105 protein-coding genes (2 of these 105 running past the window's edge) are annotated in these 115,343 nt (G+C 46.6%); 73 read left to right on the top strand and 32 right to left on the bottom strand.

Features of this window, described 5'->3' with window-relative positions:
- A protein-coding gene (locus OCU49_RS03120) for a c-type cytochrome (RefSeq protein ID WP_261843574.1) crosses the window boundary here: on the bottom strand, positions 1 to 252 show its 5' portion. Its footprint begins 54 nt before the window's first position; only the first 252 of its 306 coding nucleotides appear in the window; its start codon is at positions 250 to 252; its stop codon lies beyond the left edge, outside the window.
- Between the two features lie 176 nt (positions 253 to 428).
- Positions 429 to 641, bottom strand: coding sequence for a hypothetical protein (locus OCU49_RS03125; protein ID WP_261843575.1), 213 nt, complete (start codon positions 639 to 641; stop codon positions 429 to 431).
- Between the two features lie 220 nt (positions 642 to 861).
- Between OCU49_RS03125 and OCU49_RS03130 the strand changes: the two genes are divergently transcribed.
- The 13 genes from OCU49_RS03130 to OCU49_RS03195 all read left to right on the top strand — a co-directional run bounded on the left by OCU49_RS03130 (position 862) and on the right by OCU49_RS03195 (position 13,711).
- The gene (locus OCU49_RS03130) at positions 862 to 1,116 is read left to right on the top strand and encodes a hypothetical protein (protein WP_261843576.1); all 255 of its coding nucleotides are present in this window, start codon (positions 862 to 864) and stop codon (positions 1,114 to 1,116) included.
- 87 nt (positions 1,117 to 1,203) lie between these two features.
- Entirely contained in the window at positions 1,204 to 1,395 is a 192-nt protein-coding gene (locus OCU49_RS03135; RefSeq protein ID WP_261843577.1) for a hypothetical protein, read from the top strand.
- A 340-nt stretch (positions 1,396 to 1,735) separates the two neighbouring features.
- The gene (locus OCU49_RS03140; RefSeq protein WP_261843578.1) at positions 1,736 to 2,026 is read left to right on the top strand and encodes an STAS domain-containing protein; all 291 of its coding nucleotides are present in this window, start codon (positions 1,736 to 1,738) and stop codon (positions 2,024 to 2,026) included.
- A 26-nt stretch (positions 2,027 to 2,052) separates the two neighbouring features.
- Positions 2,053 to 2,415, top strand: a complete 363-nt coding sequence (locus tag OCU49_RS03145) for a response regulator (RefSeq protein WP_261843579.1) — start codon at positions 2,053 to 2,055, stop codon at positions 2,413 to 2,415.
- Between the two features lie 6 nt (positions 2,416 to 2,421).
- Positions 2,422 to 4,896: a chemotaxis protein CheA gene (locus OCU49_RS03150; protein ID WP_261843580.1), complete on the top strand. Its 2,475-nt coding sequence runs from the start codon at positions 2,422 to 2,424 to the stop codon at positions 4,894 to 4,896.
- A complete protein-coding gene (locus OCU49_RS03155; RefSeq protein ID WP_261843581.1) occupies positions 4,893 to 5,402 on the top strand; it encodes a chemotaxis protein CheW in 510 nt (169 codons plus the stop codon). Before OCU49_RS03150 ends, OCU49_RS03155 begins: the two co-directional genes overlap by 4 nt.
- A gap of 32 nt (positions 5,403 to 5,434) precedes the next feature.
- Positions 5,435 to 7,780: a methyl-accepting chemotaxis protein gene (locus OCU49_RS23685; protein ID WP_272885314.1), complete on the top strand. Its 2,346-nt coding sequence runs from the start codon at positions 5,435 to 5,437 to the stop codon at positions 7,778 to 7,780.
- Between the two features lie 81 nt (positions 7,781 to 7,861).
- Positions 7,862 to 8,701: a CheR family methyltransferase gene (locus OCU49_RS03170; RefSeq protein ID WP_261843582.1), complete on the top strand. Its 840-nt coding sequence runs from the start codon at positions 7,862 to 7,864 to the stop codon at positions 8,699 to 8,701.
- Positions 8,701 to 9,318 carry a chemotaxis protein CheD gene (locus OCU49_RS03175; RefSeq protein ID WP_261843583.1) on the top strand — a complete coding sequence of 206 codons (618 nt, stop codon included), beginning with the start codon at positions 8,701 to 8,703 and terminating at the stop codon, positions 9,316 to 9,318. Before OCU49_RS03170 ends, OCU49_RS03175 begins: the two co-directional genes overlap by 1 nt.
- 15 nt (positions 9,319 to 9,333) lie before the next feature.
- Positions 9,334 to 10,395, top strand: coding sequence for a protein-glutamate methylesterase/protein-glutamine glutaminase (locus tag OCU49_RS03180; RefSeq protein WP_261843584.1), 1,062 nt, complete (start codon positions 9,334 to 9,336; stop codon positions 10,393 to 10,395).
- A 20-nt stretch (positions 10,396 to 10,415) separates the two neighbouring features.
- Positions 10,416 to 11,609: a methyl-accepting chemotaxis protein gene (locus OCU49_RS03185; protein WP_261843585.1), complete on the top strand. Its 1,194-nt coding sequence runs from the start codon at positions 10,416 to 10,418 to the stop codon at positions 11,607 to 11,609.
- A gap of 69 nt (positions 11,610 to 11,678) precedes the next feature.
- Positions 11,679 to 11,987 (top strand): STAS domain-containing protein, encoded by a 309-nt coding sequence (locus OCU49_RS03190; RefSeq protein WP_261843586.1) that lies wholly within the window; start codon positions 11,679 to 11,681, stop codon positions 11,985 to 11,987.
- Positions 11,988 to 11,989: 2 nt separating this feature from the next.
- Entirely contained in the window at positions 11,990 to 13,711 is a 1,722-nt protein-coding gene (locus OCU49_RS03195; RefSeq protein WP_261843587.1) for a SpoIIE family protein phosphatase, read from the top strand.
- Positions 13,712 to 13,716: 5 nt separating this feature from the next.
- Here the strand turns inward: OCU49_RS03195 and proX are convergent, their stop codons facing one another.
- The gene (gene proX / locus OCU49_RS03200) at positions 13,717 to 14,892 is read right to left on the bottom strand and encodes a glycine betaine/L-proline ABC transporter substrate-binding protein ProX (protein WP_261843588.1); all 1,176 of its coding nucleotides are present in this window, start codon (positions 14,890 to 14,892) and stop codon (positions 13,717 to 13,719) included.
- A 301-nt stretch (positions 14,893 to 15,193) separates the two neighbouring features.
- Here proX and OCU49_RS03205 point away from each other — a divergent pair, with 301 nt between their 5' ends.
- The gene (locus OCU49_RS03205) at positions 15,194 to 15,958 is read left to right on the top strand and encodes a MipA/OmpV family protein (protein ID WP_261843589.1); all 765 of its coding nucleotides are present in this window, start codon (positions 15,194 to 15,196) and stop codon (positions 15,956 to 15,958) included.
- A 69-nt stretch (positions 15,959 to 16,027) separates the two neighbouring features.
- On the opposite strand, the gene OCU49_RS03210 is transcribed toward OCU49_RS03205, so the two are convergent.
- The 5 genes from OCU49_RS03210 to OCU49_RS03230 are packed head-to-tail and all read right to left on the bottom strand — an operon-like array spanning position 16,028 to position 23,712.
- Positions 16,028 to 17,305, bottom strand: a complete 1,278-nt coding sequence (locus OCU49_RS03210) for a sensor histidine kinase (protein ID WP_261843590.1) — start codon at positions 17,303 to 17,305, stop codon at positions 16,028 to 16,030.
- A 16-nt stretch (positions 17,306 to 17,321) separates the two neighbouring features.
- Positions 17,322 to 18,008 (bottom strand): response regulator transcription factor, encoded by a 687-nt coding sequence (locus OCU49_RS03215; RefSeq protein WP_261843591.1) that lies wholly within the window; start codon positions 18,006 to 18,008, stop codon positions 17,322 to 17,324.
- On the bottom strand, positions 18,005 to 21,166 hold the full coding sequence (locus tag OCU49_RS03220) for an efflux RND transporter permease subunit (RefSeq protein WP_261843592.1): 3,162 nt from the start codon (positions 21,164 to 21,166) through the stop codon (positions 18,005 to 18,007). The genes OCU49_RS03215 and OCU49_RS03220 overlap by 4 nt, the downstream gene beginning before the upstream one ends.
- Complete coding sequence (locus tag OCU49_RS03225) at positions 21,163 to 22,326, bottom strand: efflux RND transporter periplasmic adaptor subunit (protein ID WP_261843593.1); 1,164 nt, start codon at positions 22,324 to 22,326, stop codon at positions 21,163 to 21,165. The genes OCU49_RS03220 and OCU49_RS03225 overlap by 4 nt, the downstream gene beginning before the upstream one ends.
- 9 nt (positions 22,327 to 22,335) lie before the next feature.
- Complete coding sequence (locus tag OCU49_RS03230) at positions 22,336 to 23,712, bottom strand: efflux transporter outer membrane subunit (RefSeq protein ID WP_261843594.1); 1,377 nt, start codon at positions 23,710 to 23,712, stop codon at positions 22,336 to 22,338.
- A 171-nt stretch (positions 23,713 to 23,883) separates the two neighbouring features.
- Here OCU49_RS03230 and OCU49_RS03235 point away from each other — a divergent pair, with 171 nt between their 5' ends.
- From OCU49_RS03235 to OCU49_RS03270, 8 genes are all read left to right on the top strand, one after another.
- Positions 23,884 to 24,600 carry a GntR family transcriptional regulator gene (locus tag OCU49_RS03235; RefSeq protein WP_261843595.1) on the top strand — a complete coding sequence of 239 codons (717 nt, stop codon included), beginning with the start codon at positions 23,884 to 23,886 and terminating at the stop codon, positions 24,598 to 24,600.
- A gap of 406 nt (positions 24,601 to 25,006) precedes the next feature.
- Positions 25,007 to 25,450, top strand: coding sequence for a universal stress protein (locus OCU49_RS03240; RefSeq protein ID WP_261843596.1), 444 nt, complete (start codon positions 25,007 to 25,009; stop codon positions 25,448 to 25,450).
- Between the two features lie 197 nt (positions 25,451 to 25,647).
- Complete coding sequence (locus OCU49_RS03245; RefSeq protein WP_261843597.1) at positions 25,648 to 27,192, top strand: tripartite tricarboxylate transporter permease; 1,545 nt, start codon at positions 25,648 to 25,650, stop codon at positions 27,190 to 27,192.
- Between the two features lie 2 nt (positions 27,193 to 27,194).
- The gene (locus tag OCU49_RS03250; RefSeq protein ID WP_261843598.1) at positions 27,195 to 27,692 is read left to right on the top strand and encodes a tripartite tricarboxylate transporter TctB family protein; all 498 of its coding nucleotides are present in this window, start codon (positions 27,195 to 27,197) and stop codon (positions 27,690 to 27,692) included.
- A gap of 68 nt (positions 27,693 to 27,760) precedes the next feature.
- Positions 27,761 to 28,747, top strand: a complete 987-nt coding sequence (locus OCU49_RS03255) for a tripartite tricarboxylate transporter substrate binding protein (protein WP_261843599.1) — start codon at positions 27,761 to 27,763, stop codon at positions 28,745 to 28,747.
- Between the two features lie 137 nt (positions 28,748 to 28,884).
- Entirely contained in the window at positions 28,885 to 30,288 is a 1,404-nt protein-coding gene (gene sauS, locus OCU49_RS03260; RefSeq protein ID WP_261843600.1) for an acylating sulfoacetaldehyde dehydrogenase, read from the top strand.
- Positions 30,285 to 31,850: an AMP-binding protein gene (locus tag OCU49_RS03265; protein WP_261843601.1), complete on the top strand. Its 1,566-nt coding sequence runs from the start codon at positions 30,285 to 30,287 to the stop codon at positions 31,848 to 31,850. Before sauS ends, OCU49_RS03265 begins: the two co-directional genes overlap by 4 nt.
- A 229-nt stretch (positions 31,851 to 32,079) precedes the next feature.
- Entirely contained in the window at positions 32,080 to 33,012 is a 933-nt protein-coding gene (locus OCU49_RS03270) for an ion channel (protein ID WP_261843602.1), read from the top strand.
- On the opposite strand, the gene OCU49_RS03275 is transcribed toward OCU49_RS03270, so the two are convergent.
- A complete protein-coding gene (locus tag OCU49_RS03275) occupies positions 33,013 to 33,891 on the bottom strand; it encodes a LysR family transcriptional regulator ArgP (protein ID WP_261843603.1) in 879 nt (292 codons plus the stop codon).
- Between the two features lie 147 nt (positions 33,892 to 34,038).
- On the opposite strand from OCU49_RS03275, the gene OCU49_RS03280 reads away from it, so the two are divergent.
- From OCU49_RS03280 to OCU49_RS03290, 3 genes are all read left to right on the top strand, one after another.
- Positions 34,039 to 34,653, top strand: coding sequence for a LysE/ArgO family amino acid transporter (locus OCU49_RS03280; RefSeq protein ID WP_261843604.1), 615 nt, complete (start codon positions 34,039 to 34,041; stop codon positions 34,651 to 34,653).
- A 77-nt stretch (positions 34,654 to 34,730) separates the two neighbouring features.
- The gene (locus OCU49_RS03285) at positions 34,731 to 35,066 is read left to right on the top strand and encodes a hypothetical protein (protein ID WP_261843605.1); all 336 of its coding nucleotides are present in this window, start codon (positions 34,731 to 34,733) and stop codon (positions 35,064 to 35,066) included.
- A gap of 91 nt (positions 35,067 to 35,157) precedes the next feature.
- The gene (locus OCU49_RS03290) at positions 35,158 to 35,877 is read left to right on the top strand and encodes a helix-turn-helix transcriptional regulator (RefSeq protein ID WP_261843606.1); all 720 of its coding nucleotides are present in this window, start codon (positions 35,158 to 35,160) and stop codon (positions 35,875 to 35,877) included.
- Here the strand turns inward: OCU49_RS03290 and OCU49_RS03295 are convergent.
- The gene (locus tag OCU49_RS03295) at positions 35,840 to 36,739 is read right to left on the bottom strand and encodes an AraC family transcriptional regulator (protein ID WP_261843607.1); all 900 of its coding nucleotides are present in this window, start codon (positions 36,737 to 36,739) and stop codon (positions 35,840 to 35,842) included. The two genes, OCU49_RS03290 and OCU49_RS03295, sit on opposite strands and share 38 nt — an antisense overlap.
- A gap of 161 nt (positions 36,740 to 36,900) precedes the next feature.
- Between OCU49_RS03295 and OCU49_RS03300 the strand changes: the two genes are divergently transcribed.
- Positions 36,901 to 38,124 carry an aminotransferase-like domain-containing protein gene (locus OCU49_RS03300; protein ID WP_261843608.1) on the top strand — a complete coding sequence of 408 codons (1,224 nt, stop codon included), beginning with the start codon at positions 36,901 to 36,903 and terminating at the stop codon, positions 38,122 to 38,124.
- A 56-nt stretch (positions 38,125 to 38,180) separates the two neighbouring features.
- Here the strand turns inward: OCU49_RS03300 and OCU49_RS03305 are convergent, their stop codons facing one another.
- Positions 38,181 to 39,020: a LysR family transcriptional regulator gene (locus OCU49_RS03305; RefSeq protein ID WP_261843609.1), complete on the bottom strand. Its 840-nt coding sequence runs from the start codon at positions 39,018 to 39,020 to the stop codon at positions 38,181 to 38,183.
- Between the two features lie 106 nt (positions 39,021 to 39,126).
- Between OCU49_RS03305 and OCU49_RS03310 the strand changes: the two genes are divergently transcribed.
- A complete protein-coding gene (locus OCU49_RS03310) occupies positions 39,127 to 39,756 on the top strand; it encodes an HD domain-containing protein (protein ID WP_261843610.1) in 630 nt (209 codons plus the stop codon).
- A gap of 8 nt (positions 39,757 to 39,764) precedes the next feature.
- On the opposite strand, the gene greB is transcribed toward OCU49_RS03310, so the two are convergent.
- A complete protein-coding gene (gene greB / locus OCU49_RS03315) occupies positions 39,765 to 40,280 on the bottom strand; it encodes a transcription elongation factor GreB (protein ID WP_261843611.1) in 516 nt (171 codons plus the stop codon).
- Positions 40,281 to 40,427: 147 nt separating this feature from the next.
- Between greB and OCU49_RS03320 the strand changes: the two genes are divergently transcribed.
- A complete protein-coding gene (locus tag OCU49_RS03320; protein ID WP_261843612.1) occupies positions 40,428 to 40,853 on the top strand; it encodes a hypothetical protein in 426 nt (141 codons plus the stop codon).
- A gap of 23 nt (positions 40,854 to 40,876) precedes the next feature.
- On the opposite strand, the gene OCU49_RS03325 is transcribed toward OCU49_RS03320, so the two are convergent.
- The 7 genes from OCU49_RS03325 to dapC all read right to left on the bottom strand — a co-directional run bounded on the left by OCU49_RS03325 (position 40,877) and on the right by dapC (position 46,372).
- Positions 40,877 to 41,263, bottom strand: a complete 387-nt coding sequence (locus OCU49_RS03325) for a hypothetical protein (RefSeq protein WP_261843613.1) — start codon at positions 41,261 to 41,263, stop codon at positions 40,877 to 40,879.
- Complete coding sequence (locus OCU49_RS03330) at positions 41,256 to 41,558, bottom strand: hypothetical protein (protein WP_261843614.1); 303 nt, start codon at positions 41,556 to 41,558, stop codon at positions 41,256 to 41,258. Before OCU49_RS03330 ends, OCU49_RS03325 begins: the two co-directional genes overlap by 8 nt.
- Position 41,559: 1 nt before the next feature.
- Entirely contained in the window at positions 41,560 to 42,417 is an 858-nt protein-coding gene (locus OCU49_RS03335) for a putative RNA methyltransferase (protein ID WP_261843615.1), read from the bottom strand.
- A 3-nt stretch (positions 42,418 to 42,420) separates the two neighbouring features.
- The gene (gene dapE / locus OCU49_RS03340) at positions 42,421 to 43,563 is read right to left on the bottom strand and encodes a succinyl-diaminopimelate desuccinylase (protein WP_261843616.1); all 1,143 of its coding nucleotides are present in this window, start codon (positions 43,561 to 43,563) and stop codon (positions 42,421 to 42,423) included.
- A gap of 123 nt (positions 43,564 to 43,686) precedes the next feature.
- Positions 43,687 to 44,718, bottom strand: a complete 1,032-nt coding sequence (dapD, locus tag OCU49_RS03345; protein WP_261843617.1) for a 2,3,4,5-tetrahydropyridine-2,6-dicarboxylate N-succinyltransferase — start codon at positions 44,716 to 44,718, stop codon at positions 43,687 to 43,689.
- 80 nt (positions 44,719 to 44,798) lie between these two features.
- Positions 44,799 to 45,140, bottom strand: a complete 342-nt coding sequence (locus OCU49_RS03350) for an ArsC family reductase (RefSeq protein ID WP_261843618.1) — start codon at positions 45,138 to 45,140, stop codon at positions 44,799 to 44,801.
- A gap of 23 nt (positions 45,141 to 45,163) precedes the next feature.
- Positions 45,164 to 46,372 carry a succinyldiaminopimelate transaminase gene (dapC, locus tag OCU49_RS03355; protein ID WP_261843619.1) on the bottom strand — a complete coding sequence of 403 codons (1,209 nt, stop codon included), beginning with the start codon at positions 46,370 to 46,372 and terminating at the stop codon, positions 45,164 to 45,166.
- Between the two features lie 788 nt (positions 46,373 to 47,160).
- On the opposite strand from dapC, the gene OCU49_RS03360 reads away from it, so the two are divergent.
- Complete coding sequence (locus OCU49_RS03360; RefSeq protein WP_261843620.1) at positions 47,161 to 47,532, top strand: PilZ domain-containing protein; 372 nt, start codon at positions 47,161 to 47,163, stop codon at positions 47,530 to 47,532.
- 4 nt (positions 47,533 to 47,536) lie between these two features.
- Here the strand turns inward: OCU49_RS03360 and OCU49_RS03365 are convergent, their stop codons facing one another.
- Together OCU49_RS03365 and OCU49_RS03370 are read right to left on the bottom strand one after the other, a co-directional pair.
- On the bottom strand, positions 47,537 to 50,695 hold the full coding sequence (locus tag OCU49_RS03365; RefSeq protein ID WP_261843621.1) for an efflux RND transporter permease subunit: 3,159 nt from the start codon (positions 50,693 to 50,695) through the stop codon (positions 47,537 to 47,539).
- A gap of 3 nt (positions 50,696 to 50,698) precedes the next feature.
- A complete protein-coding gene (locus tag OCU49_RS03370) occupies positions 50,699 to 51,976 on the bottom strand; it encodes an efflux RND transporter periplasmic adaptor subunit (RefSeq protein WP_261843622.1) in 1,278 nt (425 codons plus the stop codon).
- A gap of 135 nt (positions 51,977 to 52,111) precedes the next feature.
- Here OCU49_RS03370 and OCU49_RS03375 point away from each other — a divergent pair, with 135 nt between their 5' ends.
- Positions 52,112 to 52,951, top strand: a complete 840-nt coding sequence (locus OCU49_RS03375; protein WP_261843623.1) for an alpha/beta fold hydrolase — start codon at positions 52,112 to 52,114, stop codon at positions 52,949 to 52,951.
- Here the strand turns inward: OCU49_RS03375 and OCU49_RS03380 are convergent.
- From OCU49_RS03380 to OCU49_RS03395, 4 genes are read right to left on the bottom strand one after another with little or no spacing between them, the layout of a single operon-like run.
- Positions 52,940 to 53,641 carry a hypothetical protein gene (locus OCU49_RS03380; protein ID WP_261843624.1) on the bottom strand — a complete coding sequence of 234 codons (702 nt, stop codon included), beginning with the start codon at positions 53,639 to 53,641 and terminating at the stop codon, positions 52,940 to 52,942. The genes OCU49_RS03375 and OCU49_RS03380 overlap by 12 nt on opposite strands.
- Positions 53,642 to 53,658: 17 nt before the next feature.
- The gene (locus tag OCU49_RS03385) at positions 53,659 to 56,283 is read right to left on the bottom strand and encodes a PqiB family protein (protein WP_261843625.1); all 2,625 of its coding nucleotides are present in this window, start codon (positions 56,281 to 56,283) and stop codon (positions 53,659 to 53,661) included.
- Positions 56,270 to 56,917, bottom strand: coding sequence for a paraquat-inducible protein A (locus OCU49_RS03390; protein WP_261843626.1), 648 nt, complete (start codon positions 56,915 to 56,917; stop codon positions 56,270 to 56,272). Before OCU49_RS03390 ends, OCU49_RS03385 begins: the two co-directional genes overlap by 14 nt.
- Positions 56,914 to 57,564, bottom strand: a complete 651-nt coding sequence (locus OCU49_RS03395) for a paraquat-inducible protein A (protein WP_261843627.1) — start codon at positions 57,562 to 57,564, stop codon at positions 56,914 to 56,916. The genes OCU49_RS03390 and OCU49_RS03395 overlap by 4 nt, the downstream gene beginning before the upstream one ends.
- A gap of 97 nt (positions 57,565 to 57,661) precedes the next feature.
- Here OCU49_RS03395 and OCU49_RS03400 point away from each other — a divergent pair, with 97 nt between their 5' ends.
- Genes OCU49_RS03400 through OCU49_RS03410 form a run of 3 tightly spaced genes read left to right on the top strand, consistent with a single transcriptional unit; the run spans position 57,662 to position 59,066 of the window.
- Positions 57,662 to 58,342 carry an alpha/beta hydrolase gene (locus tag OCU49_RS03400; protein WP_261843628.1) on the top strand — a complete coding sequence of 227 codons (681 nt, stop codon included), beginning with the start codon at positions 57,662 to 57,664 and terminating at the stop codon, positions 58,340 to 58,342.
- A gap of 24 nt (positions 58,343 to 58,366) precedes the next feature.
- The gene (locus tag OCU49_RS03405; protein ID WP_261843629.1) at positions 58,367 to 58,840 is read left to right on the top strand and encodes an FKBP-type peptidyl-prolyl cis-trans isomerase; all 474 of its coding nucleotides are present in this window, start codon (positions 58,367 to 58,369) and stop codon (positions 58,838 to 58,840) included.
- A gap of 31 nt (positions 58,841 to 58,871) precedes the next feature.
- Positions 58,872 to 59,066, top strand: a complete 195-nt coding sequence (locus OCU49_RS03410; protein WP_261843630.1) for a YqaE/Pmp3 family membrane protein — start codon at positions 58,872 to 58,874, stop codon at positions 59,064 to 59,066.
- A gap of 100 nt (positions 59,067 to 59,166) precedes the next feature.
- Here OCU49_RS03410 and OCU49_RS03415 read toward each other — a convergent pair whose 3' ends face one another.
- Both OCU49_RS03415 and OCU49_RS03420 read right to left on the bottom strand, forming a co-directional pair.
- A complete protein-coding gene (locus OCU49_RS03415) occupies positions 59,167 to 59,424 on the bottom strand; it encodes a hypothetical protein (protein WP_261843631.1) in 258 nt (85 codons plus the stop codon).
- Positions 59,425 to 59,972: 548 nt separating this feature from the next.
- On the bottom strand, positions 59,973 to 60,158 hold the full coding sequence (locus OCU49_RS03420; RefSeq protein WP_261843632.1) for a hypothetical protein: 186 nt from the start codon (positions 60,156 to 60,158) through the stop codon (positions 59,973 to 59,975).
- 211 nt (positions 60,159 to 60,369) lie between these two features.
- On the opposite strand from OCU49_RS03420, the gene OCU49_RS03425 reads away from it, so the two are divergent.
- The 4 genes from OCU49_RS03425 to OCU49_RS03440 all read left to right on the top strand — a co-directional run bounded on the left by OCU49_RS03425 (position 60,370) and on the right by OCU49_RS03440 (position 64,093).
- Positions 60,370 to 60,531, top strand: a complete 162-nt coding sequence (locus tag OCU49_RS03425; RefSeq protein ID WP_261843633.1) for a hypothetical protein — start codon at positions 60,370 to 60,372, stop codon at positions 60,529 to 60,531.
- A 228-nt stretch (positions 60,532 to 60,759) separates the two neighbouring features.
- Complete coding sequence (locus OCU49_RS03430; RefSeq protein WP_261843634.1) at positions 60,760 to 62,490, top strand: DEAD/DEAH box helicase family protein; 1,731 nt, start codon at positions 60,760 to 60,762, stop codon at positions 62,488 to 62,490.
- A gap of 112 nt (positions 62,491 to 62,602) precedes the next feature.
- Positions 62,603 to 63,106: a flavodoxin FldB gene (fldB, locus tag OCU49_RS03435; RefSeq protein WP_261843635.1), complete on the top strand. Its 504-nt coding sequence runs from the start codon at positions 62,603 to 62,605 to the stop codon at positions 63,104 to 63,106.
- A gap of 792 nt (positions 63,107 to 63,898) precedes the next feature.
- Positions 63,899 to 64,093: a helix-turn-helix transcriptional regulator gene (locus OCU49_RS03440; protein WP_000127614.1), complete on the top strand. Its 195-nt coding sequence runs from the start codon at positions 63,899 to 63,901 to the stop codon at positions 64,091 to 64,093.
- 16 nt (positions 64,094 to 64,109) lie between these two features.
- On the opposite strand, the gene OCU49_RS03445 is transcribed toward OCU49_RS03440, so the two are convergent.
- The 3 genes from OCU49_RS03445 to OCU49_RS03455 are packed head-to-tail and all read right to left on the bottom strand — an operon-like array spanning position 64,110 to position 66,599.
- Positions 64,110 to 65,351 (bottom strand): tyrosine-type recombinase/integrase, encoded by a 1,242-nt coding sequence (locus tag OCU49_RS03445; RefSeq protein ID WP_172567283.1) that lies wholly within the window; start codon positions 65,349 to 65,351, stop codon positions 64,110 to 64,112.
- Position 65,352: 1 nt separating this feature from the next.
- A complete protein-coding gene (locus tag OCU49_RS03450; RefSeq protein WP_261843636.1) occupies positions 65,353 to 65,628 on the bottom strand; it encodes a hypothetical protein in 276 nt (91 codons plus the stop codon).
- Positions 65,625 to 66,599, bottom strand: a complete 975-nt coding sequence (locus OCU49_RS03455; RefSeq protein WP_172567282.1) for a ParM/StbA family protein — start codon at positions 66,597 to 66,599, stop codon at positions 65,625 to 65,627. The genes OCU49_RS03450 and OCU49_RS03455 overlap by 4 nt, the downstream gene beginning before the upstream one ends.
- A gap of 465 nt (positions 66,600 to 67,064) precedes the next feature.
- Between OCU49_RS03455 and mobI the strand changes: the two genes are divergently transcribed.
- Positions 67,065 to 67,508 carry a conjugative transfer protein MobI(A/C) gene (mobI, locus tag OCU49_RS03460; RefSeq protein WP_261843637.1) on the top strand — a complete coding sequence of 148 codons (444 nt, stop codon included), beginning with the start codon at positions 67,065 to 67,067 and terminating at the stop codon, positions 67,506 to 67,508.
- Complete coding sequence (locus tag OCU49_RS03465) at positions 67,498 to 68,295, top strand: pentapeptide repeat-containing protein (RefSeq protein ID WP_261843638.1); 798 nt, start codon at positions 67,498 to 67,500, stop codon at positions 68,293 to 68,295. Before mobI ends, OCU49_RS03465 begins: the two co-directional genes overlap by 11 nt.
- Before the next feature lie 200 nt (positions 68,296 to 68,495).
- Here the strand turns inward: OCU49_RS03465 and umuC are convergent, their stop codons facing one another.
- Entirely contained in the window at positions 68,496 to 69,764 is a 1,269-nt protein-coding gene (gene umuC / locus OCU49_RS03470; protein WP_272885318.1) for a translesion error-prone DNA polymerase V subunit UmuC, read from the bottom strand.
- A 7-nt stretch (positions 69,765 to 69,771) separates the two neighbouring features.
- The gene (umuD, locus tag OCU49_RS03475) at positions 69,772 to 70,221 is read right to left on the bottom strand and encodes a translesion error-prone DNA polymerase V autoproteolytic subunit (protein WP_261843639.1); all 450 of its coding nucleotides are present in this window, start codon (positions 70,219 to 70,221) and stop codon (positions 69,772 to 69,774) included.
- Positions 70,222 to 70,276: 55 nt separating this feature from the next.
- Between umuD and OCU49_RS03480 the strand changes: the two genes are divergently transcribed.
- The 34 genes from OCU49_RS03480 to OCU49_RS03645 all read left to right on the top strand — a co-directional run.
- Positions 70,277 to 70,477, top strand: coding sequence for a hypothetical protein (locus tag OCU49_RS03480; protein ID WP_261843640.1), 201 nt, complete (start codon positions 70,277 to 70,279; stop codon positions 70,475 to 70,477).
- Positions 70,478 to 70,859: 382 nt separating this feature from the next.
- Complete coding sequence (locus tag OCU49_RS03485) at positions 70,860 to 71,768, top strand: 3'-5' exonuclease (protein ID WP_261843641.1); 909 nt, start codon at positions 70,860 to 70,862, stop codon at positions 71,766 to 71,768.
- A gap of 73 nt (positions 71,769 to 71,841) precedes the next feature.
- Positions 71,842 to 72,156 (top strand): hypothetical protein, encoded by a 315-nt coding sequence (locus OCU49_RS03490; RefSeq protein ID WP_125891680.1) that lies wholly within the window; start codon positions 71,842 to 71,844, stop codon positions 72,154 to 72,156.
- Positions 72,157 to 72,263: 107 nt separating this feature from the next.
- Positions 72,264 to 73,151, top strand: a complete 888-nt coding sequence (locus tag OCU49_RS03495; RefSeq protein WP_001153780.1) for a WYL domain-containing protein — start codon at positions 72,264 to 72,266, stop codon at positions 73,149 to 73,151.
- 9 nt (positions 73,152 to 73,160) lie between these two features.
- The gene (locus OCU49_RS03500) at positions 73,161 to 73,760 is read left to right on the top strand and encodes a DUF1819 family protein (protein WP_096087096.1); all 600 of its coding nucleotides are present in this window, start codon (positions 73,161 to 73,163) and stop codon (positions 73,758 to 73,760) included.
- Positions 73,757 to 74,341 (top strand): DUF1788 domain-containing protein, encoded by a 585-nt coding sequence (locus OCU49_RS03505; protein ID WP_261843642.1) that lies wholly within the window; start codon positions 73,757 to 73,759, stop codon positions 74,339 to 74,341. Before OCU49_RS03500 ends, OCU49_RS03505 begins: the two co-directional genes overlap by 4 nt.
- Before the next feature lie 18 nt (positions 74,342 to 74,359).
- Positions 74,360 to 78,037, top strand: a complete 3,678-nt coding sequence (gene brxC / locus OCU49_RS03510) for a BREX system P-loop protein BrxC (protein ID WP_261843643.1) — start codon at positions 74,360 to 74,362, stop codon at positions 78,035 to 78,037.
- Positions 78,038 to 78,053: 16 nt separating this feature from the next.
- Positions 78,054 to 79,817: a DUF262 domain-containing protein gene (locus OCU49_RS03515; RefSeq protein WP_261843644.1), complete on the top strand. Its 1,764-nt coding sequence runs from the start codon at positions 78,054 to 78,056 to the stop codon at positions 79,815 to 79,817.
- 15 nt (positions 79,818 to 79,832) lie between these two features.
- On the top strand, positions 79,833 to 83,438 hold the full coding sequence (gene pglX, locus OCU49_RS03520) for a BREX-1 system adenine-specific DNA-methyltransferase PglX (protein ID WP_261843645.1): 3,606 nt from the start codon (positions 79,833 to 79,835) through the stop codon (positions 83,436 to 83,438).
- Positions 83,438 to 86,095: a BREX-1 system phosphatase PglZ type A gene (gene pglZ, locus OCU49_RS03525; RefSeq protein WP_261843646.1), complete on the top strand. Its 2,658-nt coding sequence runs from the start codon at positions 83,438 to 83,440 to the stop codon at positions 86,093 to 86,095. Before pglX ends, pglZ begins: the two co-directional genes overlap by 1 nt.
- 16 nt (positions 86,096 to 86,111) lie before the next feature.
- A complete protein-coding gene (brxL, locus tag OCU49_RS03530; protein ID WP_000205527.1) occupies positions 86,112 to 88,187 on the top strand; it encodes a protease Lon-related BREX system protein BrxL in 2,076 nt (691 codons plus the stop codon).
- A 43-nt stretch (positions 88,188 to 88,230) separates the two neighbouring features.
- Complete coding sequence (locus OCU49_RS03535) at positions 88,231 to 90,882, top strand: TrlF family AAA-like ATPase (protein ID WP_261843647.1); 2,652 nt, start codon at positions 88,231 to 88,233, stop codon at positions 90,880 to 90,882.
- Between the two features lie 154 nt (positions 90,883 to 91,036).
- Positions 91,037 to 93,187, top strand: a complete 2,151-nt coding sequence (gene mobH, locus OCU49_RS03540; RefSeq protein WP_261843648.1) for a MobH family relaxase — start codon at positions 91,037 to 91,039, stop codon at positions 93,185 to 93,187.
- Positions 93,188 to 93,235: 48 nt separating this feature from the next.
- Positions 93,236 to 95,056, top strand: a complete 1,821-nt coding sequence (gene traD / locus OCU49_RS03545) for a conjugative transfer system coupling protein TraD (RefSeq protein WP_261843649.1) — start codon at positions 93,236 to 93,238, stop codon at positions 95,054 to 95,056.
- 9 nt (positions 95,057 to 95,065) lie between these two features.
- A complete protein-coding gene (locus OCU49_RS03550) occupies positions 95,066 to 95,626 on the top strand; it encodes a conjugative transfer protein (protein ID WP_261843650.1) in 561 nt (186 codons plus the stop codon).
- On the top strand, positions 95,613 to 96,248 hold the full coding sequence (locus tag OCU49_RS03555) for an IncC plasmid conjugative DNA transfer DtrJ family protein (protein ID WP_025611033.1): 636 nt from the start codon (positions 95,613 to 95,615) through the stop codon (positions 96,246 to 96,248). The genes OCU49_RS03550 and OCU49_RS03555 overlap by 14 nt, the downstream gene beginning before the upstream one ends.
- Before the next feature lie 113 nt (positions 96,249 to 96,361).
- Positions 96,362 to 96,958: a hypothetical protein gene (locus OCU49_RS03560; RefSeq protein ID WP_129980172.1), complete on the top strand. Its 597-nt coding sequence runs from the start codon at positions 96,362 to 96,364 to the stop codon at positions 96,956 to 96,958.
- Positions 96,951 to 98,057 (top strand): helix-turn-helix domain-containing protein, encoded by a 1,107-nt coding sequence (locus OCU49_RS03565; RefSeq protein WP_031500457.1) that lies wholly within the window; start codon positions 96,951 to 96,953, stop codon positions 98,055 to 98,057. The genes OCU49_RS03560 and OCU49_RS03565 overlap by 8 nt, the downstream gene beginning before the upstream one ends.
- A gap of 136 nt (positions 98,058 to 98,193) precedes the next feature.
- On the top strand, positions 98,194 to 98,475 hold the full coding sequence (gene traL, locus OCU49_RS03570) for a type IV conjugative transfer system protein TraL (protein ID WP_000433891.1): 282 nt from the start codon (positions 98,194 to 98,196) through the stop codon (positions 98,473 to 98,475).
- Complete coding sequence (locus OCU49_RS03575) at positions 98,472 to 99,098, top strand: TraE/TraK family type IV conjugative transfer system protein (protein ID WP_261843651.1); 627 nt, start codon at positions 98,472 to 98,474, stop codon at positions 99,096 to 99,098. Before traL ends, OCU49_RS03575 begins: the two co-directional genes overlap by 4 nt.
- Positions 99,079 to 99,978, top strand: a complete 900-nt coding sequence (locus tag OCU49_RS03580; RefSeq protein WP_376787888.1) for a type-F conjugative transfer system secretin TraK — start codon at positions 99,079 to 99,081, stop codon at positions 99,976 to 99,978. Before OCU49_RS03575 ends, OCU49_RS03580 begins: the two co-directional genes overlap by 20 nt.
- 197 nt (positions 99,979 to 100,175) lie before the next feature.
- Positions 100,176 to 101,270, top strand: a complete 1,095-nt coding sequence (locus OCU49_RS03585; RefSeq protein ID WP_446680418.1) for a TraB/VirB10 family protein — start codon at positions 100,176 to 100,178, stop codon at positions 101,268 to 101,270.
- A 74-nt stretch (positions 101,271 to 101,344) separates the two neighbouring features.
- Complete coding sequence (traV, locus tag OCU49_RS03590; protein WP_191600114.1) at positions 101,345 to 101,917, top strand: type IV conjugative transfer system lipoprotein TraV; 573 nt, start codon at positions 101,345 to 101,347, stop codon at positions 101,915 to 101,917.
- The gene (gene traA, locus OCU49_RS03595) at positions 101,914 to 102,300 is read left to right on the top strand and encodes a TraA family conjugative transfer protein (protein WP_000180225.1); all 387 of its coding nucleotides are present in this window, start codon (positions 101,914 to 101,916) and stop codon (positions 102,298 to 102,300) included. The genes traV and traA overlap by 4 nt, the downstream gene beginning before the upstream one ends.
- A 220-nt stretch (positions 102,301 to 102,520) precedes the next feature.
- Positions 102,521 to 103,312: a type IV toxin-antitoxin system AbiEi family antitoxin gene (locus OCU49_RS03600; RefSeq protein WP_261843653.1), complete on the top strand. Its 792-nt coding sequence runs from the start codon at positions 102,521 to 102,523 to the stop codon at positions 103,310 to 103,312.
- Positions 103,305 to 104,243 (top strand): nucleotidyl transferase AbiEii/AbiGii toxin family protein, encoded by a 939-nt coding sequence (locus tag OCU49_RS03605; protein WP_261843654.1) that lies wholly within the window; start codon positions 103,305 to 103,307, stop codon positions 104,241 to 104,243. Before OCU49_RS03600 ends, OCU49_RS03605 begins: the two co-directional genes overlap by 8 nt.
- A gap of 577 nt (positions 104,244 to 104,820) precedes the next feature.
- Complete coding sequence (locus OCU49_RS03610; protein ID WP_001901413.1) at positions 104,821 to 107,550, top strand: DEAD/DEAH box helicase family protein; 2,730 nt, start codon at positions 104,821 to 104,823, stop codon at positions 107,548 to 107,550.
- The gene (locus tag OCU49_RS03615) at positions 107,547 to 108,656 is read left to right on the top strand and encodes a hypothetical protein (protein WP_000076135.1); all 1,110 of its coding nucleotides are present in this window, start codon (positions 107,547 to 107,549) and stop codon (positions 108,654 to 108,656) included. The genes OCU49_RS03610 and OCU49_RS03615 overlap by 4 nt, the downstream gene beginning before the upstream one ends.
- Positions 108,657 to 108,668: 12 nt before the next feature.
- Positions 108,669 to 110,201, top strand: a complete 1,533-nt coding sequence (locus tag OCU49_RS03620) for a phospholipase D-like domain-containing protein (protein WP_001048895.1) — start codon at positions 108,669 to 108,671, stop codon at positions 110,199 to 110,201.
- A 2-nt stretch (positions 110,202 to 110,203) separates the two neighbouring features.
- Positions 110,204 to 111,649: a sigma-54-dependent transcriptional regulator gene (locus OCU49_RS03625; RefSeq protein ID WP_000369162.1), complete on the top strand. Its 1,446-nt coding sequence runs from the start codon at positions 110,204 to 110,206 to the stop codon at positions 111,647 to 111,649.
- A 144-nt stretch (positions 111,650 to 111,793) separates the two neighbouring features.
- Positions 111,794 to 112,486: a DsbC family protein gene (locus OCU49_RS03630; RefSeq protein WP_261843655.1), complete on the top strand. Its 693-nt coding sequence runs from the start codon at positions 111,794 to 111,796 to the stop codon at positions 112,484 to 112,486.
- Positions 112,486 to 114,885: a type IV secretion system protein TraC gene (gene traC / locus OCU49_RS03635; protein ID WP_261843656.1), complete on the top strand. Its 2,400-nt coding sequence runs from the start codon at positions 112,486 to 112,488 to the stop codon at positions 114,883 to 114,885. Before OCU49_RS03630 ends, traC begins: the two co-directional genes overlap by 1 nt.
- Complete coding sequence (locus OCU49_RS03640; RefSeq protein ID WP_055464771.1) at positions 114,878 to 115,225, top strand: hypothetical protein; 348 nt, start codon at positions 114,878 to 114,880, stop codon at positions 115,223 to 115,225. The genes traC and OCU49_RS03640 overlap by 8 nt, the downstream gene beginning before the upstream one ends.
- A 4-nt stretch (positions 115,226 to 115,229) precedes the next feature.
- Positions 115,230 to 115,343, top strand: partial view of a S26 family signal peptidase gene (locus OCU49_RS03645; protein ID WP_446680423.1) — the 5' end (the start) only. The gene runs 378 nt beyond the window's last position; 114 of the gene's 492 nt are visible here — the first part of the coding sequence; it begins with the start codon at positions 115,230 to 115,232; its stop codon lies off the right edge, out of view.

Below are 115,343 nucleotides of genomic sequence, written 5' to 3' on the forward strand. Positions count from 1 at the left end.
ACAGTCCTGGCAGTTACCCATTGGCGGCATAACATTCAGACCGCTCTTTGCTGTTGCTAGCAGGCCGTCAATACCTTTTTCTCCACGGGTTTTCCATGCTTCTACATCGCCGACTTTAGGTGCGCCAGCAACACCTGTCATGTGGCATGCCAGGCAATAAGTGTTATATACAGTTGTACCGTCACGTTCTGCAAAGGCGGCAACAGGTGTCATAAGGGCAGCAGCAGTTGCTGCAAGTAATAGTTTTTTCATTGTATTTCCTTGAGGTCTCTAATTTTTGGCTAGAGTAAAGGTGTACACAGAAATCGGTTCATGAGCTTCTATGCTAGGGTCAGTTTAGAAAGTCTGAGAGGCGTCTGTAAACAGTCAGAACGCTTTAGATGTGAATCTGTGTCAAGGAAAGCTTAAATTTTCCGGCAACCTGCCGATTAATTACGTGTGGCACCAAGTTGCATCGCGTACATTGCCTGATGATGTTGGTTATGTTCTTTGGCGTCACGGTGTTTATGCTGTGTGAAACTCTGTGTATGCAGTTGTCGGACCAGCTCTGCTGGAGCATCTGTCATTTCGAGAATTTCATTTAAGCTTAAGCCCTTACGGGTCAATTGAAGTATCTGTTGTTGCAATGAGTTCATCGTCATTGTTTTAATCCTTAGGCTAATTCTGAGTTTCAGTTTTAGCACTAAGATGTGACAAAATCATTGCAATGGTCTAATTTCATTAGGGAAAGAGTGGTATTTTCTTGAATAGGGATACTTTGTTGGTATATGTTAAAAGTCATACAATAATTGTAAGATCTGTTTAATTAACAAGAATCTGACATAGCAACGGAACGCTGTTAGCTGCTGGCTGGGGAATAACATGGATAAAAATGCAACTTCTACGACCGTTTCAAATCGGCATGATCAGTCTTCACCTGTTGGGGGGAACCCGACAAACCTGAGATCTTGCTTTGATGCGGAAGAATTAGCACAGAAACTGGGATTCGTATCGTTTTCGACCGATTTTCTGATTCGCTGTTACCGGGTGTTTGACGGTGACATCAAAGCCGCGATTATTTTTAACGTAATCTCACTGTGGGCGCTGCGTCAACGTGAAGATGAAGAGGCGAAGTAGGCGGTACCTGGTTTCTCCTGTAATAATCACTCTATTAGTATTGCTACAGGCATCCCTTACGAGACGGTGCGTCGCAAAGTAAAAAGCATGGTAGAAAATGAATGGCTGTATTTCAGCGATTCTTCCCATGTAGTGCTGAATGCTGAAAAATGGCAGCAGGTACTGGGCGATGTTATCGATCCGGAACGTTGTGTTGTAGGTTATGTACGTAGTACCGATGTTTCGCCTGATTTCGCCGGGCGTAAACGTATGGGTTCTCCGGCAGATCGCCGCGGTTGATACCTGACATATTCAAAAAGCTGCTTTTATAGCAGCTTTTTTTTCGCCTGATTTTTCTTTTCTGAAATATACGTCTACATTTCCTGAGATTTAAATGTGCTGTAATAACAAAGGGTAACTGCTCGTAAGTGTTTGAGATGGGAGAATATCTGCTGTTTTTGATGCTGAAAATCTGAGTATTACAAGCTGATCTACTCACCAAAGTGAGTAAGCTAAGTGATTGATTTTTTGACTTAAGCAGGTTTGTGTAACACATTTATATCTACAATTATTCTTGCTCAAGTTAGCAGGAGCAAAGCCGAGATAACAAAGTAGTACCCGGAAAATTGAGAGATAGCATATGACGAATGAAACCAAGGATGAGTTACAGTTGCCGGAAGAGATCTCAATTGTAAATATCGGTGAATGGAAAGATAAATTCACAGATCTTCTGGAATCATCTTCTTCGATTTCTATAAATGCTGCTGACCTGACCCGGGTCGACACTGCAGCAGTTCAGCTATTAGTTGTATTTATTAAAGAGCTGCAATCACAAAATATTGATTTTGAGTGGCTAAGCCGTTCGACAGAACTGGATAAAGTCGCTCGCCAGCTGGGATTGGCACCCATGCTGCAAATTGAGTCAGCATAAAAATAACGGATTACGGAGAAAATCATATGTCGACCATCCTCGTTGTTGATGATTCAACCTCATTGCGAAATATGGTGACCTTTACCCTGAAACAGGAAGGTTATCAGGTTGTTGAGGCCGGAAACGGTCAGGAAGCACTGACAAAAGCAAAAGGCGGCCGTTTTGATCTGGTGCTTACCGATGTGAATATGCCAATCATGGACGGCATTACGCTTTGTACAGAACTGCGTAAACTTCCGGCATTTAAATTTACCCCGGTTCTGATGCTGACAACAGAAAGCTCCGCTGACATGAAACAGCAGGGAAAAAGTGCCGGTGCTACAGGCTGGCTGGTAAAACCGTTTAATCCTGAGAAGTTGATCAGCACAATCAAACGCGTCGTACGGTGATCGCCTATGAGTATTGATCTGTCGCAGTTTATTGCAACCTTCCTGGAAGAAAGCTACGAAGGTTTAGAAGTCATGGAGTCGAGTCTGTTAGATATGGACTCTGCAGACGAAGAAACGATCAATACCATCTTCCGTGCTGCTCACTCCATTAAGGGGGGAGCCGGCACCTTCGGTTTTAATGAAGTTGCAGACTTCACTCACCGTGTAGAAACACTGTTAGATGAAATGCGCAGTGGCAAGCAGGCTGTGACAGGCCCGCTGGTTAATCTTTTGCTTGAATCCGTTGACTGTATTAAGGCGCTACTGGAATCCGTTCAGGGAGGCGCTGACGCTGATCCTGATATGCTTGCCAGCGTACAGAAAGGGCTTGAAGCTGCGTTAGGTGAAACACCTGATGAAAGCGTATTAGCAGAACCTGCGCTGGACGTCCTCAGTGAAATAATAGACGTAGCTGATCAGCCGAGTGGCTGGCTGGTTGGTTTCGATCCTCATCAGGATTTATTACAGCAGGGGCATGAACCTGCGTTTATGTTTGAAGCCCTGGCTGATTATGGTGAATTAAGCGTTAAGCCTGATTGTGATTCTCTGCCGGTATTAGCAGATCTGAATCCTGAACTTTTGTATATCAACTGGCAGGTTGAGCTGACTTCAGATTGCAGTGAGGAAGACGTTAAAGAGATTTTCGAATGGGTTGAGGACGAATGTGACCTGACAGTCAGTCAGCTGACGTCGGCCGCTGCTGTTGGCTGGTCCGTTGAGTTTATTCCGGGACAGGACATTGTTCAGACAGGTAATGAACCATCATTGATGTTGGAAACTCTGTCAGAACTGGGTGAACTATTGGTAGAGCCTGATCTGAAGAATTTGCCGGCCTGGGCTGAGCTTAATCCTGAGCTGATTTACCTGTCCTGGCAACTGACACTTGAATCTGAGTGTGCAGATGCAGAGGTATTAGAAATATTTGAGTGGGTTGAGGATGAGTGCGAAATTAGTATTGCACCGCTCAGCTCTGCTGCGCCAGACAACGTTTCTGTTAATGCCGGCGCTTTGAACGATAGAGATGCCGTACATGAAAGCGCTGTAAGTCCTGATTCAACTCCTGCTATCCCCGCTATACCTGAATCCACTGCTGATGCCCCGGTTCCTGCTGTTGCAGAACAACCTGCGGTAGCGGCCAAAGCAACTACGCCTGAAAAAACGGCTGTTGCCCGCAAGCCTAAAGCGACAGAAAGCACATCGATTCGGGTGGATACAGATAAAATTGATGCCTTGATAAACCGGGTAGGTGAGCTGGTTATTACACAGGCAATGCTGGGGCAGATTGGTCAGGAGCTGATGGACTCAACAGGTGCAGATATTGAGCGCCTGCAAAGTGGCCTTGAGCAACTGGAGCGCAATACCCGGGATTTGCAGGAAGATGTAATGCGGGTACGTATGCTACCTATCAGTTTCGTTTTTAACCGTTTCCCACGTCTGGTCCACGATGTCAGTGGTAAGCTGGGTAAGCAGGTCGATTTGGTTATTTCCGGCGAACAGACTGAAATTGATAAAACAGTTATGGAAAAAATTGGTGACCCGCTGGTACACCTGATTCGTAACTCACTGGATCATGGGCTGGAAACACCGGATGAGCGTCTGGCGGCAGGCAAAAGCGAAACCGGTACCGTACAGCTGAATGCCTACCATCAGGGGGGCGTGATTGTGATTGATATCATTGATGATGGGCGTGGTCTGAATACTGCCAGAATTCGTCAGAAGGCGTTGGAAAACGGATTGATTTCAGAAGATCAGGCGCTGACCGATCAGGAAATTGATGAGTTGATATTTAAGCCTGGTTTCTCAACAGCAGAAGAAGTCAGTGACCTGTCCGGCCGGGGTGTTGGCATGGACGTTGTACGGCGAAATATTGAGTCGCTGGGTGGCAATGTCAGTGTCCGTTCTGATCCTGGTAACGGTGCCAAATTCAGTGTCAGGTTGCCGCTAACGTTGGCGATTCTTGACGGACAGTTAGTCAGAGTTCATGACCAGACCTATATCTTGCCACTGGTATCGATTGTTGAGACTTTCCAGGCGGATAAAAAATCGCTAAGTCCCATTGCCGGTGAGAATAAGCTGCTGCATTTCCGCGACGAATATATTCCGCTTATCTCGATGCGCGCGCTATTTAAATTACCGCCCGAGCCAAAAGAAGAAGGCTTTGCCGGCAGTCTGATCGCCATTGTGGAAAACGGTGGTCAGAAAGTAGGGCTGGTTGTTGATGAGCTTTATGGTCAGCAACAGGTTGTGATTAAAAGTCTGGAAGTGAATTTTAAACCTATTGAAGGTTTTGCTGGCGCGACCATTCTTGGCGATGGCGGCGTTGCACTGATTCTGGATGTTACCGGCATTATTAAACGTGGATTAAGTGCTGAGATTGCGAATACTGCTCACAAGCGCAACAGTAACTTGCAGGCTGTGCCTAACAGGGAGAATGTCGCATGAACAGTCATGAGCAATTGGGTGATGACCTGATGTATAGCCAGGATGGCCAGCAGTATCTGAGCTTTTTACTTGAAGATGAAGAATACGGCATCGATATTCTGCGGGTTCAGGAGCTGCGAGGTTGGGCACCGGTTACCCCTATTCCTGAAATGCCTGATTATTTGCGTGGAGTATTAAATTTACGTGGTGCGATTATTCCGGTTATTGATCTGCGTTTACGCTTTGGTTTACCTGCACTTGAATATGGGCCCACCACAGTTGTCATCGTGATCAATGTGCAGAATGAAAATGGTGAACGTGTCATGGGAATTATCGTTGATGCGGTTGCCGAAACATACACACTTGCTAGCGACCAGATACAGGTTTCACCGCAAATTGGTGGTGTAATTAACTCTGAGTTTATTACTGGTCTGGTTGCTCAGGATGAAAAAATGATAGTGCTGATGGATATTGATCAGTTAATGAATTCAGGCGAGTTAGCCATTGCTGATTCTGTCGCCAGCTAGACGCGCTGTAAAGGTTTGTATAAGGAGAAAGCATGAAGATTAATGAGCCGGTCACTGATCGAGAAGTCAAACTCAGAGACGGTCAGGAGCTGGTTACCAAAACTAACCTGAAAGGCATTATAACGTATACAAATCCTGACTTCGTTGAAGTGAGTGGTTTCAGTGAAGATGAGCTGGTTGGTAAAAATCATAATCTGGTGCGCCATCCGGAGATGCCTCAAGCAGCTTTCAAAGATCTTTGGGAAACTCTTAAGCTTGGGCGTCCCTGGAGTAAGCTGGTAAAAAACCGTTGTAAGAGCGGTGATTTTTATTGGGTAAAAGCAAACGTTACACCTGTCTTTAAGAATGGCGAAATCGTTGAGTATATGTCCGTCCGGACACGGCCAACCCAGGCAGAAGTTGATAGCGCTGAAGCTCTGTATTCTAAGTTGCGTAATAAAGCGACAGATCTGCCAAATCCTGCAAACATTAAACCGACTAACCTGAAGAGCAAACTGAATCGCTATACAGGCTTTGGTCTGATTGCGGCATTGGTCGTAAATGCTGTTATCTACACTATGAAGCTGCCAGCAGAAGCGTTGATGGCAGGGCCTTTGCTGGCCTACCTTATTATGGCTTTTGGTTCGAAACTGGTACTCAATAAAGATGTTATTTCTCAGGCAGAAGATGCTCAACGGCATATGCGGGATATTTCCGAAGGTAATTACCTTGAACCTATTCCGATTGAAGAACCCGGTGAAATTGGTGAGCTGAAACGCAGTGTGAAAATGCTGGCTGTTAAGCTTGGCTTTGAAGTGAATAATGCTAAAGAAGAAGCGAAGCGGGCACAGCGGATTAAAGTTGCATTAGATAACGTTTCATCGAATGTGATGCTGGCCAATAATGAAGGCGAGATCATTTATTGTAATGATGCCGTGGTTCGGATGATGGGCAAGGCTGAAGCAGATATTCGCGAGCAGCTGCCTGATTTTGATGCTAATGCTCTGGTGGGCGCTAATTTTGATATTTTCCATGAAAACCCTGATCACCAGCGTCGTATGCTCGACTCACTGAAGTCCACATATAACAGCCAGATTGAAGTCGGCAGCAGAACCTTTACGCTGATCGCTAACCCGGTAATTGATGAACAGGGTGACCGTCTTGGAACTGTTGTTGAGTGGGCGGACGTTACCGATCAGCTGATTGCTGAAAACGAGGTTGAGCAACTGATTCAGCAAGCGTCGATGGGGCAGTTGGATAAGCGCCTGGATGTCGACGTATACAATGGCTTTATGAAAAATATTGCTGGCGGTGTTAATCAGATGCTGGATGCAGTTGTTGCACCCATGCGAGAAGTTAAAAGTGTGCTGGAAGCGCTGGCTAAAGGTGATCTGACTCAGGAAATGAACGGTGAATTCCATGGCGAATTTGCAGAGCTGAACGAGGCGCTGAATAGCTCGATTCGTAAGCTTGAACACATGGTCGGTGAAATTCGCAGTGCGGGTGCCAGTATTACCACCGGTTCATCTGAAATATCCAGCGGTAACACGACATTAAGCCAGCGTACTGAAACACAGGCTGCCAGCTTACAAGAAACTGCCGCCAGCATGGAGCAGATGACCAGCACGGTTAAACAGAATGCAGACAATGCTGATGAAGCAAGAAAACTGGCAGAGAACGCGCAGTTACTGGCTGAAAAGGGCGGTGAAATTTCTACCCGTGTTGTCACTTCTATGGGGGATATCAGTGCCAGTTCCAGCAAGATTGCCGAGATCATTGGCGTTATTGATGAGATTGCTTTCCAGACGAATTTGTTGGCACTGAATGCTGCGGTTGAGGCTGCCCGCGCGGGTGAGCAGGGTCGTGGTTTTGCGGTCGTCGCATCAGAAGTGCGTAACCTTGCACAACGTAGCGCCAGTGCGGCAAAAGAAATCAAAGAACTGATCAGCGACAGTGTCGAAAAAGTTGAAGAAGGCGGTGTATTTGTAGATGAGTCTGGCAGAGCGCTGGATGAAATTATGGGTGCGATTAAGAATGTTTCCAGCATTATCAGCGAAATTGCTTCGGCCAGCCGTGAACAGGCTATTGGTATTGAAGAAGTAAATATGGCTGTCACCCAAATGGATGAAGGTACACAGCAAAACGCCGCACTGGTGGAAGAAGTGGCAGCGGCCTCCTCTTCCATGGAAGAGCAGGCGGAACAGTTACAGCGTCTGGTGAGTGCGTTCAGGGTTAGCGGTATGAACGAGACAGTTAATACCAGCGTAAGAATGGAGCGGGTGCGTTCACTGGTTGCGGAACCGCCACAACCGGCCAGTCGTCAAACAACACGGCGGCCAGCGGTAAGAACTGCACCACCGGTTGCAGAAGTTAGTAGCGAAGAATGGGAAGAGTTCTGATTTCTGAATTAAAAATCAGGAAAGGGCGCGCTTAACCGGCGCGCTGAGTAGGCCAGGCAACCCTATTATTGAGGTTAATGGATGGCAACAACAGTAACGACAGAGCGTGAGTTCGAATTTACGGGCGTACATTTCAATAAAGCTAAACAAGAGCTTTATGATTACGCAGGAATTGCGCTGGCTGAACATAAGCAAGATATGGTTTACAACCGTCTGGTGCGCCGGTTACGTGAACTGGGCCTGGATAGCTTTGACGAGTATTTTCGCTGTCTGGATAGCTCTCCGGCAGAATTCACGCAGTTCATTAATGCTCTTACCACCAATCTCACGGCCTTCTTTCGCGAAAGGCATCACTTCGATTACGTTAAAGATCAGATTCTTCCAGCGCTGAAAAATAGCGGACAGCAACGTTTACGTGTCTGGTCAGCAGGGTGTTCACTTGGTGAAGAGCCTTACAGTCTGGCAATAAGTCTATTGGAAGCCGGTATCGATCCAGCCAGCTGCGACATTCGGATTTTGGCAACGGATATTGATTCAAAAGTGCTCGCCAGTGCCAGAACTGGGGTATATGAACAGGGTCGCGTTAAAGCGTTGCCTGAGGAAACGGTACACCGCTGGTTTCTGAAAGGTAAAAACCATAATGATGGCCGGGTGAAGGTACGTCCGGAACTTCAGCAAATGGTGACATTCAAGCACTTAAATCTGATGGATGAATGGCCGATGCAAGGGCCGTTTGATTTCATCTTTTGCCGTAACGTTATGATTTATTTTGATCAGCAAACGCAGGCGCGTTTACTGAAACGTATGGCGAATTTACTGAGGCCTGGCGGCCATTTATTTGTAGGGCACTCGGAAGCCCTTGCGCGTCATCAGAGCAATTTTGAGCTGATGGGGAAGACAATTTACAGGAAGGTAAACTGATGCTTGCAACAAAACCTGCTGCGCCCAAAGCGTTACCCGGATTCGAAGATATGCGGGCGTTCTGGGAACCGAAATGGGAATGTTATGCCATTAAAGTGCAACCCGGTGCGTTTTGTATCAGTAAGGAAAAGGTCGTACTGACAACGGTGCTGGGATCCTGTATTTCTGCCTGTATCTTTGATCCGAAGTTAAAAGTTGGTGGTATGAATCATTTCATGTTGCCAGCCAGTTCAATCGCTGATGATGGCGGACGTTCTATGCGCTATGGCTTGTTCGCAATGGAACAGCTGATAAATGGTCTGCTGCGACTGGGAAGCCGCCGCGAAAATCTGCAGGTTAAGCTGACAGGTGGTGGCGATATGATGCAGGGTATTACCAGTATAGGGCAGCAGAATATCGATTTTATTAAAGATTATGTCGCCGCAGAGCAGTTAAAAGTATTAGCGGCGGATTTTGGCGGCGATCAGGCGCGTAAAGTAGCGTACTTCCCTCAGGAAGGTCGCATGTTAGTGAATCGCATGGATCATCGTGATGATCAGCGTCTGATCGAAGAAGAGCGTTCGTACCGTCAGGATGTCGATTGTCACCTAGATGACTCTGACGTGGAACTTTTTTAATAAGGAAAGTTATTTATGCCAAAAACCAGAGTGCTGATTGTTGATGATTCTGCGGTTGTTCGCAGTGTCATTAATGAGATGTTGTCTGCCGATGCTGATATAGAAGTCGTGGGTGAAGCTGTCGACCCCTATGATGCTAGGGACAAGATTAAGCAACTGCGTCCGGATGTGCTGACGCTGGATGTGGAAATGCCAAAAATGGATGGCATTACCTTTTTACGTAATCTGATGAAACTGAATCCGATGCCGGTAGTGATGTTATCTACCCTTACTCAGGAAGGCGCGGAAGTGACGTTACAGGCACTTGAGCTGGGAGCTGTAGATTTTATTGGTAAGCCGATGGCTTCCAGCTCTGACAGCCATTTAGAAAGTTTTCAGACAGACCTTATCAGTAAGGTGAAAGCCGCAGCGAGCGCGAGTCAGAAGTTACGTTTTCGCCGTACCCGTGTTGAGCCTGCCGATCGAATTGCCGCACCGGCACTTTCTGCAAAAGGCCAGGCTAAGGATCAGTTTAGGGTGGTTGCGGTGGGCTCATCAACCGGTGGTACAGAAGCGCTGCGCGATGTGCTGATCGGTTTGCCGACGAATATGCCGCCGATTGTTGTTACTCAACATATTCCTGCCAGTTTCAGTGAGCGTTTTGCCAATCGTTTAAATACAGTATGCGATCTCACGGTTAAAGAAGCACAAGATGGTGATGTATTGGAAACCGGGCATGTATACATCGCGCCGGGTGACCAGCATTTAAAAATCAGAAAGCAGGGGCTGAGAATGATGTGCCGGCTGGATGACAGTGGTCCGGTTAACCGCCATCAGCCGTCGGTTGAGGTTTTGTTTAATTCATTAATGGAAATAGCGCCGGCCAATGTGACAGCCTTGATGTTAACGGGCATGGGGGAAGACGGAGCCAAAGCGATGAAATCACTGGCTGATGCCGGTGCGCATACCATTGTGCAGGATGAAGCATCCAGCCTGGTGTGGGGGATGCCTGGAGCCGCTGTAAAATATGGTGCAGCTAAGGATGTGGTTGCACTGCAAAATATAGCTAAACGGTTAATGCAACATCTGAACCGTTAGCTGAAGTGAGGTACTGTGTTATGTGGCAAAAGAAAACCTTAGCAGGATTAGTTATAGCTGGAGCGCTGTTACTTGCACTGGCTCAGTTGTTGCCTGTATCGCAAATTATCATCTGGGCTGCCATTGCTGCAGTGTTAACCGGTGGAGTTGGATTCTTAATAGGAAATGAGTCGCCGGCTGAGGTTAAAGCTAAAGCAGTCGTCATTCATGACGACCACGTTGATGGTGAACTGAAGCATGCAATGGAAGAGCTTTCAGAGACGCTTACCCATGAAGCAACCATTGTTAATCAGGAAATTGCCCGTGTTGATGCTCTGATTAAAGAAGCTGTTACCCTGATGTCAGACAGTTTTCACAGCCTGCATGGACTCACGAGCCAACAGTCTGATCTGACAGCACAGATTATTACCCGCACTGAAGATGAAGAAAGCCACGGCACTGCTGAAGATTTCAACATTCAGACTTTTATCAATGAAACCGGATCGATTCTGGATCAGTTCGTACAGGTAATGGTTAATGTCAGCAAAAACAGTTTGGAAACTGTGCATTACATAGACGACATGGTGGAGAAGCTGGATGGTATTTTCAGTCTGATCGAAAATGTTGAGGGGCTGGCCAGCCAGACAAATCTGTTAGCGCTGAATGCCAGCATTGAAGCCGCAAGGGCTGGTGAAGCTGGACGTGGCTTTGCGGTGGTGGCCGATGAAGTGAGAACACTGTCAGTGAATTCAGGTGACCTGAATAACAAAATTCGTGAGGAAATGGCGTCGGCACGATCCACAATTGATACCTTGCGAAGCACGGTATCAGGAATGGCTGCCACAGATCTGAGTGACACTATAGGTACCAAAGAGAAAATGACTGAAATGCTTGATTTCATGGCTCACAATGGTGAATTCATGAATTCTAAAGTAACTGAGATTTCGCAGCTCAGTAAGCAAATCGATTCAACGGTGGATAACGCCGTACGTTCACTGCAGTTTGAGGATATTGCCTCTCAGGCACTGAACTCAATGGAACATAATGTAAGTTCGCTGAATGAGATTGCGACGCTGGTGGATGAAATGACAACACCGGAAGGTAATCTTGATACAGCGGCGACCCTGCGTTGTCAGCATCGTTGTGAAGAGCTGAGGGTAACTGCCAAGACACGGAATGAAGGCCGTACTGTGGCACAGAATGATATGGATGAAGGCGAAATTGAACTGTTCTGAGTCAGGACGTTTAGTTTTCGTTGGAGTATTCATCATCTGAATTTGAACACTTAATACCTGAGGTATTCGATGTCTGTTACTGCTATCACCTCCGACGATAAGAAAACTGTTGATATCCATGTTGCTGAACAGTTTGATTATTCTGCACACCAGTCTTTTCGCGAGGCATACCGTTTCGTTGATCAGCCTGGCACTTTGTTTCGGGTTAATCTGTCAAAGGCTACTTACATGGACAGTTCGGCGCTGGGAATGATTCTGTTGCTCAAAGAACATGCTGATAGTCTGTCCGGAAAAGTTGTCCTGTTTCAGCCTAACTCAGCTGTGAATAAGATTCTTTCAATTGCTAAGTTCGATCAATTTGTCTCGATAGAAGCATAAATATGACAACTGCTGAGAAACTGCCAAGCAATCCTAATCTAGTCCTGATTGCGGATGATATGACACTCAACCAGCGCTTGCTGGAAAAGATGGTCACTAACATGGGATTGGTGGCTGAGTTTGCGTCAAACGGTTTTGAAGCGGTAGAAAAGTATCTGGCGCACAGGCCCTCGTTGATTCTCATGGATATAAATATGCCTGAGATGGGCGGCGTTGAAGCTACCAGACAAATTAAGCATTTAGCTGCTGATGACTTTATTCCTATTATTTTTGTTTCCGGTGCGGAAGGTCAGGATATTATCCGCAATGCTATAGATGCCGGCGGAGATGATTTTATTCAACGGCCTTTTCCTTTTGAGTTACTGGAAGGCAAGATCGTTGCTCTACGAAGAATCGCAGAACTCTACCAGCAAGTAGCCGAGCTCAATCAGATCAGGCAGGATGAAGTGGAAGTCGCTGAACAGCTGTTTAGTGGTGCTATTGAATCTTCAAATGTTGGTTTAGATACCATACGTATGCATAAGCAGCCGGCGACTACTTTTAGCGGCGATGTGCAGCTCACAGCTTACCGCCCCAACGGTGATCTTAATATTTTACTGGGTGATTTTACTGGTCATGGCCTGACTTCGACGCTGGGCGCACTGCCATTGGCTGAAACCTTTCGGGCTATGACCGCTAAAGGTTATGCAGCAGAAGAAGTTATTGCTCAAATTAACGCCAAGTTATTCAGATTATTGCCCACCGGACTTTTCCTTGCAGTTGCTGTAGTGACTTTGGAAGTAGATGGCACAGCAAGGATCTGGAATGGTGGTTTGCCCGACGTAATGGTGTTTAGCCATGGGGAGCTGGTAAAGCGGGTCAGTTCCAGTCACCCGCCGTTGGGGATTCTGCCGCAGGTGAATGAGTTAAGTTTTGAAATTAGCAATATTCAGCCCGAAGACCATATTCTGATGATCAGTGATGGTGTACTCGAAGCTGAGAATGCAGAAGGCGATATGTTCGGTGAAGCCCGGATGTTTGCAGCTATTACGGATCCTCAGTATCGCAATAAATATTCTCTGGTAGACAGTGTGCTTACCAGTTTGCAGCACTTCGTACGTGAATTTCCCCAAAGGGATGATATTTCGCTGATCGATATTCCTGGTAATTCAGTGCAGTCTGAACACAGTTTTACAGCGACTTCTCAGCTGGATATTAATGATAATGACAGTGATGAGCTGGATATCTGGGACTGGGGGCTGGAACTGCAGGGCCGCAGTCTGGCGCGTATTGATCCGGTAGCTCAGGCACTAAGCCGGCTGCAGGAGTCTGAAGGCGAAGGTGATCACTGGCATACCGTTTTCAGTATTCTTACCGAACTCTACGTGAATGCACTGGATCATGGTGTACTCAAACTTGAGTCCAGTTTAAAAGACTCACCGGAAGGTTTTGCGCGTTATTTCAGTGAGCGTGAACAAAGGCTGGAAACGCTGAGCTGGGGCTCTGTGTCTTTACATGTGCAGCATGCCCGGTTGGCAGCTGGTGGCAGGGTATTCATCCGTATAGAAGACAGCGGAGAAGGCTTTGACTTTCAACCATGGCTAAACCAGGAAAATACCTACAATATAGGTATTGGTGCATTGAGTGGCCGTGGCATCGAACTGGTATCAGGTCTCTGTGAGAGTGTTGAGTACAGCAACCATGGCGCGACTGTTGAAGTTGTCTATGTGTATAGCAACGCTTAAATTTTTTACTGGCTGGCGACAGCCGCTGATGCGGTTTGAGTTTCCTGGCCACTCTGGTCAGTGCTCTCAGAATTTTCAGGTTGAGTTGCTGTTATTTCCGAGGATGGAGAAACTGCCTGCTCTGCTGGCGCAGCTTCTCTGGCTTGCTCCAGCCACTCATCGAAAGTTTTACGATTCTTTTTTATCCAGCGAACAGCATGACGCTGAATATCTTCCGGTGATTTCTCGCCACGCATCATTTTCAGATTCTGTGCGCTTTCGTCTGCGGCCGGTATTTGTAACAGAGATAAAAAAGTCCGTGCTACCGGGTTGTCTGTTGCAAACTTCAGATTCATAACTGCTTTTATCTGATCTTCTGCAAAACCCAGCTCAGTAGCGGACTTTTCGCCATTCGAAGGCGCTTTGCTGTTGGTGTTTGCAGGTGTGGTACTGGTCTGGAGAACGACGCCTTCAAGAGTTTCAGGAGGCTCAACCGTTAGCCAGACGACATCTTTGCCAGGCTTAAGGATGCTGGAAATCCACTGTGGCTGCCAGGTGTAGTAGAGAATAGGCTTGCCGGATTTATGACGTTTAATAGTCGCCTTCATAAGGGCAAAGTAATCCCCTCTGTTATGGCTAACAGTCTTTTTGAGACCATATGTGTCGAGATGCCCTTCGATGATATCTTTACATCCCCAGTCAGGATTACAGCCAATTAGATCAGCTCTGCCGTCTTTATCGGTATCAAATATCGCTGCTTTTTCCGGGTCTTCGAGATCATTCAGGCTGTTTATTGCGTACTTCTCGGCAGTTTTTTTATCGATCAGATAACCTTGCTTCAGGCCGGGTATGATATTGCCGGCTTTAAAAATTTTATCGCTTCCACCTGCTTTCTGAAAAAAGTCATTGTGCAGCACATCCCACATATGAATGCTGAAATCGCCATCACCATAAGCCAGTGCCAGCAGCATAGTTGCATAACCTGTTTGCTTCGCAGGGAGAACGTTGTAGCCGAGTTCTTTCAGGCCTGCAATGGCTATTTCGCCACGAAAATGTTCTTCAGGCAGCGATGAAAATATTGGTGTAATACTGATGTCATTGCCAGGAAGCAGTTGTGGGGCTTCATCGCTGGCAGCGCTGGTTATCTGACTAAATGCCGTTAATACCCAGATACCTATAAGTGCTTTAGCGATTTTTAACATGACAACGTACCTCCTGACGCACGTACTGCTACTACCGTGTTCTGTTAAGTGCAGGGGAATGACAGAGTTTAAAATTAGCCCGGGTGTAAACCCTTTGAAAACGCTCTGTTTGAAACATTACCTCCATGTGTTCGTGAGTACGCTGCATATAAGTTCGGCTAGCCTAGCATATATGGGTTCGTGTCTGGGATGAATTTCGGGTGAATGTTGGCATTTTGGGGCTTGTTTTCAGCCTTAACTCTTACTTAACCCCAGGTGTTTTATGCTTAGTTTTTTATGGCTAAGTGCAGGAGAAATAAAGGTGAAACAACAAGCTAAATTAGTAGGGTTGGGAACAGTTGGCCTGGTAGCAGGCATTTGGGCGGGTGCTGGTGTTGCTGCTGAAAGCGAGCCGGAACTGAATATCAGTCTGGGGCTGGGTATTGGGTCTGGTGAGTCGATTTATCAGGGAATTGATGATGAGACCGATGTGCTGCCTCTGTTTGATATTGAATACGGAAATTTTTATATCTCAGGCCTTGAAGCGGGTTATACCTTTTATGAAACAGAGACGCTGAGTTTGTATGCAGCTGTTGCCGGTGATGATCTGGACGGTGAACGCACTGACAGTAAACAGTTACGTGATATGGGTGACGTAGACAGTGGTACTAACCTGGTGCTTGGCGCTGAAATGTTTACAGATATTGGTTTGTTAAGTGCGTCTGTTGCTCAGGATGTTGCTGATGAGCATAAAGGCACACAAGTGAATTTTGGTTGGGGAGTACCAGTTGAATTTGGCGATTTGACTATTTTCCCTGAAGTTAAAGCCAGTTGGGTAAGCGATAAACTGGTGAATCATTACTACGGTGTGACGACTAGCCAGGCTCGTGCAGGACGCGCTGCTTATCAGGGTGACAGTGCCTGGATTTATGGCTTTGGCGTATCCGCTGAGTATGCACTTAGCAAAGACTGGACTGTTATGGCAGCGGTTGAGTATGAAGCCTATAGTGATGAAATTACTGACAGTTCTATCGTTGATGAAGACGATTCTGTCGGTATGATGATGGGCATTCGTTACCAGTTTTAATTAACGTCCTCCCCTGACGTACTGGTATAAAAAAACGCTGCACATGCAGCGTTTTTTTAAGCCTGAATTTTATACCTCAGTGATGAGGTACTCAGGCCATTGCAGGGTAGCGATAGCACCGTCTTCAACATACTGTAATTCCAGTTGCCAGTTCAGTTTTTGACAGATTTGCTGTACCAGATGGATGCCCAGCCCAAAACTATTATCGCTGTCAGTGAGAGTAGCGCCTTCGTCATGATTTTCGATTCGCAGATACTGCTCACCGATTTCAATTTCGATACTACCTTCCTGGGTATGCTGAAAAGCATTGCGCAACAGATTGTTCAATACAATGCGTAAAGGTGTTACCGGAAGTATTTTATAACCGGAAAAAGTCTCTTGCAGGCTTAGCTCAACAGGTTTGCTTTCCAGTAAATATCCTAAATCTTCAACCAGTTCCTTAACCAGTTGGGCAGGTACTGCATTTTCCTGCTTCGGCGCGGTTTCATTTTCTCTGGATAGCCACAAGAGGGTTTCTGTCAGTTGCTGCATGCTGGCGTTGGCCCGGTTAACCCGCTCCAATGGGCGCTGCAGAGTTTGCGGCGGTTCCATGCGTGCAAGTAATTCCATATTGGCTTTTATAACGGCTATGGGCGTGCGTAATTCGTGGCTGGCGTTACGTAAAAAACGGTGTTCTTTTTCCAGTAAGTCGGCAATACGCAGAAAAGCGCTTTGTAACTGATTGGCTATCTGGTTAAGGTCATGGAAATAAAAATCCGGTACTGGTTGCTGCAATTTTTCGAAAGATAACTCTTTAGCCCATTTGGCCAGTGCGTCACTGCGACGGGTCAGACGGCGGCCATAGAGCCAGACTGCAAGAATCATCAGAAATACATAGCCGCCACCGACATACAGCCCGCTGTCGAACAGGCGATCGAATTCGTTACGTTGTTCCTGGGATAATTTATCGGCATCGAGATCTGCAACAGCATAAAGAATACGCTGATCGGGCAAACGGTGTGGATAAATAAGCAGAAAACGGGAGCCTTCCCAATCCAGGTCACCGTTAGGCGACCATTCCGTTTCAAGATACTCCCCGTCACGTAGTTCATCGAAAGGAATTATCTGATGATACAAATCCGGAGCAGCGCGCCAGTCATCAATGTAGAAGTTCAGCAGACCGGTATCCGGTAAAGTCGTCTCAGGATTATCGATATAGCGTGCTTCGAAATCCTCGATCTCGAATTGCATACTGAGCTGAACCATTTCTTCAAGACCACGGGTAATGCTGCGGTCTAAAAGCACGGTATAAATCAGAGCAGTGAAGAGCGTAAGGCTGACTATGAGCAGGCTGAATTGCCTGCGCATAGTACGTTTTCCGCGTTTAAACATCGCTTTCCCGTAATACAAATCCTTGTTGGGACAAAGTTTGAATCATTGCCTGGTCAAATGGTTTATCGACCTGCTGACGCAGGTTATACATGTGTACCTTCAGGCTGTTGGTATCCGGTGGGCTGTCCTGCCACAGGCTGTATTCCAGATCTTTACGGCTAACCGGATTAGGACTGGCGCGCATCAGGGTTTCTAGCAGTGTCCAGCAGCTGGGTGTTAGCTTCAGCGTTACATCGTCACGACTGGCATGGCGACTATCCAGGTTCAGGGTCAGGTTACCTACCTGGAGTTTACGTACCTGACCGCTGCGGCGAACTGCCAGAGAACGAATGCGCATTGTCAGCTCTTCCATGGCAAACGGCTTAACCAGATAGTCATCAGTGCCAGCCCGGAAGCCTGCTATTTTATCTTCCAGAGTATCCCTTGCCGTTAGCATAAGTATTGGCGTATCTATGCCTTGCTGGCGGAGTTTTTCGCAAAGGGTAATGCCGTCCATACGGGGCAGCATTAAATCCAGAACTAATACCTGATAACTGTTCTCAGTGGCCAGTTTCAGGCCTGACTGACCGTTATAGGCGTGATCACAGGTGATATTCTCCAGCGCCAGAAAATCAGCTGTAGAGCTGGCCAGATCAATGTCGTCTTCGACCAGCAAAATCTCAATACTAGGGTGTGTCATGAAATCAGTTCCTGAGGCTTGGCGGGAGCAGTAACCGATGCTAACTCCCGACTTTTCCGTTTTGTTGTTGCCGGTTTCAAATCTTCCCCGATCATGGTTAATGCCGGTATCAGTATCAGGGTTATCAGGGTAGCGAACAGAATACCATAGCCCATAGCGATTGCCGCAGGAATCAGGAATTGCGCTTGCTCTGAGGTTTCAAAGATCAGTGGTACCAGACCTGCGTAGGTTGTGATGGACGTCAGAAAGATAGCCCGCATCCGGCTACATCCGGCCTGAATCATTGCCAAGCGGGCGGGCATGCCGGCATTGCGTTGTTCGTTATAACGGCTAATCAGCAGCAGACTGTCGTTTACTACAACACCAGACAGAGCCAGAATTCCAAACAGTGACAGGATACTGAGAGGGATATCGTGAAGCCAGTGGCCAATTAGTGCGCCGACGACACCAAACGGAATGGCCGTCATGATCATCAGAGGCTGCAGGTATGATTTCAGCGGAATTGCCAGCAGAGCGTAAATTGCAATGAGAGCAATCAGAAAAGCGCCTTGCAGTGAGTTGCGTGTTTCGGCTTCTTCCTGAGCTTCGCCGCCGAGTTTTATTTCCACGCCAGGAAAATCCCGGCGTAACTGGCTGAAAAGCTCTGTATCCATTTCGTCCAGAATCAGTTGTGGTGAGGCAATTGCTTTATTTACATCAGCTGAGATGACGGCCACCCGACTACGGTTGACCCGGTAAATGTTAGTCGTAACGTAACGGCTGCTGATACGGGCCACACTTTCTAATGGCAGAACCTGTCCACTGGAGGTACGAATTCGGGCATCAGACAGGTTATCAATGCTTCGACGGGCATTATCCGGGTAGCGTAGTTTAACTTTTATGTCATCCTGGCCACGCTGGAAGCGCTGAACTTCAAAGCCCTGATAAGCCTGTTGGATTTGTGCGGCAATATTTTGTGCAGTAAGGCCCAGAGCTTCCCCCGCGGAGGTTAATTCTAAATCAATCTGTCCTTGGCCGGCCTTCAGGGTATTTTGAATAGCAGAGGTGCCTTCGTAGTTTTGTAAGGCAGATTCAACAGCCTGACTGGCTGCTTGCAGGGTTTGATTATCCTCGCTTCTGATTTCAATACTGATGTCATCATCACCTTCCCATGAGGTGACAAATTTTAGTTTTCTGACCGCTTCAAGCGTACCAATCCGGTCTTGCCAGCTGTCGGCAATATCCTGGGTGCTCAGTGGTCTGCTGGTCTGGCCAGACAGACCTGCTATCAGTGTTGCGCTGCTGGCGTCGGTCCAGATCGCCAAGTGTGTGACAGGTGCTTCATCCAACGCATATTGCTGCTGTAAATCACGGTTCAACTGGATGGCAGCCTGCTCGATCATCAGGGCCTGTTGCTGAACCAGTCCGAAGCCGGCATCTTCTTCCAGCTCTAACTGAACAGTAATGAAGTTACTTGGGATATCCGGGAAAAAAACCGCTTTGATTTTACCGGAAGGAACCATGCCGATAACCAGTACAAACAGACTAATGGCGATGATCACTGTGACATAGCGATATTCCAGTACCTGATGAATCAGTGGCCGGTACAGCTTTCGGGTAAAGTAGTTAAGGCCATTGCTCATAGTGCCCTGCAGTCTGCCCCAGCCCCGGCTGAGAGGATTGTTTAGGCTGGACTGCATTTTTAGATGTGCAAGGTGGGCAGGTAAAATCAGTTTGGATTCAAGTAACGAAAACGCCAGACAAAAAGCTGCAGCATAGGCGAAGAAACTGAATATTTTACCCATCTCGCCGTCGACCAGTGTCAGTGCCATGAATGCGACAATGGTAGTAAGTACCCCAAAAACAGTCGGAATAGTGACGCGTTGGGCCCCGGCAATTGTTGCTGCAACAGTTGCGCCGTGTTTCTCGCGGGACGCGTAGATACTTTCGCCAACTACTACCGCATCGTCTACAACTATCCCCAGAGCAATGATAAAGCCGAAAGTTGTCAGCTCGTTTAATGTCAGGTTAAACAGGCGGGCATCCATTAGCAGTAAGGCACCACAAAAAATAACCGGCAGGCCGATACCTACCCAGAAGGCAACTCTGACGTTAAGGAATAGCGCCAGCAACAGCATAACCAAACCAATACCCACGATACTGTTCTTCATCAGTAAGCTGAGACGGTCAGCGATATAAACGCTCTGATCATTCCAGATAACGGCTTCTATACCTGTGGGTAATTGAGGGCGAAATGCTTCTACTTCCTGCTGAACCTGTTCTGAGATCAGCATGATGTCGGAGGTGGTGTACATTTTTACATCCAGTCCGATTGTCGGCAGACCGTTATAACGGGAAAGCACCGGCGTTTGAGTATAACCGTCACTGACAGATGCCAGGTCTGCCAGCGTTATCCGCTGGCCGTCAGGAGTTTGTTTAATGAGAATTTGTTCAAATTGAGTTTGAAAATATGCCTGCTGATCGGCTTTTATGACCAGTGTGCCATCTGGGCTGAAAAGTTCACCACCGCGCTCATTCAGGGATGAGCCCTGAATGCGCGCTGCAATGTCTGCAATGCTGATACCCAGCGCCTGAAGACGGCTTTCATCAACCTGAATGGTGATTTCCGGTGTACGGTCACCGTTAGTATTCACCCGCTCAATAGCCGGGTTGTTTAAAAGCTGCTTGCGTAAACGTCGTGCGACCTCCTGCAAAGTAGCAGGGGCGGCATCGCCATATATTTGTACGCTAACGGCATCTTCCAGATAAGAGGCCTTGCTGACGACAGCCCGCTCGGCATTTTGTGGCAGAGTATTGATGCTGTCGACGCGGTTTTTTACGTCCCGGTAGAGTGTTTCCAGATCATATCCACTCATGCGTTCAATCGTGACGCTGGTACCAGAACCGTCTGAACTGCTGGTTACCTTTTTAATACCTTCGATGCCCTGCAAAGCTTCTTCAAGCTTGATTGCCAGACCTTCTTCGGCATTGGCGGCTGAACCGCTTTCGTAAACCACTGAAACTGTGACTGTATTCGGTGGTAAAGGTGGGAAAGCTTCTACGCGCAGATTCATAGCGGTCATTAGCCCTGCAATCAAAATCAGTGCCATCATCAGATTTGCAGCCACAGGATTGCGTGCAAACCAGGCTACCCAGCCTTTATCCGTATCATGAATCATTGGTCCGTCTCCGCGGTCACCTGAGCATCATCCTGTACTACCGGATAAACCCACATATTTGGCAGATAGCTGGCCAGCGGTTTTCTAACCAATTGCAGAGAGGTTGTCAGGTCGCCCCGTGGAATAAATAACTGATTGTCTTTGCTAAACAGAGCAGTGCGGTGGCTGCGTTTTAGCAGATCATCTTCTACGTACCAGATATACCCAGCGGCACTCAGAGAGGCTGTCGGGATAGCAAATAGGTCAGTTTGCTGTTTGCCGGTGATGTTGATCGCAACAAAACTGCCAATCAGTAATGGTGTACTTTGCGCCAGCGGCTGGTCGACGCTGATGATCAGTTCTCTTAATCTGGTAGTGTTGTCGATACTAGCCGCGAGTTGTTGTGCCTGGCCTTGCCAGCTGCTTTGCTTATCCTGACTGCTCAGCATTACGCTGGCCTGGCTCAGGTCATTCGGTAGCTGTTGCCATTGGCGTGCAGTCAGGCCTATACGGATTTCTGCACGATCACTGGCACGAAGTTTTGCCAGTTCACTACTGGCTTGCAGGTAGGTACCAACGCTGACATTTCTGGCGGCAACGACAGCATTAAAAGGGGCTTTAAGCTGAGTATGCTCCAGGTTATTTTGAGCCTGTTTAACAGCGGTATTAGCTGCGTGGTAGCGAGCCCGTGCCGCTGCTAACTGGGGCTTACGTAACAAAAGTGCGCTGGGTTTAGTGGTTAGCCCCGCACGTTGCCAGTCCAGCTCCGCCTGACGGCTTTGATGTTTTTCCTGCTGCAGTGCCAGGTTTGCATCAGCAAGGCTTTGCTGTGCCTGTGCCAGCGCGGCCTGATAGTCGGTAGCATCCAGCTTAAGCAATACATCTCCCTGATGAACCTGTCGGCCATTACTGAAGTCCGGATTACGCCAGATAACCCGCCCGCTGATCTGGCTGCTGAGGCTCAACTCATCGGTGGTGCGTACTTCTCCGAAGCCTCTGATTTGAGCGCTGTAGCTGCCCGGGCTCAATTCCAGAACAGATACTTTAGGTGCAGTTGCAGCCTGTTCAAACTGTTCTGCTTCAGGCTGGTTTTCGATTGCATTAGCTGTGTAAAACAGCGCGCCGCCCAGTGAAGCGACAGCCAATAAACTGATAGCGATTTTCTGAGATAGTTTATTCATAGTAATGAGTCAGACTCCCATGCCGAGGGCCAGGCCCAGCACGATACGGTTATTAAGGCGGGCTTGCTGAATCTGTAACAGTGCAATGCGGTCATCAAAGGCTTGTTGCTCTGCTGTTAACAGATTGAGGATGTCGGTGAGGCCATCTTTATAACGGCTCTGATAGTGGCTGAAGTTTGCATCAGAATGCCGGCTGGCAAGGGCCAGATAATCCTGACGCTGTTCCAGGGTGTATTCCTGAGACAGGGCTGTTTCTACTTCCTGAACGGCTGTAAGAAGTGTTTGCTGATATGCCAGGAATGCCCGTTCCGCCTGCATTTCTGCAATTTTTTTACCTGCTTCAAGACGACCTGCGTTAAATAAGGGGGCAGTCAGACTGCCGAGTAAACTCCAGGCACTACTGCCGGATAAAAGATCTGACAGGCTGTTTCGGGACTGGCTGAGACTAGCAGTCAGATTGAATCCGGGCAGTAAGGCTTTATAGGCAACGTCAGTGTTGTAGTCTGCCGCTACAATACGTTCATAGGCTGCCAGCAGATCCGGACGTGCAGCAAGTACTTCACCGGGAAGTTGTTGCAGGGGAACAGCAATTGCCAGTTCTCCCTGTGCGAGGGGTAATGGTGACTGAGGCTGGCGGCCCAGTAATACGTTCAGAGTACGTTTGGCATCAGCCTGGCTCTGTTGTCGGGCGGCAAGATCTGCTCGGGTCCGGGCGGTGCTTGCACGGGCTGCTTCCAGATCGGCCAGATTACCCAGCCCACGCTGAAATCGCTCAGTGATGCTGGCTTCAGTTTTTTGCAGACTGATTAAACGCTGTTCCACCGTGGTGATGATTCGGGCGCGCAAACTAATATCTATCCAGCGCTGGATTATTCTCGAGGTAAGTGAATTACGGGCTGCCTGATAATCCAGTTGGAGTGCTCGGGTAGTTGCTTCTGCAGAAGATGTAGCATTTGCCAGCCGCCCCCAGACATCCATTTCCCAGTTCAGATTGAGTGCCAGCGCATGGGATTCTGTGATATTGGTGTTTTTTGCTCGCTGACTGTTGAGCTGGAGGTTAACTTCAGGCTTTTCAGCAGCTGCTGTCTGGGTTGTCAGTAAGCGCTGTTCGGTCAGGCGCAGTGCCGTTTGCTGAAGTTGTTGGTTGGTTTCCAGAGCGTCACGTACCAGATCGTCCAGTGCCGGTTCGCTGACCAGTGCCAGTAGTTGATTGCCCAGGTTTTTCTGTTTGGCGTTAATCGTTGTTTCCCACTGTTCCGGTTGCAAACTATGGTGCTGCGTCAGGGGGGCTTGTTTCACTGGTGGCCCTGCACAGGCAGTGAGTAGCAGTGTGAAAGAGGCCAAAAGTACAGGAGGAGTCCTGAGTTTAGTGTTGGCAAAATCCATTAGAGTTGTCTCGAGATCCGGAGTTTGCCGAAAGCTTAGAGATAGTCAGGTAAATATGGGGTTAAAGAGGCTTAACAACCGCTTCATTTCGACGGCAAATTGCGGCATTAAGGGTATTCGAGTATATTTCAGCTGATCTGTCTTAATAATCTGGTAAGGGTTCCTTTCCCTATGAGTGCCCAGCACATCCCTCTGTACAAGCGTGTGGAACAGCATATTCTCAACGACATCGATGGTGGCCGTCTGGTGCCTGGTGATCTGATTCCATCTGAGCCTCAATTGGCTGCTCAACTGGATGTTAGTCAGGGAACCGTCAAGAAAGCGATTGATAATCTGGTGAATGAGAAACGCTTGTTTCGTCATCAGGGTAAAGGAACTTATGTTTCTACAATCGATTTTAACAACAGCCTGTTTCGGTTCTTCTCTTATGGCGATGGAACCGGCAAAGGTATACGCATCCATAAGGAAGCAGGCGAACGCGCTTTGCGCATAGCGCCAAAGCATATTTGCCAGCAGCTGGGTTACCCGGCTGAAAGTGAATTGTTGTATATTCAGCGCCAGGGGTACATACAGGAATTACCGATTCTGGTTGAACATTGCTGGTGGTGTCCGGATGTGTTGCCGGGACTGGAAAAAGGCGATGTACATATTCCTGACCTGATGTATGCAATGGTGGTGGAAAAATATAAGGTGCCGGTTGTCCGGGCAGAGGAAACTCTTACTGCTGATATTGCGGACAAGCAAACAGCACAGATATTAGGGATTCCGGAAAAATCACCGGTGGTTGTGTTAGTTCGTCATACATATAGCCGGAATGACAAGATGATCGAGTATCGTAAAACAGTCGGACGAGCCGATAAATTCAGTTATAAAGCTGAAATTCGATAGCTTTTTTGCAAATCTTTTTCTCCCCCATAAGTAACAGGTCTGCAGGTGTGATGTGATTTATACACTTGCAGATATTTCATGTAAGTACTTCTTTTTGTCTAAATCTCCTTTGTTTTTTTTGATATTTTTATTCTTTAGTTAATTGATTTTTAAAGTTTTATACGCGCCTTTTGAAGGCTTTTTATATAGCCGTCCAGCGTGTCTCTGTTTTCTTTCTTTGCTTCACTGATTTCCCCCTGCCGTAATTTTTAAGCTTGACTTATAGAGCTGACTCGTTACGATCATATAAGTCATATATATGAGTTATATGAAGATCCAGTGTCGGTAACTTATTTGTACCGATGTTTATTCCAGTCCTGAGCCGGTTATTCACTCCCTCAGGCAGGCAACCACCGGAGAGATTCGCATGTACAAGAAAATATGCGTAGCAGTAGATGGATCGGAAATGTCGCTACAGGCTGTTATCTCAGCATCTGAAATAGCGACGGCATTTAGTGCTGATTTACTGCTCTTACATGTGATTCGGCCAATGAAGATTCCCAGTGAGTTGGAACGCTATATTAAAAGTGATGATCTGGCCAAGTTGCGTTCTTCCGCTTTGGAAGAAGTAGGTAAAGAGATTATGACCAAAGCGCTGGATACTGCCCGTGAAAAAGGTGCTGAGAAAGTAACCGCAAAAGTAGTTAAGGGTGATCCTGCCGGAACTATCATTAAGCAGGCGACAAAATTCGACGCTGATCTGATCGTTGTCGGTACCCGGGGCCTGGGTAAGGTTGAAGGTGCATTAATAGGCAGTATTTCCAGAAAAATTGCCGATATATCTACAATCAGCATGCTGATTGTTAAGTAATTGCTGCGCACCCACAGAATGTGCATAAATGAAGCTGTAACTGATTGTAAAAAAAGATAAAAACCGAATGTCTGTTGGGTTTTTCAGTGCTGGACAAGCAGCCGGAAAGCCCAATAACCCGAGATACAATAACAAAGACATCGTGGTGGAAGCAGAGCGTGCTCTGAATATTACTAAGCGGTGCAAGGGTGATAACGATGCTAGAGTTTTTGCAATACCTTCCGGACGTATTTACGCCCTGGAATTTTCTGGTGCTGGTTCTCGGCACTGTTGGTGGCCTGATACTCGGTGCCACTCCCGGACTTAGCCCTACTATGGCAGTGGCTTTGCTTATTCCATTTACCTTCCATATGGAACCGGCGACGGGCCTGATTCTGCTTGGCGCAGCTTATACTGCGACGGTGGCAGGTGGTGCGGTAAGTGCGATTCTGCTGAGTATTCCCGGAGCGCCGGCGAATATAGCCACCACACTGGACGGTAATCCACTGGCTAAACAAGGAAAGGCGACTGCAGCACTCCATTACTGCTTTCTGGCTTCTTTTGTTGGCGGTGTACTGGGCGTGCTGGTACTTATCTTCTTTACACCAACCTTGTCGCAATGGGCATTAGGCTTCGGACCTTCGCATCTGTTCTGGGTAGCAATTCTGGGTGTGACAGTGATTGGCTCTCTGGGCTCAGGCTCGGTGGTTAAAGGCTTGTTTGCCGGTTTTGTCGGGCTATGGGTATCTACCATAGGGTATGACCCAGTTCTGGGTGTGGAACGTTTTAACTACAGTGAACACTTAGGTGGCGGTATCAATATTATTGCTGCGCTAGTCGGCCTGTTCGCTATCCCTCAGGTACTTTCAATGCTTACTCCGCAGGATTTACCAGGCGGTGTTACCAAGTTTGCGATGGAAGCACAAAGCATTGGTATGTCGATTCGCGATACGTTAGTACGTTGGAAGGCACTGGTTGTTGGCAGCATCATAGGTGTAGTTGTTGGCTTGATTCCAGGTGCTGGTGGACAGATAGCCGGTCTGGTTTCCTATGATCAGACGAAGAAAATGAGCCGTGATAAAGCCAAGTTTGGTAAGGGCGAGCCTGCCGGTGTTATTGCAGCCGAGTCTGCTAATAACGCTATGGTTGGTCCTTCACTGGTGCCCTTGCTGACCCTGAGTGTCCCAGGGTCACCAACGGCGGCAGTGTTGTTGGGTGGTCTGCTAATACACGGATTATTTCCTGGCCCAGCGTTGTTCGTTGACCATGGTCCGGTTGTATGGACATTCATTAACTCCCTGTTAGTTGGTCAGCTGCTGATGTGTGTATTCGGCATTATGATCAGCCGATACAGCCGCTTTGTTATGGATATTCCTGAGTACTATATGGCAGCAGCCATAACAGTATTAGCCGTTTTCGGTACTTTCAGTGTGCAAAATAGCTTCTCTGACGTGTTCGTCATGATGGGGCTGGGTATCACTATGTACTTTGCTTCAAAAATTGGTTTCAGCCCTTCACCTGTGGTGCTGGGAATCATTCTTGGACCTATTGCTGAAACTAATTTTTTACAGGGACAGATTATCGCGCAGGTAGGCGACGGTATGGTGCCGTATTTCTTCGGCGGTGCTCTGAATATTACTCTGGTTACCATCGTTGTGTTGTCTGTTGTTTACAGTGTCATCAGTGAAATGAAAGCGAAGCGGCAGCAACGTGCAGCCCAGCAGGCTGACGATGACGGCTATGTTGTCGAGAAGGAGGCCTGATCATGTTAGCTAAGCGTTTAACTGCATTGGGCGGGCTGGCACTGTCACTGTTATTACTGAGTCTGGGAACGGATGTTGAATACGGTGAAGAGGCCTATTTCTTTCCTAACTTACTGACCTATTTCCTGTTTGGTTTTGCGTTAGTGCTGTTGATTACCGACGGCGATTTAGTTAGCTGGTTAAGGGATATGGCGGATTTTCTCTGGCGTTGGATGTTTGGCATTGTCGGTCAGGGTAACCCTGCCCGCTGGCCGGATGTGGTTCGCCTGATTCCGATGTTCATCATCATCCTGCTGTATCTGTACTTTGCTGACATCGTTGGCATGTACGTGACATCTTTCTTTGCCTTCGTTTTGATTACGGTGATTTATACCCCGCTTCGGCCACGCAGCCGTTCGGTACTGAAAAACTGTTTCATCGGAGCGATATTTACCGGTGTGATTTATCTGATTTTCTCGGTGCTTCTGCAATTGCAGACACCTTCCGCCTGGTTAATTTAACCAGGTATTGCATGAACAAAAATGCTCGATACAACAATAAATACAGTCCCTGGGACGAGGAGTTATACATGCTGAACATTATCACTAAAACCCTGAGAACCTCTGCGGCAGCATTAACAGTTGCCGGCACGGTTATGCTGCCGCAGTTGGCGCAGGCTGAAACTTTTCCGGATCGTCCGGTAAGTATGGTGGTTTCGTATTCACCGGGTGGCGCGACTGATTTTCAGGCGCGTATCGTTACTATGCTGGCGGGTAAAGAAGACTATCTGGGGCAGCCTATGGTTATCCTGAACAAGCCTGGTGCCGGCGGTAAGGTTGGCTGGGATTTCTTTGCATCCAAAGCAAAGAAAAACGGTTATGAGCTGGCTGCGTATAACGTGCCGCACTTCATTGCTCAGTCAATTGTTTTTAAGACTAAATACAATATCGATAACCTGGAGCCAATTGCTAACTGGGGTGCGGATCCAGCGGTACTGATTGTGGGCAAAGACAGCCCGTTTAATACTCTGGAAGACCTGATGAATTTTGCTAAAGAGAATCCTGGCAAAGTAACTTTCTCCGGTGCAGGTCTGTATGTTGGACACCATATTGCGTATTTGCAGTTTGCTAAAGCATCCGGCCTTAAGCTGACGTATGTGCCACACAAAGGCGGTACTCCTGCGATGAAGAGCGTGATGGGTGGTCAGGTGAAAGCCGGTTTTAACAACCTGTCTGATGCATTTCGTAATCGTGACAGTGTGAAAATTCTGGCGGTGGCAGATCTGGAGCGTAATAAAGAGTTCCTGCCAGACGTCCCAACATTCATGGAACAGGGCGTTGAGGTAGATGATTCCAGCGTTAACTTCCGTGGCATCATGGCGCGCAAAGGAACACCAACAGAAGTTGTTGATTATCTGGCGCAACGTGTACCTATGATGTTTGAAGATAAAAAGACTCTGAAGAAAATGGATTCTGCCGGTTCTCCGGTACGTGTCATCCCGCGTGACCAGGTCATCACAATGTGGAAAGAGCGTGAGACCTATCTGAAAGAACTGTTAGCCGATCTGAAAAAGTAACGGCTGTCTGAGTCATCACTGATGTCGACGTAAAGTAGCATCAGTGAGAGGGCAGCATACGGCTGTATGCTGTCTGATCTACACATATAACTGAGTAATAAGAGTTATATCAATATCCCGACCAGTGGAGATTTGTTATGTCATTAACACCGGAACAAGCGGTCGCAGAATTGGTTGCCAAAGCCCGGAAGGCGCAGGCGATCTTCGACGACTATAACCAGGAGCAGGTCGACGAAGTAGTCACTGCTACAGCCTGGGCGCTGATTAATCCTGAGAATAATGCCCGGCTGGCAGAGCTGGCAGTGGAAGAGACCGGTCTGGGTAACGTCAAAGATAAAATTACCAAGAATCACCGTAAGACTTTGGGTCTGTTACGGGACCTGATGCAGGCGAAAACAGTTGGGGTCATCAGTGAAGACCCGGTAAACGGTATGGTGGAAATTGGCCGCCCGGTAGGTGTCGTAGGGGTAATTGTGCCTTCGACCAATCCTATCGCGACACCGATGAATAATATTCTTAATGCACTGAAGTGCCGTAACGCAATTATTCTGGCACCGTCGCCGAAAGGGCAGCCTTCCTGTACGCGGCTGCTTGAGCTGGTATATCAGGAATTAGACCGGGTTGGCGCACCGCGGGATCTGGTGCAACAGCTACCTACGCCGGTAAGTAAAATCCTGAGTCAGGAGATGCTGAGCCAGGTTGACCATATCGTTGCGACCGGTTCGCAAAATAATGTCCGTGCTTCATATACAAGCGGTACACCCGCTTTTGGTGTTGGTGCCGGTAACGTGGCGGTAATTGTTGATGAAACCGCAGACCTGGCCGATGCAGCGGCGAAGATTAAAGCTTCAAAAACCTTTGATAACGCCACCAGTTGTTCTTCAGAGAATTCAATTGTCATTGTGGATGCGGTGTATGACGCCATGCTGGCGGAGCTTGCCCGGGTTAATGGCGCCTTGCTTAACAGCGATGAAAAACAACAGTTACAGTCTGCTATGTGGCATGACGGACATTTAAACCGGCATGTGCTGGCTAAGCCTGTTGCCGATGTTTGTGCCGTAGCGGGGCTAAACAGAGAAGGGCTGGGCGACAGCGATTTTCTGATGGTAACAGAAACCGACACCGGTCCTGATGCGCCCTTTAGTGGCGAGAAAATGTCGCTGGTTTTAACCGTTTACCGTGCCAGTGATTATGCGGCCGCTAAAGCAAAAGCCAGTGAAATTCTGGACTACATGGGTAAAGGCCACTCGCTGGGGATTCACACGAATGATGCCAGCCGTCCGGTTGAACTGGGTGAAACTATGCCTGTTTGTCGGGTAATTGTGAACCAGGCGCACTGTTTTGCGACCGGAGGAAGCTTCGATAACGCTTTACCGTTTTCTCTGTCGATGGGCTGTGGTTCGTGGGGTGGCAACATTACCGATCAGAACGTGCATTACCGTCAGTATATGAACGTCACTCGTGTAGTGCGGACAATTCCACCCAGAGAAGTATCTGTCGAGGATATTTTCGGTGACTATAAGAGGAAGTATTTGTCATGAATAGCGCCTTATATACGCCACCGGCGGAAAGCATCCGTGCGGTTATTGAGCACTTCGCTGCCAGCCAGCCGGAACAGGTTTTTGTCCAGTTTCCGGAAACCGGAGAACAACTGACCTACGCAGAATTGTTAGCAGAACTGCGTACTTATGCGGGATATTTTGCGGCGCTGGATGTACAGCAGGGCGATACGATTTCCTTCATGATGGGGAACGGTAAAACGACCTTGCTGCTGTTTCTTGCCAGCTTATATGCCGGCTGTGTGTCATCACCTTTGAACCCGGCGGCGGGTCCTGATCAGATTGAATATGTACTGGATCATTCCGATACTAAAATCGTCTTCACTTCAGAGGCTTTTCAGGCCCAGGTTGAAGCTGCCGGCCGTCAGGTATCGCGTAATGTCAGCGTTGTCATGTGTGATGTGGATAAAGGTCCTGTATGGCCTGAAGGAACAGTTGCTTCTGAGGCTATTGAGACCGCTGTGAAGCAGAATGATGATGGTTTGCTGATGTATACATCAGGTACAACAGGACGGCCTAAAGGGGTCATACTGACGCATAAAAACCTGCTGGCAGGTGGTATGAATACAGCAGTCGCCCACGAGCTGAGTACGTCTGACCGGGCTTTATGCGTGTTGCCGTTGTGTCATATTAATGCACAGTGCGTCACCGTAATGGCGCCTTTGGCCAGCGGGGGCAGTTTAGTCATGCCGCACAGTTTCAGTGTGTCTTCTTTCTGGAGTTGGGTCGTTCATCATCAGGTTAGCTGGTTCTCAGTGGTGCCGACGATTATTTCGTATCTTATGCATAACGAGGGGCCGCTTAATGGTGATGTTCTGAAGCAAGCGCTGAAAGATGTGAAGTTTGGCCGTTCGGCATCGGCGGCACTGCCGCCGGCGTTGCATGCAGGTTTCGAAGAGAAGTTTGGCATTCCAATTGTTGAAACCATGGGGCTGACGGAAACTTCTGCGCAGATTTTGTCTAATCCTATGCCGCCTAAAGCTAATAAATACGGATCACCGGGGGTTGCCTTTGGCACCGAGATTAAGGTGATTGATAAACAGGGTAATGAACAGCCCCATGGTGAAGAAGGTGAGTTGATGGTACGTGGCGACTGTGTCATGCGCTGTTATTACAAAAATCCTGAAGCCAGTGCCGAAGCGCTGGAAAATGATGGTTGGCTACACACCGGCGATTTAGCCAGGCAAGATGAAGAGGGCTTTATTTTCATTACCGGCCGCTTAAAAGAGCTGATTATTAAAGGGGGTGAAAACATTGCCCCGCGGGAAATTGATGATGTTCTGTATTCTCATCCGAAAGTTATCGAAGCCGGTGCTGTCGGAGTAGATGATGAACATTATGGTCAGGAAGTGGTTGCTTGTGTGGTAACCCGGGAATCGGCAAATGTGTCTGCCGATGAGTTGATTGATTTTTGCCGGGATAAGCTCGGTAAGATTAAAACTCCTAAGCAAATTTTCTTCTTTGATGATTTACCCAAAGGGCCATCCGGCAAGGTGCAACGCCTGAAGTTGGTTGATCAGCTTAAGGCCCGTCAGTCTATTTAATTCAGTTTGTCCTGATAGAACCGGTTTTCCGGTTTGTCCCCTTGCAGGGTAGTGAGCCATACCCTGCATTTTTTCTACCTCTCATTTCGGGCATTGCCCGGGTCTAATTACAGCTAGTATTAGTCGGTACAAGGCATTGTCATAGCAGGGGTTTCTGTTGTGACCGGTTGCTGCCGATAGTTATTTGTCTCCCGTTTTGGGGCTGTGATACTGGCTTGAGGTGTGGTTTATGACTGTGAGTACTGTTGTTGAAAAAAGTCTGGAAACAGATGATAGCTGGATGAATGGCCAGAACCGTGATCGTGAGGATCTGGTTGCCAGCCTGGAGCACCGAGCCCGTTCGGGACAACCCATGCGAGGATTCAAGCTTAATGGTTGCGACCTGACGAATATCAGTCTGGTAAATCATCATGCCAAAGAAGGATATCAGTTACACAATGCCGATCTGTACCGGGCAACTCTTCGTGGCGCGCATTGCTTTATGCTGGACCTTTCCGGCAGTTCGTTAATGAAAGCTGATCTTACCGGTGCAAACCTGCACTGCGCTAATCTGAAAGGCTGTAATTTGCTGGGTACCCGGTTTAATCATGCCAAGCTTGAACATGTGGTTTGGGGGGACAGAGTATTACAGGAGCAACAGGCCGAGGTGGCGCCGACCGATGAAGAGCGCATGGATTTGTATCAACAGGCGGAGGAAATATACCGGCATCTGCGTAAAGTATTTGAGACCGAAGGCTTGTTCGAAAAAGCTGGTTATTTTTTTGAACGTGAAATGGTTGTGCGGCGTAAGCAAATGCCTAAATGGTCGATGCCACGGCTATTTTCTAAGCTGGTGGATTTATTTTGCGGCTATGGAGAACAACCGCTGAGGGTGATTATTTTCAGTAACATCATCATCCTGCTATTTGCCATGCTGTATTTTATTTCCGGTGTCAGTTTCGCCGGTGAGCAACTGTCTTATCAGAGCGGCTCGGGCATCAGTCAGAATACAATGGCGTTTCTGGACAGCCTCTACTTTAGCGTAGTGACGTTTACGACACTGGGTTACGGTGACATAACCCCGCTGGGGCTGTCGAGATTATTCGCAGCCTGCGAGGCATTAATGGGGAGTTTTACTCTGGCTTTGTTCGTGGTGGTATTTGTTAAGAAAATGACCCGCTAGTTATGTATTTATATGCATCAGTACGTGTTGCTTCAGGGAGTCAGTCAAACCGCTACTGACTCTCCATTGGTGCCAGTAGAGTGGTACAGTGACGGTTTGTTGTGGTGTTAGCTCAACTATTTCACCTTTATCTAACAGGTCCAGAAGTTGTTCTTTGGGCGCCAAACCCCAGCCCATTCCTAAGCGTATCCAGTCAAGAAACCCTTCTGAAGATGGCAGTTGATGTTGAGGCAGCTGATCAGCATCCAGCTGGAAGTAGTCATTCAGATACTGGTGTTGTAAGAGGTCTTTTTTATTAAAGCGGACCAGAGGCGCCTGCTGAAAGTTATCCGCAGTGACTCCTGTGGAGAAATAGGTTTGCCTGAAAGCCGGACTGGCAATACAGAAGTATTCAATGCTCCCCATGGGGGTGCTGACGCAACCATGGGCGGGTTTAGCCAGAGAGCTGATGCAGCCCATGACTTCACCACTGTGTAACAGGTGGTGGGTCTGATCCTGATCATCTACATGCAGTTGTAAGAGCACTTTATTCTGCAGACACCATGGGGCCAGTGCCTGAGGTAGCCAGGTGGCCAATGTATCGGCATTAGTGCCTATAGATAACTGTACCCAGGATTGCTGCTGTTGAGGTTCTAGTTCATGCTGTAAAGCATGCTCCAGTTGTTGCAGATTCTGCGCATATTTAAGCAGCGCCTGACCTGCCCGGGTAGGGCATATTTCCGGGGTCCGCATCAGTAAAGTCTGGCCGAGCAGCTCTTCAAGTAATTTTAGCCGTTGGGATACGGCCGATTGCGTAATACACAGCTGGTTAGCAGCTTTCTCAAAGTTGCGCTGCTGAATGACCGCGGTAAATGCAGCAAGACCTTTATTATCAATCATCTGTTATCAGCCATGTGTTATCAATTAGTGTGGTGAATGAGATCTGTATTAGAATTATTAATTATTAAGTAAAAAGTTTAATTTTACTAATTAAGATGTTTTTCGCATAGTGGCGACTTCTGATGAGTCGTTACTGTGGATTTAACTATGTTGGCATTACCGTTTTTTAAAGGCATGGGGCTGGGCGCAAGTCTGATTATTGCGATTGGTTCGCAGAATGCATTTGTATTAAGTAGCGCGTTACGTCGCCAGCATGCTCTTACGGTTGCATGGATCTGTATTGTTATCGATGCTGCTCTGATTATTTCAGGTGTTTTCGGACTGGGAGCTTTGATTCGTCAGGCACCTGTTTTACTCGACGTTGCTACCTGGGGCGGCGCTTTATTCTTACTGGTTTATGGCAGTATGGCGTTTCATCGGGCCTGGCGTCCTGAGGGGTTAAAAGCTGCTGGGGTAAAGACATTATCTTTAAAAGGCGCAGTTTTAACGACTGCTGCTTTGAGCCTGCTGAACCCTCATGTATATCTGGATACTGTCGTTTTGCTAGGCAGTATTGGTGGTCAGTTACCGGGAAAGCAGCCGTTGTGGTTTGCCCTGGGGGCTTGTTTGGCATCGTTACTCTGGTTTCTGACCCTGGTAATTGGCGGCCGTATGCTTGCGCCCTGGTTTCGCAGCGCTGCCAGCTGGCAAAAGCTGGATATTCTGGTTGGTATTACTATGTGGCTGATCGCCGCTATGTTGATTCATAAAGGACTTTCTTAAACACTACTGACACAACGTTGTCAGTAGACCTTGGGTAAGCTGCTTTTATCGTTAATAACTCATCCAAGGAGAAGAACATGAGTCACGTAGAAGTAGTTACTTTCAAATTGTTACCGGGCAAGTCTGCGCAGCAATTACTTAATACTGAAGCTGCGATGCAGGCGTTTCTGACAGAACAGCCCGGGTTCCATTACCGATCGCTTAGTTGTCATGAGCAAGGCACTGACGCTGAACAGTGGTTTGATATTGTTTACTGGGAAGATGCCGGGCAGGCGAAAACAGCAGGTGAAGCACTGATGGCTTCAGCGCTGGGTGCTGAGTTAATGGCAGCTATTGATCCGGCGACTTGCGTCGTGCGACATATGCCGACATTATGCGAGAACATGAGTTGTGAGCTGGCCGTCGAGGCATAATGCATCTCTGATCAGTTATCCACATGCCTCTGATATTTACCATTGTGTAGATTCTGAGGCTTCTTTTATTGTATTTATGAAAGCCTGATTCATGCGAAAAGCGGAACGTCTTTTTCAGTTACTTACTCTATTGCGCAGTCGGCGACGGGTTATTACCGCGCAGATGCTGGCGGAATGTCTTGAGGTGTCTGAGCGGACAATCTATCGCGATATTCAGGCGCTGAGTCTTTCCGGTGTACCAATTGAAGGTGAAGCGGGTGTTGGTTATCGGCTGAAACCAGGTTTTACGTTGCCGCCCATAATGTTTGATCAGGATGAGCTGGAAGCATTACTGCTTGGTGCCCGTATGGTGCAGCGCTGGGGCGACAGTGAGTTAGGTAAAGCGGCCACCAGTTCATTGGATAAAATCCGTGCGACGCTGCCTGATCCTGCACATGATGCGCATCTGCGTAGCAGTGAGTGGATGTTGGTTCCGGATTTTTCCCATGGCGAGAACGCACGTTTTGGTGATTTGATTCGGGCGGGTGTAAGGGAACAGAAAATTCTGCATATCGATTATCGTCGCGCTGACGGCGAACCTTCTCAAAGGCGTTTGTGGCCTCTGGGAATGGTCTACTGGGGGACTGTCTGGACCTTAGTTGGCTGGTGCGAATTGAGAAGTGATTATCGGCAGTTCAGGCTGGACCGCATCTCGCAGCTGCAGTTACTCGATGATGTTTATCCACAGCACTCTGAGATCAGTTTGCAGAATTATTTGGCCAGTATTTGTGAAGTCAGTAAAAGCCCACCGGTAAGCAAAATTTCAGACTGAATTCTTCGTTCTTATTCAGAAAGTGGTTTTTTTCGTAGATAGCGAAAGCGGGTGTTGTTTTGGCGACCAGGCCTGATTCAGGCAGCCATTCTTCCATTATCTTACTTATCCAGGGCAGTAGCTCTCCATAGCGTCCGTGCAGTTTAAAGCAAGCGTGTAAGCCACCGGGAATAATCATTTCATTAATGATGCCGCGTTTTTTCAATGGTACTGCTTTTCTCAACGGTGCTTCGATTGCCGTACAGGCAACGTATCTACACTGTTCTAATGGAATTCGTGACGGGTTTGAATGGTGCAGGCCGATTTGCACGTCAGGTGTGGTCAGAAGAGAAATATCCTGACTTGCTGCCCAGGCTGTCAGCAGTTGCCAGCTGTTGCGAATATTCCGGCCATAACCCTGATGACGAATATAGGCCACTCTGTATGCAGGGAGGTCGATAAGCTCAGGGGTTGGTAAGTGCTGATCTTGCAGACGGCAATAAGCGGCAGCGATTTCCGGGTCTTTTAAGTAAGGTTTATCTTCGGTATTAAGGTGCTTACGCCATTGTCCGGGGGCGCAGCCAAATGTTGCTCTGAAGGCGCGACTGAAGGATGACAGTGACTGAAAACCACATTTCTCTGCAATATCTACAATGGCAGTTTCAGGGCTGAACATCAGTTGGTTTGCTGCAACTTCAAGTCGGCTACGGCGAATATACTGATGCAGGCTTTCGCCAACGATCTCTGCAAAAACCCGGTGTAAGTGCTGCTCTGAATAAGCAGCAACCTGTGCCAGCTGTTTACCGTTAAGGTCAGCGGTAATGTCTTTATGTATCTGGTGCAGAACGTCATTTATACGTGCGATTTGCTGTGGTGTGGCCATTGGATGGTTTGCCTGAAGATAAACTGTCTATATAAAAATATCATAAATGGACATATATGATCTTATAAATTAACAAATCTTAGTGATAATTACTGAATATGCTGGAGTTCAAATAACTGCTCTTAATTACTTTATTTAAGAGAAAAAAGAAGGAACTCATTATGACATTATCGCAGGCAGAAAATGGTCCGGGCCTTATGGCAGCTAACCGGTTGCAGCACTTACAGGCTTCTTATCTACGGGAAATTCTGGCAGTGGCTGGTCGTAGGAATATGATCTCTTTTGCCGGTGGTTTACCGGCTGAAGCCTGTTTCCCTGTGTCTCTGATTCGGCAGTTGAGCACTGACCAGACAGCATCAGAGCTTTTACAGTACGGTGGCAGTCAGGGGCTGGATGAATTGTTAACTGTTTTACGGCAGCGTTCCCCGATGCCTGATAATCATGATGTATTGGTGACAAACGGTGCTCAGCAGGGGCTGGATCTGATCCTGCGGGCGTTTGTAAATCCTGGTGATAGGATTGCCATAGAGGCACCCTGCTATCTGGGCGCTTTACAGGCCTTTCAGCTGGCAGAAGCAGAGGTGATTTCAGTCCCTGCATTGGGTGGCGTAAGCGAAGAATACGAAGCCGACAGGTTAGCGGTGCTTGAATCATTGTTTGCACAGCAAGACATTAAGTTCTTTTATGCGATTGCTGATTTTCATAATCCAACGGGTGCCAGCTATTCCCTGAAAATGCGGCATGAGATTGTTCGTCTGTGTGAGAAATACGGGGTATTTCTGATTGAGGATGCACCTTACCGGGAGCTGCGCTTTGTGGGTAAGTCATTACCTATGTTGGCAGATTTGTCTCCGGCACGAACTTTACTGCTGCGGTCTTTTTCGAAGATTGCCTGCCCGGGGCTACGGCTTGGTTGTGTTCAGGCAGATAAAAAATTTATAGGTCAGCTGCTTAAGGTTAAGCAGGTTACCGATCTGCATACTCAGTTGCCCGGTCAGGCTTTATTGGCAGGGTTGCTATCACATCGGGAGTTCGCTGATCATCTGCAGCAACTGCGACAGGAGTATTTGCAGCGGTATATGGCAATGTCTGAGTCTGTACAGCTACATTTACCTGAATGGGTAACGCTACGTCCGGTTGAGGGTGGTATGTTTATCTGGTTGGAGCTGGATTTATCTGGATCCCGGTTGTCTGGTCAGATAGATGAGCTGCGGGTGGCAGAGCAGGCTATCGAGCAAGGAGTGACTGTAGTTCCGGGAAGTGTATTTTATCCACAGAAGCAGGTATCAGCTGCTTTCAGACTTAACTTCAGCCATGAGTCTGTTGCTAACATCGATTTAGGTATACGCCGTTTCAGCCGGGTATTGGCAATGCTTGAACGCTAAGCCGCAGTGATGTTCAGCGTTGAATTTTATAGTCCGGCTTGAGTTTGAGCTTAGATTCAGGGATGAAAATATGCCTGAATCATCTCTTCTATCAGCACACGGTGCGGGTTATCCGTCCGGTATGTCAGGTAGCAGGCCAGGGATATATTTGGTGCCTGTTCTACCTGATGTAGCCGGGCTGCATCGAGGTCTTGCTGCGCCAGACGTTGTGGGTAATATGACATTCCTCCATTGGCCATAATATAACGCAGGCCCATAGCGCTGTTCCCGGAGAAAACATGCAGGCGCTGGCTGTCTGGCAGGACTGTATTTACTTCCCGGTGATAGGCTTCTCCGAAATCGAAATCGATAAAGCGGGGGAGGTCCTGATCGCTAAAATGGCAGGGGCGCCGGGTCAGAAGAACGAGCTTTTCTGCGGGCAGCGAATAGCTGATCAGGTTAGCTTCTTTACCGGGTAAATGGCTGATAGCAACGTCTACCAGGCGGTTCTGTACGGCCTGATTCATATCTCGGTGGTAGTCAAAGTCCAGGGTCATCGGCAGTTTGCCATGTTCGGTTTCAATCCAGATAACCCAGTCGATCAGGCGCTGCTCCCAGATACTCATCTGAGCGCCCAGGCGTAATGCAATATGGTCGGTAAAACGTTCTTTCAGGTCCCTGGTAACCTGTTGCCAGGTAGTCTGCATTTGCTCTGCGTAGGGTAGTAAGTACTTACCGGCGTCACTTAACTGGCTGCCGCCAGGCCCCCGTTCAAACAGACTAACATCAAGCTGAGATTCGAGACTGCGAATCCGGGCTGATACCGCCGCCTGAGTGATATGCAGATGTTCAGCAGCGGCGTGAAATCCACCACAGCGGGCTACGGTGAGAAAAGTGTTTAGCGCATCGTTGTGCATCGTTATATTGGCCGATTAAAAAATATTATCAGATTGACAAAATCTATTCGTTTTATTTTTCAGTGTAAAGCTTCTAGAGTTTCTTCATTAATAACAAGAACGATGTATGGCACGAGTAGGTGAGAGCATGGCAGACAAAAACTATAAGGCGGGCTGGACTCGCATGGAAGATGCGACGTATGAAGAGTTCATGGCAATCATGGAGTTTGAAGATGAGTACAATACTGAGCTGGTTAACCGTTTAGTCGCTCAGCTGAAAGAGTTAGATGAACCCTGGACAGCGTATCCGGTTAACCGCTTACAGCATTCCCTGCAGTCAGCGACCCGGGCCTATGATGATAATGCCGATGAAGAGTTGGTGGTTGCCGCACTGTTACATGATATTGGTGACATTGTTGCCCCTTATAATCATGGTGAAGTTGCCGCCGCAATTCTTAAGCCTTATGTGAGTGAGAAGGTTCACTGGATAGTTCAGCATCACTGTGTTTTTCAGGGATATTATTACAATCACCACCTGGGTGGTGACCGTAACGCCCGGGAGAAGTATAAAGACAGTCCTTACTATGAAGATTGTAAATACTTCTGCCATAACTATGATCAGAATGCCTTTGATCCGGACTATCCGACTCAACCTCTGGAATTCTTCATTCCTATGTTGCAACGAATGTTTGGCCGGCATCCGGGGCATCTTGAATTGGCTGAAAAGTCAGATGACAGTGTTGGGGCTGTGGCCTGATAATATGATTAATCAGCCGGGTCGGGCAGGTATTCGATACCGGTAATTTCATACCAGACTTCATTGCCGTCCGGACGCCGGATGGCAAATTCATCGCCAATTTTTTTCTTCAGTAGCTGCTTTGCCATTGGTGCGTCCATACTAATGTAGTCGGAACGTTCGCCAATTTCGTCGGGGCCGACAATCCGATAGCGGGCGGCTTTATCTTCCTCATCAATAATATCCACCCAGGCACCGAAGTACACTGTCTGGCGATCATCAGGTATACGGTCAACTATAGTTAATACATCCAGACGCTTAGACAGGTAGCGTACCCGGCGGTCGATTTCCCGAAGTTGTTTTTTACCGTAAATATATTCGGCATTTTCGGAACGGTCACCCTGTGCAGCAGCTTCTTTAACGGACTGGGTAATTTCCGGGCGCTTTACTTTCCACAGGTACTTGAGCTCGGCGTTCATGGCTGCTGCACCGGCAGCAGTGATGTAACGGGATTTAGGTGGTGCTGGCGGACGGTAGCGGGACATGAATAAAACTCAGACAGTAAAGTTAACGTATTGATATTAGATAAAGATTTTTTAGCACTCAGAGGTAAATCAGGCTAAAGAAAATCCCCTGAGCGCCGACTAATACTAAATTGAAAATGAAACATCAGGCAAGTTGCAGATCCGACGATGCAGATTGAACGCATAGAACAACAAATAGAGACTTATACCTCGACCCTGAGCCACGCGGTTCAGAATGGTCAGGGGGCGCAGTTCTCTATGTTGTTGAGTATGATTTCTGCCAGTGAAGATCAGGCTGCCAAGAAAGTAGGCAGTGGTGCTGTATTCGAACTGCCTGCCAGTGAAGAACTAAGTTATCCGGATCCGGACAGCTTATATAACGAAGAGATTGTAGGTCGTCTGAATACGTCGGTAGGCAGCAGTAACTTTGCGGATATGGCATACGTACTTAGCCATGTTCATGCTCAGGCTATCATGCCGGAAAATCAGGCCCTGGCAGCCGATACTTATGCACGTATCGGACTGACTTCTTCCCGCAATCTGATTATCAGTGAAATCGAAGAGTCCCGCTCGCAGTTCAGTGCAGTCGCTTGATCAATCTGACTGAGTAGCAGTGTTTATGTACGCCACTGAATTTTAGATGCTTCCCCACCGGTCTCTATTTTCCACCATTCATCCGGGTCATCACCGTCGCTCCAGCCACCGGCAATACAGCGAATTTCTGTATCCATTTGCTGGTTAGCAATAGTGGCGCAGTCCAGGTCTTTTTCCCACGGGGTGCGATCGGAATCAAACCAGACGCTGGTCCAGGCTTTGCCTGATACCTTTTCGTGAATCAATACCGGTATGCCGCAATTTGTCTGGTACTGATGAACGGTGCCCTGGGAATGCTGTAGTTCTACGGCAGAGAATATTGCGCTTAGCCACTGACAAATATCTTCCAGGCTACGGCTTTTTACGTAGATTTCGATGTCCGGATGTCGTGTAGCTGTTGTATCACTCATGTTTTTTCTTCTTGCTGCTGTGTGTGGTATCAGTATTAATCACGCGGAAAATCCGCAAAAAACTCAGACAAATATAGCCGAAGGCGGCGATAATTACCCCAATAATTGCCAGAACAAGGCCCAGCAGGGCAATGAGTTCCTGGCTGACGGAGCTAAGCAGAAAGTATTCTGCAAAGTTCATCAGTAAAAAACCGATCAGAAATATACCCGCACCGGTTAGCAGAATCATCAGATTTTGTTTACCCTGATCAGCTCTGTGTACCAAAGCAAGTTTGATGCGAGTTTTCAGACGCATATCAGATAGCGTCACTACGCCGGAATACTGCGAGCCTTACATCCAGAGTCAGTTGCAGTGATGGCAGCTGTTTCAGATCGTCGCGAACATCCTGTTTGATCCGCCAACCATGAGGTGTCATTGCAAGCAGTTGCTGAATTTCGGCCTGTGAGGTCAGTTCAAAGTCGTATTTCACCTGTTGTTCGGAGATTGCTTCGAAAGCCTCTCCTAATACAGAAGATGGATCGAAACCTGACTCACGTACCTCTTTATAAATTAGCTCCCGCAGCTGACGCAGATGCTGGTCACCGGGATAAGCGATGATCAGATGAGCGCCGGCTTTTAGTGTCCGGGCGAACTCTTCTGGCATCAGCCGGCTAAAAGCGACGGTTAGTAAGTCCAGAGAGGCCTCTGCCACAGGCATGTTGGCACCTGAGGCTACCAGCCAGGTGACAGCTTTATTACGGCGACAAGCTGCCTTTACGGCATGCTTGGATATATCCAGGCCTGCCAGTTGTAATGGATTTTCCGCGGTATTTGCCTGTTCGTTAAGCAGGTATTCGTGCAGCCGGTTGGTGTAGTAGCCTTCACCGCAACCCATATCCATCATCTGAGGGCACTCAGCTGCAGACAGGGTTTTACCGACTAACTGATTAAGATGGTCAGACAGTTGCTGATAATAGCCAAGCGCAAGAAAATCAGTCCGGGCTTTAACCATCTCTGCATTATCGCCGGGATCTTTAGAGCGCTTCTGATTTGCAAGTAGCAGGTTCCAATAACCCTGACGGGCAGCATCGAAGCTGTGACCTGCGGTACAACGCAGATTTTTTTCTGTTGCTGTCAGGGGGGCCTGACAGCTTGGACAAGTCAGTGCGAGCAATGATCAGGCCTCATCAACCAGTAAGCGTGCCATGATGTTTTCGTACAGTGAAGACAGAGTATCCAGGTCTTCAGCTTTAACACGCTCATCAATTTTGTGGATGGTAGCGTTTACCGGACCCAGTTCTACAACTTGCGCACCTGTTGGCGCTATGAAGCGACCATCAGATGTACCGCCTGAAGTCGAAAGCTCTGTTTCGATGCCGGAAACAGCTTTAATTGCACTCTGGCAGGCATTAACCAGATCGCCTTCACCAGTAATGAATGGATGACCGCTGAGAATCCAGGTCAGATCGTAATCCAGACCATGAGCATCCAGAATAGCGTGGGTACGTTGTTTTATTTCAACGTCGGTCAGTTCAGTTGAGAAACGGAAATTAAACTTCGCTTCCAGGTCGCCAGGTACAACGTTGTTGGCGCCGGTGCCTGAATGGATGTTAGAAATCTGGAAACTGGTTGGCGGAAAGTATTCGTTACCTTCGTCCCACTTTTCTTCAGAAAGTGCTGCAAATGCTGGCATGGCTTTATGAATAGGGTTTTTCACCAAATGCGGATAAGCAACGTGACCCTGAACGCCTTTTACAGTGATTTCACCACTGATAGAACCACGACGACCGTTTTTAATAATGTCGCCAACTTGTGCGGTACTGGAAGGCTCACCAACAATACACCAGGTGATTTTTTCATTGCGGGCTTCCAGTGTATCGATTACCCGAGTGGTACCGTTAATGAACGGACCTTCTTCATCGCTGGTGATCAGTAAGGCGATAGATCCTTTGTGATCTGGATGATGCGCGATAAAGCGTTCCAGTGCTGTCATGAAACTGGCAATACCGCCTTTCATGTCAGCCGCGCCACGGCCACACAAGTAGCCATCTTCAATAACAGGTTCAAACGGAGGATGGCTCCACTTTTCTTCAGGACCACTGGGGACAACATCAGTGTGGCCAGCAAAACAAAATACTGGCCCTTCGGTACCACGACGGGCCCAGAAGTTGCTCACATCTTCAAACTGCATGCGTTCAATTACGAATCCCATAGCCTCCAAACGTTCAATCATCAACTCCTGGCAGCCAGCATCTTCAGGGGTGACGGAGCGGCGTGAGATTAATTCTTTAGCCAGTTCAACGGTGGGAGAGTGGGACATCGGGGATACCTAATTGGGTTTGAGACTATTGAGTTTGAAGCTATTGATCTGAAATGAGAACCCCGGTGCATGACCGGGGTTGATGATCAGAGCGAATGCGCCTGATAAAGCCAGCGATACAACTTAGTTGTGTGCGTGCAGCTCGTCGTTCAGTTCGATAGCAGTCTTGTTGGTTTTAACTTCAACGCGGCCGTTCTGAGAGTTGCGACGGAACAGCAGATCCGGCTTACCGGCTAATTCAGCCGCTTTTACAGTGCTAACTTCGTTGTTTTGGTCATCCAGTACGGTCACTTTAGAACCGGCAGTTACATACAGGCCCGCTTCTACAGTACAACGGTCGCCCAGTGGCAGGCCCAGACCTGCGTTAGCGCCCATCAGGCAGTTTTCGCCAACAGAGATAACAACATTGTTGCCACCGGATAGTGTGCCCATAGTAGAGCAACCGCCACCCAGATCAGAACCGTTACCAACAACAACACCCGCAGAGATACGGCCTTCAACCATACTTACACCCAGAGTACCGGCGTTGAAGTTGATGAAACCTTCGTGCATAACTGTAGTGCCTTCACCAACATGCGCACCCAGACGAACACGTGAAGTTGCTGCAATACGGGTACCGGCAGGTACAACGTAGTTAGCCATCTTAGGGAATTTATCCACAGAGTGAACGTCAATAATACGACCTTGTGCACGGGCTGCCAGCTGACGCTTAGGCAGGTCTGTCAGAGAGATCGCGCCTTCGTTAGTCCAGGCTACGTTTGGCAGTTTGCCGAAGATACCTGTCAGGTTTAAACCATGAGGCTGTACCAGACGGTTAGAGATCAGAGACAGTTTCAGGTAAGCGTCTGCAGTGCCCTGTGGCTCGTCATCTGTTGCCAGAATAGTCAGGATCATTGGCTGTTGAGTGCCCTTGCATACTTCAACGATTTCCGCCTGATCTTCTGCATCTACAGACAGGAACGCTGCTTCCAGATCGTTCAGCTGTTCAGCCGTCAGTTGGATATTCTGGTTACCACCTTCGTAGCCAACTTTAGCTGCAACAGCAGCAATCAGCTCGTCGGATGGGTTCAGCAATGGTTGGTTGAAGTACACTTCTAACAGTTCGCCAGTAGAAGATTGGCTGCCTACGCCCAGACCCAGTGCAAAAGTACTCATAGTTTTAACCTCAATATTTATTTTTAACTTCGGCATAACGTCCGGGCATTGCGCGTGACGTTATGTCGAGTTCTTAATGTTTAAAAGTAAGATGCGTAATCGCTGTCTTTGAATCCCAGCTTACGGCTGTCACCCAGATCAAGAACAGGTCGCTTAATCAGAGTCGGATTAGCCAGCATAACCTCTACGGCAGATGCGGCATCCAGTGTGTTCTTTACGTCGTCTTCCAACTGGCGCCAGGTAGTGCTGCGTTTATTAACCAGGCTTTCCCAGCCAAGTTCGTCGCTCCATTGCTCCAGTTGAGACTTTTCCAGACCATCCTTACGGAAGTCGTGGAATTTGAATTCGATACCCTGCGCATCTAACCAGCGCTGGGCTTTTTTCACAGTGTCACAGTTAGAAATACCGTACAGAGTGGTCATCAGTCTATTCCTGTATTGGTGCTTTAAAGAGACTCAACATATGCACGAATGCGCTGAGCAGCTTCGACACATTCTTCAATCGTGGCAACCAGTGCCATACGCACATAACCTTCGCCGGGAACCTGACCATCCACTTCACGGGACAGGTAGCGGCCTGGCAGTACAGTAACGTTTTGTTGGCCAAACAGGCCCTGGGCAAACTGGTCGTCAGCGATCGGTGTTTTTGCCCACAGATAGAAGCTGGCATCGGGTGCCTTAACATCCATTACCGGAGAAAGAATATCTACAACTGTCTGGAATTTCTCGCGATATTTATCACGATTTTCCAGTACATGAGCTTCGTCGTTCCAAGCGGCAATGCTAGCGAACTGATTAGGTATAGACATTGCGCAGCCATGATAAGTACGGTAGCTCAGCAATGGCTTAATACAGGCTGCATCACCGGCAATGAAACCGGAACGCAGACCCGGCAGATTCGAACGCTTAGACAAACTGTGGAAAACGATACAACGGCTGAAATCATGACGGCCGATAACCGCGCAGGCTTCCAGCAGGCCAACAGGAGGCTGTGCTTCGTCCAGATAAATCTCTGAGTAGCATTCATCACTGGCAAGAATAAAGTCGTACTTATCTGCCAGAGCGATGAGTTTTTTCAGTGTGTCCAGATTGGTAACTGCACCTGTCGGGTTACTTGGTGAACACAGGAACAGTAACTGGCAACGTTCCCAGACAGAGGCATCTACTGCATCAAAATCTGGGATGAAACCGTTATCGGCATTGCAGTTCAGAAAGAATGGTTCTGCACCGGCCAGATAAGCTGCACCTTCATAGATCTGATAAAACGGATTAGGCGACACAACCAGAGGTGTTGCTTCACCTTCAGGTGCACGGGCAACCGCTGCCTGAGTGAACGCGAAAATTGCTTCACGGGTACCGTTGACCGGCAGAATATTGTCCGCAGCGGTTAGGCTACCTGGCTTAAGCTTAAAGCGACGGGTGGCCCAGTCGGCGATTGTCTGACGTAGCTCTGGCAGGCCTGCAGTGGTTGGGTAGTTAGCCAGCCGGCCCATGTTTTCGGTAAAGACATCCATAACGAACTGTGGTGATGGGTGCTTAGGCTCCCCGATAGACAGTGCGATGTGCTCCAGTTCCGCCGGAGGCGTGACTGCGTTTTTCAGCGTGGTCAGTTTTTCAAATGGGTAGGGCTGGAGCTTTTGTAAATCTGGATTCATGGATGTGCCTTAAATAGATTCCCGGTACCGTCGTCTTTGGCGAACCACAAGCATCAACACTGGAAGCTGCTTTAGCACAGATGTTTTACCAGTGTTTTGCCCGTGGTCATTAAGGCTGGCAATTATAGCGGATAAGCAGGCGTATTAACTAGCAGAATACGGCACCTTTACGGGTCAGAATGTACAAAAAAATGCCAGTTCACAATTGGTTCAGCCGTGGCTACTTAATCTTCTTGCTGTCAGCTTTGTCTGGCATCCAGGGAGGCAAGAGTACAGGGTGTTTATTTATCCGCTGGTTGTCTTTGTTGTTATGGCGGAGATCTCTTACTGTGTAATACCGCATGTAGGCTCTTACTTTTCAGAGCTCTCTTTGATGAACTTTCTCTAACGTGCCTGGTTTCTTTAAGCGATTTCTGATGTTTTGCATCAGATGCTTAGTGTTATCTGTAGTGTCAGATAAGTGTGATGCAGATATTCGTGAATTACAGAGCAGCTGACTCATTAAGTATTTTTGGCTTAATACATACTGGGTGAGTTGTGCGTAAAAAGAGTTTGCAATTGCTGCAGGTTGTACCTGTTAGTAACTGCATTCATTGCAGGCTGTGAATTTCAGCCTGCGTCCTTATGTTGCTAGACTTTTCCCCTGTGTGGCAGTCCTGTACCTGTTAGCTGTCGCAGGGGATTTTTTATCAGTTAACATATCTGACTTAAGCTCGGCTTAGCTCTCTGGGCCAATGTTCACCTATAATCATGATGTTACACAAAGTTATATGTGAGAAATGACCATTATGTTTGCAGATAATCGGGTTCATCCCAGGGTGACGATTAATCTGACAGCGCAGATTGGCATGTATGGAGTTCCACTTGAGGAACAACCCGTGTTAGCAACGATTACAAATATCAGCATGGGTGGCATTACCGTTCAGGGAGAACAGGCGTTAGTCAGAAGTTTACGGCTTGATCAGGCTGAGTCACAACGTAGCAGTGAGTTTATGGTTGGCTTTTGCCTGGACGGTGAGAATATGCAGTGTCACTGCCGGCTGGTACATGTGCGCCGGTTATCGCAGGATAATTATGAGTGGGGTATGCGGTTTGTTTATCAGAGCGCTGCCGCAAAATTGCATCTGGCAGCGCTGCTTGATTGTTACTTATCGTCCTGAAGTTTTACAGACCGTGCTGTGACTGATGGCTACTGTCTTCTTTGCCCAGTAACCAAAACAGATTCTTCCGGGTATTTTCAATGACGACCAGAAGTGCCGGAATGACTAGCAGAATCAGTACAGTGCCATAGAGCAGACCGAACACAATAGAGGTTGCCATTGGAATAAGGAACTGCGCCTGCAAGGATGTCTCAAACAGAATTGGCGCCAGCCCGGCGACAGTTGTCAGTGAAGTAAGTAAAACTGCCCTTAAACGCTGGCAGGCTGCTTCAACGATAGCTTCGTGAACGTTCTTCCCCATATTCCTGAGTTTCTGGTAGAAGGTTATTAAAACAATCGAGTCATTGATAACGATTCCGGACAGGCCAAAACAACCAAATAGCGACAATATGGTGAGCGTCTGGCCGGTAAGAAAGTGACCCAGAATCGCACCGGTCAGGCCGAGTGGAATAGCCAGCATGACAGCAAAGGGCCAGCTGTATGATGAAAATACCCAGCTGAGAATAATGAAAATCAGGAACATAGCCAGTATCAGGCCAGTTTTCATATCTGCCAGGGTTTCCCGCTGATTTTTGTTTTTGCCTTCAAAGGTCGCGGTAATGCCGTATTCCGCTAAAATATCGGCTAGCTGGTTCGCGCGGAAGTCCGCAATGATTTCATTAGCATTAGCGCTGGCCTCATCAAGGTCAGCTGTCACCTTAATCGCCAACTGGCCGTCTATTCTCTGGAGGCGGTCAAGTCCCTGTTTGTCTGTAAAGCTGACGACATTTGCTAATGGCGATGTTGAGCCGTTAGGTAGAACAATAGGCAGATGCTGTAAAGCACTGAGGCGGTTACGTTCGGCATCCGGTAACACCATGCGTACTTCTACTTCATCTTCGCCACGGAAGAATACCTGAATCTGCTGACCGTCCAGCGCCGCTCTGAGCTGACGTCCGACAGACTGTAAATTCAGTCCAGCGGTTTCTCCGGCAGGGGTTAGCGCATAGATCAGCTGGGATTTTCCGAAGGGCAGGTCGTCGTCAACATTACTGATACCGCTATATTTACGCAGGGCGGACTGTACTGCCAGTGACGCCTGTTTAAGTGTTTCTACATCCTGACCGCTGAGCTTGACTTCAATCGCCTTGCCCGGCGGGCCAGAGCGACTGACGTCGATGGTGAATTTTTCAATACCTGCGGGCTGAATGATTTTTTCTCTCCAGCTCTTAATGAAAGCCTTGTTGCTGATTGCTCTGTCGTCGACAGGTGTTAGCTGAACAAAAAGTGCGCCGAACTCATCACCTTTTGTCGCCCGGCTGCTATTGCGGGAAGAGCTGCTCTGACGGTGTTTTTGTAAAGCAACCACAATCAGGCCGCCACCAAATTCGGCGTCGGTTTCTCTTAATGTTGCATCCAGATGTTGCAGGAAGTCATCTACTTTACGGGCTTCGGTACCGGCGCTGAACTGAATGTTAGCGGTCATTGTCTCGCCTTCAACCGCGGGGAAAAAGGTGAATTTAAGCTGGCCACTGGAGATAAGGCCAATACTTAGGGTTAGCACAGCTACAGCTGCGCAGATAGTCGTCCAGCGGTATGTAATAGCGGTTTCGACACTGCTTCTAAACGGTCCCTGCTTGAAGCGTTCAAAGCCGTTATCAAGTTTTTGACGTAATTTAGAGGGCTGCAAGTCGCTGGCTTTACGTAAACTGTGATGCAGGTGGCCCGGTAATATCAGGAAGCATTCAATGACTGATGCGACGATGACACAGATGACGACTGTCGGAATATCTATGAGGATGTTGCCAATGATCCCGCCAATGAGAAGTAACGGCAGAAAGGCTGCGATAGTAGTTAACGAAGATGCCATGACCGGTGCGAGCATCCGGTGAGCACCACCTATAGCTGCCTGGAGGCCGGGTTCGCCCATCTGTAAATGCGTTAAAGTGTCTTCTCCGACGACGATAGCATCATCGACAATAATACCGACGGCCATAATCATGCCGAACAGGCTGATCATATTAATGCTGCCGCCAATGCCATACATGACGGCAAGAGTTGCCATGAAAGAGACCGGAATGCCGACCGTTACCCAGAATGCGACCCGGGCGTTGAGGAACAGAAACAGGGTAGCAATAACCAGTATCAGGCCGCCGAGGCCATTTTTCAGTAACAGGTTGATGCGATCCTGAATGGGTTTCCAGCTTTCATCAAACGGAATGATCTGAACACCGTCAGGCAGCTGATTATCCTGCTCAGCCAGCCACTCCCGTAAAACGCCTGCTGCAACCAGGGTATCGCTATTTTCCGTGCGCCGCAGGTGCAGCTGAATAGCGGGTTTGCCGCGGTAAGTCAGGAATATCTGGTCGTCCTGCATGCGCCAGTCGATATCGGCAATATCCCCCAGACGGATGAGTCGGCCAGCTTCTTCTGTTAACAGAGGGAGCTGATTGAAACCTTCTACATCCCGTTGCTGATTGAGACCCCGAACTAAACGGGACCCGTCATCTTTTGCAGCGGTACCCGCTGGTATATCAAGGCTGCGCTGGCTTACCCGGCTGGCAATCTGGTCAAGGGACAGACCCAGCTCATGAAGTTTGGCGGAAGATACCTGAATGGCGATTTCTTCTTCGGGCATGCCGATGAAGTCGATTTTACTGATGCCGCGTTTAAGCAGTTCCCGCTCGTATTGTCGGGCCAGCTGGCGCAGCTCTTCCAGACTGCCCTGCTCGCTGGTGATTAGCAGACTTGCTATGTTTTCATAGCGGATAATTTGCTGAACTATAGGCGTTTCCGCTTCTTGCGGCAGGTTGCTAAGGCCGTCAATTTTTTGTTTGACGTCATCAAGAATAAAAGCTGTATCGCTATCTTCTTCAAGCTCTATACGAATAGCTGCCGCGCCCTGAGTGGCAGTGGAGTATAAGGCGTCTATGCCGCTGACAGACTTGAGTTCCCGCTCTACCGGCAGAATAATTGAACGTTCGACGTCTTCAGCTGCTGCGCCACTCCAGACGACTGCAATGTTGATGACATCCAGTTCAAAGCTGGGGAAAAACTGCGTGTTAAGTTTTTTTAGTCCCCATATACCGCTGAGAATCATCAGCAGCATTAACAGGTTGGCAGCGACTTTATGGCTGGTAAACAGCGTCGTCAGATTTTTAAGCGGGCCCTGATAGCTATTCATTATTTATTCCGCTGCCTCGACTCGCAGGCCTGATATTGCATTAGGTAGCTGGGTAACCAGAATCTGATCATCTTGCTGTAGATCAGTCGCCGTTATTAATATGCCTGCTTCGCCATTGACTGAGGTATCACCAATTCGCTGGATTGTCAGCGCTTCTAAACGGCCGTCAGTAATTCGATAGATACGGTTAGTACCGTAGAGCGCCTGTGGCGGAATAATTAAACTGCGGGCAACTGGTGGCAGTGTGAGAGTCATTGCCAGAGCACGTCCGGGTTCTAGGACCTGATCTTTCTGGCGGACTCGAAACAGCGCATCTACGCCGGGGCGGGTTGCATTTGCTTCTGCTGCCAGGCGATCCAGCGACAGGGATATATTCTTACCGTTTAACTGACCGGACGCTGGAATGGCAGTTTGCTGTTCCAGCTGACTGCGAATCTCACTCAGATATTGGTTGGGTAACTGGGCACGGATTTCCAGATCTTTGTCGCTGTACATACTGAGAATCTGGTCACCACCACGCACCCGGTCACCAGGTGCGGCATTCAGACGGGTAATCCGGCCGTCAAACGGCGCTTTAATTTCGCTGCGCTCGACATCCAGAGCTGCGCTGGCCTGTAAGGCTTTAGCCTGCAGTAGCTGGGCACTCAACTGGGCGAGACGGTTGGGATGGTCAGCAATAGCCTGACGGCGATTGTTCAGCGAAAGAGCCTGTTGCTGGCGAGTCCGTCGGGCATCATCCAGCTGATTCTGACTGGCAACCTGCTGACTGCTGAGATTTTGGTAGCGTTCAAGGGTGCGCTGGCTGATGCTCAGTAATTCCTGTTCTATTTTCAGCGCTTTCTGATCAGCAGCAAAGCGGACATTTTCAGCTTCAGTCAGTGCTTCTATGCGCAGTACTTCTGCGTTGCGCTGATCGAGCAACAGGCGTGCGTCCCGGTCATCAAGCTTTACCAGTATCTGACCTTTACTGACCCGGTTGCCTTCAGCCACCAAACGTTCGCTCACATATGCGGTTAAAGGCGCTGTCAGATTACTACTGAGCGGAGACTCAACTTTACCGAATAAGGTCAGTTGTGGCTGTCCCGGAGAAAACTCTGCTTTCTGAGTTTTTACGCGCCATATTTTTTCGTTAACTGGCTTTGCCGGAACAGCGGCTTTGTTACTGTTTAAATACAGTAAGCCGCCGATGCCGATCGCAAGAAAGAGAATCGGTAACAGAAACTTGGCCAGCGGGAATGGCTTACGGGTTGTTGGCATGTCGGCTCGTTTTTTAGTCGTCAAAAGTGATCTACTCTTTGAATCATAATACATTCTCGATAAACGAAGACAGATATCAGGAGCTGTGTTTACATTACTTTACACTCTCTGATGGCTCTTTGAGTCTTACCCTGGAGATGAATATTAGGATGGAGTCTGATGGAAACGCATTTTATAACCTTGCAGCACCGCGCTGAATATCGCATGGCATACCACCAATGGGGCGATATAAATAATCCCCGAGTATTGGTCTGTGTACATGGTTTAGCCCGTAATGGACGTGATTTTGATTTTCTTGCTGAGCAACTTAGCTGCGAGTATCGGGTTATTTGTCCGGATGTTGTTGGGCGAGGTAAGAGTGACTGGCTTCCTGAATCGCTGGCATATGATATGCCGTTATATCTGGCCGATATGCAGGAACTGTTTCAGAGGCTTCAGCTTGATAAAGTTGATTGGCTGGGGACATCCATGGGTGGGATTATAGGTATGTTACTGGCATCGTTACCGAATTCTCCAATAGAGAATTTAATATTGAATGATATTGGTAGCCGTGTACCTGGTCAGGCTTTACAGCGAATAGCGACCTACGTAGGCGATTATGAGTTTACTTCGCTGCAGGAAGTAGAGGCTTATATGCGCAAGACTTACCGGGCTTTTCATGATTTGGATGATCGCTGTTGGCGACACCTGGCTGAATACGGTCACCGCACTGATGAGGCTGGTGGGCTGTATTTACACTATGATCCGCGAATTGCTGAGGGGCTGAGGGCGACGCAGCATGAAGATATTGATCTGATGGCGGTTTGGTCTCAGGTGAATTGTCCACAATTGCTGATCTGGGGGGAAGACTCTGATTTGCTCAAAGCGGAAACAGTCAGAATAATGCAGCAACAAAACCCACAGCTGGATGTGTTAAAGGTCAGGAATACCGGGCATGCGCCGGCACTGATGATGCCTGCACAAATACAACCGGTTTATGAATGGCTGTTAAATCGGTAACAGTGTAGTTGAGGCGACACTGTGGACAACTTTTGTGATAGTTCGGTTGCTGCTGCCAGCGACTAAGCTTGCCATCATATCCTGTAAGGCAATCATCTTGCCGAAGATGCGTTCGAAGCTCAGATTTTTCACACCGTCCGGGCTGACGCCATTGCTTAACAAAAACAGTTCTTCGTTTTCTTGCTTAAGGCTGTTGAGCCTCCATGCAATGGTTTCGAGGTTCCGGGCGCTGTTATACAACTTTTGCTGATCCAGCTCATCGAGTAAAAAAAACTCATCTTTATTATTATAGGAAGCGTCCAGCATACTGATCATTCCAGCCATCAGCGCGTAAACCCTATCTCCCTGGTAGTCTTCCGTAAATGCCAGAGGGACTGCATTAATGCCGTCAAGACCATGAAGTTCAGTGAGACGTTGCGGGTTGTTGCGGTTAAACATCAGATCTACACGAGAGTCGATACTTGTATTACCGACTACCTTTGCCAGTTCTCTGGGATTCCGTTTATAGAGTTTAATTGCAAGTTGGCGGTTAAGGCGTTTCAGTTCAGTTATATGCGCGTCAGTGACACTGTCGATGTCTGTTTTAGCCAGTTGACTGATTTTGAAGCCACTGTTCTGAGTAGCGCAGCCGCTAAGCAGCAGGCTACAGGCCAGGGTGAAAATGCAAAACAGCTGTGTATAACCGCGCATAAGGTATCCGTATTCCTTTAAGGTGCGTTTTCCAGCAGCTTGAAGCGAGGCTGTGGGCCAACGGTCTTCGAGGCTACCGGTGAATCAAAGGCGATGCCGCCGCTGACCAAAGTGTCCAGGGTACTGGTTTCTATTTGCAAGCCACTGAATAAACCAAAGTCAGCACTGATACCGCTCAGGTTCCAGAAACGGCTGTTCGTTTTTACCAGTTTTTTATACTTCGGTTGAATGTTGGCATAAATTTCAATGCTTTGCAGGTCTTTACCTAATGTGAAACCAGTTATCTGGCCCACTTTGAGACCCCTGTAGTACACCGGGCTGCCGGCTTCTATAGAATCTAATGCAGGCGAAGTCAGTGTGATATTTAATCCCGGGAGGCTAACAGCAGGGGCTTTATCTATACCTTTAAAACGTGTCGCTCTGGGGGCTTTTGAGGTGTTACCGACACTTGCGACAATGTAGTTACCGCTGAGCAGGGCTTCTGGATTTTTAATGCCACGCAGGGAAATCTGGCTGCTGGTCACCCAGAAACGACTGCCTTCGCGGGCTAAAAATTCAGCTTGCTGATCAAGAATTACCCTGGCTTCTATGCGTCCGGTGGGATCAAGTAGCTTCACATTATCTACCCGTCCCATTTTTAGCCCCTGAAAGCGTAACTCTGCGCCACGTTCCAGTGTATTACCGGCCGGAAAACTGATCTGAATTGCCAGCGCGTCATATAGCCCTTGTTGTTTATTCGGGTATAAGGTGAAGCGTTGATTAAATTTAGCGGCTTTACCTTTACCTGGTTTGTTGTCAAAGGCGATACCTCCTCGAATTATGGTGTCGATTGATTCGGTTTGTAATTTTAACCCGGATAAATCCAGTTGCGCATGAATGCCGCTGGCATTCCAGAAACGACTTTTGCTGGTGATGAGGTGACGGTAGGCTTTGTCGATTAAAACCTGTACTTCGACGTTTTTACCGTCTTCTGCCAGTTGATAACCATATACTTTACCAACGGGCAATTGACGATATAACACCGGAGAGCCTGCTTTAACTGAACCTAATTGTTCGCTAACCAGCCGAATTTGCAACTTACCTGCCTGATTCTTATAGATCAGCTTGCCTTGCAGGCTGGCAGTATCAAAGTCCTGATACAGGCGAAAATTTTGATTAGGCGTGGCGTTCTTTAGCTCTTTAATCTCAGGCGTGAAGAAGCTGATACCACCTTTTATGACTGAAGTAAGTGAGCCCGTATCCAGTTTAATTCCGTCAAGACCGGCATTGACCTTAACACCGCTTATATTCCAGAAACGGCTATTGGCTTTTACTAATGCTGAATGTTCTTTAGCAATCGTGGCGTGAATGAGTACTTTTTTACCTTGTTCTATGAGTTCATAACCACGTACTTCTCCAATCGGCACCTGGCGGTACAGCACCGGGGAACCGAAATCCAGCGAGCCTAACTGATCAGCGATGATCCGGATGTCCAGACCGGGAATGCCCGGGCGTTTTGCTGGCGGTGTATTCAGCGCTTCAAAGCGAAACAGAGGAATTCCTGGCCCTGGTTGCAGTTGGATAGCATTGCCGTCGAACAACTGGCCTATCTGAGTAATGTCAAAATCTGTCTTTGGAAGCCAGAACTGGCTGCCGGCACGCAATAATGGTTTAGCCCGGGGATCAATCAGTAAATGCGCTGTTTGACTGGTAAGGTCGTCGTTGAACTGGAGCTTTTGAATCCGGCCGATGACGATTTCCTGGCTGACTACTTTTGTACCTTCTGAAAGTGGTGTACGTGCCGGAAACTTAACCGTTACGGCGACCCCGTCTTCTGCTGCTTCGTAATCACTATAGAGGGGTAATATTTTACCTGGGTCGAGTGCGCCACCATCAGCAGGTGTATAAAAGCTTATACCACCGGCAATGATAGAGGCCAGAGAATCAAACTTAATATCTATTTCGGGTAAGTCGGCTTTGATGCTGATGCCGCTAGCGTTCCAAAAGCGGGTGCCACCGTTGATCAGTTGGCGGTATTTGTCATCTATATGGAGATCAATAAATACCTGCTGCTGGTGGTCACCGAGTTTTACGTCTATTACTTCACCGACTTCGATGTCCCGATAAAACAGCTTGGAGCCGCGGTATACGGACGCTGCTGAGTCACTGCTGAGTGTCAGATATAAACCGGCTTTATCTTTGCTGGAAGGTGGAGGTTCGTTGTCAGAAATGAAGCTGCGTCTGTCTTCACCGTCACCCGGTTGAATACCTATATAGTAACCGGATAAGAGTGTTTCGAGACCACGTACACCACTGAGAGAGACCTGAGGTTTGACCAGCCAGAAACGGGTGTTTTCGTGGAGCAGGGGCTCTGCTTCACTTGCCATTTCAATAATGGCGGTTACGCCTTTAAGGTCTTCGTTAAGGCGTAATTGTTTGATTGTACCGCTGGGGAGTCCGCGAAACAGAACTTTCGTTTTTTCAGCTTCAAGTCCTTCGGCCGACTCAAACTGCACTTCGATGGTAATACCTGCATCCTGATAGCTCTGCCAGGCAAGCCAGGCTGCTATCAAGGCTGCAACGAGTGGCAGTATCCAGACAAATGATGGGCCACGGTGCTGCTTAATGACGGCTTCTGTCGCAGGGTTATTATCTGGTGTCATGATTTTGGTTGTCCGTAGGTGCGTATTTATCCCAGATTAAACGGGTATCAAAATTAAGTGCTGAAAGCATTGTTAGTAACACGACGGCGGCAAATGCTGTAGCGCCGTGGCCGGGTGAAATGCTGGCAAGGTTACCCAACTGTACCAGTGCGACCAGCACGGCAATTACAAATATATCCAGCATAGACCAGCGACCAACCCATTCTACGCCGCGATAGAGCCAGGTTTTCTGGCGAGCACTGGTTTGCCAGTGAAACTTCAGGCTGAGTAACAGTGTTAGTAATCCGAGGATTTTAAGACAGGGTATGACAATACTAGCGACTAAAACGACCAGACCAATTCCCCAGAAGCCTTTACTGAAAAGCTCAATGATACCGCCCATGATAGTGCTGGGGGCTCCACTGCCGAAGCTCTTAAAGGTCATTATTGGCAATAAGTTAGCCGGAAAGAAACAGATAATTGAGGCAATTAAAAATGCCCAGCTGCGTTGCAGTGTATGTTCCATTCGACTGTGTAACGGGGTATCACATACATGGCAATGTTTATGCTGATGTTCAAGCTTGTGCAAGGTATGACAATGGCGACAGAGCATTAAGCCCTGTTGGCGAGCAGATCTGTGGTTCCCGATATTCATAATTGGGTCTGACCTGTATTTGATCTGGTAATGTTCTGACGTTGCTTAAGCATCTGCCAGGCTTGCTGGGTATCAAACAGACTGTTGGTCAGGCAGGTAGTGAGAATGAGGCCCGCCAGGCAATACAGCCCAAGTCCTGGCTCAAGGTTGGCAATGTCTTTTAATTTGATAACGGCGATCAAAGTACCTATCAGGTAAATTTCCAGCATCCCCCAGCCGTGCAGTCGCTGATACAGATTCAGGCCCTGGCGAAGGTATCGCCCAGTCCCTTTAAGTTGCAGGCAGGCGGTAATGTATGTCAGCAAGAGAATTTGCAGGCCGGGTATCAGAACTGCAAAAATCAGGACGACTGCTGCAACTATGGCTAAGCCGCCATCATATAAGGATAATACGCTTTGCAGAATGGTTTCACTTTGTTGCTGTCCGAAAATACTCAGGCTCAATATCGGTAAGAGATTAGCAGGTAAAAACAGAATAAGACTGGTGATAGCCAGCGCCAGCCCCCGTTCGATAGGATTCAGACGGGCATGAAACAATTTGGCATGACAACGGGGACAGTTCAGTGACTGACCTTTTTGCAGACTGGCTCTGGCGATGAGCAAATCGCAATCGTGGCATGCGGTAAACGAGTTAGCTGGTGTTTTCATTATGTTATTGCATAGTACCGGTAAGAAGGCAGTGAAACAGTCTGACGGTTAACCGGCAGTTAACACTTAATTATTAGCATAATTTATTGGATGGCAGATGAATACAAACTTATTGCCCTGTGTTGAGATTGAACCTGCTGGACAGGCGGATTCAGCCGTTATCTGGTTGCATGGTCTGGGAGCGGATGGAAATGATTTCGCCGGAATAGTACCGGCGCTAAACTTACCGGAAAATGCCGCCGTACGGTTCATTTTCCCACATGCTCCGGAACGTCCAGTCACTGTAAATAATGGCTGGGTAATGCGGGCCTGGTACGACATTTTGGAAATGAATGTCAGCCGCAAGGTAGATACTGCTTCATTGCTGGAGTCAGCAGAACAGATCAGTGCTCTGATTCGTCGGGAAACTGACCGGGGGGTTCCGGCTGAACGTATTGTTCTGGCAGGGTTTTCGCAGGGTGGTGCTGTGGCGTATCAGGCGGGGTTGGCTTATCCACAACCGCTAGCAGGTATATTAGCACTATCTACTTATGTACCTTGTGAGCAAAGTCTACGAACAGCTGTGCAGCCGGATAATAAAACTTTACCGATCATGATTGCACATGGTTCACAGGACGATGTAGTGCCGATTCAACTGGGTGAAGTGGCAAAAGAATTATTAACAGAGTTAGGTTTTACGCCTGAGTGGCGAACCTATCCAATTGATCATAGTGTTAGTCTGGATGAAGTGACGATGATATCTGACTGGCTTAAAAACGTATTAAATATAACAGCTTAAGGCTGTAATCGGAAAATAACTTAAATGAATATTACTGAAAATTGTTACGTTGAATTTCATTATGAATTGTTTAATGAAAATAAAGAAGTTGTTGATAGTTCCCGGGATGTAGGCCCTTTACCTTACGTTCATGGTCAGGGAAATATAATCCCCGGGCTTGAGCAGGCGCTGGCAGATCATAAGGTTGGGGATAAGCTTACAGCCTCAATTGAACCTGATCAGGGATATGGCGATCGTGATGAAGAACGAGTTTCAATTGTGGATAAAGCATCTTTTGATGCGTTTCCAAGTATTGAAGCAGGTATGTTCTGCCAGATAGGAGACGATCCTGAGCACCCTCAACTGGTAACTATTGTTGAAATCAACGAAGAAGACGGCGAAGTTACGATCGATGCTAACCATCCGTTTGCGGGTAAAACTCTCAACTTTGAGATAGAAGTAATGGTGGTTCGTCAGGCAACAGATGCTGAATTACAAGAAGGCGTTATTGCTGACTGATCACTGAAGTGAACTAGCGAGGAAATTTAAGATGCGTTTGATACTGGCTTTACTATTACCATGGTTACAGTTTTTTACGATTGGCCGGCCAATCGCGGGCATTATCTGCCTGATTTTACAAATCAGCCTGATTGGCTGGATTCCGGCAGCTATATGGTCAGTGTATGCACTGAGCCAGTATAAGACGGACCAGAAAATTGCCGACGCCATGAATAAAGGCGGCTGAGTTTGTCAGCAGGTTTTCTGCTGAACATATCTGCATTATCCGGAGGGCGCCTGTTCAGGCGTCCTTTTTTATGGCTGTGTATTTCTGAGCTGACTGACCGTCAGACTTTTTCCTGCCATTTCAGGTCGCCGATCTGAACGTTTAACCATTCAAAGCCAATGCGGCGCGCAACTGCAGCGGCACCATCCAGACTTTTAAATTCCCGTTCACCTTTAGAACGTTGCAGATTCAGTGTCAACACTTCGTTCTGCTTGGTAATAAATTTCAGCGACCATCCACGCGCCATTGATACTGGCGCCGCCTGACAAGATTCAAAAACACCTGCCTTAAAAAGAAGCTTTATTTCTCTTTCTTGCATTGTCTTTATACCTTTGTGATTAATCAAAATTTCATTAAGTTAAGTATATATCTTATTATGAATTATTGATAATAAATAAAGATATTTTTAAGGATGTAACTCGTTGTTTTTTAAGGGATAAAAAAATATTTTATTAGGTTATTTTTTATGGAAGGGGATTTCTTGTAACTCTTTGTAATTTAAAGAGTTTATTTTTATTGGGCTTACACATTATTATTTATTAAATATTGCTTGTTTATAGGTTTTGATAATCAATAGATAATATTTGGTGTATCAAAATATAATTTTGATGATTAGTTTTATATTTATTGATGTTAGGGCGCCCTGATAGTTGTGAAAACGGCGTATGTTGAGTTTTTGATTGTCGGGATGTGATTTAGCAACGATGTGCAGGGGGGCTATGACGCTGCGGAATGGTATGGAAGTCGCGAGAGAATGCTAAAAAGGGATAAATGTAATTCTGCGAAGGGAAGTCGCAAGCTAAAATCCGGCGACTAACAGTCGCAACTATTTAGCTGCGACTAGGTTAACACAAGGTGAAGGGAGGGTTAGTCTAATCGGTCGGCAATCATTGCTTCTATTGTTGCTAGCTGTACTTGCAGTGCAGCCAGGCTGCTATCAGAATCGTCGATGACCGGAGATATGTTGATCATATCCAGTAAATCAATCAGAAAGGCCTGTTCATTCATTTTGCGAAGCTGTTCAGGCGTCCAGTGTTTTATTATTTGCGTCATGATTTACCTCACTTACCAGTAGCTGCCCGGGTCTGAGCCCGACAGTTTTATTACGAAGTACGGCGTTCCTCAGAGGGCTCGTACTTCATTAAGTTATGGGTCAGATAAGCTGGTTTTGCAAATTTGTTAAAAGCAGTCTTGCATCAGTTTTCGGAACAGATATTGAGTTATATCAATATTCACTAATACAAATGGGCGTACCATGAACTCAATGATTAATAGAGCTGATTGGGGTGATCGTATGTTTGGTATTGATCCTTATGTTTTTGAAACTTTATGGCCAAGTTTGCTGGGCATTGCTGGGATGTCATCAGTGATGATCTGGGGCTTCTTTAAAGTTCGTAAACTTATTAACGAAGACGTTAAAAAGTAGTTGAGTTTCACTTCTGCGGTTTTACAGAGACCGTCGTATAAACGCCGTATCTGAGTCATCAGTTACGGCGTTTCTGTTTCTATAAGTTGTTCAATTCCTGTCGTTGTCAGCATGAGTGCTGACGCAAATTGATTCCAATTCACCGTTACCTTCTGGCAGACTTAAACTTTAGTATGAATCTGAGTTTATCAGGGATTACTTAGTTGCGTCGGAATGATAGGAATCAGTATGCAAAGGCCTGAACCAAAAGTACGTGTTGATGATGACTACTATAGTGCCTGGTCACCGGGACTGGATGCTGAGTTACCTAAAGACTTACTGGATCAGGAAACTATTTTTTTGCCTGAGCATACTGATAGCAATTTCAGGGATGTAATGGAGTGGGTCGATCAGACTGGTATGGCTGCTGGGGACCTGGTTGCATTTCGGCCTGCTCGTTTAGCATTGCATGAACTGATTGTTCGGGTAACTGCTGATTTACAGGTAATGGAAGGTGAGACTGAAGCTGCATTAGGGATTAATTTTCGCATTATCGTCACGGATATATTTGAACATTTTATTCAACCGAAATTACCTGATATTTGCAATCAGTTCGAAACGTTGCAGCGCAGTATAGAGCAAAGTGTTAAAGGCATTTTAACTGAGCAGTTAACGGCTTCACCAGTGCAAGCGGAGCAGCAAAAATCTGGCTGGCGCCGCTGGTTACCCTGGTTAGCGGTTAAGCCCAAAACCCCACCCGTCAGACCGATAGCTGAGTCCGCACTCGAACGTGATTACCGGGTAGTGAATGGGTTTAAGCTAGCAGGCCTTGCCAGCCAGAATGATTTGACCCGGGCGGTATATCGGAGTCTGTATCAGGTATTAGGTGCTGTTGCCGGAAGGCGTGGGTATTTGGGGGCTGATCTGAATAGTCTTAGTCTGTTAGTGACCCGGCATGTCATGAACAGTTATGGCAGCCGGTGCATGGGAGAATGGATTGTTCCCTGTATTGAAGCTGCTGTGCAAACCCGGGGCTACCTGAAAGTAGAAAAAGTTACTGAGCCTCTGTTAATTAGCCTTAAAGGAGCATCGGCTGCCGGTAAAAGTTCTTTGCGTCCTATGCTGCAGAAAATTTTACGGACCCGGGGGATAAAACCCGGGAGCTATGCGACAGTCAGCCCGGATATCTGGCGACGCTTATTATTGGATTATGAAACCTTAGGTCAGGCGTATAAATATGCGGGCCGTTTCACCAGTAGTGAAGTAAATGTGGTTGATGCTAAGTTCGATCATTATGTTCGGCGCCAGGCAGATGAACAGGCATCTATTTCTCATTTGTTGGTAGACAGGTTTCGGTTCGACAGCTTTTCAAGTGAGAAGGTCTCAAAAATTTTGCATGATACCTATGCAAAGTATGTTCATACCCTACAAATGTATTTTGTTGTCACACCACCTGAAGCTACTGTTGAGCGGGGTTGGGAAAGGGGACTGCAGCGCGGACGTTATAAGGCCGTAGAAGATTTTCTCGGTCATAGTGTTGAAGCTTATGTGGGCATGCCAAAAATTTTCTGTAAATGGCTGGCCTATGATCGCCCGTTGTTCAGCTACGAGTTTTTGGATAACAGTGTTCCTAAAGGGGAGTTTCCGTTACTTATAGCCAAAGGTACGCAGAAAAGTATGTGTATATACCGGCCTTTGGGTCTGGTGAATATTCAGCGATACCAGAAGATAAATATCTACGCGACCAGACCTGAGGATGTCTATCCGGCAAATGTCGAATTGGATGTGGAGCATAACAGTCAGTTTTTACTGGAATGCTTGCGGCGAATTCCTAAGGTAACTCTTATTGATCCTGAGTCCGACACTGCTTATCTGGAGTGCCATCAAAATGAATCGCGAATCTTGGATGAGCCGTTGTATCAGCAATGCCTTGAAGACCAGGAACTGGCGGCTGTTCTTAACGTTATCAGGATGCGTTGAAGTAAAAAATAGTGTGCTTAGTGTGATCGGTTATGAGATATAGCTAAATCTTTCTTGATTTAATAATGCAAATTATTATCATTGCGATTTTATTACGTTCTTGGAAACGCAGATGAGTATTGGATTATTTTACGGCACCACTACAGGCAACACGGGTGATATCGCCGTTAAGGTTAAAGAACATCTGGACGATGTTGATTTATTTGATGTGAAAGACACGCCTGTAAGTGTTATTGCGGATTATGATCAGCTTATCTTTGCTGTTCCAACCTGGGACTACGGTGAAGTTCAGGAAGACTGGCTGGAAATCTGGGATGAGGTGGATAACCTGGACTTCACTGGCAAAACCGTCGCATTTATTGGTTTAGGCGATCAGTACGGTTATGCCGAATGGTTTGTAGATGCTATAGGTATGCTGCACGACAAGGTTGTTGCTCGCGGTGCTGAAGCTGTTGGTTACTGGCCAGTTGAAGGCTATGAGTTTGATGAATCAAAAGCCTTAACCAAAGATAAGAAGTTCTTTATTGGTCTGGCACTGGATGAAGACTGTCAGCGTGAACAGACCGATGAGCGAGTTGAAGCCTGGTGTGGTCAGGTAATGGTTGAGTTTCTCTGATTACTTTTAACGCTTATTTACTTCGTATCATTGTGTAAATACTTAGGATCGGCGAAAATGACGGCCAAATTTCAACCAGAGCCATTTCTTTTGGCCGTCATGAATTCTGATTCTACTTATGTCCAGTTCTGCTATTGCTAAAGAAGTCGATACCCGGCGTACCTTCGCTATCATTTCTCACCCTGATGCCGCCCAGCCTTTCAACGCTTAAAACCACCTTTCATTGCACACCACAATCACATCTCTACGTACTGAATTTAAAGGCTTTTTGTCTTTTTCTCGTTTCTTTGCTTTTCAATGATGTTCAAGCGTAACCTCGGAAAGTGTGTACAAACTTGAGTACAAATTCCGTTTTAGAGGCCTTTGGCGAAATTTCCATGACACAAATCTGGCTGTAGGCCTTGCTGTTACTGGTTTTGATGAAGAAAGTACCTCCTGCTTTTGGCACTTTGGTTTCGACATTACAAAAGCGGAATAAATGCGATCATCTCTAGTTTTTTGTTTATAAGCTTATGAATTTAAAGGGTTCGTCATTGTGGTTTTTGGTGTGTCATCGTTGCGAGTGTACAAACAGTGTGTACAAATTTTTCTCGTTAGGCGTGTTGATTGCTATTCATGACACAAACCGCCTTGTAGCCCTTGTTATTCATAGGTTTGAGCTGAAAAGTACCTAATAGCAACATTTGTGTTTTGATAAGGCTGATCTTCTGAACAAATCATGCATCTTTCTGACCATCAACAAGTGATGAATCAGGCGATGATAGCTTTACATTGATTTTCAGGAGAATGCAGATGACAGCAGTAGCTCACCAAGTAACCCCTTTTCTAACGTCTTACGAAGTGATGGCTCGTTACCACATTAGCTATACGACGCTTTGGCGAAGAATAAAAGATGGCAGCTTGCCGCAACCTCGTATCAACCGAAATACACGAAACAAGCTGTGGCACATTGAAGACCTAGAAGAGTATGAGAAGAAAGAGGACTGAGCCTCTTTCTTTTATTTTATTGTCCGAAACGCCAGTTGAATGGAAAGCCTGTCGGCTCGATGATGGTCTCTAGCTGTTGATACCAAACGTCGTAAGCATGACGCATTTCATCCAGGTACTGATATTGGTTGTAGATAGCATCCAACCCTTTTTTGCTGTGGCCAATCATCAACTCGGCAACTTCTTGCGTCGTGATGGCAGACATTCGCGTTCGCATCGTTCTGCGAAGATCATGCATAGACCAGTGTTCCATCTCAATACCGAGCGATCTGCGAGCCCAGATTTTCACATTGTTAGGAATAGTGGTATCAAAGCCATTTGTGGCAAGCTCTTCTTGTCCGTTCGCGGGAAACAAGTAAGTTGATTTGCTCATCTGCATCGCCAGTTCAATCAGCTCGATAGCAGGCCTAATCAATGGCCGCATGATCGGCGCTCCAATTTTCACACCTTGTTTGCGGATCTCTATGGGCACTGTCCACATTGCAGATTGCAAGTCAAAGTGATGCTTTTCAGCTTGAATGAGTTCGCCCTTGCGACCGCCCAATAGCAGAAGCAGTTTTATGTAGATGCGGTTCTTCTCAGTGATTTTTGACTCGTGCAAATAGCGCCAAAGTATCCTGATCTCGTTGTCATTTAGCACCCGAGTTCGTTTGCCTTTCTTGCCGCCGACTTTCTTTGCTGTGATCCCTGCGGCAGCGTTAATTTCCAAAATTTGTTCATCAATCAGCCAGTCATAAAACTTATGCAGCACAGACACTAGGCGCTCTGTGTTCGAAGGGGACGACTCCGAAACCTCACGAAGACAGTTTCGCAAGGACAATTCATTGATGTCAGTTAATGGGTACTTGCCAAGTCGGGGCAGCAAATATATTTCACTGCTTCGTTTTTGGTAGTGCCACGTTTTCTCCTTTAACCCTTGCTTACCGGCAGAGTCTATCCAGTCTCGAAAAATCGATTCGAAGCTTTGGTTGGCAGAATACTTGGCCCGTTCCTGCTGTAGGTAGAGCTTGGGGTTTCTGCCCTGATCAAGTACCGCCCTTAACCTATCCAGCTCATTCCTAGCTTCAGCAAGCTTCATAAGTGGGTAAGTACCTATGTCTACCCGCTGTTGCTTGCCATCAAACCGATAACGAAACTGAAAAACAATTTTGCCCTTGGGCGATACCCGAGCACTTAGCCCATCTCGGTCGGCTTTTACTACGGTTTCTTTTGCTTCTTTATTTAACCTGGCATCGAGCCAGCTAACTGATAACGCCATGTTATAAGCCCAGCCCTAGTTTTGATTTTAATGATTGTTTACGTGATTCTGCTTTGGGTTCTGGCGCTGTACTCACAGAAGTAATTTCAACTTCTGGAGCATGGCCATCCACCGGTGCAGATGACGTGGATAGATTGGGTTGGCTCATGTGAATTAATCCAAAGGTAGCCAGCATCCGCAGACGCTCAGCACGTTCCCGTGGCGGCGTCTTTTCCAATTCTTTGAGTAGTTCTGGGTGGCTCCCTGGGGGAATGTTGACGACAACTCTCATGATCATGCCCCATAAAACCAGAAGCCTCGGACGTTCGCCAAAACAGACTGTTCCGGCACGATGATCTTGCTTCGTGAAAAAATCTCCTTGGCCGCTTCCTTATAAGCCAAGGCTCCACCTCCCGCGATCAATACCAAGTCCGCATTGATGCTTTCGTCACGCATGGATTGGCGCATGGCTGTAAGAGCAACAGGCGCTACCTTTTTCATGGCAGCATTCAGATAAGGTGAAATATCGACTTTTTCTCCAAATAGCAGGACCTGCAAGTCGCCTGTTCTCATGGCTTTTTCAAGTCGATCCATTCCTACTTTGGCACCGTGATCTTCTGAAATCAGCTTATCAATGGTTTCCAGTAGCACGGACATTGCCTGAAGGCTGGTTCCTGAAGAGCTGTATCGAATTTCTCCAGCCTCAAGGGCAACCCAGTCAACAGAAAAGAAGCCGGGGTCTATGACCACGACGCGACCTTCTTCAATCAAGCCCAAATCACCGCCTGTTTGAACCATATCCATATAGGCACCGGCAGGCTGCGGCAGTACTTTGACGTCATGAACGGTGATGCTGCGCTTAGGCGTCACTTGATGGACTCCTTTTAAACGCTTCACAAGGTCAGACTTACGTTGTGGTTCATGAAACTGGGAAACCGGTAATCCAGTGACAACCAAATCGATGGACTCAGTTTCAGCCATTAACAAGGCGGCATGAAAAAGCGCCTTATAGGTTTTTGTGGTGGGATATTCCGGGTGAAGCTCTCGTTCCCAGCCTTGAAGGCGTCCAGCAGGCACACCAGCGGCCCAACGCTCGTTATCGACCGACACATACAAACAAGTTTCATCATCGCCTCCACCGATACGCTCCGGCATACGATCCGCAGGACCGGCACCCGCAGGCAGAATAATGGTTTTTGGTTCACTGCCTGATTGGCCAATTGCCAGCTTCAGGTTCGAGTAACCGATATCTACGCCTAGTACAAACATACTTATCTCCTGTGCACTCAAAGTGCTCTAACGGTTTTCAATCAACCGCGCTGGTCACGCTTGGCCATGTCCAAGTGCTCTGGCGGTTCACTCAAATGTCATTATCAGGATTCGGTGCACTGGCGGTGGGCAGAAAGGTGACAAATCCTTTCATCTATCTGCCTATTGCATTTTCGCAAAAGTATGAGAATAGGCTCTGTTTGGCGGCGAATGACTGAGCCAAAAAAATCGAGACGCCAAACGATCGTTTGCATTCTGGGTTGAACTCGCCAAACGGTTTGTAACTTCATGGCGATACGTCTTTTCAGGCATTTTTAAGTGAAATCGGGCTGTATCCCTTGTCAGATATGGGATTGCGCGAGTTGATTTATATCGAGACGCCAAATAGTGATTGTAACGGCAGTTTTACGTTTGGCGTTTCGATCCAAAAGCCAAACGGATAGTGGTTTTGGCTTTTGGGGTTAATTGGATGGGGAAATTGGTTTGGTAGAATTCGTCAATGAACAATGGAAAGCAGAGGTATCAGATTTACTTCAGCAAGAAACGGACAGGCTAAAAGCGCTGGCACGAGCTGAAGTTGATGACTTTTGGGTTGCCCATTACAAGGTTCGAGAGAATGCGCCCTTTAAAGACTGGGGGCTGCTTGGTGTCCGTATCAGAGACTTTAAGTATGGCTTTGGCATAGAGTGGTACATCAACAGTTTTCACGGTCAACGAGGCAAGCGCGTTGTCTTTAGCAAGGGACTGCGTATTTCAAAGACGAAGCTGAGATACGCATTTTTAGATTGCCAAGGTTTGGCCAAAGAATGGGAGTTAGCGCTGGCCATGGAGAAAGAAGAATTCTTCAGTGATATTCGACGCCAAGTTTATAAGCTCAACATGCTGCGTCGAAGGGTCAATGCATATTGAGGTATTTGATTTTCTAAAGCAGCCAAGAAACAGAAATGGCGTATATGATCTCCTTAAAAATCAAGGAGACTATTCTCTCCTGTTGTATAGTTGCTTGAATTTAGGTTTAACAGGAAGAGTTATGGCAAGGAACAAAAAAAATAATCGATATAGTTATGTGCAAAAGCAGGCAGAACACACAAAATTTTACAACAAAAACTTCAATAAAACTTCGAGTTTTAGCTCTGTATTCAGCGGGTCACATTTCAAAAATACATCTCTGGTTGGTGCAAAGTTCAAATATTGCAATCTTAATAATGTGAGTTTTGAAAACTGTTTTTTACAGGGAACTCATTTTAAAAAGTGTACACATGACGGCCTTAAGTTTGAAAGATGCATATTGATTTCAACTTCCTTTGAGCGTATGCAGTTACATGGTGTCGAATTTGTTGATTGTTATATTTTAAGTACTAATACTCATGCATGTAAGCAGTTTCAAAACAGCAAGGTATATAACAGTTTTCCTGATGGTGCTCAGTATCCTTCTGATTTAATGAGTATTGTTGATGTTTTGAGAGAAAATTCTTGTATAAGAAAATCCGGGGTGCTTCATAGGAAGGGCGGCAAAGTAAATACAATTGCACTGGATTTTTTGCTTGATGAATTCGGAGTTAACTACCTAATCAATAACTTAGCTAAGCTAAACACACTAGAGTCCGATTTCTATACATTGAGTTATATTTCGGCATTCTTGCGGAGGGTTGGAAATCCTGATAGCTTAGACATTACCCGGCCCACAGCAACATAGAAAATACCTACGATAACGGACGGATACCAGTCTACGGACCGATGCGGGTTGAAAGTTGAAGTCGTTAAAACGTTAGTGGAGGTGATGCCTATGGTGTTGGATTTTATGACAGTGACAGCATTTTTTGTTCTTTGTGCCTATAAACTTTTAGTAAAGCTCCTTTCTATGTCTAGCTGTGTGGTTAATTTACATTTATTTCATTACTTCACTCGCGGTAACTGGTCCCAGCGTGTTGTATAAGCGGGAGATAAATGCTCTCGCTTCATCGACCAATCTTTCTTGAGTCCTTGTCCTGCAAAGAAAACCTTTCCGGCACCGCTTTGGTTAATGGTGTCCAATACAGACATTAACTGTTGGCTATTAGAGCGGGTCGATACGTCATCGAATAGTCCTGGTTGAAACATGCCTGGATCGTAAAAGTCAGACAGCATGACGCCCGCTTTGGCATAACGAAAACCATCCTTCCATATCCGCTTGAGTAAGTGACTGGCCAGCTCGATAAAATCCCGCGTGTCGCAACTGGGTATCAACAACTCGCCCGATGCGGAGTTGCTGTATTGCGGCTCGTTGTCCTTAAAGGGGCTGGTACGTATAAACACGGTCATCACTTTGGCTTGCTGCTGTTCTTTGCGTAGCTTCTCAGTGGCGCGGGTTGCGTATTCACATACGGCCTCACGTAACAATTCAAATTGCGTTACTTTTGCGCCAAATGAACGGCTACAGATGATTTGCTTCTTAGTTGGCGGGATCTCTTCAAGTTCAATGCACGACTCACCATTGAGCTCTCTGACGGTTCTTTCTAAAACCACCGAAAACTGGTCTCTGATGGCTCTAGGAGAGGCATTGGCTAGGTCTAAGGCTGTGGTGACACCCAACGCATTTAAACGCTTAGAAAGCCGTCTACCAACGCCCCAAACATCATCAACCGGGACTAATGCGAGCAATCGACGTTGCCGATCTGGATTGGTCAGGTCTACAACGCCCTGAGTGGCTGGATACTTTTTGGCGGCATGGTTTGCCAGTTTGGCGAGTGTTTTTGTCGGTGCAATGCCTACACAGACGGTGATCCCAATCCAGTGGCCTATGCGCTCTCGCACTTGTTGTCCGAACTCGACAAGAGATATGGCAGACTCAATACCGGTTAAGTCCAAAAACGCTTCGTCAATGGAGTAAACCTCTACTCGTGGTGCCATCTCCTCCAAAGTGCGCATCACTCGACTGCTTAAATCCGCATACAGCGCATAGTTAGACGAGAATGCCAAAATGCCATGGCGCTGCATTTCAGATTTGATCTGAAAGACGGGTACGCCCATTTTAATACCGAGTAACTTAGCTTCACGTGACCGTGCAACCACGCAGCCGTCGTTATTGGACAGCACCACAACCGGCGTATATTTTAAATCAGGACGAAACAGCTTCTCACAACTGGCGTAAAAGTTGTTGCAGTCCACCAAAGCAAACACAGGCATGGGATAGTCACGACTTACGGCGCATGTTTCTCACCACATTGGTAACTACGCCAAATATCTCTAACTCTGTCCCTTCAGGAATATGGATGGGCTCATACGCTTGGTTTCTTGGGATCAGCTTGACGTACGGCCTGAGTTGAAGCTCCTTTACCGTGAGTTCACCATGGATACCAGCGATGACAATGTCACTGTGTTCTGCTTGGACAGAGCGATCAACCACCAAAATATCATCTGGGTGAATCCCGGCATCAATCATTGAATCACCTTCAACACGCACAAAGAACGTTGCAGCCGGTCGCTTGATGCACAGCTCGTTGAGGTCGAGCGTTTGCTCAACATAATCCTGCGCTGGTGAGGGAAAACCAGCAGAAACACGTTCCATGAACAATGGAATACGAAGGCGCTTGGCTTTGATGAAGGCAAGTGCGCCGCTACGGCCTATCAGCGAGACACTCATGACGAACCTCGAAAAATCATAATTAACACTGTTTGTTTATACAGTATCTAATGCTATGCTGATTTCTACAAGTAAAATTGTAGGTAAAGCAGTGGTTGTTCGAGTAAGACGCTGTGTCATGGGTGATTTCTTTTTTTGTGTTGAAAAACTAGATGTGGGTTTGCTCGCCCTCGTCAAAGCCTGCAAGGCTTGGACAATACTGCTTCTGCCTACTGCTCTTGTTTCTGTTACTGATCCTGTTACTGCTACTGGTTAACGCATGGGTCGAGTAACCGTCAGACAAGGCTTGTTGAACCCTTCGCAAAGGGTTTCAAAACAGTTAGTAAAATTCTGCTTCGTATTGAATTTACTGGCTTAAAGCGAAGTCAGGAGCACCATAAAAATGCTCAGTCGAACTCAGTTCAAGCCTTTTGCAACCGTTTGAAAAGGAGTTGGCTAAACCATACCTAAAGGGTATCGGTAAGGGTTACCTAAACGGTTTAGCTAAGACTTTCTGAAAGGATTAACCAAAGCCTTCATACATGGGTCACCCAGTAGAAAGATTAAAAAAACGCTGAGGTATCCAAGGTGCATTTTGTACAACCTGTGGCACAGTGAAATAACTCAAAGCGAACAATAGAATTGAAGAGGAACCATCAATGACAAGAGCCCCTGCGCCATTTCCGCTAGAGCGCCTCGCGGATATCCCAGAAAGACCAGAAGATTTTAGATTGCTGGAGCGCATTCCATTAACGCGTGAACCGCAGTCCTGGCCACTTGAACTTTCTGCTATGGTCGGTGATGAACAGCCAATGGTGCTGCTCGATACAGAGACAACTGGACTGTCTGCCGATGATGAGTCCATTATTGAGCTTGGTATGGTTAAGGTGCTTTACAGCCCCTCGGCTAAGCGGATTGTGTCGATTGTTGATGTGGTCAGCTTGTATGAAGATCCCGGCAAACCAATCCCCGAGCTGATCACCGAGTTAACCGGTATCACCGATGATATGGTGCAAGGCCAGCGCATTGATGATGCACTGGTAGCGAGTTGGTTATCCGATGATCCGCTGGTGGTTGCACACAATGCACAGTTTGATCGTCCTTTCTTTGAAAAGCGGTTTGCTGCATTAGGACATCTATCTTGGGCCTGTTCAGCCAGTGGAATAGATTGGAAGGCGCTGGGTTTTGAAAGTCGAAAGCTTGAGTACCTGCTGCTTCGCTTAGGTTGGTTCTATGAAGGACACCGAGCTGCAACCGATTGTTTGGCGATGGCCTGGTTGTTTCATTTGTTGCCCGAGTCCGTTGCAAACTTGTTGTCTGAAGCAGACAGGCGAACTGTGTTAGTTCGTGCGTTTGGTGCGCCGTTTGACGTAAAGGACTATTTAAAAGAGCGTGGTTACCGCTGGCATGACGGTGTTAAAGGTGCCAACAAACATTGGTGGCGCGAAATCAGCGAAGACGAGTTGCCGCAGGAACAAACTTACCTGGATGATTTGTATCATCGTGGCTCAGAACATGCCCACTATGACTACAAAGATGCCCGCAATCGATTTAAAGCTTTGTCATAGCCCCTTGCATATTTGAAAACCTCTGGAAAATGGAAAGTGAACTCATGGTTTAACCAATAAGAGGAATCTTTCCATGTACCAAGACACCTACATTGAATACTGGGGCGAAATCTTCGTCTCTGCCCGCATCATTGAATTTGGCATCACGTTCGAGCGCTTTCTTAAAGATCCATGGAAGCACTTGATGTCCTGTGGCCAAGAGTCTGCTCCAGACGCGATTGCTGAAGGGATGCTGCCATTGCTACCAGCCCAGGCAGAAGTTGCTAGGCGTGTTCGAGAGAATGAATTCCGTCAGTTGGCATTCCAGCGTGAGCTTCTATCAAGGCCAGAAAAGAAACATTCGAACAATGTCAAGCCAATTTTTATAGCCAACAAGACGACTTGTTGATACTATGAGACCTAATGAAAAAAAGTAGGTTGCTTGATGGCATTCAATCGATGGCTTCCTAGTTTTAAATGATTAGGGCTTGTCCCAGATGGATTGAGAGGCTGACAGTGCAAGACAACACTGGACTTGAAGAGCTTAGCCAAGCACAGAGAGAACGACTCGCTCATATTGATTTCACTTTGTTATTTAAAGGTGAAGCTGGGCGTAGTTATTTAACCGAGCGCTTTAGCGTAGCGCCGTCTGTGGCAACACAAGATTTTGCGCGGTACAAAGAGTTGGCTCCTAACAACGTTATGTATGACGAAAAGCGCAGAGTGCACTTGAAGACGAGCGCATTCCAGCCGTTGTTTGATTATGACGTTGTTCGAACTCTTGCGACGATAAGCCAAGGGTTTGGTGATGGCTTTCTTGGCAAGGTCAGGCCACCTATGGCTTGTGAAGCACCATTTCATCTCAATAAGCCGAAATTGGAAGTGGTAGCGGCTATTAGTGAAGCCATACATAAACGCGCTGTGATTAATATTGAGTACACCTCATTGTCGAGTGGTCATGGGAGCAGGCAAATAGTTCCTCATACCTTGATTGACAATGGCTTGAGATGGCATGTCCGAGCATTCGATAGAAAGCATAGAGAATTTAGGGATTTTGTTTTAACCAGAATAAGTGAAGTTGAGTTATTAGAGGATGAGGTTAACGACGAAGTTGAGACTCTTCAGTGGGATAAACAATGGAACCGAATCGTTGAACTAGAGCTGATACCTCATCCAAAACTAGCACATCCAGAAGCTGTATCGATGGACTACGCAATGGAAAACAATAGGTTGCGTGTAGAGATAAGAGCTGCGTTCGCTGGATATTTACTGCGATTATGGAATATCGATTGTTCAAAGAATAGTAAGAGCAATGGGCGAGAGTTCCATTTAGCACTTAAAAATCCAGAAGCACTATACGGCGTTGACAATGCTGCACTAGCTCCTGGATATAGCGAATCGTGAGATGAATTTATGAATATAAAAGAATATTTAGGCGATCTTATCGGAGGCAGTTTATTGATAACTGAATCTAGAATAATCGCAGAATCGCTACTGAAAAAACTTCCAGAAGATGAGTGGAAGTCGCTGATCGTTGAGCAAAATGTTCTTCAGAAAAAATCCGGTCAGACGGCTATTCGTTATGCCAGAACAATCCGTTGGCGTATTGAAGGCCTGGGTGATGAGTTTATGACTGATCTTTTAGCCGCGAGTGAACGCGCATATGTCCAAATGCTGATGATGTCATTACTCATTCATTCTCCGGTTGTCGCTGATTTTATGCGACTTACCTTAGCCGAGGCTCGTCGTACCTATAAACCCTCTTTAACCGCTGATGCATGGTCTGAGTTTTATGACACGAGAGTGCGGGCATATGCCGAGCTTGGCGGTTTTTCTGACTCAACTGTCAAAAAAATGGGTAACAACGCAATTAAGGCACTGGTTGATAGTGGCTACCTGAGTGATAGCAGGACAAAGAAAATACAACCTGTTTACCTAATGCCAGAAGTTAAAGACTGGTTAGTTCGTCTGGGCCGGGAAGATTTGATTGAGGTAATGGAGTGCACAATATGAAGGCTCTTCAGACCAGGCTTGATCTGATACTGGAACGAGTTGAAAGCCCTAAGTTTTTGAAAAACGATGGCTTGGGCAATGAAATTGGATTTTGGGTATTTGACTATCCAGCCAAGTATGAACTGCTTGTACGAGAGCACCTTAAGCACGTTGACGAAAAACTCAACAAGCGTGGTTACCGCTTTGTCCATCTCAATATTTTTGAAGTCTTGATAGATATGCTTGAGGAGCGAGGCCTTTTCGACCGAGCTTGCCAGCGTGAATTGCAAGTCGGTGTTGATGGCCTTCGAAAAACACTAGCCGGGCCTCTGAGCCAAGAGAAAGTGGCAAGGTATATCGCGGACAAATATAAGCCATCAGAACTTGAGTTTGTGTTGCTGTCAGGCTTAGGCAGTGCGTGGCCTCTTGTCCGAGGACATGAGTTACTTAGTGCTCTGCAAGACGTTATGGGTAGCACGCCATTAGTGCTTTTCTATCCGGGTGAATATAGCGGAAGGGATTTGCATCCTTTCGGCATGATCGAATCTAAAAACTACTATCGCGCCTTCAAGCTTGTGCCTGAAGACGGTAAAAAAAATTAAGAGCAGGGAGCCTCCCGAATGAAAATTGAACAGATTTTTTCCAAGAAGTTGACGCGTGATATTAACGGCGTTGTTAAAGCGGAACAGAAAGACAATGACAGTGTGTATGTCGAACTTGATGAGTATGTTGTTACCCGAGAGTTAGATAGACACTTTCGTGCATTTTTTGAGGCTTACGTCCCATCTGTGACGCAAAGCGGCGCATCAATGTCAGGTAAAATTGGTGTGTGGATCTCTGGCTTCTTTGGTTCGGGTAAGTCTCACTTCCTGAAAATTTTGTCTTACCTCCTCGAAAATAAATCTGTCGAAAAGGATGGACAAGGCCGCCAAGCATTTGAGTTTTTTAAAGATAAAATCAACGATGCCATGCTGTTGGCCGATATCCAAAACGCTGTTACAAAAGATACAGACGTTATTCTTTTTAACATCGATTCACGAGCCAATACGGATGACCGAGAAAATGCCATTCTTAAGGTCTTCCTCAAAGTCTTTAATGAGCGTGTAGGATACTGCGCTGATTTTCCTCATATTGCGCACTTAGAACGCGAGCTTGATAAGCGTAATCAATACATGTCTTTCAAGGACAAATTTGCTGAGTTGACCCAATCAACTTGGGAAAAGGAGCGTGACGCCTATGACTTCTATCGAGACGAACTTTCAGAAGCACTCGCTCATGCCAGTGAGCAATCATTAGAGTCTGCCAAAGCGTGGGTTGATCAGGTTGAAAACAATTTCCCGCTAGATATCCGAAACTTCTGTAAGTGGGTTAATGAATACTTAGATCGAACTGGGGATCGTAACCTTCTTTTCTTAGTCGATGAAGTCGGTCAGTTTATCGGTAAGAACACACAAATGATGTTGAAGCTTCAGACCATTACTGAAGATCTTGGCACATATTGTGGTGGCAGAGCTTGGGTCGTTGTTACCTCGCAGGCAGACATTGATGCTGCCATTGGTGGTATGGATAAGCGCGATGGCGAGGACTTCTCTAAAATTCAAGGGCGTTTTAGTACCCGCTTACAGCTGTCGAGCTCGAATACCTCGGAAGTTATTCAAAAGCGTTTGTTGTCCAAAACGGAAGAAGCTCGTACACATCTCATCGATGTCTTTGCTGAAAAGGGCGATATTCTTCGTAACCAGCTGACATTTGATAAAACGACAACCGCGTCTCTAAAGGGTTACACCGACGCTCCGTCTTTCGTGGACAACTATCCGTTTGTGCCTTATCACTACACGCTGGTTCAAAAAGTGTTTGAGTCAATTCGAACAAAAGGCGCGACGGGTAAGCACTTAGCCATGGGTGAGCGTTCATTACTTGATGCTTTCCAATCAGCTGCAAAACAGATGAAGGACTCTGGCCTTGATGTGTTAATCCCGTTTTACAGTTTCTACGCACCGATTGAAAGCTTTTTGGAGCCAGCGGTTAAGCGAACGATTGACCAAGCCTGTGAGTTGGATTCCTTAACAGAATTCGATGGCAAGATTCTAAAAACTCTTTTCTTGATCCGTTATGTGGACGTTGTCAAAAGCACACTAGACAACCTTGTGACGCTGTCAATTGATCGAATCGATGCAGATAAAATTGCGCTGCGTAAACAAATTGAAGAGAGCTTGAATCGTCTTGAGCGCCAATTGCTGATTGCGCGTAATGGTGATGAGTTTATCTTCCTGACCAACGAAGAAAAAGAGATCGAAAACGAGATCCGCCACACTGACGTTGAAATGTCAGAGGTCTCTAACAAGCTTTCAGCAATCGTATTTGACGGTATTTTGAAAGGTAATCGTGCCTATCGATACCCGATTAATAAGCAAGACTTTGCGGTGAGCCGTTTTTGCAATGGTCATCCAAAAGATGGCACCACGCTGGAAGACCTAGTCATTAAAGTCATTTCACCTTTGGATTCGCACTTTGAAAATTACTCCCACGATCAAGCGTGCATCAATCTTACGCTTGAGGCTGATGGGTGCGTGCTCGTCAAGCTGGGCGAACATAAGCGTCTTTGGGATGACCTGACAACCTTTATAAAAACTGACCGATTCTTAAAACAAAATTCAGGACAGCGACCAGAGCAAGAACACCTTCTCCGCGAAAAGCAGATGGAAAATATTGAGCGTGAAAAACGCTTAAGAACGGATTTTGAAGCTTTGTTTGCAGAGGCTGATGTTTACGCTATCGGCACAAAACTACCGAAGAAATCAGCAACGCCAAGTGCCATCGTCGAAGAAGCATACAAATACGTTATCGAAAACACCTTCGCTAAATTGAATATGCTCAAGGCAACGCCTGGTGAAGTTTTGCGTGAGCTACAGGCCGTTCTTGTTGCTGATGATATTGCTCAGATTGGACTGGATCTTCAAGCGGATGAATGTAACCCAGAAGCTACGCGTGAGGTTGAGCAGTACGTAACGCTAAAAGTCGAGCGTAATGAGCCTGTTTACTTACGTGACATCGTTGCCCGCTTCGGCAAGCGCCCGTATGGCTGGCCAGACAATGAAATCTTATTGCTCACTGCAAGGCTGGGCTTGGCTGGAAAGGTATCTTTTAGTACCCAAGGCACAGATCTGGCGTTGAAAAAAGCTTACGAACCGTTTACCAGTGTGCGTAAACGCGGCGAGATTCGTGTACATAAGATCAGGCAACATGACGAGCGTCAAATTAAAAAGGCTGCTGGTCTTGTTAAAGAGATCTTTTCAAAAACCTTTACCGGCTCTGGTGAAAAGGAGCTCTACGAGTTAGTGCGCGATGAATTACTGGCTTGGAATGAAGAGCTTAAATCATTCAGAACCAAGTCACAGACAGGCCATTTCCCAGGTAAATCTCAAATTGACGATGGTCTTGCATTGGTCGCGGGTATTCTTGAGCAAACTTCAAGCTTCGCCCTTATCGCCCGATTCTTAGAAGACGCTGATGCCCTTGAAGAGTTTGCTGAGGACTTTGAGGATCTTGATGACTTCTACAATAGCCAATTTCAAACTTGGCAAGCCCTTGCGGGCGCATTGAACGAGAAGTTTAAGGCCAATAGACCTGCGTTAGAAAAAGACAGTGAAGCATTAAAAGCGCTCACTGAATTAGAACGCATTTACAATATGTCCTCACCGTATGAGCAGCTGCGCCACATTAATCCGCTTATCGAGCAGGTGGCAAAAGTTAACTCAACATTGGTTGAAGAAAAACGCACTCATGCCTTAGAGCGTGTTGATCTGCGCATCGGACGTGTAAAAGAAGCGCTAGCTGACGCTCATGCACCGTCTGAACTACAGAACCAAGCACTGCGCCCGTTACAAATGTGCAGACAGCGCATTGAAGCAACCTCTTCAATACCACAAATTATCAGTGAGCAAACTGAAGCGGAAGGTTACGAGGACGAAGCCTATGAGTTGCTGAATGGCTTTATCGAAGATCAACGCAAAAAAGCTGAAGCTGAGCAAAGACGTCGTGAACTCGAACAGAAGAAACGCGAAGAGGAAGCAGCGAAAGCCGGTAAGGCAGCTCCAGCACCTGAGCCAGCCCCTGAACCAGTGCAGCCACAGCCGGTTGCAAAACGTACCGTAACGATTAACCCAACCGATGCCATGGCAAAGTCAGTAACAACCGGATTCATTGAAAGTGAAGCCGAAGTTGATGCCTATCTTGCCGCTTTAAGAGAGCAGCTGATTGCTGCGGTCAAAGCTGGCGACCGAGTAAGAATTAAGTAAGAGGCGACGGATAGCTATGTATCAAGCGGGTGGAACAATAAGATCATTACTCGACAAGGTTGCTGAGCAGGAATACCTGTTACCGGCCATCCAGCGAGAGTTTGTATGGCGACCAGAACAAATCTGTCGTCTATTTGATAGCCTGTTGCAAGGTTACCCGTTTGGGACCTTTCTATTCTGGAAGATAAAACCAGAGAACCGGGATAGCTATCAGTTTTATCAGTTCATGCAGCATTACCATGAGCGAGATAACTACCATTGTGAAAATGTCACTCAGTTACCGGAGCGCGAGTTCATCGCCGTCCTAGATGGACAGCAGCGGATTACTGCTTTGAATATCGGCCTACGCGGCTCATTTGCGTGGAAGCTGACAGGTAAATGGTGGAGTAATGATGACGCCTTCCCTGTGCGCAGGCTTCACTTAAATCTGTTAAGGCAGCCCGACTTAGAAACTGGGTCGATGTATGACTTTGAGTTCCTTACCGACGATAAAGCTTCTCTGGATGCTTCTGAACAATACTGGTTCCGTGTAGGCCGGATCATGGAAGAGGAAGAAGATGCACTTATCGATGAAGTTGCTGATGATGCTAGGTTGAGTTCGGAGCAACGCAAAGAGGCTCGCTCAACTCTTCGTCACTTGTATCGAACCATCCATGACAAAGACAAGATTTCGTTTTACGAAGAAAGTGATCAGAGCCTAGAACGTGTTCTGAATATATTTATCCGCATGAATAGCGGTGGTACTACCTTGTCCTACTCAGACTTACTACTTTCAATAGCAGTAGCCCAGTGGAGCTCGTTAGATGCCCGTGAAGAAATTCATGCATTAGTGGATGAGATGAACCGTGTTGGTGATGGATTCAACGTATCAAAAGATCTCGTCTTAAAAGCAGGCTTAATGCTCTCTGACATCGGTAGCGTGGGCTTTAAGGTTGAGAACTTTAACAAGGAAAACATGGCGATTCTGGAAAAGAACTGGACGCCAATTCGTGATGCGTTATTGCTCTCAATGCAGTTGCTGGCAAGTTTTGGTTTTAATGCACAAAACCTCAGAGCAACAAGTGCCATCCTCCCGTTGGCGTATTACCTGCACCACCGAAAGTTAACGGCAAGCTACCTTTCTAGGGTTGAATATGCGGTCGATAGAGAATGTATCAGAAACTGGCTCATTAGGTCCCTGTTGAAAGCGTCAGGCATCTGGGGAAGTGGTTTGGATACCCTGCTTACTATGCTTCGCTCAGACATCAAACAATCGGGTGATACAGGTTTCCCGCTAGCGAAAATTGAAGCGACCATGCAGCAGCGTGGAAAATCGTTGCGCTTTGACCCAGAGGAAATTAGTGAACTAGCCCAGTTGGATTATGGTAATCCGCGTACCTTTGCCTTGTTGACTTTGTTGTTCCCAGGATTCGATTTTTCACGACACTTTCATGTGGACCACATTTACCCCAAAGGTTTGTTTACGCGTAACAAGCTTGCAAAAGTTGGTGTCCCAGCTGAACAGCTAGATGAGCTCATCGAAGCATCTAACAAGCTGCCAAACCTTCAGCTGTTGGAAGGGACTATCAATAATCAGAAGCGGCAAAAAATGCCCCATGAATGGTATGCGCAGCAGTGGCCTGATGTGAATGCAAGACAAGCACATCTGCAATCGCAAGCCATAACATCATTACCTGAACAACTAAACCAGTTTATGGACTTTTACCGCGAGCGTCAGGAAACACTGCTTGCCCGCATTAGAACTGCATTACAACCCGCAAGCAGCGTAGAGACAGAATAAGAGGCGCAAGATCATATGAATACGAACAACATTAAAAAATACGCACCAAAAGCGCGCCGCGAATTTATGGATGCGGTAGCTAAACGATTAAACACCTTTGGTATTACCGCGAATAAAAAAGGCGAGCTACAAATTGCAGAAGCGAAACTACAAGGTTCTGTGCTTCAAATCGCCGGTAACAGTTTTGACGGAAAACTGGCTGAGCCTAGAAAACGCATAGTGGCCAGAAGCCAGAAACTTGGATATGCACAACTTATCGAACAAGTAGCTTATACCTGGTTCAACCGTCTGTGTGCTATTCGCTATATGGAAATCCATGACTATCTAGGCCACGGTTTTCGTGTTTTGTCGCACCCAGACAACCCTAAAAGCTTTGAAATTATCGACCATGCCCAAGACGCTGCGGATGAACTCGGATTAGATAGATCTCGCATTGTTGAACTCAAGCTTGCGGGCAACAAAGACGAAGAGCTGTATCGTGAACTGCTGTTGGGCCAGTGCCACAAGCTACATGAAGCGATGCCATTCTTATTTGACGCATTGGACGATGAAACTGAGCTTCTGCTACCAGATAACCTAACGCGTACAGACTCAATTCTGCGTGGATTGGTAGATGGCATCCCTGAAGAGGACTGGCAACAGGTAGAAGTTATTGGCTGGCTTTACCAGTTCTACATTTCTGAAAAGAAAGACCAGGTAATGGGCAAGGTGGTCAAGAGTGAAGACATCCCTGCCGCCACCCAGCTATTTACACCCAACTGGATTGTGAAGTACCTGGTACAAAACTCAGTCGGTCGTCAATGGCTGCAAACCTACCCAGACTCTGCCATTAAAACGCAGATGGAATACTACATTGAGCCTGCTGAACAATCTGACGAAGTTAACCAACAGCTAAAGGCTATTACGCCAGAATCTATTGAACCTGAAACCATCAAAGTACTTGACCCTGCTTGTGGTTCGGGCCACATATTGATTGAAGCCTATAACGTGTTAAAAGCCATCTACGAAGAGCGTGGTTTCCGCTCTCGTGACATTCCAAAGATGATTCTGGAGAACAACCTCTACGGCTTGGACATAGATGATCGTGCAGCGCAGCTATCTGGCTTTGCGCTGATGATGATGGCTAGAGATGACGATAAGCGTATTTTTACCCGTAACGTGCGACTTAATGTACTGTCATTGCAGGAAAGTAACCATCTTGACCTGCCGACCTTATGGAAAGCACTCAATCTATCGGGAAGTTGGCAAAGCGGCACATCACAAGGCTTGTTCTCAGATGATGATCAAGATTTAAGCTCGTTCAATGCAGACAACCGCTACCAACTGCTGAAGCGAACGTTGGCAAGATTCACTCAGGCCAAAACCTTTGGTTCTTTGATTGATGTTCCAAGCGATGAGCATGAGCAATTAAAAGAGCTACTGAACACTCTTGTAGAGCTTCAAGAGTCAGGTGACTCAATGCAAAAGCCTGCGGCGAAGCAATTGATTGAAATTGTTCATCAGGCTTTGGTTTTATCAATTCGTTACGATGCTGTTATTGCGAATCCTCCCTATATGGGCGGTAAAGGCATGAATGCAGATCTTAAAGATTTTGCAAGGAAATACTATCCAAATAGTAAATCTGATTTGTTTGCGATATTTATGGAGCGTGCTTTTAACCTTCTATCAAAGTACGGACTAAACGCACAAATAAACATGCAATCTTGGATGTTTCTATCAAGCTTCGAGACGATGCGGGAGACAATGTTTGACTCGAAAACTATATTTGATCTTTGTCATCTTGGTGCTAGAGCTTTTTCACAGATCTCAGGTGAAGTAGTACAAACGTGTGCATGGGTTATCGGTAACTACTCGATTCCAGTATATAAGGGCGATTATTTTAGATTGAATTTTGGTTCTGAAGAAGTCAAAAAAGAAAAACTTATTAATAGGGAGTGCCATTATTCACACTTGAGTCAGTCGGATTTTAGCATAATTAAAGGCAGTCCTGTTACATATTGGGTTCCAAAGAACATATTGAATCTATTTAAAGATAAATCAATTTCTGATGTCTTTGAAGTAAGAGAAGGCTTGGGGACTCGAAACGATGATAGATTCTTAAGACGCTTTTGGGAAGTCGATTACGATAAGATCAGCAGACGAGAAAATAAGGGTAAGTGGGTTAAAACAGATAAGGCGGGGACATCTCGTAGATGGTATGGGAATGCTGACTTCGTTATGAACTGGGAGAATGACGGATACGAAATTAAAAACTACAGAAACGCTGATGGTAGTTTAAAGTCTCGACCACAAAATACACAGTTCTTTTTTAAAGAAGCTGTATCGTGGAATAAAGTAGGAACAGCTACACCCTCATTCCGATTTCGTGATGAAGAGTATGCATTTAATGATGCTGCTCCATCTTTATTTGGCAATACCCAAGATTTACTAAGTGCACAATCTATGCTCCAAAGTAGTTTGTTTGAGTATCTTTTAGAGTTGCAAGGGGACACTATAAACCTTACTACTGGTGTAATTAAATCGCTTCCGGCAATTCTTATGCCGGAGGCTGCTTCAATTACTCAACAAGCAATAAATATAGCCAAAGCTGATTGGGACAGTTTAGAGGTTTCATGGGATTTTGAAGCAAGTCCATTGATAACCTATCGGGATGAGCTATTGGAAGCTAACTATCGCAAGTGGTTCGAGAAGAGTAAACAAACAACGGAAAGTATGCTTTCGTTAGAGAAGGAAAACGACCGACTCTATGAAAATATTGTTGAAGGAAAAGTCACAAATAGAACCCGAGATTTTCAAGATATTACGCTATTTAGTTCAGATTCGATTTTGAATGCTGAGAAATTTCGTTCAAATACATTTGCAGACTTGGTTAGTTATTACATTGGATGCGTTATGGGGCGCTATTCATTGGTCAAAAAAGGAATAATATCAGCCTCTTCTGTTACATATGTCAAAATATCACCTGAGGACTACGGTGCAATAGCTGTTGATGAAGATGGAATTGTCCCAATTACTGACCAATACTGGTTCAAGGACGACGCAACCAATCGTTTCCGTGAGTTTGTTCAAGTCGTTTGGGGTGATGATCATCTGCAAGAAAACTTGGATTTCGTTGCCGAATCACTATGCCTAAATGCCATTAAACCGAAGAAATCTGAATCAGCGCTGGAGACGATTCGCCGTTATTTATCGACTCAGTTCTATAAAGATCACCTGAAGACTTACAAAAAACGCCCTATTTATTGGCTGTTTAGTTCTGGTAAGCAGAAGGCTTTCGAGTGTTTGGTTTACTTACATAGGTACAACGAGGGCACGCTTTCGCGTATGCGTACCGAGTATGTCACCCCGTTACTCGGCAAATACGATGCTTATGCAGAGCAACTTGAGAAGCAGATTGAAACGGCAGACTCGACCAGTGAAGCGAACCGCTTCAAGAAAGAGTTGGATGCCTTAATCAAGAAACAGGTCGAACTACGCGAGTTTGATGACAAGCTAAAACACTACGCCGATATGCGTATTTCACTGGATCTGGATGATGGCGTGAAAGTGAATTACGGCAAGTTTGGTGATCTGTTGGCTGATGTTAAGGCCATTACCGGTTCGGCCCCGGAGGTTAACTAATGCAGATTAGCGAACTGGCACAAGGTGTCGCTGCCAAGCTCGAACAAAGCCGCATTGTGTTTTGGTACGACCCAGAGCAAAGCTTTACTGAAGAGCTTGAGCATTTAGCTAATTCTTTATCGCTTACAAAAGAATCAGGTGATAAAGCGGCAGATATAACTGCTAGGGTACTGCCAAATGATTTGACCATCCTCAATATGGGCAATGAGTCTGTATTGGCAGTGAAAAAACGCATTGAAGTAGATGAGCGTGAAGCTAAATTCCTTATCTATTTTCCAAGCGCTGAGCCAGAGCCTGATCGTGATTGGTTGCTAGACGTGCGTTTGTATAGCGAGCAGTTTTTTGCTGATCACAGCTCAATGCTGCTTAATGAATTAGGTATCCCGAAAATGGCGCTTCGCACGCACATTCGTAAGCGCCAAAGCTTTTTTGCTAATAAACAGCGCATAGCCGGTTTAAAGAAGTGGGTGACTGAGAACGAAGACGAACTGTCGTTAGACAGGAAGATGATGGCAGTGGTTGTAAAAGCTGATTCTGCGTCTTTGTCGGACATTTTGCTTGGGTTACTACGCGAATATGCGGCTTATATCGAAGATGAAAGCCTTGGTCAACCTTTATGGAGCCAACTAAGTAAGTTTGAACTTGAGACCTCACTCTGGGCATATCTGAGTGAGAGTTTTGGCTATACAGTCGAAGAGCCAACCTTCTCAGACTTCGTGTTGAAATTATTCTGTACTGAATTCTGGAGCCAAATTGAAGGTGTTGAACGCGATTGGTTGCTTAACAATGTTCTAAAAAGCGCATCAGGCCGAGCGACAGCCTTGGCGTTTATGGTGAGCTGGCGCGACAGCCGCTCTTTCGCCGCTTACTACGAAAGCATCTCTAAGGTGCTTAGCCAACAGTTGGAAATTTCGACTCGTGCAGGCCAGTACCATCCGGTTGAGCTTATCGAATGCGAAACGTTCGAAGCTGTGGAACAGGCCATAATCCGTGGTTTAGTTCGTGATTTGCTCGATAGCAGTAAAGCGCTAGACCGGGTTCAGTTTGATACGGTCTTATCAAGACGTCTTGCTAGCCACTGGACATTGTCACGTAAAGAATACTTCGCAATTTATGAAGCTATCCGCAACGCTGAAGAGTTAATGCACTTGCGAAATCGCTATGTGGACGGGTTCCACTTTGATAACGCGAAAGCAATGTACGACGCCTATACCACAGACATTTATCGTTTTGACCAGGCTTACCGTTTGTTCAATGAGCATGTGCACTCTGTATTGAGTAAAGGTGCAGATATACTGCGTCAGCTCGACGACGAAGTCGAAAGCATTTATACCAACTGGTACTTATATGAGCTTGGCCTTGCATGGGATCGTCACTTGGCCAATCAAAAATTACTTGAAAAGTGGCAGATTTCTGGCGTACCGCACCAGTATGACTTTTATGAAAAAGAAGTTCGCACACGACTGAGTCTGAAACAGACAAAACGAGTGTTTGTGATCATCTCTGATGCCCTGCGTTTTGAAATTGCGAATGAGCTTGGCGCTATCATTAACAACGAGAAGCGATTTAAGGCTGAGGTGTCTACGCAGTTGGGCGTTTTGCCGAGTTATACCCAACTTGGGATGGCAGCATTATTGCCTCATAAGGCGCTCAGTTACCAGCCAGAGCAAGGCACGGCTGTTTATGTGGATGGTATTTCTTCACAGGGTCTAGACAACCGCAACGCCATCCTACAAAAAGTAGGTGGTATGGCAGTGAGTTCTAAGGAACTGATGAGCTGGAGTAATCAGGAGGGGCGTGACAAGGTTCGAGACGTAGAAGTAGTTTATATCTATCACGATACCATTGATGCGATTGGTGATAAGGCAGCAACTGAAGAGAAAACGTTTGAAGCCTGTCGTAGTGCCATTGAAGAGCTAAAAGACCTTGTTGGCAGGGTCATCAACCGTCTAAACGGCAGCCGAGTTGTGATCACCGCTGACCATGGCTTCCTCTTCCAACAAAAAGCACTTGTAGCGGCTGATAAAACCTCGTTGAAAACCAAACCTGCTGGCGCGATAGAAGCCAAGAAACGTTATATCGTTGGTAATAACTTGCCTTCAGATGAAGCCTGTTGGAAAGGCTCAATTAACGATACCGCTCATGGCTCTAGTGATACCGAGTTCCTGCTTCCAAAAGCGGCTCAACGCTTCCACTTCGTTGGTGGTGCCAAGTTTGTGCACGGCGGAGCGATGCTACAGGAAGTCTGCGTACCGGTACTGCATGTGCGCGAGCTGCAAAAAGAACAAGCAGCAAAACATGAGAAACAACCGGTAGGTGTTGTAGCAGCCACTCAGCCCATCAAATTAGTAAACAATATCGACAAGGTCAGATTTATTCAGACAGACCCTGTAGGCGAGCGTTTTGTCGCACGGTTGTTGGATGTCTATATCGTCGATGCACAAGGTAATGAAGTATCCAGTCGTGAAACGATTAACTTTGATAGCGTGAGTAAAGTTATGGATGAGCGTACTCGCGAAGCTAGGTTAAAGCTTATTGGCTCTCAGTTCGACAGGAACGCTCAATACACATTAGTTCTTGAGAATGCGGAAATGAGAACGCGCTATAGCCAATACGCGGTAACCATTGATTTGGCATTCCAAGATGATTTTTTCTAAGGCGCTGGGGTGAGACATGACAACTGATTTTTCACAAGATCATAAAGACGAAAAAAATCAGATGCAAAGCGCCGACTTAGACGCATTGCTCAATCAATATTTTAAAGGCCGTGTCGTTCGAAAAGATCTGACAAAGCAATTGAAAGAAGGCGCTAACGTCCCTGTCTATGTGCTTGAGTATTTACTAGGCATGTATTGTGCGTCCGATGACGACGAAGTCGTAATGCAAGGCCTTGATAATGTGAAAAAAATCTTGGCTGAGAACTATGTTCGACCAGATGAAGCGGAGAAAGTGAAGTCACTGATTCGTGAACGCGGCACGTTTAAAATCATCGACAAAGTAAGCGTTAAGCTCAATCAGAAAAAAGACGTCTATGAAGCTGCGTTGTCGAACCTGGGGATCAAGGATGCCCTTGTACCGACCAAAATTGTACAAGACAACGAAAAATTATTAACTGGCGGTATCTGGTGCATTATTACCGTCCAGTATTTCTTTGAGGAAGGTCAGAAGACATCACCTTTCTCCATTATGAGTTTAAAACCGATACAAATGCCGTCCATGAACATGGATGAGGTGTTTTCAACCAGAAGACATTTTAGTACCGATCAGTGGATGGATGTGTTGCTTCGTTCCGTGGGTATGGAGCCAACCAACTTAGAGCATCGGGTGAAATGGCATCTTATCACTCGCATGATCCCATTCGTTGAAAACAACTACAACGTGTGTGAGCTCGGACCAAGAGGGACAGGTAAAAGCCATGTCTACAAGGAGTGCTCACCAAACTCATTGCTTGTCTCGGGCGGACAAACAACTGTGGCGAACTTGTTCTATAACATGAGCTCGCGCCAAGTTGGGTTGGTCGGAATGTGGGATGTTGTCGCATTTGATGAAGTAGCAGGTATTAACTTTAAAGACAAAGACGGCGTCCAAATAATGAAAGATTATATGGCGTCAGGGTCTTTTGCCCGTGGTCGTGATTCAATCGAAGCGAAGGCTTCCATGGTATTCGTCGGTAACATCAATCAAAGCGTTGAGACACTGGTGAAGACCAGTCATCTGTTGGCACCTTTTCCTGATGCCATGATTGACACTGCTTTTTTTGACCGTTTCCATTCCTATATTCCTGGATGGGAAATACCGAAGATGCGTCCTGAGTTTTTCACCAATAGTTACGGATTAATCACAGACTATCTTGCTGAATACATGCGTGAAATGCGCAAAAGAAGTTTTGCGGATGCTATCGATAAGTTTTTCAAACTCGGTAATAACCTTAATCAGCGTGATGTGATTGCTGTGCGGAGAACTGTTTCGGGCTTGTTAAAGCTATTACACCCCGACGCACAGTACACAAAAGATGATGTAAGAGCCTGCCTGACCTATGCGCTGGAAACTAGACGTAGAGTCAAAGAGCAATTGAAAAAGCTTGGCGGAATGGAATTTTTTGATGTGCACTTTAGCTACATCGATAACGAGTCATTAGAAGAATTCTTCGTCAATGTACCGGAACAAGGTGGCAGCAAGCTAATTCCTGAGGGCTTACCTCGCGCTGGTGTTGTGCACTTGGTTACTCAGGGAAGCACTGGGCAGCTTGGGTTATATCGCTATGAAACCCAGATGATGGCTGGTTCTGGTAAACACTCAGTGTCTGGGCTTGGTTCGAATACCGCAGCGAAAGAAGCTGTGCGTGTTGGGTTTGATTATTTCAAAGGTAACCTGAATAGAATCAGTGCGTCGGCGAAGTTTTCTGATCATGAGTATCACCTCCATGTTGTTGAGCTCCACAATACGGGGCCAAGTACAAAGTCATCGCTCGCTGCATTAATTGCGTTCTGTTCAATTCTGATGAACCGACCGATTCAAGAGCAGATGGTTGTTTTGGGTGAGATGACTTTAGGTGGTGTCGTCAACCCTGTTCAAGATCTTGCAGGCAGTCTTCAGTTAGCTATGGACAGTGGCGCAAAGCGTATTTTGCTCCCAATGGCCTCAGCCTCAGATATTCCAACGGTTCCTGCTGAGTTGTTCTCAAAATTCCAGATCAGCTTTTATGCAGACCCCGTCGATGCTGTGTTTAAGGCGCTTGGGGTTAATTGATTAGGTGTCCTTTGACGCGCCATTTTATGGAGTAATTACAGGTATGTTTACCAAAGCTCGTTTCTTTAAATGTGCATTGCAGGTAAATCCGGCAGGATACATAAAATATCGTGGGCAACAGCAGACCATCACGGAAGATGAATATAACCAAAATCTGCTTGCGGCATCACTGGAAGCGGGCATAGAGGTCATTGGATTAGCTGATCATGGTTCAGTAGATGGTGTTGATAAAATCCGCAATCTTTTTGTTGAGAATGGGATTGTTGTTTTCCCCGGCTTTGAAATTGCGTCAAGTGAGAAAATTCACTTTGTTTGTCTGTTTGATGAAAACAGAACTTCGCAAGAACTTGAACGGATTTTGGGGCGTCTAGATTTACTTGATCCAGAGGATGGTATTTTGCCGACCAACCTCACAGCAATTCAGCTGATTGATAAAGTGAATGAGATAGGTGGATTTATCTTTGCAGCACACTGCATAAATGATGATGGTGTGCTCAGTCGAAAGATGAACCATGTATGGAAACATGAAGGGTTGATGGCAGCTCAGATACCAGGCGACAAGTCGATTGAAGATCTTAAAGGAATAGAGAATGATTTCTACCGTAAGGTCTTCCTCAACAAAGATCCTAACTATAAGCGCGAGCGCGAAATGGCTGCTATTAACTCCTCAGACGTTGCAAAACCAGAGGATATCAAAGCATCGGGTGCTTCTTGTTTGATTAAAATGACCAACCCTTGCTTTGCTTCCTTTAAGCAAGCCTTTTTAGATGCAGGTTCGAGGGTTCGTTTGAACTCAGATAAGCCAGAAAGCTATGCTTCGGCAATTGAGCGTATTCGATTTGTTGGTGGCTATCTGGATAGCGTCGATATTGAACTATCGGACCATCTCAATGCTGTGATTGGTGGTCGTGGAACTGGTAAGTCAACCTTGTTGGAATGTATTCGCTATGCTTTCGGATTAGAACCTAAAACACCTAACGCAATCAAACAGCACAAAAGTGTCATTGATACTAACCTTGGGAAAGAACGAGGTTTAGTTGAAATTACGTTGCGTTCATCAGTTATGCACGGTCGCAGATTCAAAGTAAGCCGAAAACACGGTAGTGATCCGGTAGTGGTTGACTCCCAAGGAAATATATCCCCCTATCTTCCGACGGATCTTTTGCCTGGTATAGAGCTTTACGGGCAAAACGAAATCTATGAAATGACACGAGATGAACAAAGTCGTAATCAGCTCATCGAACGTTTTCTTGAGGGCGAACATGAAAAGTTTGATGCAGATATCGCTGACGTTTTAGCAAAGTTAAAAGATAATCGAGAATCCATCGAGCGAGTCCTAGGTCAGAAAGATGACATTGAAGCAGAGGTCGAGCGCTTACCTAAGTTATTGGATCAGGCAAAACAGTATCAAGCATTAGGTATAGATGAAAAGCTGGAGCTTATTCCTAAACTTGAAAAAGAAAAACAGTTGAATGATCAGATTGGTAAGGATGTTGCAAGCGTCCAGCTGGCTATCGATGCGCTCAAAAACAGTTTGCCAGATACTTTGTATTTAAGTGATACCAATTTTGATGGCTTACCTCATGCTGAGCTCTTGAAGCAGCAGCGTGAAGTTTTGAATGCCCTGAAAACGGGCGTTCAACAGACATTAGTACAGTTAGAACAGCTAACTTTAAATGCAAATCAACAGTTGTTACCGGTCAAGCAATCTTTATCAGAAAAGCAGCAACTTGAAGAGCAAAAACTTGAGTTGGCTTTTAAGGATATACCTGCAAGCCAGGGTAAAACTGGCCGACAAATTGGTGCTGAATATCAGACTCTGTTAAAACAAATTGAGCAGATACGCCCTAAACAAACCACCTTGCAAGATCGCCAGACACAAATTGACGAATTGTACAACTCGCGAAAGAAGCTGCTTCTGGAGTTAGAACAACACACAAGTGCGCGTGCGAGTAGTATTACTAAATCTGTTAAAAGGTTAACAAGAAAACTGGAGCAGAAGGTACGGCTTACACTACAGCCAGAAGGTGGCCGCCAAGAACTTGTGAATTTTCTGACTGAGTGCAATTTAGAGGGGGTTGGGCCTAAACGTCTCGCCTGGGTATTAGAAGGTAACTTCTCTCCAAGCAGTTTAGCCTCGACTATCCGTCAAGGAGAGTCGGAGCTAGGACGAAAGTTTGGCATATCAGGAACTGTTGTTTCAGCTTTAATTCGTCTTCCAGAAGTAAAAATAATGGAAATGGAAGAATTGCAGTTACCGGATACCATGGCGATTGAGTTAAATGTGACTCATGGAGAACGAGAAGCTGTATTTAGGTCAATTGATGAATTATCGACGGGACAGCAGTGTACTGCTGTTTTGCACTTATTGCTGTTGGATAATCAAGACCCATTAATCCTTGATCAACCTGAAGATAATTTGGATAACGCATTTATAGCTGAGAGGATAGTCGCAGAACTACGTAGGGCTAAACTGAGTCGTCAGTTTCTATTTGCAACACATAATGCCAATATTCCGGTTTTCGGTGATGCTGAATGGATTGGCGTTTTGAGCGTAGAAGATAATAAAGGGCTAATTCTTCCAGAACAACAAGGTGCGATCGATGTTCCCAATGTTCAGGCTTTAGCCGCAGATATATTAGAGGGCGGGAAAAGTGCATTCAATCAGCGTCGTGAGAAATATGGATTCGTGTAAAGCACTATCTTGGTATTAATCACTAAGAATCAGGCTCCGCACCCTTTTGAAACCGTGAAATTAGCTCGTATGTTATTCTTCTACATGAATTATCAATCTATCTAGCCATCAAGCTCAGAGTTGAACCTTCACACTATCGTGTCGGAGGTTCACTATGTTCAAAAACCTATTTTTTCAAACCAAAGCACTACCAGAGCTGTCATCTCAACTCGATGCGGAAATTCCACGCTACCCGCCATTCCTGAAGGGGTTGCCAGCTGCGTCCCCCGAGGATTTGCAGTCCACACAAGACGAGCTAATTGCCAAACTGCGCCAGGTACTTGGCTTTAACCTGCGTGACTTTCAAAGGCTGATTCAGCCCTGCATTGATCATCTGGCGTCCTATGTTCACTTGTTGCCAGCTTCTGAGCATCATCATCACAGTGGTGCTGGTGGTTTATTACGTCATTCGTTGGAAGTTGCTTTCTGGGCGGCACAAGCTGCTGAAGGGATCATCTTTGTTGCCAGTGGCACACCGGTTGAGAAAAAAGAGCTAGAGCCAAGGTGGCGTGTTGCAGCGGCTCTTGGCGGTTTGTTCCATGATATTGGTAAGCCAGTTTCAGACTTGTCCATCACAGACGAAGATGGACGCTATCAGTGGAACCCTTTTTTAGAAACCTTATCCCAGTGGACCACAAATAACAGCATTGAACGCTATTTCATTCGCTGGCGCGACGGACGGTGCAAGCGGCACGAGCAATTTTCAATTCTAGTGTTAAACCGGGTGATGACACCTGAGTTGCTCGCCTGGTTAACCCAGCCGGGTCCTGAAATTTTGCAAGCCATGCTGGAGGCAATTGGCAATACCGATCCCGAGCATGTCCTGTCTAAATTGGTTATTGAAGCTGACCAAACCAGTGTCCAGCGAGACCTGAAAGCTCAACGAATTTCCGTTGACGACAATGCCCTTGGTGTCCCAGTCGAACGCTATCTACTTGATGCCATGAGGCGATTACTTGCCAGTTCCCAGTGGCTGGTCAATCAGCGAGACGCCAGAGTCTGGTTACGAAAATCGAATCAATCAACCAATCTTTACCTGGCTTGGAAAAGCGCGGCTAAGGACATCATTGAGCTGTTGGCCAAAGACAAGATACCGGGCATCCCAAGAGATCCCGATACCCTTGCGGACATCCTTATTGAGCGAGGATTGGCCACTAAATCCGCCTCAAATGAGCGATACGAAAGCCTTGCCCCTGAAGTGCTGATCAAAGACGACAAGCCAATCTGGCTACCCATGCTGCATATATCTGAGGCCGATTTATTGTTCAGCTCGAATGTACCAAGTAGCGTGAGACTGTTTAGCAAATCTGAGTGGGAAGCAACACAGCAAACACAAGTAGAACCTCAGCGTCGTTCCAGTGAACATCCAGATTTGCCTGAAGCGTCATCATCAATCGAACACGGCAATTCGTCTGAGTCGCCATCGACAAACTCGTCCGAACAAGATGATGAACTTCGTCTTGCTAGTGATGTTAATAACCCCCAGGCAAATGAAAATGCTCCAGGTGATGGATGTGAAAAGCCTAACAACTCATATGATGGCGCTATCTCAAATAACGTAAATCAGCACGATGCAGAGGCATTGAATCTCCCTGAATCTTTGGCGTGGCTCCCAGAGGCCAGCAGTGTGTTGGTTATGGTTGGTGAACAGATACTGATCCACTATCCCGATGCCGTAAGACCTTGGTGTGCCCCCCGAAAACTGCTTGCTGAACTAAGTCGATTAGATTGGCTTGAACTAGATCCCGCAAACCCGACACGTAAGGCCAGAACTGTGACTACGAATGATGGCGTTCAGGAGCAAGGGTTACTGCTGAAAGTATCGATTTCTAAAGGGCTAATTGCACTGATTGACCTTTCCAAACAAGACGCAGAGTCAGTGGAACCAATTCAGAACGAAGAGGCTTCACAGCGTCCGAGTCGAACTGAGACAGCCAATGCCCAAGCAAAAGAGCCCGCCACAAGAGCGGAGCGTAAGCAAAAGCCGATTGCGCCCAATGCGAACTCAAGTACAGACCCCAAACACGCGCAGCGGCAACAGATGGTTAGTTTTGTGAAAGATTTGCCCATCTTACTGACCGATGGCGATTACCCAGACGTGGATCATAGTGCCGATGGTATTCGCGTCACGATTCAAACCTTACGCCAAGTCGCCAATGCACATGGCATTCCAGCCGGGCAGCTGCTTCGGGGGATCTCGGCCAGTGACCAATGCCAGTTTGATGAGGGGGAAACGGTTCTGTTTACCGCTCACGCTAAGCGTTAATCCATTTGAAATTAAGCGGATTGCAAACGGTTATTTTGCGGAGCATGAATGAAAGAAAACGCATACGAGATGCCCTGGCGCACGAACTATGAAACCATGGCAGCAGCAGGTTGGCTAGTTGGGGCAACTGGGGCAATTGCAGCAGAAATACTCACTGAGTTACCACCTGAGCCATTTTGGTGGATGACAGGGATTTCCTCGGGCATGGCGTTGTATCGCCTGCCTGAGGCTTACCGTCTTTATAAGTTGCAGAAGGGGCTAAAAGGCAAACCTTTGGCTTTTATGGAGCTTTCGCATTTACAAAAGGTGATGGCAAAACATCCTGATGAATTGTGGTTAGGTTATGGCTTTGAGTGGGACCAACGTCATGCTCAACGCGCTTATGAAATATTAAAGCGGGATAAGCAAACCTTGCTTAACCAAGGTCACGGCAAACAAATGGGTTCGACCTGGATTCATGGTGTTGAGCCCAAAGAAGAAGATGTGTACCAGCCAGTTGGTCACACTGAGGGGCACACCTTAATTGTCGGCACGACCGGTGCCGGGAAAACCCGATGCTTTGATGCGATGATCACTCAGGCCATTTTGCGTAATGAAGCCGTGATTATTATTGACCCTAAGGGAGACAAGGAACTTAAGGATAATGCACAGCGAGCCTGTATTGCCGCCGGTAGTCCTGAGCGCTTTGTGTATTTTCATCCGGGTTTTCCAGAGCATTCAGTACGTCTTAATCCCCTGAGAAACTTTAACCGGGGTACTGAAATTGCCAGCCGAATTGCGGCATTAATCCCCTCTGAAACCGGTGCTGATCCATTTAAAGCCTTTGGCCAAATGGCACTGAATAACATAGTGCAAGGTTTGTTGCTTACGTCACAACGTCCTGATCTGAAAACACTGAGGCGTTTTTTGGAAGGTGGCCCAGAAGGCTTGGTAGTAAAAGCCGTCACAGCCTGGGGGGAGCAGGTGTATCCCAATTTTAGTGTGGAGATCAAGCGCTTTACCGAAAAGGCCAATACCTTGGCTAAACAAGCCATGGCGATGCTGCTTTTCTACTACGAACGCATTCAGCCCGTTGCCGCCAATACTGATTTGGAGGGCCTTTTGAGTATGTTTGAGCATGACAGAACCCACTATTCAAAGATGGTGGCCTCATTGATGCCGGTGCTCAATATGCTCACCTCAAGTGAACTAGGTCCATTGCTATCACCGATTGCAAACGATGTGGATGACAGCCGGTTAATTACGGATTCTGGCCGTATTATCAACAATGCCCAAGTGGCGTATATCGGCTTGGATTCATTGACCGACGCCATGGTTGGCAGCGCCATTGGTTCGTTGCTTTTATCCGATCTCACCGCCGTGGCCGGTGACCGCTATAACTATGGTGTTGAAAATCGTCCCGTAAATATCTTCATCGATGAGGCTGCTGAAGTCGTCAACGATCCCTTCATTCAACTGCTCAACAAAGGCCGTGGCGCAAAAATGCGTTGTGTGATTGCTACTCAGACCTTTGCTGACTTTGCAGCTCGAACAGGCAGTGAAGCTAAGGCTCGCCAGGTGTTAGGTAACATCAACAACTTGATAGCCCTTCGGGTGATGGACGCCGAAACACAGCAGTACATTACCGACAATCTGCCTAAGACTCGGTTGCAGTACATCATGCAAACTCAAGGTATGTCGTCCAACTCGGACAGCCCCGCGTTGTTTACCGGCAATCATGGCGAACGCTTGATGGAGGAAGAAGGCGATATGTTTCCACCGCAGTTATTAGGCCAGCTTCCCAACCTGGAGTACATCGCCAAGCTTTCAGGTGGCCGCGTGATCAAAGGCCGCATTCCTATTTTAACCAGCTCTACACAGGCAGCATAAGGAGTCTGTATGCATCATTCTGTCTGTCTGAAAATGACAACACTTACCAGTAAAGAAATGCTCGCTCAGTGGCAGCAACATAACCCCCAGTTCAAGGAAACCTTAAGACTGCTTGAAACCGACTGGCCTCATGCTTTGGCCTCGGTGTATTGCTTGGCGGACTACTTAACGGATGCGTTCACGTTAGATGGCCATTCCATCTTTGATTTGTGTCTGTGTAATGGCTTGGGCAGTTATGAAGAAGTCAGTTGTGATGATGACAGTGTACGCCTGTGGCATTTCATTGAGGCACTGACCTGGACTGCCGCCAGTGCTTTAACGGGGATTCGCCTGCGTGATCCTGACCATTTCGAGTGGGCCGCCGTGGATGGTGTGTATTTCTACTCCTGGATTCGTAATCGTCCAAATCGAATGGGGTATCTGGCTGAAGGACGCATCGATGTGCGTTATGTCAGTGGCCATACGACGACAAAGCGGCTTCAACAAGTGATTAAAGCCCGGATTCTGACGCCAACCGTTGCAGCCATGCTGGCGCGAGTAGAAGAGGATGTTTGGCATGAGCAAGCATAAGTCGGTTTGGCTGCTGTGTCTGGCACTGATGCTGGAGATTATTGCCATTGGCGTGTTAGTGCCCGGTGATTGGACTGGCCGGGTTATTAATAAAGAGAAGCAGATGATTCAAAACCAATTGGGCGCACAAACAAGCTATTGGATTGGTCAAACTAGCCATGGCTGGTATCAGTCATGGATTGTGGATACACAGATGGAGCAATCTGTGCGTGATTTTCTAATCCCCACTGAAGAGCAACGACTGCGCTCTAAAGGGATGGAGAACATGGGAGGCTTTTGGTTTGTGTGGGTAGAAGACCGTATTCAGGCATTTTTTGATGTGTTGTACCAAGTGTTCACTCGATTTGCTTTGCTGATGGTCTGGTTGCCCTTTGCGCTTATTCTCATGTTACCGGCGCTGTGGGACGGCTTGATGACCTGGAAGATTAAGAAGACAACCTTTGATTTTTCGAGCCCTATCATTCACCGCTACAGCATGATTATCCTGGGCTCAGGTGTCATTTTGCTGTTTATGGGATTGTTCGCCCCGCTGGCCATTCCTCCTGTGGTGTTACCGTCGCTGATCATCGGTTTGGCATTGATGGCGGGGTTGGCGTTAAGTCACTTGCAGAAGAAGATTTAGTTTACATTTTAGTCTCGGGTTAACAAGCTGTAGGTAGGTTGACAAATTTTAAAATTAGCATATTATTGTCCATGGTATCTAATCCTATTGCTTTACTACCTGAGGTAACAAATTTGAACACACCGATGACACTAAACCCTAATTTTAAAGAAAGTCAGCTGATTGAAGTTGCTCAACTTTTAGCAGATGTTCGAGCAGATGTTGTAGATTTACACAACAGAGATTTGGGTGACACCAATAAATCATTGGGCATAAGGTCCTACGAGTGTTGTTGTACACATTTAGTAAGGAAGTCACTTGAAGTTGATTGGCTAAAGATACTGACCCCGAAAGGGAGGTTTACGTTTAGTATCGCTGACGTTCCAGTTCGTTTCTGGAAAGGTCAGCCTGACAAACTCCCATCAGGGAAACTGATACGTTCCCACGAAGCTATGATGCAAATGGAGTTATTTTCAACACAAGATAGTCCGTCAGAGATCATTTGGTTTTTTGTTCTGAGCACTGATCAAACTAAATGTGTAGATCGCGCCTTTTTCGTTGGTTATAGCGATGTTGGTGAAATTGTAGTCAACTGGGAAGTGCCAATGAATTCTAAGGTTACGTTAATAACAGATACTGATGAGAATGTTTCTCATGGTGTTGAACTTGAATCGGCTGTTTCTAAAATCAAAATTAAGAAAAAGTCGAAAAATGCAGTAAATCATGAATAACGAATTTTTTGGTGAAAAACTAAGACTGGCGAGATTGATGGCCGGAATTACTCAACAAGAACTTGGTGAGTTAGTTGCGGTCAGTCGTCAGTTTATACATCAGCTTGAAGCAGGTGTTAAACCACCTGCTGAAGACCTGCTTTTGGCATTGGCTGAAGTATTAAAAGTGAAAAGTGATTTCTTTTTTAAGAAACCACAAAATGATGTTAAGTATGAGCAATGCCACTTTCGCAAGCGCAAAACAACACCAGTTGGACTTGCAAATCGAGTTTTGGCTCTCGGCACCATTTTTGAACTATTAGTTGAGATTATTGAAGATCATCTTGAGTTGCCTGTTGCCAATTTTATTGATTTTGAAGAATCAGATCTGAGTGCGGAGGCTATCGAAAGAGCAGCGGAGCAATGTCGTATTAACTGGGGTCTGGGTTTGGATGCACCAGTTACAAACATGGTAAGAGTACTGGAGAATAATGGCGCTGTAATCACTTGCTTTGATGGTGTTTCAGATAAAGTTGATGCGTTATCAATGAATCGAAAAAGACCCATCATAGTAAGAAATAATGCGAAGGAAAGCTGCTGTAGAATGCGCTTTGATTTGGCGCATGAATGTGGCCATTTGGTTTTGCATCAAGGTGTAGAAACTGGGTGTGCTAAAACAGAAAGAGAAGCTGATGCTTTTGCAAGTGCGTTTCTTTTTCCACGTAAGGCTTTTCTGAAAGAGTTTCCTCAATGTGTGGGACCTGTTCGAATCAGGTGGGAGAAAATCTTTGCATTGAAACTTAGATGGCGTGTTAGTGCGAGAGCAATAATTTATCGAGCTAATTATCTTGGGTTAATTTCGTCGCAACAGTACAGAACCGCCAATGTTTATTTGAATAAATCGGGTCAATCGAAAACAGAAGACTTAGATGATCAAATACCAATGGAACAGCCAGAGCTTTTATCAGCTGCAATAGATCAGCTCAACGAGCATTTGGGTATTTCGATTTTTGATATTGCAAACGATTTAGGTGTTTCAGAGCAGATAGTTGCTCAGTTAACCAGTTACGATTTGACTAAGCAAATCAATAAGTCAAATGTCAGAAATATCAATTTCTAAGACAACCACCTCCCTAAAACAGATGAACTAGCGCTCGGTAGTTCAAAACCTTCAAGAATTCGATATCTACCTGACCACAGCCCTGAGTTATTTCGGGGCATTCTTCACTTCTCAATTCAAACAACGAGGAGTGACTATGGAACCTGTGAGTATTCCATCCTATATCGATGACCCGCCGCACTTCCTGCTTTGGAGTGCCGATGAGATGGCTCCCATTCTGTTGGGGCTAGTGATCGGCATTTTTACCGGTAATGCCTTGGTTTTATGCCTGTTGGGGTTGGTGACAACCAAGCTCTATCGGCGTTTTCGTGATGGTCGCCCAGATGGTTTTATTCTTCACGCCATCTACTGGGCTGGACTGTTGCCAACCAAAGCCAAGACGATCCCTAACCCATTTATCAGGAGCTATCTGCCGTGAAGTTCGACGTGTTTTTAAAATCATGGCAAGGCACGCAATTAGAGAACCGATGGCAACGGTTTCTGATTGCAGTGCTGGTGCTATCTAACTTGCTGCTTGCGGTTGCGGCATTTTCTCGCAATACCGTAGTGGCCATTCAACCACCAACCTTGTCTGAAACGGCTGAAGTGTCACGAAACCAAGCCACTCAACCTTACCTTGAATCCTGGGGACTCTACCTGGCTGAGCTTATGGGCAACGTGACGCCGGGTAATGTGTCTTTCATCCGGGTTGCCATTGAGCCGCTACTTTCTCCAGCAGTGTACCAGCAAGTGGTCGATGCACTGGAGATTCAGGCAAGACAAATCCGCGAAGACCGGGTCACGCTCAAATTCCAACCAAGACAAGTGGAGTATGAGTATGAAACCGGCCATGTCTTTGTGACCGGTTATTCCTTGGTTTCTGGACCATCTGGAGATGAACAGCGCCAAACTCGCACCTATGAGTTTGACATCGATATTGAGCAATACCGTCCAAAACTTAACTGGATGGATACGTATGAGGGGCAAGCTAGAACGAAGCGAGTTCGTGAAAAGTTGACCCAAGAGCATAACCGGAGGGTGAATGATGCGAACCAAAATTAGTCGATGGTTGACACCAAGCTTAATCGCAATGAGCTTAAGTGGCGTCCTGTTATCTCAAGCGTCGTATGCAGACGTGGAATTGCCAATTGTGCCAGCCAGTGTGATGATGCAGTCTGCTACTGCAAATCCACCGGTTCTAAGCAATACGGGTTCAACGGATGCACCAACAACACTACTGATGACACCGGGGGTTAATGAACTGATCCCTGTAGCACTTGGGCATCTGAACCGGATTGTGACGCCGTTTGAATCGCCTCAGGTGAGAACAACCAGTGATGCTCAGACGCAAATCAAGGGGAATGTTGTATATGTGGCCACGGACAAAGAATCACCGGTTTCACTTTACATCACTCCGCCTAGTCAGGAAGCGCCCGCATTATCAGTCACCTTAGTACCTCGTCGTATTCCACCGCGTGAAATCACCTTAGCTATTGATGGCCAGCAGTGGCCTATTAAGGGCGTCGTGAACCGAAAAGCCGCCACTTGGGAAACGGCTCAGCCATACGTCGATAGCTTACGTGATTTACTCAGACGCCTTGCACTAAATGAGTTACCACAAGGCTATGACATCCGTTTGGCCTCTCTGGGTGATACAAGCCCGAAATGTTTTCAGCCGGGCATAAAGTTTGGTTTTAAGCAGGGGCAAATTGTGACGGGACATTACTTCACAGCCTATGTAGGACTGGTTGAAAGCTTTGCCGATGAGCCGATAGAAGCCAGTGAAATAGCCTGTCATGCACCAGATATAGTGGCAAGCGCCTACTGGCCTCGCAATATCTTGTTGCCGGGTGAAAAGACTGAGTTGTATGTGGTTGTTCGCAATCATCGTGAAGAACCAGTGGAAAGTCAGCGACCTTCGCTTCTTGTGGGAGGTAAGTAACGATGAAAGCACAATGGGAACAAATGAGCCCGAACATGAAGCGGGCTCTATCGGTTGCTGGTATTGCTGGTGGTCTCATCCTTATGGTGATGGTGTTTTCACCTAATCCTGACGATGGCTCAAGCAGTCGGAACCGGCAGGAAACGATCCGGCACATTCTTACGGATACCAATACTCGTGATGTTGGGGTCGATAGTTTGGCTGCGAACGTAAAACTACTCAGTGAACGCAATGAACAGTTACGTCGTGAAGTTGAGCGCTTGCGTCGTGACGTCGATTCAGGACGGCTAAGCCCAGGTTCGCCTTCTATACCAAGTGAGGTCAATGCGGAGCTGGCCCGCCTTAGAGCGGAACTTGATGATGTTCGCGCAGGAGGTGATGCAGCAGTTGAAGGCACAAATAGCCGTTTTGAAGTGCCTTTATCTGCCATGGAATTACCCAAAGACGAAAAGCCTCTGCCGTCTAACCCAGACGACTATTTTGCCAATGCGCCGCTGCCTGATCCGCTCTATCAGCAGCCAGCCAATGGCCAAGGTACACGAGCACGAGATGTTCCATTGCCGCCAATCACGATTCGTATGATTGAGCCTGAAGTGGTTGCTGAACCAGATGTTGTTGTGCAAGAAGCGCCGCCTTTGTATCTACCGGCGGGCAGCATCATCTCAGGTACTTTGATCACCGGTTTGGATGCACCTACTCACGAGTCCGCAAGACGCGAGCCTTTTCCTGCATTGCTGAAGATTCAAAAGGAAGCCATTTTACCCAACCGATTTAGAGCGGATATCAAAGAGTGTTTCTTGATCGCCGCAGGTTACGGTGATTTGAGCTCTGAGCGTGCTTATTTGCGAGGCGAGACCATTTCATGTGTGAGAGAAGATGGTGGCGTCATTGAAACGCGACTGGATTCTTATGCCGTGGGTGAAGACGGCAAAGCCGGTATTCGTGGCCGATTAGTGTCGAAACAAGGCCAGCTGGTGGCCAAATCGATGATGGCCGGATTCCTTCAGGGCTTGGCTGGCGCATTTGATGTGAATCCTGTACCAACGATTCAGACGGGTAATGCCGGTGATACTCAGCTGTACCAGCAAGTCATGAGCCAAGAAGCATTACAAGGCGCTGCGATTAAAGGCACAGGTAAAGCATTGGATCGAGTGGCCAAGTTCTATTTGGACATGGCTGAAAATATGTTCCCAGTCATAGAGGTAGACGCTGCAAGGAAAATTGAAGTCATAGTCACTCGTGGGGCCTCGTTGTCATTGGCCACTTCACAAGGGGTAGGTGCAAGAAGATGAAAAAATCCTGCATGTTGCTAACCGATCGAAGTCCGCTTCAGACAATAAGATGTGTATCCAGAGGAGAGTTAACCATGACGACATCAATGCAGAACAACCTAAAGCACCAGTCAAAACAGTGGTCTAAAGCTGGATTACTTTTATTGGCAGTCGGCTCAACCTTATTGTCTGGCTGTAGTTCATTGGGTCTTGGGAGTAGTGAATATGGATGCCCAGGTATGCCTGACGGTGTGCGCTGTTTATCCGCTCGTGAAGTCTATGAGCTTACCAGTAATGGCGCTGCACCCAAGACGATTGATGCTGTGGCGACTCGAATTGGTTCTCCCTCTGGGTATTCACAATCTGATTTAGAGACAGGACTGCTGAGCCATCCAGCATTACCTGAGACGCAGCAATCTGCACCTATTCGCATTCCTTCCAGGGTGATGCGAATTTGGATTGCGCCTTGGGAGGATGACCGTGGAGATCTGAATTTATCCAGCTACGTGTTTACCGAAATTGAACCGCGCCGGTGGGATATTGGGGTGTCAGCACCTCGAACGGTTTCGCCAGTGCTACGTCCACTTCAGACTCAAAGCGATTCTGCCTCAGCGGGAGCTGATGGTAAGCGCGATAACTTGAGTATCTACGGAGAAACTAACGAATGACAAATGCAGTTCGCACCATTCAAACTCAGCGCCTAATGACCATTGGTGCGCTTGGTTTAATGGCGTTAATGATTTCGGAGCCCTCATTTGCGGGCACCGGTGGTGATGCTTTCACTGATGTGTGGGATACCCTAAAAGATTGGACCCAAGGTACTTTGGGACGGATCGTAGCTGGAGCCATGGTTCTGGTGGGTATTGTGGGCGGTATCGCTCGCCAAAGCTTGATGGCCTTTGCCTTGGGCATTGGTGGCGGTATGGGTCTCTACAACACACCAACAGTCGTTGAAAGTGTTATGTCTGCAACTTTACCTGTCGTTGCCAGCACTCAAGAAGTCATTGGCACAACAGTTCCAGCAATCAGCGCCGTTTTACTGGGCACCTGAATGTGAGCCACAGTAGGCAGTTCACTTAAGGCAATCAAACTTAGGTCTACACAACATCGGGTTATTGGTGATGTTGTGTAGACCTTTTCATTTCAACAACGCCGCATTAGCGGGTTTGGTTTACAATATTTGGCATATTAATACCTAAAGTGTTAAAATCACTGTCACAATAAACTATATGGTTTATACTGTTCGTGATATTCATACTTTGGGTGTTAAAATGTCATCTAAGATAAACTGGCTTGTTGCTCATACTTCTCCTGGTGCGCTAGTACTTCAGCAATGGCTGACTGAAAACGGTGTGAGCTATTCCTTGGCTCAAAAGTACGCGCAGAACGGTTGGCTAAAGAAGCTGTGTTCTGGCGTGTATTATCGTCCAGATGCGCAGGGCGATAGAAAGCCAACTTGGGTTGATGCCATTCAAGCATTAGATGTGCAATTGGGCGTTTCAGTTCATTTGGCTGGATTGAGCAGCTTAACTCACCAAGGACTGAGTCACTATTTACAGCTGAACAAAGAGCAAGTTTGGATTTGCGTTAAAAATAAGTCGTCCTTACCAAAATGGTTTCGTGAATTCCCTTATCAGAATTGGTTTTACTGTGGAAACCATAAGCTTGAAGTGAGTCCCGAGAAAGATTTGAAAAGGATCACGGTTAAAGAGAAAGAGCTCACTGTCAGCTGTGCAGAACTTGCTGCCTATGAAGTGGTAGACGCGATTGGGAAGCTGATTTCATTTGAGCATGTCGCAGAATTATTTCAGGGTTTAGTCAATCTTAGCCCTAGAAAAGTACAAGATATTCTTGAACGAAGCAGCTCTGTTCAGGCAAACCGAATATTTCTATTTCTGGGTCGATACTACGATCACCAGTGGGTCAATCGCATAGATGAAACAAGAATTGAATTGGGTGCAGGAAAGCGGCAGGTTGTCGAAAAGGGACGTTTTGATGAGCGATATCAAATCACAGTGCCAGAGATATTAAGCGTCAAAAAAGGTGAACAACATAATGGATAAAGATAGCCCATATTACAAACAGGTTTCCTTGCTCATAAGAATGCTTCCTGTGGTAGCAACAGAGACGGTTTTTGCACTTAAAGGTGGCACCGCCATTAATTTATTTGTGAGAGATTTTCCTCGGTTATCTGTAGATATTGATCTTGCTTATCTTCCACTTGAACCAAGAGATGAGGCTTTGATTAATGTCAGGGCTGCATTGCAGCGCATTACAGACAGAATCAATACTCAACCAGATATCAGAGCGGCATTTCAGGATAATAAAGCTGATGAACTGAGAATAGTTGTATCAAGTCCGGTTGCGACGATCAAAATTGAAGTGTCGCCCGTCGCCAGAGGTACATTGCATAGTGCAGAAGTAATGCCAGTTCAAGAGTCTGTTGAAGACGAGTTTGGTTATGCTGAGATTCAGGTAGTCAGTCTTCCCGATCTGTATGGTGGGAAATTGTGTGCTGCAATGGATCGCCAACATCCTCGCGACTTATTCGATGTGCGTATGTTACTGGGCAGTGAAGGGATTTCGAGAGAGATTTTGGTGGGTTTTTTAACCTATACATTAAGTCACCCTCGGCCTATTAATGAAGTCATGTCGCCAAACTGGCAGCCTCTGAATGAGAAATTTCAGGCAGAATTTGACGGAATGACTTTTGAAAAAGTTGAATGCGAAGACTTAGCCTCTGTTAGGCCCATGATGTTAATTGAACTGCAAAAACATTTCACAGAAAGGGATCATGCTTTCCTTATGTCATTCAAAAGAGGGCAACCTGACTGGGCATTTTTTGACTATCCTAATGCAGCAGACTTGCCAGCGATTCGTTGGAAGTTGCAGAACATAAACAAATTGGCAAAGAATCAAGCAAAACATCAAGAGCAATTAGATAAATTGAAGCAAGTACTTGATGATTGGCTTGTTAACGCAAACGCTGAGTAATTCGTTTATAACAAACCTCAACGAGCTATAAGACCCCTAGTTAGTTTGCGATTTCTTCAATCTATCTAACCGAGTCCACATAGGTGTAAAAAACGGGCTCAGCTAAACCGGTTGGCTAGTAACGGCGCTTCTGTCATCGCTAGTAGGCGATAAAAGTGTTATGTCTGCAACCTTACCTGCTATTGCCAGTACTCAAGAAGTTATTGGCACAACCGTTCCAGCAATCAGCGACGTTTTACTGGACACCTGATAACAATAAAAAACCCCAAGCGGCCAGATATCTGACGGCTTGGGCGTCATCCTACCCCGTACCCGTTTATCATGACGGCGTTTCAGTTATAAGTAGCCAAAGTAAAGTTGTTTGGGTTCTTTTCATTGTCTTGGCTTCATGAGAGTTATGTGATGTACAAAATGGTACTTATGGGTTATAAATTTACCCAGAGGGTGTGAAAAATACCTTACTATAAAAACCTTTATTTGTTCGATGGTGCGCAATTAATAAGGCCTTTAAATCGAAGGTTGTTGGCACGATGCTTGATATTTAGGATGAACAACTTATTCGATCAAAGGACGAAACATGGCGTTATTAAGATACGCAAACTTAGGAATTCACAGGCCAGACATCCTGCTTAGTAAAGCAGTGAGTGGTCTTGGTGACTTTTATAAGTATTTAGACACCACTCGAAAATACCTAGAAAGTACGAAGGCTGTTAAAGCGATAGCTTGGGAAAAGCTGGACGATGCTCAAAGTGGAGTATGGATACAATTAGTTGAGCCTGCCGATAACTGCGGTGATTTCGAAAAGAACTTAAAGCTCTTTTTAGATGAAAGTACCGACACGGTATACGAAGCAAGCCCCGCTAGATGGAAAGCCGTGGGTAGTGCCGCTAGAGAATGCCCAAATTGTAGAAGTCACGGTAAACCTAAAATGGCTTATGCAACTGAGGAGCACGCGGACGAAATTGCGAGTGAATTAGGCAATGGGCTGTCGTCGTATGAGTGTCCAGACGGTTATGGTTGGCATTTGACTGGGAAATCACAAAGCAATGTTGGATTCAATAAATCCAACGCAATTTCAGTCCTAGACAGAAATGTAGAGAATGACAGCTTGTTATTGGATCGTTTACCTGACCACGACTATTTGGTTATTCGTCCAAACACATACCAGTTAAAGTGTCAGATTAATGCATTACAAAGCTTACAAGACACCCCTTCTATTCACCATCTTCCGCTATTGAGGCTGTTTGAAGGCAAGGATCATGCTAAATGGCCGAATGTTCCTTATGATGAGCACTTATTTAACGATGACTACTACGTTCTTACCGATGGAGCAAGAGAGGGAACATCTCAGCAGCGTGAGTTTGTAAATATTGCACTCAATACACCAGACTTTGCCTTCCTTGAAGGCCCCCCAGGATCTGGCAAAACTACAGCCATTTGCGAACTGATTCTTCAATTAATAAAGCGAGGTAAGCGGATCTTACTTTGTGCATCAACACACGTTGCTGTTGACAATGTTCTTGAGCGAATGATGTCTGAAGAAAATATTTATCGCGACATGGTGTTACCTGTACGGATTGGAGATAAATCAAGCGTTTCTCAAAAGGCAAAGCCATGGCAATTGGAAGAGTTTGTTAAAACTGAACGCACAAGATTGCTAAAACATCTTCAGCAACAACCGCACATTTCAGTTAGTCAGAAGTTACTTAAAAGTAAGGTCGGTGAAGGTAAACATATTGTTGAGCGTCTTGTTCTTGAAGCGGCGAATTTAGTTTGCGGGACAACTATTGGTTTGCTTCAGCACCCTGATATCAAAAATAAACAATCAACATCGCCAATCTTCGATGTGATGATTATTGATGAAGCATCAAAAACAACTTTTCAAGAGTTTTTGGTGCCAGCGGTACTTGCCAAGCGTTGGATCATGGTGGGAGACCCAAAACAGCTTTCACCTTATGTTGATGATGAAGCTACCGAAGTAAATTTGCAGCCATGTTTACAGGATAGTTATCAGCGAGAAGCATGCGCAGATATTTTCTCTGCTCGACAAATCAATATTCAGAAACGAGAAGTATCCTTGGTTTGCACTGACGATGAAAAGACAATTGAATTTTATCATCAGCAAGCAAAGGCCAAAAATGTATTGGTCGCATCATCTAAAGGTCCGAAGACAGATCTCCCTTACGCATCAGTAGTCCTTGGTTCGTCAGCGTTCATCGCTCAGAATGCTAATCACCTTCCCCTGGATATGACGACCATAAGGGGGCTGCCTGCGTTACCGAAAAAGTTAGAAATGCGACTTTCAGCGCATTCGAGATTAACTCGTACAAAAATCAAGACCGAGTCCGATAGCTGGGAATCCCAGTTAGCGTGGCGACTGGCTCGTATGTACGAACAGCGCCTAAATACAGAATCTAACGGAAGTTCTAAAACTGTTAATAAGTTAGAGGAAGATATCAAAGCGCTACTACCATTTGACTCAGAAAAAGATACGTTCACTGCAATAGACAGGGTACGTAGGATCGCACTGCCTTCTATCCTTGAATCACTGCAAGTTGGATTTGAACGAACAGAGTATCAGAAACAAGGCACCGCTCTGTCTGATGGACTTCCAGCCAGTGTTTTGGAACAACGACAAATACGGCTTAGTTACCAGCACAGAATGCATCCAGACATTGCCGAGTTTTCCCGAGTACATATATACCATGAAAAAGCACTGCAAAGTCCTGATGGCCAAGCTGAAAAGCGGGACTGGGGATACCGAAGCGGCTCACATCGTTGTATATGGCACGATGTTAAAGGTCGAAAAGGCAAAGAAGGTGAAATCACCGCTGAAGTAGAAGAAATATTAAAAGAATTAAGTCGCTTTGATTCTTGGGCAAAATCAAACCCAAATGTTGAGAAAAACCAACAAAAGCCTTGGGAAGTTGCTGTTTTGGCATTCTATCGGGCTCAAGAGCGAGCTATACGTCGAGCTTTACGAAAGTGGACGGGAAATCATCACGGAGTAAGGCATTTCTATCGAGGTGAAAAATCCTCACCGTATATTGATATTCAGATATGTACCGTAGACCGTTTTCAGGGGCATGAGGCTGATTTTGTCATGCTTAGTTTCGCAAATAACCATCCCACGAGTTTTCTTGAAAGCCCAAATCGCTTGAATGTGGCAATTACGAGGGCCAAGCATCAGCTCATTGTGTACGGAAACCGCCCTGCAATGCAAAAGGCATCGGGTGTGTTAGGTACTTTTGCCAGCAATTCTTACTGGTCTACAACAATCGAGACTGAATCACAGGAGGCACTATGAGCCAGGACATCATACTAAAACGAGAAATTAAGACTGAAAGTTGGCTCATACAGGGTGAAATCGCGCTGGCAGATAGCCGTCCAGAAATTAACTGCGTGCTGCAATTCCTTCAAGATTATCCGAATGCGAGTTCTGCTGAGTGCTCCGAGCATTTATTTGGGGACAAAATCGGACGTCGTGTCGTTGCTGATAGGTTACTAAACATATGTCGATTATATGGGCTTGCTGAGTCTAATCGAGACCAATACAGGCTCACTGAATCAGGACTGATTGCTCTTGAGAAAGATCAAATCCTAGTGCCAGAAGATGGGTGTTGGAGCCTTTGCGTTTGTCATGAGCCTTTGTTGCCTCATCCACTTCTTGCTATTGAAGCGCACACAGAGCCTAGTGCAGCGTCGATCGGACTTGGAAAAAACAGAAATGAGCTAAATGAAAGAGCAAAGCGACTCGTTGAGGTTTCTCAACTAGTCAAAGACGTTCATGGACTGAAGGTTGAACCAATAGGTGGAGGTTCGGAAGTACGCGTTGACAAAATTGAACTCAAAGGTGAGCGCATCTCACCTCAAGGAAAACCGTATTACATCGAGTGGAATGTGACTGATGGCAATGTCGATGTGAAGCGCGGAAAGGATCTTATATTTTCACGTCGGGTTGAACCAATCAGTCGTCAGCAAGTTTTGAAAGTACTTCTGCATAGTGAGGGCTTGCTTGAACAATGGGATGAGCAAACGGAAATCTTGTCAGTGGTTTTCGAAAATATTACTGAATCTGAGCGAATCAATATGAAGCGCTCGGTAAGTGTAAAAAGACCATCTGTTCACAAGTTGGGCTCGTTTGATGCGATGAAGTTACACAATATTTCTATATCAGCATTGACTGAATTGGATGCTAAAAAGTGGGCTGAATGGAGATTAGAGAAAAATATCAATATGTATGCCACTAATAGCAAGTACCAAGTTTGGAGAGAAAAAGCACTCGAACCTTTTAAAAGTTGGAATTTCACACTACCTGATAGGGCTGAGTTGGCAAATCAGTTTTGGACTGAAGAAGACCAGCAAAATCAGCATACCTGGCATGTCATTGCAGCCCATGATTGGAACCTATAAGGAATAATAGTGATGAATCTAATTGAAAAGTTTACTAAGACTGAAACTAAGATTGTTGATCAATCAAATACCAAGTTGCCCCCTGTGCTTTTGCCTGTTTTACCTAAACAGGTATCTGATCCGCAACCTATTAATAGCTCTTTGTTCTGCAATGAGCTGCAATCAAGAGTTGTCGAATTAATCGATAATGCTGAGCACTCGGTTATTCTTAGTACGTTTTTACTTGCTGATGAGAATGTCGAATCTGCTGTCCTAAAAGCTGCAAAGCGCAAAGTTCGTGTGTACATACTATTGGCATGTGAGACTCGTCTTGATGGCGATGTGCCTGACGATGACTTTGGTAAGAAGTGTCTTGTGCAGCATAAGGAAATGTTAAACAAATTGTCTGGACATGTTCACTTTGCATCTGCGCCGCATTTCCACGCAAAAGCCGTTGTTATAGACGCATTACATGAAACTGGTAATGCTAAAGGGTTGCTTTTAACGGCAAACCTTACAGAAGAAGCACTTTTACGAAATGAAGAGCTGGGGGTCGCGCTTTCACGCCATCAAATAGCTGAGATCGTGAATGTGTTCCGTTGGGCAATCTTCGAGAGTGCGCAGCACCATATGACAAGCCGTGGTGAATTCTCAGCATATAAGTCGCCGGGCAATGTCAGATATCCAAGGGAATTAGCTGAAATACTGGTCACATCGAGTGAAGACGCTCGAATTAGGGAACACGCATTAGCGTTGATAAATCAAGCGGAAAATGAACTCATCATATCGAGTTTTGGATGGCAAGAGGACCATCAGCTTGTAAAAGCAATATGTGAACGTGCGAAGTCGGGGCTAAAAGTCACCATTCTATCTCGCCAAAGACCCGCAGCCATGCCAGCGTTGTTGGCTATGAAACAGGCTGGTGCATCGGTGATGTGTTTTAAATGGCTACATGCCAAAGCGATTGTAGTAGATGGAATGCATGGCATGGTGATGTCGGCCAATTTTCAAGCGCATGGTATGGATCAAGGCTTTGAGTTAGGCGTAAAACTCACCGGTACTCAGGTAAAAGAGCTGATGAACTGCTTAGATATGTTTTTAACTAATAGCCACAATGAATTGAGCATCGACATGAGTCTAGGGATGATTTCTGGTGGTTTTGAAGCTTGGGAAAATAATACATTCAAGAGGTACTCAGTCAGCGAAGTAGACATTGTTGAGTTATCACCTATAAAAGCAGATTGTTTGTCTGATATGGATAAGCACCCAAAAATACCCAATGCAAACTGGCGGGAAAAAACATCGCACAAGATTGAGTATAAATGGCGTATAGAGCCGCCAGTTATCACTAACGCCAGTCCAGAGTATTTCAAACCTTTAACGGCTAAGGATGAAACTTCTAAGAAGCAGGATTCAGGATCGCCTAGAGAGAGTTATGAGCCAAAGGTTGTTCGACTGACAAAAAAACAGTTAGCTATTACAGTTCGTCAAGAATACGAACTTGCCATGGCAAAAAGGCTGAAGCAAAGTGAATTGCCAAACGCCCGAATTGTATTGGAGGCGTAACTTTGGATAACAAAAACACACTGCTTTGTTGGCACTCAAAAAGAGCTGGGGTTGAGGTATTAGACGAAGCGTTAAAGCGGCTTAAGAATCGTAAAGTTTATGTTGGCAAAGTAATTGTTCTTACTCAGTCAGCTGGGGATAACAGTCTGTACAAAGAGCATGAATTTGGCGATATACAGATTACCTTTCGAACTGTAGCTATCGAGAACCCAGCTGATCACAACGAAATTTATCACGCAATAGAGTCTGAGATTATTCCAGAGCTAAAGCTTGAACAGAATCTTCATATCAATGTATCGCCGGGAACTCCGGCGATGCATGCGGTTTGGTTGATTCTTCATGCTCGGGGGCATTTTCCACGCGAAACAATCCTCTGGTCATCACAATATAACCCCGATACCAAAAGAACCAGCATTGCCAAAGTTGATTTCAGTGTAAATACGTATTTGGCAGAGATCTCTGCTATTTCAAGTTCAGAGGGCGGTTACGCCCTTTACGATTTAGACCCTAAATCAAAAGCAAGGCAGGATGCATTACAAACGTTAAAGCAGTTCTCTTGTGTTCCCAAAGCTCCGTTACTTGTACTGGGTGAACGTGGTACAGGGAAAACGAGGCTAATTGAAACCGTTGTCGGTAAGGTAAAGCAAAAGCAGGTTGTTACGCTTGCATGTGGAGGACTAGATTCTCAAGTGGTTGATAGTATGTTGTTTGGCCACGTAAAAGGTGCCTTCACTGGGGCGGAAAAGGATCGCAATGGACTTTTGAAAGAAGCAAATGGAAAAGTTTTGTTTTTGGATGAGATTCAAGATTTACCAACTTCGGTTCAGCGAAAGCTGGTTCGAGTGCTTCAAGATAACCATCACAGTTTTCGCCCTGTTGGAAGTGACACTGAGGAAGCATCTGACTTCGAGCTAGTTTGTGCGAGTAATAAATCACTTGAGCAATTGGCAACGATACTCGATGCTGATTTCTTTGATCGTGTATCCATGCTCACAATAACAATACCTCCACTTCGTGCATGCAGAGAAGATATTCTGTCGGATTGGCAAAGAATCTGGCAGGAAGTTAATGTTAACCCCAATCTGCCTGCGGAAGCTCCGGTGTCAAATGAATTAATCCAGTTTTTTAACTCGGCATATTTACCAGGTAACTTACGTGACCTAAAAAAACTGGCATACATGTCTTGTGCGTTTTTGAGCTCTCAAACTACAGAGTCGGCAATCTCTAGCTCATTAGCTGCGTTGGGCGAGCCTGTTATCCAGGAAGATAGTCCTGACACAAGGTTTGCATTTGGTGATTTATCCAAGACAACTAAGGATGAGTTAACGAAAGCGTTTCATAAGGAATTTGCAACAGCTGCCAAAAAGCAATTCGGTACATGGGTTAAAGCCGCGGAAGCATTGAAGGTGGATCAAAAAACTTTGCAAAAGTATATGAGAGACAATTGAGTTATTTTAGTGTGTGATTGTTTTCATTAAGATTTGGTGTTGGTGCTGCTTAGCAAGACGACAAATTCTTCAATCTATCTAACCGAGTCCACATAGGACAACTGCATAGACTGGAGCCTCGATTTACATTAACGAGGACTCCTCATGCGAAAACTATCTCCAATTATTCTGGCGCTTGCGCTGTCTCCATTGGTTCAAGCTGAACCTGTGTCTGAAGTGTCGCCCGTTGGCAAAATTGACGGCATGGTTTCTTTACCTGTCACGGGTATGAAAGCGGTCGAAAGCAATGGCCGTATTGTTTTCATGTCAGACAGTGGCCGGTTCGTCATTGATGGCACGCTCTATGATGCCTGGTCGAAAAAGCCGCTTACCAGCCTTGAAGAAATTCGTGAATCGGGTAACACGCTGGACTTAAGTCGCCTTGGCTTAAAAATGGATGATTTGAACCCACTGACTTTAGGCGAAGGCAAAAAGAAAGTGGTGGTCTTTGTTGACCCACGATGCCCGCACTGCCATGAGCTTTTGAAACAAGCTTTACCGCTAACCAAAGAATACACCTTCCAAATACTCCCTGTGCCAGTGCTTGGTCCTGATTCAGAGCGTCAGGTTCGACAGCTTGGCTGTGCGCGTGACAAGAAAGCGGCCACCGATGCATTGCTCAATGGCCTGATTGGTAACCTAGAACAGGATGATGCCTGCAACTTAGAGCCAATGCAGCGTACCTTGGTGACGGCTCAAATCCTGGGCATTCAAGGCGTGCCTTTCATCGTCGCCAATGATGGTCGCATCAGCCGAGGCCGTCCTTATGATCTTTCTGCTTGGTTGGAGGGGCGTTAATGAAAGCCTCTCTGTATTCAGGGCAACGCGCTTCTGAGCTGTTGCCAGTATTGGCCTATTCCGACGATGAGCAACTGTTTTTCATGGAAGACCAGAGTGTTGGCTTTGGTTTTCTATGTGACCCATTGCCGGGTGGTGATGAGTCTGTTGCAGACAGGGTTAATGTTCTACTTAACAACGACTGGCCAAAAGACACTTTGCTGCAATTTGGCCTGTACGCCTCGCCTGATATTCAAACCGACCTTCAGCGCATGATGGGCTTGCGGCATCGTCAATCCGATCCATTGCTCAGGGCGTCGATACGCAAACGTGCGGATTTCCTCGATGGCGGCACGGTTCAACCGATAGAAGAATCGACCCAGACTCAGGTACGCAACTTTCAACTGATCGTCACCTGCAAATTGCCTCTGGAAAGTCCTATACCGACGGAGCGTGAGTTGAGTCGAGCATCCGCGCTTCGGGCTTCTTTCTCGCAAGCGCTGGCAACGGTTGGTTTTCGCGTTACTGAGATGACTGACCGAAACTGGCTCGCGGCATTAAGTTCGCAGCTTAACTGGGGAAAAGATGCTTCCTGGCGTAATCCATCACCAATCCGCAGTGAGGCAGATAAGCCACTTCGAGAGCAAGTGTTGGATTATGACCGGGCTATCAAAGTGGATAGTCAAGGTCTGATGCTGGGTGATTACCGAGTTAAAACCTTATCGTTTAAGCGCTTGCCTGAGCGGATCTGGTTTGGTCATGCCGCAAGTTTTGCGGGCGATATGATGACGGGCAGTCGCGGTTTACGCGGCAGCTTTTTGCTAAATGTCACCATTGACTTTCCCTCAGCTGAGGCGATGCGATCTCGTTTAGAGACGAAGCGTCAATGGGCGGTCAATCAGGCCTATGGCCCGATGCTCAAGTTTGTGCCGGTGCTTGCAGCCAAGAAAAAGGGGTTTGATGTTCTTTTTGAAGCTTTGCAAGAAGGTGATCGTCCTATTCGGGCAAATATGACCTTAACGCTGTTTTCACCAACGGAAGAGGCGTCCATCAGCTCTGTTTCAAATGCTCGAACTTACTTTAAAGAACTCGGATTTGAGCTGATGGAAGACAAGTACTTCTGTTTGCCCATTTTCCTGAATGCCTTGCCATTTGGTGCTGACCGACAGGCGATGAACGACTTGTTTCGATTCAAGACTATGGCGACACGGCATGTGATCCCTCTGTTGCCTTTGTTTGCGGATTGGAAAGGCACGGGTACGCCAGTGATTAACTTTGTTTCCCGTAATGGCCAGATCATGAGTGTATCCCTTTATGACTCGGGCAGTAATTACAACTGTTGCATAGCGGCGCAATCGGGATCGGGCAAGTCTTTCCTGGTGAACGAAATCATCTCTTCCTACTTATCAGAAGGCGGGCAATGCTGGGTGATTGATGTTGGCCGCTCTTATGAAAAGCTGTGTGAAGTCTATGACGGTGAGTTCTTACAGTTCGGGCGGGACAGTGGCATTTGCTTAAATCCGTTTGAAATTGTTGAGGACTATGACGAAGAAGCGGATGTACTGGTTGGGTTATTGGCCGCAATGGCCGCACCTACGCAGTCATTAACCGATTTTCAGATGGCCAACCTAAAGCGTCAGACCCGTGAACTGTGGGAGAAAAAAGGTCGTGCCATGTTGGTTGATGATGTGGCAGAGGCCTTGAAAAATCACGAAGACCGACGTGTGCAAGACGTGGGTGAGCAGCTCTATCCGTTTACGACACAGGGCGAATATGGCCGTTTCTTTAATGGTCACAACAATATTCGCTTCAAAAACCGTTTCACCGTTCTGGAGTTGGAAGAGCTCAAGGGGCGTAAGCATCTACAACAAGTAGTGTTGCTTCAGCTTATCTACCAAATCCAACAGGAGATGTACTTAGGTGAGCGGGATCGTCGCAAGATTGTGTTTATTGACGAAGCCTGGGATCTGCTGACTCAAGGTGATGTCGGTAAGTTCATCGAGACGGGTTACCGTCGATTTCGAAAATATGGTGGCAGTGCTGTAACGGTAACGCAATCGGTCAACGATTTGTATGACAGCCCTACAGGTAAAGCCATCGCTGAAAACTCGGCCAATATGTACCTGCTTGGCCAAAAAGCTGAAACCATCAACGCACTCAAAAAAGAAGGTCGCTTGCCACTAGGTGAAGGCGGCTATGAATACCTGAAAACGGTTCATACCGTCACTGGTGTCTATTCCGAAATTTTCTTTATTACCGAGATGGGCACCGGGATTGGCCGCCTCATCGTCGATCCGTTTCACAAGCTGTTGTACTCGTCCCGTGCAGAAGATGTAAACGCGATTAAGCAGTTAACGCGCAAAGGCCTTTCTGTTGCTGATGCCATTTCCGAGCTGTTAAAGGAGCGAGGCTATGAATAAGTTCACGCTTTGGCCATTTATGGCCTCTATTACTTTGTCTGTTGCTGGTAGCGGTTTAATGACCAGCTGGCTCTTAATGAAAACACTCGAACCCATCCACAGCCAGTTGGCGTTAAGTACGCCCATTGCAGTCGTGGATTTTGGGGAGGCGGTGTTGTCACTGGGCCCCAATGCCAGCGAACAAGACATCGAATCCAGGTTGCTTCAGACCAATCAGCAAATTGAAAAGCTAAAAGCAGCCGGTTTTATCGTGCTGGATGCCCAAGCGGTGGTGGGTGCTGATGATTCCATATTTGTGCCAGTTGGCTCAAAGGAGGTGTCTCATGCAGATACTCCGTAAAAGAATGCCTTGGCGGCCATATCTCATTCGGTTGACCGTTCTTGCGTTAATCATGGCCTTGGTAGGCACCTACGCCATGATGCGCTACCGAATAGGTATTGATACCCAGCAAGAGCGC

The sequence above is a fragment of the Aliamphritea ceti genome, assembly GCF_024347215.1.
Lineage (GTDB): Bacteria > Pseudomonadota > Gammaproteobacteria > Pseudomonadales > Balneatricaceae > Amphritea > Amphritea ceti.

Excerpts from the sequence above, each read along its gene's own strand:
- OCU49_RS03225 (WP_261843593.1), bottom strand. The coding sequence starts at position 22,326 with ATGAATAAACTATCTCAGAAAATCGCTATCAGTTTATTGGCTGTCGCT.
- OCU49_RS03210 (WP_261843590.1), bottom strand. The coding sequence starts at position 17,305 with ATGCGCAGGCAATTCAGCCTGCTCATAGTCAGCCTTACGCTCTTCACT.
- OCU49_RS03400 (WP_261843628.1), top strand. The coding sequence starts at position 57,662 with ATGAATACAAACTTATTGCCCTGTGTTGAGATTGAACCTGCTGGACAG.
- OCU49_RS03615 (WP_000076135.1), top strand. The coding sequence starts at position 107,547 with ATGAGCCAGGACATCATACTAAAACGAGAAATTAAGACTGAAAGTTGG.
- OCU49_RS03195 (WP_261843587.1), top strand. The coding sequence starts at position 11,990 with ATGACAACTGCTGAGAAACTGCCAAGCAATCCTAATCTAGTCCTGATT.
- OCU49_RS03365 (WP_261843621.1), bottom strand. The coding sequence starts at position 50,695 with ATGAATAGCTATCAGGGCCCGCTTAAAAATCTGACGACGCTGTTTACC.
- fldB (WP_261843635.1), top strand. The coding sequence starts at position 62,603 with ATGAGTATTGGATTATTTTACGGCACCACTACAGGCAACACGGGTGAT.
- traL (WP_000433891.1), top strand. The coding sequence starts at position 98,194 with ATGGAACCTGTGAGTATTCCATCCTATATCGATGACCCGCCGCACTTC.
- OCU49_RS03375 (WP_261843623.1), top strand. The coding sequence starts at position 52,112 with ATGGAAACGCATTTTATAACCTTGCAGCACCGCGCTGAATATCGCATG.
- traD (WP_261843649.1), top strand. The coding sequence starts at position 93,236 with ATGAAAGAAAACGCATACGAGATGCCCTGGCGCACGAACTATGAAACC.
- OCU49_RS03410 (WP_261843630.1), top strand. The coding sequence starts at position 58,872 with ATGCGTTTGATACTGGCTTTACTATTACCATGGTTACAGTTTTTTACG.
- OCU49_RS03480 (WP_261843640.1), top strand. The coding sequence starts at position 70,277 with ATGCTGATTTCTACAAGTAAAATTGTAGGTAAAGCAGTGGTTGTTCGA.
- OCU49_RS03245 (WP_261843597.1), top strand. The coding sequence starts at position 25,648 with ATGCTAGAGTTTTTGCAATACCTTCCGGACGTATTTACGCCCTGGAAT.
- brxC (WP_261843643.1), top strand. The coding sequence starts at position 74,360 with ATGAAAATTGAACAGATTTTTTCCAAGAAGTTGACGCGTGATATTAAC.
- OCU49_RS03170 (WP_261843582.1), top strand. The coding sequence starts at position 7,862 with ATGGCAACAACAGTAACGACAGAGCGTGAGTTCGAATTTACGGGCGTA.
- traV (WP_191600114.1), top strand. The coding sequence starts at position 101,345 with ATGACGACATCAATGCAGAACAACCTAAAGCACCAGTCAAAACAGTGG.
- OCU49_RS03490 (WP_125891680.1), top strand. The coding sequence starts at position 71,842 with ATGTACCAAGACACCTACATTGAATACTGGGGCGAAATCTTCGTCTCT.
- umuC (WP_272885318.1), bottom strand. The coding sequence starts at position 69,764 with ATGCCTGTGTTTGCTTTGGTGGACTGCAACAACTTTTACGCCAGTTGT.
- OCU49_RS03380 (WP_261843624.1), bottom strand. The coding sequence starts at position 53,641 with ATGCGCGGTTATACACAGCTGTTTTGCATTTTCACCCTGGCCTGTAGC.
- dapE (WP_261843616.1), bottom strand. The coding sequence starts at position 43,563 with ATGTCCCACTCTCCCACCGTTGAACTGGCTAAAGAATTAATCTCACGC.
- OCU49_RS03125 (WP_261843575.1), bottom strand. The coding sequence starts at position 641 with ATGACGATGAACTCATTGCAACAACAGATACTTCAATTGACCCGTAAG.
- OCU49_RS03240 (WP_261843596.1), top strand. The coding sequence starts at position 25,007 with ATGTACAAGAAAATATGCGTAGCAGTAGATGGATCGGAAATGTCGCTA.
- OCU49_RS03465 (WP_261843638.1), top strand. The coding sequence starts at position 67,498 with ATGCATATTGAGGTATTTGATTTTCTAAAGCAGCCAAGAAACAGAAAT.
- OCU49_RS03130 (WP_261843576.1), top strand. The coding sequence starts at position 862 with ATGGATAAAAATGCAACTTCTACGACCGTTTCAAATCGGCATGATCAG.
- greB (WP_261843611.1), bottom strand. The coding sequence starts at position 40,280 with ATGTCCCGCTACCGTCCGCCAGCACCACCTAAATCCCGTTACATCACT.
- OCU49_RS03360 (WP_261843620.1), top strand. The coding sequence starts at position 47,161 with ATGTTTGCAGATAATCGGGTTCATCCCAGGGTGACGATTAATCTGACA.
- OCU49_RS03265 (WP_261843601.1), top strand. The coding sequence starts at position 30,285 with ATGAATAGCGCCTTATATACGCCACCGGCGGAAAGCATCCGTGCGGTT.
- OCU49_RS03135 (WP_261843577.1), top strand. The coding sequence starts at position 1,204 with ATGGTAGAAAATGAATGGCTGTATTTCAGCGATTCTTCCCATGTAGTG.
- OCU49_RS03310 (WP_261843610.1), top strand. The coding sequence starts at position 39,127 with ATGGCACGAGTAGGTGAGAGCATGGCAGACAAAAACTATAAGGCGGGC.
- OCU49_RS03220 (WP_261843592.1), bottom strand. The coding sequence starts at position 21,166 with ATGATTCATGATACGGATAAAGGCTGGGTAGCCTGGTTTGCACGCAAT.
- OCU49_RS03350 (WP_261843618.1), bottom strand. The coding sequence starts at position 45,140 with ATGACCACTCTGTACGGTATTTCTAACTGTGACACTGTGAAAAAAGCC.
- OCU49_RS03270 (WP_261843602.1), top strand. The coding sequence starts at position 32,080 with ATGACTGTGAGTACTGTTGTTGAAAAAAGTCTGGAAACAGATGATAGC.
- OCU49_RS03395 (WP_261843627.1), bottom strand. The coding sequence starts at position 57,564 with ATGAAAACACCAGCTAACTCGTTTACCGCATGCCACGATTGCGATTTG.
- OCU49_RS03600 (WP_261843653.1), top strand. The coding sequence starts at position 102,521 with ATGTCATCTAAGATAAACTGGCTTGTTGCTCATACTTCTCCTGGTGCG.
- OCU49_RS03535 (WP_261843647.1), top strand. The coding sequence starts at position 88,231 with ATGTTTACCAAAGCTCGTTTCTTTAAATGTGCATTGCAGGTAAATCCG.
- OCU49_RS03515 (WP_261843644.1), top strand. The coding sequence starts at position 78,054 with ATGTATCAAGCGGGTGGAACAATAAGATCATTACTCGACAAGGTTGCT.
- proX (WP_261843588.1), bottom strand. The coding sequence starts at position 14,892 with ATGTTAAAAATCGCTAAAGCACTTATAGGTATCTGGGTATTAACGGCA.
- traA (WP_000180225.1), top strand. The coding sequence starts at position 101,914 with ATGACAAATGCAGTTCGCACCATTCAAACTCAGCGCCTAATGACCATT.
- brxL (WP_000205527.1), top strand. The coding sequence starts at position 86,112 with ATGACAACTGATTTTTCACAAGATCATAAAGACGAAAAAAATCAGATG.
- OCU49_RS03150 (WP_261843580.1), top strand. The coding sequence starts at position 2,422 with ATGAGTATTGATCTGTCGCAGTTTATTGCAACCTTCCTGGAAGAAAGC.
- OCU49_RS03415 (WP_261843631.1), bottom strand. The coding sequence starts at position 59,424 with ATGCAAGAAAGAGAAATAAAGCTTCTTTTTAAGGCAGGTGTTTTTGAA.
- mobH (WP_261843648.1), top strand. The coding sequence starts at position 91,037 with ATGTTCAAAAACCTATTTTTTCAAACCAAAGCACTACCAGAGCTGTCA.
- OCU49_RS03455 (WP_172567282.1), bottom strand. The coding sequence starts at position 66,599 with ATGTTTGTACTAGGCGTAGATATCGGTTACTCGAACCTGAAGCTGGCA.
- OCU49_RS03420 (WP_261843632.1), bottom strand. The coding sequence starts at position 60,158 with ATGACGCAAATAATAAAACACTGGACGCCTGAACAGCTTCGCAAAATG.
- OCU49_RS03180 (WP_261843584.1), top strand. The coding sequence starts at position 9,334 with ATGCCAAAAACCAGAGTGCTGATTGTTGATGATTCTGCGGTTGTTCGC.
- OCU49_RS03300 (WP_261843608.1), top strand. The coding sequence starts at position 36,901 with ATGACATTATCGCAGGCAGAAAATGGTCCGGGCCTTATGGCAGCTAAC.
- OCU49_RS03430 (WP_261843634.1), top strand. The coding sequence starts at position 60,760 with ATGCAAAGGCCTGAACCAAAAGTACGTGTTGATGATGACTACTATAGT.
- OCU49_RS03285 (WP_261843605.1), top strand. The coding sequence starts at position 34,731 with ATGAGTCACGTAGAAGTAGTTACTTTCAAATTGTTACCGGGCAAGTCT.
- OCU49_RS03190 (WP_261843586.1), top strand. The coding sequence starts at position 11,679 with ATGTCTGTTACTGCTATCACCTCCGACGATAAGAAAACTGTTGATATC.
- OCU49_RS03230 (WP_261843594.1), bottom strand. The coding sequence starts at position 23,712 with ATGGATTTTGCCAACACTAAACTCAGGACTCCTCCTGTACTTTTGGCC.
- OCU49_RS03215 (WP_261843591.1), bottom strand. The coding sequence starts at position 18,008 with ATGACACACCCTAGTATTGAGATTTTGCTGGTCGAAGACGACATTGAT.
- OCU49_RS03640 (WP_055464771.1), top strand. The coding sequence starts at position 114,878 with ATGAATAAGTTCACGCTTTGGCCATTTATGGCCTCTATTACTTTGTCT.
- OCU49_RS03630 (WP_261843655.1), top strand. The coding sequence starts at position 111,794 with ATGCGAAAACTATCTCCAATTATTCTGGCGCTTGCGCTGTCTCCATTG.
- OCU49_RS03500 (WP_096087096.1), top strand. The coding sequence starts at position 73,161 with ATGAATATAAAAGAATATTTAGGCGATCTTATCGGAGGCAGTTTATTG.
- OCU49_RS03620 (WP_001048895.1), top strand. The coding sequence starts at position 108,669 with ATGAATCTAATTGAAAAGTTTACTAAGACTGAAACTAAGATTGTTGAT.
- OCU49_RS03405 (WP_261843629.1), top strand. The coding sequence starts at position 58,367 with ATGAATATTACTGAAAATTGTTACGTTGAATTTCATTATGAATTGTTT.
- OCU49_RS03440 (WP_000127614.1), top strand. The coding sequence starts at position 63,899 with ATGACAGCAGTAGCTCACCAAGTAACCCCTTTTCTAACGTCTTACGAA.
- OCU49_RS03550 (WP_261843650.1), top strand. The coding sequence starts at position 95,066 with ATGCATCATTCTGTCTGTCTGAAAATGACAACACTTACCAGTAAAGAA.
- OCU49_RS03295 (WP_261843607.1), bottom strand. The coding sequence starts at position 36,739 with ATGGCCACACCACAGCAAATCGCACGTATAAATGACGTTCTGCACCAG.
- OCU49_RS03555 (WP_025611033.1), top strand. The coding sequence starts at position 95,613 with ATGAGCAAGCATAAGTCGGTTTGGCTGCTGTGTCTGGCACTGATGCTG.
- OCU49_RS03390 (WP_261843626.1), bottom strand. The coding sequence starts at position 56,917 with ATGAATATCGGGAACCACAGATCTGCTCGCCAACAGGGCTTAATGCTC.
- OCU49_RS03280 (WP_261843604.1), top strand. The coding sequence starts at position 34,039 with ATGTTGGCATTACCGTTTTTTAAAGGCATGGGGCTGGGCGCAAGTCTG.
- OCU49_RS03385 (WP_261843625.1), bottom strand. The coding sequence starts at position 56,283 with ATGACACCAGATAATAACCCTGCGACAGAAGCCGTCATTAAGCAGCAC.
- OCU49_RS03305 (WP_261843609.1), bottom strand. The coding sequence starts at position 39,020 with ATGCACAACGATGCGCTAAACACTTTTCTCACCGTAGCCCGCTGTGGT.
- OCU49_RS03320 (WP_261843612.1), top strand. The coding sequence starts at position 40,428 with ATGCAGATTGAACGCATAGAACAACAAATAGAGACTTATACCTCGACC.
- OCU49_RS03185 (WP_261843585.1), top strand. The coding sequence starts at position 10,416 with ATGTGGCAAAAGAAAACCTTAGCAGGATTAGTTATAGCTGGAGCGCTG.
- OCU49_RS03605 (WP_261843654.1), top strand. The coding sequence starts at position 103,305 with ATGGATAAAGATAGCCCATATTACAAACAGGTTTCCTTGCTCATAAGA.
- OCU49_RS03235 (WP_261843595.1), top strand. The coding sequence starts at position 23,884 with ATGAGTGCCCAGCACATCCCTCTGTACAAGCGTGTGGAACAGCATATT.
- OCU49_RS03330 (WP_261843614.1), bottom strand. The coding sequence starts at position 41,558 with ATGCGTCTGAAAACTCGCATCAAACTTGCTTTGGTACACAGAGCTGAT.
- OCU49_RS03250 (WP_261843598.1), top strand. The coding sequence starts at position 27,195 with ATGTTAGCTAAGCGTTTAACTGCATTGGGCGGGCTGGCACTGTCACTG.
- OCU49_RS03275 (WP_261843603.1), bottom strand. The coding sequence starts at position 33,891 with ATGATTGATAATAAAGGTCTTGCTGCATTTACCGCGGTCATTCAGCAG.
- OCU49_RS03155 (WP_261843581.1), top strand. The coding sequence starts at position 4,893 with ATGAACAGTCATGAGCAATTGGGTGATGACCTGATGTATAGCCAGGAT.
- OCU49_RS03255 (WP_261843599.1), top strand. The coding sequence starts at position 27,761 with ATGCTGAACATTATCACTAAAACCCTGAGAACCTCTGCGGCAGCATTA.
- sauS (WP_261843600.1), top strand. The coding sequence starts at position 28,885 with ATGTCATTAACACCGGAACAAGCGGTCGCAGAATTGGTTGCCAAAGCC.
- OCU49_RS03580 (WP_376787888.1), top strand. The coding sequence starts at position 99,079 with ATGATGCGAACCAAAATTAGTCGATGGTTGACACCAAGCTTAATCGCA.
- OCU49_RS23685 (WP_272885314.1), top strand. The coding sequence starts at position 5,435 with ATGAAGATTAATGAGCCGGTCACTGATCGAGAAGTCAAACTCAGAGAC.
- dapC (WP_261843619.1), bottom strand. The coding sequence starts at position 46,372 with ATGAATCCAGATTTACAAAAGCTCCAGCCCTACCCATTTGAAAAACTG.
- OCU49_RS03425 (WP_261843633.1), top strand. The coding sequence starts at position 60,370 with ATGATTAATAGAGCTGATTGGGGTGATCGTATGTTTGGTATTGATCCT.
- OCU49_RS03445 (WP_172567283.1), bottom strand. The coding sequence starts at position 65,351 with ATGGCGTTATCAGTTAGCTGGCTCGATGCCAGGTTAAATAAAGAAGCA.
- OCU49_RS03485 (WP_261843641.1), top strand. The coding sequence starts at position 70,860 with ATGACAAGAGCCCCTGCGCCATTTCCGCTAGAGCGCCTCGCGGATATC.
- OCU49_RS03140 (WP_261843578.1), top strand. The coding sequence starts at position 1,736 with ATGACGAATGAAACCAAGGATGAGTTACAGTTGCCGGAAGAGATCTCA.
- umuD (WP_261843639.1), bottom strand. The coding sequence starts at position 70,221 with ATGAGTGTCTCGCTGATAGGCCGTAGCGGCGCACTTGCCTTCATCAAA.
- OCU49_RS03175 (WP_261843583.1), top strand. The coding sequence starts at position 8,701 with ATGCTTGCAACAAAACCTGCTGCGCCCAAAGCGTTACCCGGATTCGAA.
- traC (WP_261843656.1), top strand. The coding sequence starts at position 112,486 with ATGAAAGCCTCTCTGTATTCAGGGCAACGCGCTTCTGAGCTGTTGCCA.
- OCU49_RS03325 (WP_261843613.1), bottom strand. The coding sequence starts at position 41,263 with ATGAGTGATACAACAGCTACACGACATCCGGACATCGAAATCTACGTA.
- dapD (WP_261843617.1), bottom strand. The coding sequence starts at position 44,718 with ATGAGTACTTTTGCACTGGGTCTGGGCGTAGGCAGCCAATCTTCTACT.
- OCU49_RS03505 (WP_261843642.1), top strand. The coding sequence starts at position 73,757 with ATGAAGGCTCTTCAGACCAGGCTTGATCTGATACTGGAACGAGTTGAA.
- OCU49_RS03565 (WP_031500457.1), top strand. The coding sequence starts at position 96,951 with ATGAATAACGAATTTTTTGGTGAAAAACTAAGACTGGCGAGATTGATG.
- OCU49_RS03450 (WP_261843636.1), bottom strand. The coding sequence starts at position 65,628 with ATGATCATGAGAGTTGTCGTCAACATTCCCCCAGGGAGCCACCCAGAA.
- OCU49_RS03145 (WP_261843579.1), top strand. The coding sequence starts at position 2,053 with ATGTCGACCATCCTCGTTGTTGATGATTCAACCTCATTGCGAAATATG.
- pglX (WP_261843645.1), top strand. The coding sequence starts at position 79,833 with ATGAATACGAACAACATTAAAAAATACGCACCAAAAGCGCGCCGCGAA.
- pglZ (WP_261843646.1), top strand. The coding sequence starts at position 83,438 with ATGCAGATTAGCGAACTGGCACAAGGTGTCGCTGCCAAGCTCGAACAA.
- OCU49_RS03290 (WP_261843606.1), top strand. The coding sequence starts at position 35,158 with ATGCGAAAAGCGGAACGTCTTTTTCAGTTACTTACTCTATTGCGCAGT.
- OCU49_RS03610 (WP_001901413.1), top strand. The coding sequence starts at position 104,821 with ATGGCGTTATTAAGATACGCAAACTTAGGAATTCACAGGCCAGACATC.